Source organism: Klebsiella sp. C283 (genome assembly GCF_048822555.1).
Taxonomy (GTDB): domain Bacteria; phylum Pseudomonadota; class Gammaproteobacteria; order Enterobacterales; family Enterobacteriaceae; genus Klebsiella; species Klebsiella quasipneumoniae.
The window spans coordinates 222,071-335,736 of sequence record NZ_JBMEZS010000005.1; the positions used below are offsets into that span (position 1 = coordinate 222,071).

General features: G+C 60.0%; 107 protein-coding genes, 3 tRNA genes, 1 pseudogene and 1 riboswitch (2 of these 112 running past the window's edge). Of the genes and pseudogenes, 51 read left to right on the forward strand and 60 right to left on the reverse strand.

Annotated features, from left to right (window positions below):
* On the forward strand, positions 1–2,133 hold the 3' portion of the coding sequence (gene barA, locus ACOI7Z_RS11725; RefSeq protein WP_087849629.1) for a two-component sensor histidine kinase BarA. It extends 618 nt beyond the left edge of the window; the window shows 2,133 of its 2,751 coding nt (coding positions 619–2,751); its start codon lies beyond the left edge, outside the window; the stop codon is at positions 2,131–2,133.
* Between the two features lie 330 nt (positions 2,134–2,463).
* Here the strand turns inward: barA and ACOI7Z_RS11730 are convergent, their stop codons facing one another.
* The 8 genes from ACOI7Z_RS11730 to syd all read right to left on the reverse strand — a co-directional run bounded on the left by ACOI7Z_RS11730 (position 2,464) and on the right by syd (position 10,950).
* Positions 2,464–3,603 (reverse strand): glycerate kinase, encoded by a 1,140-nt coding sequence (locus ACOI7Z_RS11730; RefSeq protein WP_065882019.1) that lies wholly within the window; start codon positions 3,601–3,603, stop codon positions 2,464–2,466.
* Positions 3,604–3,675: 72 nt separating this feature from the next.
* Positions 3,676–5,016, reverse strand: coding sequence for a glucarate dehydratase (gene gudD, locus ACOI7Z_RS11735; RefSeq protein ID WP_004205567.1), 1,341 nt, complete (start codon positions 5,014–5,016; stop codon positions 3,676–3,678).
* An 18-nt stretch (positions 5,017–5,034) separates the two neighbouring features.
* Positions 5,035–6,375, reverse strand: coding sequence for an enolase C-terminal domain-like protein (locus ACOI7Z_RS11740; protein WP_049014191.1), 1,341 nt, complete (start codon positions 6,373–6,375; stop codon positions 5,035–5,037).
* 2 nt (positions 6,376–6,377) lie between these two features.
* Positions 6,378–7,730, reverse strand: a complete 1,353-nt coding sequence (locus ACOI7Z_RS11745; protein ID WP_044524535.1) for an MFS transporter — start codon at positions 7,728–7,730, stop codon at positions 6,378–6,380.
* Positions 7,731–8,200: 470 nt separating this feature from the next.
* Positions 8,201–8,644 carry a flavodoxin gene (locus ACOI7Z_RS11750; RefSeq protein ID WP_004205560.1) on the reverse strand — a complete coding sequence of 148 codons (444 nt, stop codon included), beginning with the start codon at positions 8,642–8,644 and terminating at the stop codon, positions 8,201–8,203.
* Between the two features lie 4 nt (positions 8,645–8,648).
* Positions 8,649–9,443, reverse strand: a complete 795-nt coding sequence (gene truC / locus ACOI7Z_RS11755) for a tRNA pseudouridine(65) synthase TruC (RefSeq protein ID WP_087849630.1) — start codon at positions 9,441–9,443, stop codon at positions 8,649–8,651.
* A complete protein-coding gene (locus ACOI7Z_RS11760) occupies positions 9,443–9,772 on the reverse strand; it encodes a YqcC family protein (RefSeq protein WP_044524539.1) in 330 nt (109 codons plus the stop codon). The genes truC and ACOI7Z_RS11760 overlap by 1 nt, the downstream gene beginning before the upstream one ends.
* A 632-nt stretch (positions 9,773–10,404) precedes the next feature.
* Positions 10,405–10,950 (reverse strand): SecY-interacting protein, encoded by a 546-nt coding sequence (gene syd, locus ACOI7Z_RS11765; RefSeq protein WP_023290838.1) that lies wholly within the window; start codon positions 10,948–10,950, stop codon positions 10,405–10,407.
* A gap of 68 nt (positions 10,951–11,018) precedes the next feature.
* On the opposite strand from syd, the gene queF reads away from it, so the two are divergent.
* The 5 genes from queF to xni all read left to right on the forward strand — a co-directional run bounded on the left by queF (position 11,019) and on the right by xni (position 17,472).
* Positions 11,019–11,864 (forward strand): NADPH-dependent 7-cyano-7-deazaguanine reductase QueF, encoded by an 846-nt coding sequence (gene queF / locus ACOI7Z_RS11770; protein WP_023290839.1) that lies wholly within the window; start codon positions 11,019–11,021, stop codon positions 11,862–11,864.
* Between the two features lie 111 nt (positions 11,865–11,975).
* Positions 11,976–13,343, forward strand: coding sequence for a nucleotide 5'-monophosphate nucleosidase PpnN (ppnN, locus tag ACOI7Z_RS11775; protein WP_087849631.1), 1,368 nt, complete (start codon positions 11,976–11,978; stop codon positions 13,341–13,343).
* A gap of 500 nt (positions 13,344–13,843) precedes the next feature.
* Entirely contained in the window at positions 13,844–15,133 is a 1,290-nt protein-coding gene (locus ACOI7Z_RS11780; RefSeq protein ID WP_023290841.1) for an HAAAP family serine/threonine permease, read from the forward strand.
* Positions 15,134–15,198: 65 nt separating this feature from the next.
* Positions 15,199–16,566 (forward strand): L-serine ammonia-lyase, encoded by a 1,368-nt coding sequence (locus tag ACOI7Z_RS11785; protein ID WP_023290842.1) that lies wholly within the window; start codon positions 15,199–15,201, stop codon positions 16,564–16,566.
* 150 nt (positions 16,567–16,716) lie between these two features.
* Positions 16,717–17,472: a flap endonuclease Xni gene (gene xni / locus ACOI7Z_RS11790; protein ID WP_023290853.1), complete on the forward strand. Its 756-nt coding sequence runs from the start codon at positions 16,717–16,719 to the stop codon at positions 17,470–17,472.
* A gap of 47 nt (positions 17,473–17,519) precedes the next feature.
* On the opposite strand, the gene fucO is transcribed toward xni, so the two are convergent.
* Positions 17,520–18,668, reverse strand: a complete 1,149-nt coding sequence (gene fucO / locus ACOI7Z_RS11795) for a lactaldehyde reductase (RefSeq protein WP_087849632.1) — start codon at positions 18,666–18,668, stop codon at positions 17,520–17,522.
* 27 nt (positions 18,669–18,695) lie between these two features.
* Complete coding sequence (fucA, locus tag ACOI7Z_RS11800) at positions 18,696–19,343, reverse strand: L-fuculose-phosphate aldolase (RefSeq protein WP_002915470.1); 648 nt, start codon at positions 19,341–19,343, stop codon at positions 18,696–18,698.
* Between the two features lie 566 nt (positions 19,344–19,909).
* Between fucA and fucP the strand changes: the two genes are divergently transcribed.
* From fucP to fucR, 5 genes are all read left to right on the forward strand, one after another.
* Positions 19,910–21,220 (forward strand): L-fucose:H+ symporter permease, encoded by a 1,311-nt coding sequence (gene fucP, locus ACOI7Z_RS11805; protein ID WP_086075078.1) that lies wholly within the window; start codon positions 19,910–19,912, stop codon positions 21,218–21,220.
* Between the two features lie 32 nt (positions 21,221–21,252).
* On the forward strand, positions 21,253–23,028 hold the full coding sequence (gene fucI / locus ACOI7Z_RS11810) for an L-fucose isomerase (protein WP_023290857.1): 1,776 nt from the start codon (positions 21,253–21,255) through the stop codon (positions 23,026–23,028).
* Between the two features lie 107 nt (positions 23,029–23,135).
* Positions 23,136–24,554: an L-fuculokinase gene (gene fucK, locus ACOI7Z_RS11815; RefSeq protein ID WP_087849633.1), complete on the forward strand. Its 1,419-nt coding sequence runs from the start codon at positions 23,136–23,138 to the stop codon at positions 24,552–24,554.
* 1 nt (position 24,555) lies between these two features.
* A complete protein-coding gene (fucU, locus tag ACOI7Z_RS11820) occupies positions 24,556–24,978 on the forward strand; it encodes an L-fucose mutarotase (RefSeq protein ID WP_023290859.1) in 423 nt (140 codons plus the stop codon).
* A gap of 58 nt (positions 24,979–25,036) precedes the next feature.
* Positions 25,037–25,747 (forward strand): L-fucose operon activator, encoded by a 711-nt coding sequence (gene fucR / locus ACOI7Z_RS11825; RefSeq protein WP_023290860.1) that lies wholly within the window; start codon positions 25,037–25,039, stop codon positions 25,745–25,747.
* Positions 25,748–25,801: 54 nt separating this feature from the next.
* Here fucR and rlmM read toward each other — a convergent pair whose 3' ends face one another.
* From rlmM to ACOI7Z_RS11845, 4 genes are all read right to left on the reverse strand, one after another.
* Positions 25,802–26,902, reverse strand: coding sequence for a 23S rRNA (cytidine(2498)-2'-O)-methyltransferase RlmM (gene rlmM, locus ACOI7Z_RS11830; protein ID WP_023290861.1), 1,101 nt, complete (start codon positions 26,900–26,902; stop codon positions 25,802–25,804).
* Complete coding sequence (locus ACOI7Z_RS11835) at positions 26,895–27,290, reverse strand: DUF423 domain-containing protein (protein ID WP_002915543.1); 396 nt, start codon at positions 27,288–27,290, stop codon at positions 26,895–26,897. Before ACOI7Z_RS11835 ends, rlmM begins: the two co-directional genes overlap by 8 nt.
* A gap of 19 nt (positions 27,291–27,309) precedes the next feature.
* Positions 27,310–28,227 carry a glycine cleavage system transcriptional regulator GcvA gene (gene gcvA, locus ACOI7Z_RS11840; protein ID WP_002915545.1) on the reverse strand — a complete coding sequence of 306 codons (918 nt, stop codon included), beginning with the start codon at positions 28,225–28,227 and terminating at the stop codon, positions 27,310–27,312.
* A 351-nt stretch (positions 28,228–28,578) separates the two neighbouring features.
* Positions 28,579–28,803, reverse strand: coding sequence for a YgdI/YgdR family lipoprotein (locus ACOI7Z_RS11845; RefSeq protein ID WP_002915549.1), 225 nt, complete (start codon positions 28,801–28,803; stop codon positions 28,579–28,581).
* A gap of 197 nt (positions 28,804–29,000) precedes the next feature.
* Here ACOI7Z_RS11845 and csdA point away from each other — a divergent pair, with 197 nt between their 5' ends.
* On the forward strand, positions 29,001–30,206 hold the full coding sequence (gene csdA, locus ACOI7Z_RS11850) for a cysteine desulfurase CsdA (RefSeq protein ID WP_065882029.1): 1,206 nt from the start codon (positions 29,001–29,003) through the stop codon (positions 30,204–30,206).
* A complete protein-coding gene (csdE, locus tag ACOI7Z_RS11855; RefSeq protein WP_023290863.1) occupies positions 30,206–30,643 on the forward strand; it encodes a cysteine desulfurase sulfur acceptor subunit CsdE in 438 nt (145 codons plus the stop codon). The genes csdA and csdE overlap by 1 nt, the downstream gene beginning before the upstream one ends.
* A gap of 131 nt (positions 30,644–30,774) precedes the next feature.
* On the opposite strand, the gene tcdA is transcribed toward csdE, so the two are convergent.
* Both tcdA and mltA read right to left on the reverse strand, forming a co-directional pair.
* Positions 30,775–31,584, reverse strand: a complete 810-nt coding sequence (tcdA, locus tag ACOI7Z_RS11860; RefSeq protein ID WP_049013567.1) for a tRNA cyclic N6-threonylcarbamoyladenosine(37) synthase TcdA — start codon at positions 31,582–31,584, stop codon at positions 30,775–30,777.
* A 105-nt stretch (positions 31,585–31,689) separates the two neighbouring features.
* The gene (gene mltA, locus ACOI7Z_RS11865) at positions 31,690–32,787 is read right to left on the reverse strand and encodes a murein transglycosylase A (protein ID WP_008806279.1); all 1,098 of its coding nucleotides are present in this window, start codon (positions 32,785–32,787) and stop codon (positions 31,690–31,692) included.
* A gap of 210 nt (positions 32,788–32,997) precedes the next feature.
* Between mltA and ACOI7Z_RS11870 the strand changes: the two genes are divergently transcribed.
* The 3 genes from ACOI7Z_RS11870 to ACOI7Z_RS11880 all read left to right on the forward strand — a co-directional run bounded on the left by ACOI7Z_RS11870 (position 32,998) and on the right by ACOI7Z_RS11880 (position 33,293).
* Positions 32,998–33,074, forward strand: a tRNA-Met gene (locus tag ACOI7Z_RS11870).
* A 33-nt stretch (positions 33,075–33,107) separates the two neighbouring features.
* Positions 33,108–33,184 (forward strand) — tRNA-Met (locus tag ACOI7Z_RS11875).
* Between the two features lie 32 nt (positions 33,185–33,216).
* Positions 33,217–33,293, forward strand: a tRNA-Met gene (locus ACOI7Z_RS11880).
* Between the two features lie 96 nt (positions 33,294–33,389).
* Here ACOI7Z_RS11880 and cobT read toward each other — a convergent pair.
* From cobT to pduF, 21 genes are all read right to left on the reverse strand, one after another.
* Positions 33,390–34,445 carry a nicotinate-nucleotide--dimethylbenzimidazole phosphoribosyltransferase gene (gene cobT, locus ACOI7Z_RS11885; RefSeq protein WP_087849634.1) on the reverse strand — a complete coding sequence of 352 codons (1,056 nt, stop codon included), beginning with the start codon at positions 34,443–34,445 and terminating at the stop codon, positions 33,390–33,392.
* A gap of 74 nt (positions 34,446–34,519) precedes the next feature.
* The gene (gene cobU, locus ACOI7Z_RS11890; protein WP_087849635.1) at positions 34,520–35,065 is read right to left on the reverse strand and encodes a bifunctional adenosylcobinamide kinase/adenosylcobinamide-phosphate guanylyltransferase; all 546 of its coding nucleotides are present in this window, start codon (positions 35,063–35,065) and stop codon (positions 34,520–34,522) included.
* Positions 35,059–36,582 (reverse strand): cobyric acid synthase, encoded by a 1,524-nt coding sequence (locus ACOI7Z_RS11895; protein WP_087849636.1) that lies wholly within the window; start codon positions 36,580–36,582, stop codon positions 35,059–35,061. The genes cobU and ACOI7Z_RS11895 overlap by 7 nt, the downstream gene beginning before the upstream one ends.
* Complete coding sequence (locus tag ACOI7Z_RS11900) at positions 36,579–37,394, reverse strand: energy-coupling factor ABC transporter ATP-binding protein (RefSeq protein ID WP_087849637.1); 816 nt, start codon at positions 37,392–37,394, stop codon at positions 36,579–36,581. Before ACOI7Z_RS11900 ends, ACOI7Z_RS11895 begins: the two co-directional genes overlap by 4 nt.
* Before the next feature lie 8 nt (positions 37,395–37,402).
* Complete coding sequence (locus tag ACOI7Z_RS11905; RefSeq protein ID WP_053064394.1) at positions 37,403–38,080, reverse strand: energy-coupling factor ABC transporter transmembrane protein; 678 nt, start codon at positions 38,078–38,080, stop codon at positions 37,403–37,405.
* The gene (locus ACOI7Z_RS11910) at positions 38,067–38,348 is read right to left on the reverse strand and encodes an energy-coupling factor ABC transporter substrate-binding protein (RefSeq protein ID WP_004105092.1); all 282 of its coding nucleotides are present in this window, start codon (positions 38,346–38,348) and stop codon (positions 38,067–38,069) included. The genes ACOI7Z_RS11905 and ACOI7Z_RS11910 overlap by 14 nt, the downstream gene beginning before the upstream one ends.
* Before the next feature lies 1 nt (position 38,349).
* On the reverse strand, positions 38,350–39,087 hold the full coding sequence (cbiM, locus tag ACOI7Z_RS11915) for a cobalt ECF transporter S component CbiM (RefSeq protein WP_004105094.1): 738 nt from the start codon (positions 39,085–39,087) through the stop codon (positions 38,350–38,352).
* Positions 39,084–39,797: a cobalt-factor II C(20)-methyltransferase gene (locus ACOI7Z_RS11920; protein WP_004105097.1), complete on the reverse strand. Its 714-nt coding sequence runs from the start codon at positions 39,795–39,797 to the stop codon at positions 39,084–39,086. Before ACOI7Z_RS11920 ends, cbiM begins: the two co-directional genes overlap by 4 nt.
* Positions 39,794–40,588: a sirohydrochlorin cobaltochelatase gene (gene cbiK, locus ACOI7Z_RS11925; RefSeq protein WP_014226628.1), complete on the reverse strand. Its 795-nt coding sequence runs from the start codon at positions 40,586–40,588 to the stop codon at positions 39,794–39,796. The genes ACOI7Z_RS11920 and cbiK overlap by 4 nt, the downstream gene beginning before the upstream one ends.
* A 10-nt stretch (positions 40,589–40,598) precedes the next feature.
* Complete coding sequence (locus ACOI7Z_RS11930; protein WP_087849638.1) at positions 40,599–41,384, reverse strand: cobalt-precorrin-6A reductase; 786 nt, start codon at positions 41,382–41,384, stop codon at positions 40,599–40,601.
* A complete protein-coding gene (locus tag ACOI7Z_RS11935) occupies positions 41,381–42,106 on the reverse strand; it encodes a precorrin-3B C(17)-methyltransferase (protein ID WP_004105101.1) in 726 nt (241 codons plus the stop codon). The genes ACOI7Z_RS11930 and ACOI7Z_RS11935 overlap by 4 nt, the downstream gene beginning before the upstream one ends.
* Positions 42,106–43,161: a cobalt-precorrin 5A hydrolase gene (gene cbiG / locus ACOI7Z_RS11940; RefSeq protein ID WP_137916155.1), complete on the reverse strand. Its 1,056-nt coding sequence runs from the start codon at positions 43,159–43,161 to the stop codon at positions 42,106–42,108. The genes ACOI7Z_RS11935 and cbiG overlap by 1 nt, the downstream gene beginning before the upstream one ends.
* Positions 43,142–43,915, reverse strand: a complete 774-nt coding sequence (locus ACOI7Z_RS11945; protein ID WP_087849640.1) for a cobalt-precorrin-4 methyltransferase — start codon at positions 43,913–43,915, stop codon at positions 43,142–43,144. Before ACOI7Z_RS11945 ends, cbiG begins: the two co-directional genes overlap by 20 nt.
* A complete protein-coding gene (locus tag ACOI7Z_RS11950) occupies positions 43,908–44,477 on the reverse strand; it encodes a decarboxylating cobalt-precorrin-6B (C(15))-methyltransferase (protein WP_087849641.1) in 570 nt (189 codons plus the stop codon). Before ACOI7Z_RS11950 ends, ACOI7Z_RS11945 begins: the two co-directional genes overlap by 8 nt.
* Entirely contained in the window at positions 44,467–45,072 is a 606-nt protein-coding gene (locus ACOI7Z_RS11955) for a cobalt-precorrin-7 (C(5))-methyltransferase (RefSeq protein WP_004114996.1), read from the reverse strand. The genes ACOI7Z_RS11950 and ACOI7Z_RS11955 overlap by 11 nt, the downstream gene beginning before the upstream one ends.
* Positions 45,066–46,205: a cobalt-precorrin-5B (C(1))-methyltransferase CbiD gene (cbiD, locus tag ACOI7Z_RS11960; protein WP_087849642.1), complete on the reverse strand. Its 1,140-nt coding sequence runs from the start codon at positions 46,203–46,205 to the stop codon at positions 45,066–45,068. Before cbiD ends, ACOI7Z_RS11955 begins: the two co-directional genes overlap by 7 nt.
* Positions 46,202–46,834, reverse strand: coding sequence for a cobalt-precorrin-8 methylmutase (locus ACOI7Z_RS11965; RefSeq protein ID WP_004133657.1), 633 nt, complete (start codon positions 46,832–46,834; stop codon positions 46,202–46,204). Before ACOI7Z_RS11965 ends, cbiD begins: the two co-directional genes overlap by 4 nt.
* A 10-nt stretch (positions 46,835–46,844) precedes the next feature.
* Complete coding sequence (gene cbiB, locus ACOI7Z_RS11970; protein WP_087775357.1) at positions 46,845–47,804, reverse strand: adenosylcobinamide-phosphate synthase CbiB; 960 nt, start codon at positions 47,802–47,804, stop codon at positions 46,845–46,847.
* The gene (locus ACOI7Z_RS11975) at positions 47,801–49,180 is read right to left on the reverse strand and encodes a cobyrinate a,c-diamide synthase (protein ID WP_087849643.1); all 1,380 of its coding nucleotides are present in this window, start codon (positions 49,178–49,180) and stop codon (positions 47,801–47,803) included. The genes cbiB and ACOI7Z_RS11975 overlap by 4 nt, the downstream gene beginning before the upstream one ends.
* An 87-nt stretch (positions 49,181–49,267) precedes the next feature.
* Positions 49,268–49,559, reverse strand: a riboswitch (cobalamin riboswitch).
* 290 nt (positions 49,560–49,849) lie between these two features.
* Positions 49,850–50,761, reverse strand: a complete 912-nt coding sequence (pocR, locus tag ACOI7Z_RS11980) for a transcriptional regulator PocR (RefSeq protein WP_065882061.1) — start codon at positions 50,759–50,761, stop codon at positions 49,850–49,852.
* Positions 50,762–50,949: 188 nt separating this feature from the next.
* On the reverse strand, positions 50,950–51,750 hold the full coding sequence (gene pduF, locus ACOI7Z_RS11985) for a propanediol diffusion facilitator PduF (RefSeq protein ID WP_004105118.1): 801 nt from the start codon (positions 51,748–51,750) through the stop codon (positions 50,950–50,952).
* A gap of 524 nt (positions 51,751–52,274) precedes the next feature.
* Here pduF and pduA point away from each other — a divergent pair.
* From pduA to ACOI7Z_RS12090, 21 genes are all read left to right on the forward strand, one after another.
* Positions 52,275–52,559 (forward strand): propanediol utilization microcompartment protein PduA, encoded by a 285-nt coding sequence (pduA, locus tag ACOI7Z_RS11990; RefSeq protein WP_001183618.1) that lies wholly within the window; start codon positions 52,275–52,277, stop codon positions 52,557–52,559.
* Positions 52,556–53,368 carry a propanediol utilization microcompartment protein PduB gene (pduB, locus tag ACOI7Z_RS11995; RefSeq protein WP_004105122.1) on the forward strand — a complete coding sequence of 271 codons (813 nt, stop codon included), beginning with the start codon at positions 52,556–52,558 and terminating at the stop codon, positions 53,366–53,368. Before pduA ends, pduB begins: the two co-directional genes overlap by 4 nt.
* An 18-nt stretch (positions 53,369–53,386) precedes the next feature.
* Positions 53,387–55,051, forward strand: a complete 1,665-nt coding sequence (gene pduC, locus ACOI7Z_RS12000) for a propanediol dehydratase large subunit PduC (RefSeq protein WP_004105132.1) — start codon at positions 53,387–53,389, stop codon at positions 55,049–55,051.
* 10 nt (positions 55,052–55,061) lie between these two features.
* Positions 55,062–55,736, forward strand: coding sequence for a propanediol dehydratase medium subunit PduD (gene pduD, locus ACOI7Z_RS12005; RefSeq protein WP_087849644.1), 675 nt, complete (start codon positions 55,062–55,064; stop codon positions 55,734–55,736).
* Between the two features lie 14 nt (positions 55,737–55,750).
* Complete coding sequence (pduE, locus tag ACOI7Z_RS12010; RefSeq protein ID WP_004105138.1) at positions 55,751–56,272, forward strand: propanediol dehydratase small subunit PduE; 522 nt, start codon at positions 55,751–55,753, stop codon at positions 56,270–56,272.
* Between the two features lie 15 nt (positions 56,273–56,287).
* On the forward strand, positions 56,288–58,120 hold the full coding sequence (gene pduG / locus ACOI7Z_RS12015; protein WP_072420542.1) for a propanediol dehydratase reactivase alpha subunit PduG: 1,833 nt from the start codon (positions 56,288–56,290) through the stop codon (positions 58,118–58,120).
* Positions 58,110–58,460 carry a propanediol dehydratase reactivase beta subunit PduH gene (gene pduH / locus ACOI7Z_RS12020; protein WP_064372410.1) on the forward strand — a complete coding sequence of 117 codons (351 nt, stop codon included), beginning with the start codon at positions 58,110–58,112 and terminating at the stop codon, positions 58,458–58,460. The genes pduG and pduH overlap by 11 nt, the downstream gene beginning before the upstream one ends.
* Before the next feature lie 19 nt (positions 58,461–58,479).
* Positions 58,480–58,755, forward strand: coding sequence for a propanediol utilization microcompartment protein PduJ (gene pduJ / locus ACOI7Z_RS12025; protein ID WP_001057755.1), 276 nt, complete (start codon positions 58,480–58,482; stop codon positions 58,753–58,755).
* A 3-nt stretch (positions 58,756–58,758) separates the two neighbouring features.
* Positions 58,759–59,241: a BMC domain-containing protein gene (locus tag ACOI7Z_RS12030; RefSeq protein ID WP_087849666.1), complete on the forward strand. Its 483-nt coding sequence runs from the start codon at positions 58,759–58,761 to the stop codon at positions 59,239–59,241.
* Positions 59,241–59,873, forward strand: a complete 633-nt coding sequence (locus tag ACOI7Z_RS12035; protein ID WP_087849645.1) for a phosphate propanoyltransferase — start codon at positions 59,241–59,243, stop codon at positions 59,871–59,873. Before ACOI7Z_RS12030 ends, ACOI7Z_RS12035 begins: the two co-directional genes overlap by 1 nt.
* Complete coding sequence (gene pduM / locus ACOI7Z_RS12040; RefSeq protein ID WP_087849646.1) at positions 59,870–60,361, forward strand: microcompartment protein PduM; 492 nt, start codon at positions 59,870–59,872, stop codon at positions 60,359–60,361. Before ACOI7Z_RS12035 ends, pduM begins: the two co-directional genes overlap by 4 nt.
* A 3-nt stretch (positions 60,362–60,364) precedes the next feature.
* On the forward strand, positions 60,365–60,640 hold the full coding sequence (pduN, locus tag ACOI7Z_RS12045) for a propanediol utilization microcompartment protein PduN (RefSeq protein ID WP_000549823.1): 276 nt from the start codon (positions 60,365–60,367) through the stop codon (positions 60,638–60,640).
* A gap of 9 nt (positions 60,641–60,649) precedes the next feature.
* The gene (gene pduO, locus ACOI7Z_RS12050; RefSeq protein ID WP_004105187.1) at positions 60,650–61,660 is read left to right on the forward strand and encodes a two-domain cob(I)yrinic acid a,c-diamide adenosyltransferase PduO; all 1,011 of its coding nucleotides are present in this window, start codon (positions 60,650–60,652) and stop codon (positions 61,658–61,660) included.
* Positions 61,657–63,048, forward strand: coding sequence for a CoA-acylating propionaldehyde dehydrogenase PduP (gene pduP / locus ACOI7Z_RS12055; RefSeq protein ID WP_087849647.1), 1,392 nt, complete (start codon positions 61,657–61,659; stop codon positions 63,046–63,048). Before pduO ends, pduP begins: the two co-directional genes overlap by 4 nt.
* An 11-nt stretch (positions 63,049–63,059) precedes the next feature.
* Positions 63,060–64,172, forward strand: coding sequence for a 1-propanol dehydrogenase PduQ (gene pduQ / locus ACOI7Z_RS12060; RefSeq protein WP_004105190.1), 1,113 nt, complete (start codon positions 63,060–63,062; stop codon positions 64,170–64,172).
* Positions 64,169–65,524, forward strand: coding sequence for a cobalamin reductase PduS (gene pduS, locus ACOI7Z_RS12065; protein WP_087849648.1), 1,356 nt, complete (start codon positions 64,169–64,171; stop codon positions 65,522–65,524). Before pduQ ends, pduS begins: the two co-directional genes overlap by 4 nt.
* 2 nt (positions 65,525–65,526) lie before the next feature.
* Positions 65,527–66,081 carry a propanediol utilization microcompartment protein PduT gene (gene pduT / locus ACOI7Z_RS12070; protein ID WP_072413523.1) on the forward strand — a complete coding sequence of 185 codons (555 nt, stop codon included), beginning with the start codon at positions 65,527–65,529 and terminating at the stop codon, positions 66,079–66,081.
* Positions 66,081–66,431: a propanediol utilization microcompartment protein PduU gene (gene pduU / locus ACOI7Z_RS12075; RefSeq protein ID WP_000441103.1), complete on the forward strand. Its 351-nt coding sequence runs from the start codon at positions 66,081–66,083 to the stop codon at positions 66,429–66,431. The genes pduT and pduU overlap by 1 nt, the downstream gene beginning before the upstream one ends.
* Positions 66,432–66,435: 4 nt before the next feature.
* A complete protein-coding gene (gene pduV, locus ACOI7Z_RS12080; RefSeq protein ID WP_087849649.1) occupies positions 66,436–66,888 on the forward strand; it encodes a propanediol utilization protein PduV in 453 nt (150 codons plus the stop codon).
* Entirely contained in the window at positions 66,873–68,087 is a 1,215-nt protein-coding gene (locus ACOI7Z_RS12085) for an acetate/propionate family kinase (RefSeq protein WP_087849650.1), read from the forward strand. The genes pduV and ACOI7Z_RS12085 overlap by 16 nt, the downstream gene beginning before the upstream one ends.
* Before the next feature lie 91 nt (positions 68,088–68,178).
* On the forward strand, positions 68,179–69,045 hold the full coding sequence (locus tag ACOI7Z_RS12090) for an L-threonine kinase (protein WP_032429207.1): 867 nt from the start codon (positions 68,179–68,181) through the stop codon (positions 69,043–69,045).
* Between the two features lie 3 nt (positions 69,046–69,048).
* Here ACOI7Z_RS12090 and cobD read toward each other — a convergent pair whose 3' ends face one another.
* Both cobD and amiC read right to left on the reverse strand, forming a co-directional pair.
* Positions 69,049–70,125: a threonine-phosphate decarboxylase CobD gene (cobD, locus tag ACOI7Z_RS12095; RefSeq protein WP_023290889.1), complete on the reverse strand. Its 1,077-nt coding sequence runs from the start codon at positions 70,123–70,125 to the stop codon at positions 69,049–69,051.
* 17 nt (positions 70,126–70,142) lie between these two features.
* Entirely contained in the window at positions 70,143–71,396 is a 1,254-nt protein-coding gene (gene amiC, locus ACOI7Z_RS12100; protein WP_023290890.1) for an N-acetylmuramoyl-L-alanine amidase AmiC, read from the reverse strand.
* A gap of 226 nt (positions 71,397–71,622) precedes the next feature.
* On the opposite strand from amiC, the gene argA reads away from it, so the two are divergent.
* Positions 71,623–72,954 carry an amino-acid N-acetyltransferase gene (gene argA / locus ACOI7Z_RS12105; RefSeq protein ID WP_004149616.1) on the forward strand — a complete coding sequence of 444 codons (1,332 nt, stop codon included), beginning with the start codon at positions 71,623–71,625 and terminating at the stop codon, positions 72,952–72,954.
* Between the two features lie 208 nt (positions 72,955–73,162).
* On the opposite strand, the gene recD is transcribed toward argA, so the two are convergent.
* From recD to rppH, 12 genes are all read right to left on the reverse strand, one after another.
* Positions 73,163–75,007, reverse strand: coding sequence for an exodeoxyribonuclease V subunit alpha (gene recD / locus ACOI7Z_RS12110; RefSeq protein WP_087849651.1), 1,845 nt, complete (start codon positions 75,005–75,007; stop codon positions 73,163–73,165).
* On the reverse strand, positions 75,004–78,540 hold the full coding sequence (gene recB, locus ACOI7Z_RS12115) for an exodeoxyribonuclease V subunit beta (protein WP_087849652.1): 3,537 nt from the start codon (positions 78,538–78,540) through the stop codon (positions 75,004–75,006). Before recB ends, recD begins: the two co-directional genes overlap by 4 nt.
* Positions 78,537–81,422 (reverse strand): pitrilysin, encoded by a 2,886-nt coding sequence (ptrA, locus tag ACOI7Z_RS12120; protein ID WP_087849653.1) that lies wholly within the window; start codon positions 81,420–81,422, stop codon positions 78,537–78,539. The genes recB and ptrA overlap by 4 nt, the downstream gene beginning before the upstream one ends.
* 120 nt (positions 81,423–81,542) lie before the next feature.
* Positions 81,543–84,920: an exodeoxyribonuclease V subunit gamma gene (gene recC, locus ACOI7Z_RS12125; RefSeq protein WP_087849654.1), complete on the reverse strand. Its 3,378-nt coding sequence runs from the start codon at positions 84,918–84,920 to the stop codon at positions 81,543–81,545.
* A gap of 12 nt (positions 84,921–84,932) precedes the next feature.
* Positions 84,933–85,256, reverse strand: coding sequence for a prepilin-type N-terminal cleavage/methylation domain-containing protein (locus ACOI7Z_RS12130; RefSeq protein WP_023290895.1), 324 nt, complete (start codon positions 85,254–85,256; stop codon positions 84,933–84,935).
* On the reverse strand, positions 85,241–85,648 hold the full coding sequence (locus ACOI7Z_RS12135) for a DUF2509 family protein (protein WP_087849655.1): 408 nt from the start codon (positions 85,646–85,648) through the stop codon (positions 85,241–85,243). The genes ACOI7Z_RS12130 and ACOI7Z_RS12135 overlap by 16 nt, the downstream gene beginning before the upstream one ends.
* Positions 85,645–86,202, reverse strand: a complete 558-nt coding sequence (locus tag ACOI7Z_RS12140; protein WP_032453975.1) for a prepilin peptidase-dependent protein — start codon at positions 86,200–86,202, stop codon at positions 85,645–85,647. Before ACOI7Z_RS12140 ends, ACOI7Z_RS12135 begins: the two co-directional genes overlap by 4 nt.
* Positions 86,199–86,750: a prepilin peptidase-dependent protein gene (locus ACOI7Z_RS12145; protein WP_032453981.1), complete on the reverse strand. Its 552-nt coding sequence runs from the start codon at positions 86,748–86,750 to the stop codon at positions 86,199–86,201. Before ACOI7Z_RS12145 ends, ACOI7Z_RS12140 begins: the two co-directional genes overlap by 4 nt.
* Positions 86,751–86,938: 188 nt before the next feature.
* Positions 86,939–87,733, reverse strand: a complete 795-nt coding sequence (gene thyA, locus ACOI7Z_RS12150) for a thymidylate synthase (RefSeq protein WP_087849656.1) — start codon at positions 87,731–87,733, stop codon at positions 86,939–86,941.
* 6 nt (positions 87,734–87,739) lie between these two features.
* Positions 87,740–88,615, reverse strand: a complete 876-nt coding sequence (lgt, locus tag ACOI7Z_RS12155) for a prolipoprotein diacylglyceryl transferase (RefSeq protein WP_004205445.1) — start codon at positions 88,613–88,615, stop codon at positions 87,740–87,742.
* A 244-nt stretch (positions 88,616–88,859) separates the two neighbouring features.
* Entirely contained in the window at positions 88,860–91,106 is a 2,247-nt protein-coding gene (gene ptsP, locus ACOI7Z_RS12160; RefSeq protein ID WP_023290901.1) for a phosphoenolpyruvate--protein phosphotransferase, read from the reverse strand.
* 12 nt (positions 91,107–91,118) lie between these two features.
* Positions 91,119–91,649: an RNA pyrophosphohydrolase gene (rppH, locus tag ACOI7Z_RS12165; protein WP_004205443.1), complete on the reverse strand. Its 531-nt coding sequence runs from the start codon at positions 91,647–91,649 to the stop codon at positions 91,119–91,121.
* Between the two features lie 453 nt (positions 91,650–92,102).
* Here rppH and ACOI7Z_RS12170 point away from each other — a divergent pair.
* The 5 genes and pseudogenes from ACOI7Z_RS12170 to ACOI7Z_RS12190 all read left to right on the forward strand — a co-directional run.
* Positions 92,103–92,243: pseudogene (locus ACOI7Z_RS12170) on the forward strand (hypothetical protein); the annotation flags it as partial.
* A gap of 88 nt (positions 92,244–92,331) precedes the next feature.
* On the forward strand, positions 92,332–93,027 hold the full coding sequence (gene mutH / locus ACOI7Z_RS12175) for a DNA mismatch repair endonuclease MutH (RefSeq protein ID WP_048298206.1): 696 nt from the start codon (positions 92,332–92,334) through the stop codon (positions 93,025–93,027).
* 63 nt (positions 93,028–93,090) lie between these two features.
* The gene (locus ACOI7Z_RS12180) at positions 93,091–93,804 is read left to right on the forward strand and encodes a TerC family protein (protein WP_023290903.1); all 714 of its coding nucleotides are present in this window, start codon (positions 93,091–93,093) and stop codon (positions 93,802–93,804) included.
* 123 nt (positions 93,805–93,927) lie between these two features.
* Positions 93,928–94,146, forward strand: coding sequence for a YgdI/YgdR family lipoprotein (locus tag ACOI7Z_RS12185; protein WP_002915974.1), 219 nt, complete (start codon positions 93,928–93,930; stop codon positions 94,144–94,146).
* Positions 94,147–94,367: 221 nt separating this feature from the next.
* Entirely contained in the window at positions 94,368–95,408 is a 1,041-nt protein-coding gene (locus ACOI7Z_RS12190; protein WP_086075047.1) for an NADP(H)-dependent aldo-keto reductase, read from the forward strand.
* Between the two features lie 198 nt (positions 95,409–95,606).
* Here the strand turns inward: ACOI7Z_RS12190 and lplT are convergent, their stop codons facing one another.
* A complete protein-coding gene (gene lplT / locus ACOI7Z_RS12195) occupies positions 95,607–96,800 on the reverse strand; it encodes a lysophospholipid transporter LplT (protein WP_087849658.1) in 1,194 nt (397 codons plus the stop codon).
* Entirely contained in the window at positions 96,793–98,952 is a 2,160-nt protein-coding gene (aas, locus tag ACOI7Z_RS12200; RefSeq protein WP_087849659.1) for a bifunctional acyl-ACP--phospholipid O-acyltransferase/long-chain-fatty-acid--ACP ligase, read from the reverse strand. The genes lplT and aas overlap by 8 nt, the downstream gene beginning before the upstream one ends.
* A 620-nt stretch (positions 98,953–99,572) precedes the next feature.
* On the opposite strand from aas, the gene galR reads away from it, so the two are divergent.
* Positions 99,573–100,589 (forward strand): HTH-type transcriptional regulator GalR, encoded by a 1,017-nt coding sequence (gene galR / locus ACOI7Z_RS12205; protein ID WP_002915981.1) that lies wholly within the window; start codon positions 99,573–99,575, stop codon positions 100,587–100,589.
* Here galR and ACOI7Z_RS12210 read toward each other — a convergent pair.
* The 4 genes from ACOI7Z_RS12210 to ACOI7Z_RS12225 all read right to left on the reverse strand — a co-directional run bounded on the left by ACOI7Z_RS12210 (position 100,550) and on the right by ACOI7Z_RS12225 (position 104,639).
* Complete coding sequence (locus ACOI7Z_RS12210) at positions 100,550–101,029, reverse strand: GNAT family N-acetyltransferase (protein ID WP_023290906.1); 480 nt, start codon at positions 101,027–101,029, stop codon at positions 100,550–100,552. The two genes, galR and ACOI7Z_RS12210, sit on opposite strands and share 40 nt — an antisense overlap.
* Positions 101,026–101,799 (reverse strand): GntR family transcriptional regulator, encoded by a 774-nt coding sequence (locus tag ACOI7Z_RS12215; RefSeq protein ID WP_004205433.1) that lies wholly within the window; start codon positions 101,797–101,799, stop codon positions 101,026–101,028. Before ACOI7Z_RS12215 ends, ACOI7Z_RS12210 begins: the two co-directional genes overlap by 4 nt.
* 67 nt (positions 101,800–101,866) lie before the next feature.
* Positions 101,867–103,294, reverse strand: a complete 1,428-nt coding sequence (locus tag ACOI7Z_RS12220; protein WP_023290907.1) for a glycoside hydrolase family 1 protein — start codon at positions 103,292–103,294, stop codon at positions 101,867–101,869.
* 7 nt (positions 103,295–103,301) lie between these two features.
* Positions 103,302–104,639 (reverse strand): PTS sugar transporter subunit IIC, encoded by a 1,338-nt coding sequence (locus ACOI7Z_RS12225; RefSeq protein WP_023290908.1) that lies wholly within the window; start codon positions 104,637–104,639, stop codon positions 103,302–103,304.
* 299 nt (positions 104,640–104,938) lie between these two features.
* Between ACOI7Z_RS12225 and ACOI7Z_RS12230 the strand changes: the two genes are divergently transcribed.
* Positions 104,939–105,940: a LacI family DNA-binding transcriptional regulator gene (locus ACOI7Z_RS12230; protein ID WP_004229436.1), complete on the forward strand. Its 1,002-nt coding sequence runs from the start codon at positions 104,939–104,941 to the stop codon at positions 105,938–105,940.
* On the opposite strand, the gene lysA is transcribed toward ACOI7Z_RS12230, so the two are convergent.
* On the reverse strand, positions 105,933–107,195 hold the full coding sequence (gene lysA, locus ACOI7Z_RS12235; RefSeq protein ID WP_087849660.1) for a diaminopimelate decarboxylase: 1,263 nt from the start codon (positions 107,193–107,195) through the stop codon (positions 105,933–105,935). The genes ACOI7Z_RS12230 and lysA overlap by 8 nt on opposite strands.
* 136 nt (positions 107,196–107,331) lie before the next feature.
* Between lysA and ACOI7Z_RS12240 the strand changes: the two genes are divergently transcribed.
* Positions 107,332–108,258 (forward strand): LysR family transcriptional regulator, encoded by a 927-nt coding sequence (locus ACOI7Z_RS12240; RefSeq protein ID WP_023319085.1) that lies wholly within the window; start codon positions 107,332–107,334, stop codon positions 108,256–108,258.
* Here ACOI7Z_RS12240 and ACOI7Z_RS12245 read toward each other — a convergent pair.
* Positions 108,224–108,937 carry an aspartate/glutamate racemase gene (locus tag ACOI7Z_RS12245; protein ID WP_087849661.1) on the reverse strand — a complete coding sequence of 238 codons (714 nt, stop codon included), beginning with the start codon at positions 108,935–108,937 and terminating at the stop codon, positions 108,224–108,226. The genes ACOI7Z_RS12240 and ACOI7Z_RS12245 overlap by 35 nt on opposite strands.
* Before the next feature lie 139 nt (positions 108,938–109,076).
* Here ACOI7Z_RS12245 and ACOI7Z_RS12250 point away from each other — a divergent pair, with 139 nt between their 5' ends.
* The gene (locus tag ACOI7Z_RS12250) at positions 109,077–109,403 is read left to right on the forward strand and encodes a cupin domain-containing protein (protein ID WP_023290912.1); all 327 of its coding nucleotides are present in this window, start codon (positions 109,077–109,079) and stop codon (positions 109,401–109,403) included.
* Here ACOI7Z_RS12250 and ACOI7Z_RS12255 read toward each other — a convergent pair.
* Positions 109,400–109,597, reverse strand: coding sequence for a hypothetical protein (locus ACOI7Z_RS12255; RefSeq protein WP_048335229.1), 198 nt, complete (start codon positions 109,595–109,597; stop codon positions 109,400–109,402). The two genes, ACOI7Z_RS12250 and ACOI7Z_RS12255, sit on opposite strands and share 4 nt — an antisense overlap.
* Positions 109,598–109,857: 260 nt before the next feature.
* Here ACOI7Z_RS12255 and ACOI7Z_RS12260 point away from each other — a divergent pair, with 260 nt between their 5' ends.
* The 4 genes in view from ACOI7Z_RS12260 to ACOI7Z_RS12275 are tightly spaced (at most 16 nt apart) and all read left to right on the forward strand, a layout consistent with a single transcriptional unit that may run on beyond the window.
* Positions 109,858–110,748, forward strand: coding sequence for a carbohydrate ABC transporter permease (locus ACOI7Z_RS12260; RefSeq protein WP_002915995.1), 891 nt, complete (start codon positions 109,858–109,860; stop codon positions 110,746–110,748).
* Positions 110,741–111,643, forward strand: coding sequence for a carbohydrate ABC transporter permease (locus tag ACOI7Z_RS12265; protein ID WP_023290913.1), 903 nt, complete (start codon positions 110,741–110,743; stop codon positions 111,641–111,643). Before ACOI7Z_RS12260 ends, ACOI7Z_RS12265 begins: the two co-directional genes overlap by 8 nt.
* A gap of 12 nt (positions 111,644–111,655) precedes the next feature.
* Positions 111,656–112,783 carry an ABC transporter ATP-binding protein gene (locus ACOI7Z_RS12270; protein WP_017899248.1) on the forward strand — a complete coding sequence of 376 codons (1,128 nt, stop codon included), beginning with the start codon at positions 111,656–111,658 and terminating at the stop codon, positions 112,781–112,783.
* A gap of 16 nt (positions 112,784–112,799) precedes the next feature.
* Positions 112,800–113,666, forward strand: partial view of an ABC transporter substrate-binding protein gene (locus tag ACOI7Z_RS12275; protein ID WP_087849662.1) — the 5' portion only. The gene runs 420 nt beyond the window's last position; only the first 867 of its 1,287 coding nucleotides appear in the window; it begins with the start codon at positions 112,800–112,802; the stop codon falls past the right edge of the window.

Genomic DNA, 113,666 nt, shown 5'->3' on the forward strand with positions numbered 1-113,666 from the left:
CGCAATATGGTCAACACCGTCGACCGCATCCGCCGCGGACAGCTGGACAGCCGCGTCGAGGGCTTTATGCTCGGCGAACTGGATATGCTGAAAAACGGCATCAACTCGATGGCCATGTCGCTGGCGGCGTACCATGAGGAGATGCAGCACAACGTCGACCAGGCGACCTCGGATCTGCGGGAAACCCTTGAGCAGATGGAGATTCAGAACGTCGAACTGGACCTGGCGAAAAAGCGCGCCCAGGAGGCGGCGCGTATTAAGTCTGAATTCCTGGCCAATATGTCCCACGAACTGCGCACCCCGCTCAATGGGGTGATCGGCTTTACCCGTTTGACGTTGAAAACCGATCTCAACGCCACGCAGCGCGACCACCTGACCACCATCGAACGCTCGGCCAATAATCTGTTGGCGATCATCAACGACGTACTCGACTTTTCCAAGCTGGAAGCCGGGAAGCTGATCCTGGAGAGCATTCCGTTCCTGCTGCGCACCTCGCTTGATGAGGTGGTCACCCTGCTGGCGCATTCCGCGCACGATAAAGGGCTGGAGCTGACGCTGAACATTAAGAACAACGTGCCGGATAACGTCATCGGCGACCCGCTGCGTCTGCAGCAGATTGTGACCAACCTCGTAGGCAACGCCATCAAATTTACCGAGCACGGTAATATCGATGTGCTGGTGGAGCAGCGGGCCATCAGTAATTCGCGGGTGCAGATCGAAATTCAGATCCACGATACCGGCATCGGCATCCCCGAGCGCGACCAGTCCCGGCTGTTCCAGGCCTTCCGTCAGGCCGATGCCAGTATTTCACGCCGCCACGGCGGCACCGGGCTCGGGCTGGTGATCACCCAGCGTCTGGTTAAGGAGATGGGCGGCGATATCTCGTTCCACAGTCAGCCAAACCGCGGCTCCACCTTCTGGTTCCATATCAGCCTCGATCTCAACCCGAACGCCATTCCGGATACGCTGAATACCGACGGGCTGGCGGGCAAGCGTCTGGCCTATGTGGAAGCCAACGCGACGGCGGCGCAGTGCACGCTGGAGATGCTGGCCGCCACGCCGCTGGAGGTGATTTACAGCCCCACCTTCTCTTCGCTGGCGGAAGCCCAGTACGACATTCTGCTGGTCGGTATTCCGGTCTCAATGCGCGATTTGTCGCCGCACCGGGAAAAATTAGCCAAAGCCTGCGCGATGTCAGATAACGTACTGCTGGCTCTGCCATGTCATGCCCAGGTCAGCGCCGAAGCCCTGAAGCGCGATGGCATCGCCGCCTGCCTGTTGAAACCGCTCACCACCACCCGTCTGCTGCCGGCGCTGGTGGCCACCCATCATGCGACGGCCTCCGCGCCGTTGACCCAGGCCGACAGCCATAAGCTGCCGATGACCGTGATGGCCGTCGACGACAACCCGGCAAATCTGAAGCTCATTGGCGCCCTGCTGGATGACCTTGTGCAGCAGGTGATCCTCTGCGACAGCGGCCAGCAGGCGGTGGACAAGGCCAAGCAACTGCAGATGGATCTGATCCTGATGGATATTCAGATGCCGGATATGGACGGCATCCGCGCCTGTGAGCTTATCCATCATTTGCCGCATCACCAGCAAACGCCGGTTATCGCCGTCACCGCGCACGCCCTGGAGGGCCAGCGCGAGAAGCTACTGAGCGCCGGCATGAACGACTATCTGGCGAAGCCGATCGAAGAAGAGAAACTGCACGCCCTGCTGCTGCGCTATCAGCCTGGCGTACACAGCATCGCCCCGGCGGCGATACCGCCCGCAGAGCCGGTCATCGACCATAACCAGACGCTCGACTGGCAGCTGGCGCTGCGTCAGGCGGCGATGAAGCCAGATCTGGCGAGGGAGATGCTGCAGATGCTGATCGCTTTTATGCCGGAGGTGCGTAACAAAGTGGAAGAGCAACTGGTCGGCGAGCAGCCGGAAGGGCTGGTGGATCTGATCCACAAACTGCACGGCAGCTGCAGCTACAGCGGCGTGCCGCGGCTGAAAAAGCTCTGCCACACTCTGGAGAGCCAGCTGCGCGCAGGCACCGCCGCCGAGGATCTGGAGCCGGAGCTGCTTGAGCTGTTGGATGAGATGGATAACGTGGCGCGCGAAGCCTGCCGGATGGGGGGCTAAAACCACAGGGCTTCCCGGCCTGCACCCGGCTCGCCAGGCATCGCGCCGCCGGGCAAGGAGAGCGGGCACGGAGCCGCTTTTGTGCCGGGCGGCGGCGACGCCTTGCCCGGCCTACGGTTCCTTCACCCGGCTCGCCAGGCATCGCGCCGCCGGGTAAGGAGAGCGGGCACGGAGCCGCTTTTATGCCGGGCGGCGGCGACGCCTTGCCCGGCCTACGGTCCGTGCAGCCTGCCGTTAATTTACCCGCTTGCGCTGCGGAAACTGCCGGTGCTGGCGACTTCAACATCGCTTAGACATTCCCGGGAGGCCGCGCCAGCCGGGATACCTCCATTACAGCTTACCGCCCATCTGCAAAACCGCGGCGACGTTTCGCGCCGTCATCCGCAGGTTGGCGGCGGCATTGGCCAGCGCTTCATCCAGCGTGCAGATGGTGTACAACACGCTGAATACCGCATCCAGCCCGTGCTGATGCACGACGCCGACATCGGCGGTAAGGCTGCCGGCAATCCCGATCACCGGTATGTTAAATCGCTTCGCCACCCGGGCCACTCCCACCGGCACCTTGCCGTGGATAGTCTGACTGTCGATACGTCCTTCGCCGGTGATCACTAAATCAGCATCCGCCACCCGCTCCGCCAGCTGCAGCGCATCGGTGACAATCTCAATGCCCGGGCGCAGTTGAGCGCCACAAAACGCATACAGCGCCGCGCCCATCCCGCCCGCCGCGCCGCCGCCTTCCAGGCTCAGCACGTCGCAATCTAAATCACGGGCGATGATCCGGGCATAGTGCCGCAGGCCGCTGTCAAGCCGGTCGATCATCTGCGCCGTCGCCCCTTTTTGTGGGCCGAATACCGCGCTGGCGCCCTGCGGGCCGGTCAACGGGTTGGTGACATCGCAGGCCACGTCAATCCTACAATCTGCCAGCCGTGGATCAAGCTCGCTAAGATCGATGCGCACCAGCGTCTCCAGCGCACCGCCACCTGGCGCGATTTGCTGACCGTCGACGGTCAGCAATTTCGCCCCCAGCGCCTGCGCCATGCCGGCGCCGCCGTCATTGGTCGCGCTGCCGCCAATGCCAATAATGATCTGCCGCACGCCAGCGTCCAGCGCATGGCGAATCAGCTCCCCGGTGCCCCAGGAGGTGGTCAGCAGCGGGTTACGCTGCGCCGGGGGAACGCTTTCCAGCCCGCTGGCCGCCGCCATTTCGATAAAGGCGCACTGGCGATCGCCGGACAGCCCATAAAATGCCTCTACCGGCTCCCCCAGCGGCCCGGTCACCGTCAGCGGCACCTGATGCCCGCCGGTCGCCGCCACCATGGCTTCCACCGTCCCTTCCCCACCGTCGGCAACCGGCAGCCTGACATATTCCGCGTCAGGATAAATCTCGCGAAAGCCTTGCTCTATCGCACTGGCTACTTCCAGCGCGGTCAGGCTCTCCTTCCAGGAATCCGGTGCGATCACTATTTTCATCTGCAGTCCTTACTTTGAGCTAACCCCTGTCGCTATCGCGCAATGCCGGCCCCCGCAGAGGCCGGCGGCCTTTTAGCGCACCATGCATGGACGCTTGTTATCAAAGGTCCAGCCCGGGATCAGGTACTGCATCGCCATCGCATCGTCGCGGGCGCCAAGGCCATGTTTCTTATATAGCTCATTTGCCTGCATGACGCGGTCCATATCCAGCTCAACCCCCAGACCCGGCGTGCTCGGCACCTGCACCATTCCGCCTTTAATTTCAAACGGTTGTTTGGTCAGACGCTGGTTGCCCTCCTGCCAGATCCAGTGGGTATCGATAGCGGTGATCTTGCCCGGCGCCGCAGCCGCGACGTGAGTGAACATCGCCAGCGACACGTCGAAGTGGTTATTGGAGTGGGAACCCCAGGTCAGGCCGAACTCATGACACATCTGCGCCACGCGAACCGACCCCTGCATGGTCCAGAAGTGCGGGTCCGCCAGTGGGATATCCACCGACTGCAGGGAGAGCGTATGGCCCATCTGCCGCCAGTCGGTGGCGATCATATTGGTGGCGGTCGGCAGGCCCGTCGCGCGACGGAACTCCGCCATCACTTCGCGGCCGGAGAAGCCCTGCTCAGCGCCGCACGGATCCTCAGCATAGGCCAGCACTCCCTTCAGCTGCTTGCCAATCTGAATGGCTTCTTCAAGCAGCCAGGCTCCGTTTGGATCGAGGGTCACGCGGGCATTCGGGAAGCGCTTCGCCAGGGCGCTGATCGCTTCAGCTTCTTCAAAACCGGCCAGTACGCCGCCCTTCAGCTTAAAGTCATTGAAACCATATTTTTCATAGGCCGCTTCCGCAAGGCGGACCACCGCATCTGGCGTCATTGCCTCTTCATGGCGCAGGCGATACCACTCGCACTGTTCATCCGGCTGGCTCTGATAGGCCAGCGGCGTGGCGTGGCGGTTACCGATAAAGAACAGGTAGCCCAGCATTTCAACTTCGCTGCGCTGTTGCCCATCGCCGAGCAGCGAGGCGACGTTGACCCCAAGGTGCTGGCCCAGCAGGTCCAGCAGCGCCGCTTCGATCCCGGTCACCACGTGGATGGTGGTGCGCAGGTCAAAGGTCTGCAGGCCGCGGCCGCCGGCGTCACGGTCGGCGAACTGATTGCGCACCGCGCCGAGCACGTTTTTATACTCGCCCAGCGTTTTGCCCACCACCAGCGGAATGGCATCCTCCAGAGTCTGGCGAATTTTTTCGCCCCCCGGAATTTCACCGACGCCGGTATGGCCGGCGTTATCTTTAATAATCACGATATTGCGGGTGAAGTACGGGGCGTGGGCCCCGCTCAGATTCATCAGCATACTGTCATGGCCGGCAACCGGGATCACCTGCATGGTGGTGACAACGGGCGTGGAAGAGAAAGTCGTCATAGCATCATCCTTTTGTAATTAGTGGCGGCCGAAAACAGGACGTTTGCGGTCGAATGTCCAGCCGGGGATCAGGTACTGCATCGGGCCCGCGTCGTTGCGCGCGCCGCCCGGCAGCGCTTTATAAGCCTCATGGGCTCTGCGCACCTGCTCCCAGTCAAGTTCCACGCCGAGTCCCGGCGCGTCTGGCACGGCAATCTTGCCGTTAATAATCTGCAGCGGATTTTTGGTCAGGCGCGCGTCGCCTTCCTGCCAGATCCAGTGGGTGTCGATGGCGGTGGGATGACCCGGCGCGGCGGCGCCGACGTGGGTAAACATCGCCAGGGAAATATCAAAATGGTTGTTGGAATGGCAGCCCCAGGTAAGCCCCCAGTCGTCGCACAGCTGCGCCACTCGTACCGCGCCGGAGAGCGTCCAGAAGTGCGGGTCCGCCAGCGGAATATCGACGGCGTTGAGCATCACCGCATGACCCATCTCGCGCCAGTTGGTGGCGATCATATTGGTGGCGACCGGCAGCCCGGTGGCGCGGCGGAACTCGGCCATCACCTCCCGGCCGGAGAAGCCCTGCTCGGCGCCGCACGGATCTTCGGCGTAGGTCAGAACATCCTGCAGCCCTTTGCACAGGGCGATCGCCTCATCCAGCAGCCAGGCGCCGTTAGGATCGACGGTGATGCGCGCGTCCGGAAAGCGCTTTTTCAGCGCCCGGGCGGTGTCAATTTCCTGCTCGCCGGGCAGCACGCCGCCCTTCAGCTTAAAGTCTTTGAAACCGTAGCGATCCTGAGCGGCTTCCGCCAGGCGCACCACCGCTTCGCTGTTCAGCGCCTGCTGGTGGCGCAGGCGATACCATTCGTGATCGCCCGGCGTATGGTCCAGATAACCCAGGTCGGTTTTCTGCCGATCGCCGATATAGAACAGGTAGCCCAGCACGGTGACGGCATCACGCTGCTTACCCGGGCCCAGCAGCTCGCAGACCGGCACATTGAGCACCTTGCCGAGCAGGTCGAGCAGCGCGGCCTCCAGCGCCGCTACCGCGTTGACTTTCAGTTCGAAGGTCCACGCCCCTTTGCCAAAGGTGTCGAAATCCGCCGCCTGATTGCCTTTATGCACCTGCTGCACCACGCGATTCAGTCTGGCGACCTCCTGACCTACCACCTGCGGGATCGCCGCCAGCAGCGTCTGGTAGATGACCTCTCCGCCAGGGGCTTCTCCCACGCCGGTGTTGCCGGCGTTATCGGTCAATACCACGATATTGCGGGTAAACCAGGCGTTATGCGCCCCACCGATGTTCAGCAGCATGCTGTCGTGTCCGGCCACCGGAATGACCTTCATCTCTGTAATAATCGGGCTGGATTGAGTAGTCATGATTAACGCCCCACCACAGGTTTCAGTTCGATGCGTTTGATGTCGCCCACCAGCACCAGGTAGCTCAGCACCGCCACCAGGGCATGGATACCTACGTAAACCAGCGCCCCGTTGAACGAGCCGGTGGTGCCGACGATATAGCCGATAGCGATCGGGGTGACGATACCGGAGATATTGCCAAACATGTTGAACAGGCCGCCTGAAAGACCGCTAATCTCTTTTGGCGCGGTATCCGCCATCACCGCCCAGCCAAGCGCGCCGATCCCTTTGCCGAAGAAGGCCATCGCCATAAAGCCAATCACCATCCACTCCACGTTGACATAGTTACACATCAGCATGGTCATGGAGAGCAGCATCCCCAGCACAATCGGCGTTTTGCGGGCAATGTTCAGCGAGCCGGTGCGACGCATTAACCAGTCAGAGATCACCCCGCCCAGCACCCCGCCGACGAAGCCGCACACCGCCGGAATGGAGGCGACAAACCCTGCTTTAAGGATCGACATGCCGCGCGCCTGCACCAGGTAAACCGGGAACCAGGTGATAAAGAAGTAGGTCAGGGCGTTAATGCAGTACTGACCGATATAGATGCCGATCATCATCCGCGATCCGATCAGCTGCTTGATCTGCCCCATTTTGACGCTGAACGGCACCTTCTGCGCGCTGCTCTTTTGATCCATGTTGATCAGGGCGCCGCCTTCGGCGATATATTCCAGTTCCTTCTTGTTTACCCCCGGATGGTTGTTCGGATCGTGGATCACTTTCAGCCAGACAAAGCTAATCACAATCCCCAGGCCGCCCATAAAGAAGAAGACGTGCGACCAGCCCACCTCATGCGTCAGCCAGCCCATGATCGGCGCGAAGATAACGGTGGCAAAGTACTGGGCGGAGTTAAAGATCGCCACCGCCGTGCCGCGCTCCTGCGCCGGGAACCAGGCGGCCACGATACGGCTGTTACCCGGGAATGACGGCGATTCGGCCAGGCCAACGAGGAAGCGCAGGGTAAACAGCGCGACGATAATGCCAAAGCCGCTGAAGATGTCGACGAAGCCCTGCAGCAGGGTAAACATCGACCAGATGAAAATCGACCAGAAATAGACGCGCTTCGAACCGAAGCGGTCGAGCAGCCAGCCGCCCGGGATCTGGCCGATGACATAAGCCCATGAGAACGCGGAGAAGACATACCCCATTCCCACCGGATCAAGGCCGATATCTTTGGCCATTTCCGAACCGGCGATCGACAGCGTCGCCCGGTCGCCATAGTTAAAAGAGGTGACGATAAACAGCATCACCACTATCCAGTAGCGGGCGTTGGTGCGCTTTTCAGCCGCCGTCGCCGCCTGACTTAATGAACTCATTGTTGTACTCCTGAATCATAGCGTTTAGCTACGTTCATTCTGAACAGCACAACCTGTAGGGTAATCAGAATGACGTGGTCGTGTTTTGATAGTTGTCGTTATATCTGGCACTGCATTTATCACTGGCTGGAGCAGTATATGAAGAGGCACACCGCGGCTCACCGTGCATCTACACAGCTTTTACGCCGCTATTGCAGGTGGTTTATGGCGTATGCCTGAAAGAATGGGGGGAAGTTCACGGAAATGAAAAACCAGCGCCGCGGGTGGTCAAAAGCACAGCAATAAGAGCCGGAGTGTGAAATACCTCTCTTGACCCGGTGAAACCGGCTGGCTTAACCCATGATATTGCTAAGGATATTGTGCATTTGCCTGAAGGCGTGCCGCCCGGAAAGGGATACACTTTTGCTGTCCGCGTATCTGGCCGCGACATCTTGAAAGGGCGCCCTCTGCGTAGGGAGAGGGCAGCGCTTTTATTCCAGCAGGGTAGCCCACTGCTCAACCCATGGATTAGAGACGCTCTCCGGCTCCGGATCTTCGCTGGCGTCAATCTTCAGCATCTCGCCGATGCGCTTCGCGCCCTGCTCCTGCAGCAGTTGATCGAACTTCAGGCCTCCGCCGCAAAAGTTGGCGTAGGTGCTGTCGCCCAGCGCGATAATGCCGTAGCGCAGGTGAGGCTGATACATATCTTTAATGCCCTCATACAGCGGGACGATGCTGTCCGGCAGATCGCCCTGCCCGGTGGTGGAGGTGACCACCAGCACATACTTACCCGTGTAGGATTCCCAGTCGTTGACCTGCGGATCCTCATACACGGTAGCCTTGTGTCCCAGTCCGCTGAGGATCGCTTCCGCTTCTTCCGCGACCAGCAGCGAGTTGCCGTACATGGTGCCGACAAAAATTCCGACTTCCGCCATGCTATTATCTCCCTGGATTGACCTTATTCTCTTCATCCTGACCGCAGTCGTCGGCAAACTCAACCCTTTCATTTAGCGGGAGAAGCCCGCGCCAGCCAAACTGCGACAGCGCACGCATCCAGACGTCGTCAAAACCGGCGCGCAGGGTCAGCGGCTCACCGGTAAAGGGATGGATTAACGACAGTTCGCTGGCGTGCAACATCAGGCGGTGACAGCCGAAATGCTCCGCGGCGCTGCGGTTTTGCCGCAGATCGCCGTGCTTGCTGTCGCCGAGGATCGGATGACGCAGGTGGGCCAGATGGCGGCGCAGCTGGTGCTTGCGGCCGGTTTTCGGCTCCAGTTCCACCAGCCCGTAGCGGGTGGAGGGATAACGCCCGGTCGCCACCGGCATCTCCACCGTCGCCAGACCACGGTAATGGGTCACCGCTGGCTGCGGCCCTTTGTCTTCGCGGGCGAACTTATCGGCGATTTTATCCAGCTCTTCCACCAGCGGATAATCGAGCAGCGCCTCTTCCATCAGCCAGCCGCGGACGATCGCATGGTAGCGCTTCTGGATCTGATGCTGCTCGAACTGCTGCGCCAGCAGGCGACCCGCCTCGCTTGACAGCCCCATGAGCAGGATGCCGGAGGTGGGTCGGTCGAGGCGATGGGCGGTAAAAACGTGCTGGCCGATCTGGTCGCGCACGGTCTGCATCACCACCACTTTCTCATCGCGATCGAGCCAGCTGCGATGCACCAGCCAGCCCGACGGTTTGTTGACCGCCACCAGCCAGTCGTCCTGGTAGATTATCTCCAGCATCAGGCCTGCTCACCGGCAAACAGCGCGTCCAGCAGCAGCAGCTCCGCCAGCATGGATTCGCGAACCGGGTGGGCTTGATCCAGCGCCATTTCGTAATACGGCGCAACGGCGAAATTTTGCGGCAGCGGCTGGCCGCTCTCCAGCAGTTGATGCATACGCGGGATCAGGACCCACTGCAGCCACTCCAGCGGCTCCAGGGTATCCAGGCAAAACGGCTTATCGCTGGCGAAGGCGCTGCTGTCCGGCGCCGTCTCCTGCCAGTGCTCTGTTTCGCGCAGCAGGGCTTCAATGGCGCGCAGGCGATCGCGCACGCTATCGTCAAGAGTCATGGGGGAAACCTCGATGAGTTAAAAACCGGGCGCAGGATAGCAAATCCGCAGGAGAAATAAAAAAAGGGAGCACTGTATAAACAGTGCTCCCGGTTCGTTTTGCAGCATTCCCGCTACATTGGTGCTCCCTGCTCGTCCTTGAAAACTTTTCCTGAGGTCTCCTGACCATGTTCATCCATAAACTCGTGCATCCTGCTTTCACACCACCCCGATGCGAAATGACTTATCCTTAAGTTTGTCCCGATCTTCCAGATCCACCGTTCATCCTGAGCGGCTCTCATTCTCCATCCTGGAGGTGTCCATTACGCGATCCTGCGTTATCCTTGCTTCATCCTGAAGCCTGTCCTTGCAACGCCATCCTGGCGGGTCCTGCAGAAGCGCCATCATCCTGATGTTCGCTTCATTTCGCGACTTCCTGTCGACAGACATAGGATCACTGATTCTGCCTCTTCTTACAACCCTTCTTGAGACAATCTCTTAAGATTAGTCCCCACTCAAAAGGACGAAAAAATAAAAATCCAATTTAATACCAATAAGTTAACAAAAAAAGATTGGATTAAATTTGCCTTAAATGATGATGATCTCTTACAGGTTTTGTAAGAGATCTCTCACAAATGACCAGGCAGACTGGATTACAGAACCGGCTCAAGCTGGTTGAGGAAACCCGCAAGCGAGGGGGAAAGGGTGATGCGTTTGGCGGTGCCGAGGGTCTCTTTGACGACTTCACCGCTGAGATTACAGACGGAAATGACATCCAGTTCACTCTCGAGGGTGGCGATAAACAGCGTCGGCGCCAGCTTCAGCCGCTTCTGCACCACCAGATGCCCGATGAGGTTTTCCTGCACCCGCTGGAAATCCTCTTCACTCCAGGTCTGCAGCAGCGTTAGCGTTTCGCCGGCAAACCGGCCGGTCATATCGCCGGCAAACTGAGTGGTATAATAAGAATGAAGCGGCTGTTGTACCACAATATCCAGGGCGCGTTCAACCGCGCTGATATTTTGCGCCAGCGAAAACGGCTGCGGCTGCCAGAACACGGCCTCACCCTGGGTGTCGACGACGCAAGGCGACGGGACGCCATAAAGCTCTTCACTGCGCGGCAGGCTGTGGCGCTGCTGCTGCCAGGCGGCGCAATAACGTTGGGTAAAAGCATGCAGCGCTTCTGCGGTCTGATGGTCCACCGGTTTCTCTCTTCACGTTAGACAGGATACACTGGGGTCATAGTGTACCCGCTTTACTATGGTGAAACATGTCTTCTTACGATAATCATCAGGCGCTGGCCGGCCTGACGCTCGGTAAATCAACCGATTACCGCGATACTTATGACGCCTCGCTGCTGCAGGGCGTTCCGCGCAGCCTTAACCGCGACCCGCTTGGCCTGCATGCCGACAACCTGCCGTTTCACGGCGCCGATATCTGGACGCTTTACGAACTCTCCTGGCTGAACGGCAAAGGCCTGCCGCAGGTGGCCGTCGGCCACGTCGAACTGCCCGACACCAGCGTCAATCTGGTGGAGTCAAAAAGCTTTAAGCTTTATCTCAACAGCTTTAACCAGACGCGTTTCGCCAGCTGGCAGGAGGTTGAAGAGACGCTGACCCGCGATCTGAGCGCCTGCGCCCAGGGCGAGGTCAAGGTCTCGCTGTATCGGCTGGATGAACTGGAAGGCCAGCCGATTGCTCACCTCCACGGCGCCTGCATCGACGATCAGGATATCGAGATCGATAACTATCAGTTCAGCGCCGACTACCTGCAGGGCGCCGCCAGCGGCAAAATCGTGGAAGAGACGCTGGTCAGCCATCTGCTGAAGTCCAACTGCCTGATCACCCACCAGCCGGACTGGGGCTCGGTGCAGATCCAGTATCGTGGGGCGAAAATCGACCGCGAGCAGCTCCTGCGCTATCTGGTCTCGTTCCGCCACCATAACGAATTCCATGAGCAGTGCGTCGAGCGCATCTTTAACGATATTCTCCGTTTCTGCCAGCCGGAATCGCTTTCCGTTTACGCCCGCTATACGCGACGCGGCGGTCTGGATATCAACCCCTGGCGCAGCAACGGCGACTTTTCCCCTGCCACCGGCCGCCTCGCCCGACAATAATAAACATTTTCACAATTTGCGTGCGTTTAGACGCGCGCAAGGTTGTGGAAACGCCGCTCGCAGGGCTATTGTAATCACAGGAAGACCATAAGCGTCCTGTAAGGAGTTCACTTGATTACACATGTTAGCCCGCTTGGTTCAATGGATATGCTGTCGCAGCTGGAAGTGGATATGCTTAAACGCACCGCCAGCAGTGACCTGTATCAACTCTTTCGCAACTGCTCGCTTGCTGTGCTCAACTCGGGGAGCCTGACCGATAACAGCAAGGAGCTCCTGTCTCGTTTTGAAAACTTCGATATTAACGTGCTACGTCGCGAACGCGGCGTGAAGCTGGAACTGATCAACCCGCCGGAAGAGGCCTTCGTTGACGGGCGCATTATTCGTTCCCTGCAGGCCAACCTGTTTGCCGTGCTGCGCGATATCCTGTTCGTGTACGGCCAGATCCACAATACCGTTCGCTTCCCGAACCTCGATCTCGAAAGTTCGGTCCATATCACCAACCTGGTGTTCTCGATCCTGCGCAACGCCCGCGCGCTACATGTCGGCGAAGCGCCGAACATGATCGTCTGCTGGGGCGGCCACTCGATCAACGAAAACGAATATCTCTACGCCCGCCGCGTCGGTACGCAGCTGGGACTGCGGGAACTGAATATCTGCACCGGCTGCGGGCCTGGCGCGATGGAAGCGCCGATGAAAGGCGCCGCCGTCGGCCACGCGCAGCAGCGCTACAAAGACAGCCGCTTTATCGGCATGACCGAACCGTCCATTATCGCCGCAGAACCGCCAAACCCGCTGGTCAATGAACTGATCATCATGCCGGACATCGAAAAGCGTCTGGAGGCCTTCGTGCGCATCGCCCACGGGATCATCATCTTCCCGGGCGGCGTCGGCACCGCCGAAGAACTGCTCTACCTGCTGGGTATTCTGATGCATCCGGATAACAAAGCGCAGGTGCTGCCGCTGATCCTCACCGGACCGAAAGAGAGCGCTGACTACTTCCGCGTGCTGGATGAATTTATCACCCATACTCTGGGCGAATCCGCCCGTCGCCACTACCGGATCATCATCGACGACCCGGCGGAAGTGGCGCGGCAGATGAAAAAAGCGATGCCGCTGGTGAAAGAGAGCCGTCGCGAGACCGACGACGCCTACAGCTTCAACTGGTCGATTCGTATCTCGCCGGACCTGCAGATGCCGTTTGATCCGACCCATGAAAACATGGCCAACCTCAAACTCTCCCCGGACCAGCCGGTGGAAGAGCTGGCCGCCGACCTGCGCCGCGCCTTCTCCGGCATTGTCGCAGGTAACGTCAAAGAGGTGGGCATCCAGGCCATCGAGCAGTACGGTCCTTATAAGCTGCACGGCGACCCGGAGATGATGCGCCGCATGGACGATCTGCTGCAGGGCTTCGTCGCCCAGCACCGCATGAAGCTCCCGGGCGGTACCGCCTATATTCCCTGCTACGAAATCATCGCCTGATTTCCGTCCCGCCGGGGCAGCGCCTGTTGCCCCGGCGGGCACGCTTTCTCTGACTTCCAAAACGCGCTAAAAAACTTTCTGTTACTCATCAAACAGCTAAATTATTTTTACATAGCCAATCGTTTGCGTTGGTAAAAACTGCGATAATTATCACTGCAAAAAATGGTTTTAAGCGCAAAAACGTCGACCACTTCTCTTTTTTACAGTAAATCCCTCGTTATTACGCCGCCCAGCTTTTATCTCATATGCTGCAAATGGTAGCCTGCGCGCCACAAATCGCTGGCTGATCACCAGAAACAGGCTGTTGGACTAAAAATACGCACATTGAAAGTGGATTATTGCATTTGAGATCGCGATCACTGATGCATAAACCATATAAATGTATCTTTCCGGCCCAATTATTACGGAGAAAATTTCTAAAAAAACCGTAATTAAACGAATTTCGTGTTACGCAATTGTATTTGTTCATTAGATTTTGTTGATTCCTCCAGGAGATACAGATGGAAACCACTCAAACCAGCACCATCGTTTCGGGCGAAACCCGCAGCGGATGGCGTAAAACCGACACCATGTGGATGCTGGGCCTGTACGGTACAGCGATCGGCGCGGGCGTCTTGTTCCTGCCGATCAACGCCGGCGTCGGCGGCATGATCCCCCTGATTATCATGGCGATTCTGGCCTTCCCTATGACCTTCTTCGCCCACCGCGGTATGACCCGCTTCGTGCTCTCCGGCAAAAACCCGGGCGAAGACATCACTGAAGTGGTTGAAGAACACTTCGGCGTAGGCGCAGGTAAGCTGATTACCCTGCTCTACTTCTTCGCTATCTACCCAATCCTGTTGGTCTACAGCGTGGCGATCACCAATACCGTCGAAAGCTTCATGGCGCACCAGCTGCACATGACGCCGCCGCCGCGCGCGATTCTGTCGCTGATCCTGATCGTCGGCATGATGACCATCGTGCGTTTCGGCGAGCAGATGATCGTGAAAGCGATGAGCATTCTGGTGTTTCCGTTCGTTATCGCCCTGATGATTCTGGCGCTGTACCTGATCCCGCAGTGGAACGGCGCGGCGCTGGAGACCCTCTCCCTGAGCGGCGCCTCCGTCACCGGCAACGGCCTGCTGATGACCCTGTGGCTGGCGATCCCGGTCATGGTCTTCTCTTTCAACCACTCGCCGATCATCTCCTCCTTCGCGGTTGCCAAGCGTGAAGAGTACGGCGAAGGCGCCGAGAAAAAATGCTCCAGCATCCTGGCTCGCGCCCATATCATGATGGTGCTGACCGTGATGTTCTTCGTCTTCAGCTGCGTCCTGAGCCTCTCTCCGGCAGACCTGGCGGCGGCGAAAGAGCAGAACATCTCGATTCTGTCTTACCTGGCGAACCACTTTAACGCGCCAATCATTGCCTGGATGGCGCCGATCATCGCGATGATCGCCATCACCAAATCCTTCCTCGGCCACTACCTGGGCGCCCGCGAAGGCTTTAACGGCATGGTGATTAAGTCCCTGCGCGGTAAAGGCAAATCTATCGAAATCAACAAACTGAACAAGCTGACCGCGCTGTTCATGCTGGTGACCACCTGGATTGTAGCGACGCTGAACCCGAGCATCCTCGGCATGATCGAGACCCTGGGCGGCCCGATTATCGCGATGATCCTGTTCCTGATGCCGATGTACGCGATTCAGAAAGTGCCGGCGATGCGTAAATACAGCGGCCACGTCAGCAACGTCTTCGTGGTGATTATGGGTCTGATTGCCATCTCCGCGATCTTCTACTCGCTGTTCAGCTAATTCAGTCAACACCTCCCCCCGCGCCGCTGAACGGCGGCGCGCTTTCCGACAGCACGGGAATACATATGATCAGCGTATTCGATATCTTTAAAATCGGCATTGGCCCTTCCAGCTCCCATACCGTTGGACCGATGAAAGCGGGCAAACAATTCACTGACGACCTGATCGCGCGCGGCCTGCTGGCCGAGGTGAGCAAAGTGGTCGTCGACGTCTACGGCTCCCTCTCCCTGACCGGTAAAGGCCACCATACCGATATCGCGATTATCATGGGGCTTGCCGGCAACCTGCCGGACACCGTCGACATCGACGCTATCCCTGGCTTTATTCAGGACGTTAACACCCATGGTCGCCTGATGCTGGCCAACGGCCAGCACGAAGTGGACTTCCCGGTCGATCAGTGCATGAATTTCCATGCCGACAACCTGTCGCTGCATGAGAACGGCATGCGCATCACCGCCCTGGCCGGCGACCAGGCGCTCTACAGCCAGACGTACTACTCCATCGGCGGCGGCTTTATCGTCGATGAAGCGCACTTCGGCCAGACTACCGACGCGCCGGTGGCCGTCCCTTATCCTTATAAAAACGCCGCCGACCTGCAGCGTCACTGCCGCGAAACCGGGCTGTCGCTCTCCGGCCTGATGATGCAGAACGAACTGGCGCTGCACAGTAAAGAGGCGCTGGAGCAACACTTCGCCGCGGTGTGGGAAGTGATGAGCGCCGGTATTGAGCGCGGCATCACCACCGAAGGCGTCCTGCCGGGCAAACTGCGCGTTCCGCGCCGGGCTGCCGCGCTGCGCCGCATGCTGGTGAGCCAGGACACCACCAACAGCGACCCGATGGCGGTGGTCGACTGGATCAATATGTTCGCCCTCGCGGTGAACGAAGAGAACGCCGCCGGCGGCCGGGTGGTGACGGCGCCGACCAACGGCGCCTGCGGTATCGTGCCGGCAGTGCTGGCCTATTACGACAAGTTTATCCGCAAGGTGAACAGCAACTCCCTGGCGCGCTATATGCTGGTGGCCAGCGCGATTGGTTCGCTCTATAAGATGAACGCCTCGATCTCCGGCGCCGAAGTGGGCTGCCAGGGTGAAGTGGGCGTCGCCTGCTCGATGGCGGCGGCCGGTCTGGCTGAACTGCTGGGCGGCAGCCCGGGCCAGGTGTGCATCGCGGCAGAGATCGCCATGGAGCATAACCTCGGTCTGACCTGCGACCCTGTCGCCGGCCAGGTGCAGGTGCCGTGCATCGAACGCAACGCTATCGCCGCCGTGAAAGCGGTCAACGCCGCGCGAATGGCGCTGCGCCGGACCAGCGAGCCGCGCGTCTGCCTCGATAAAGTCATTGAGACCATGTACGAAACCGGCAAAGACATGAACGCCAAGTACCGGGAAACCTCTCGCGGGGGGCTGGCGATGAAGATTGTCGCCTGCGATTAACCTGCTGGCCCGCCGCGCGTCGCCGCGGCGGGCCAGCTTTTGACCGGAATCCTGCCTGATTTGCGAGTGTGATTCCCGATCCTCGCTCTACCAATGGCCTCGAATCACCACCGATGTTACCCTAAAGGCGCTGAGAATAAGGGGGTATCTGTGGCTGTTCATCTGTTAATCGTCGACGCGTTAAATCTGATCCGCCGCATCCACGCGGTACAGGGCTCGCCCTGCGTCGATACCTGCCTGCATGCGCTGGAGCAGCTGATCGTCCATAGTCAGCCCACCCACGCGGTGGCGGTGTTTGATGATGAGGATCGCGCCCACGGCTGGCGCCACCAGCGCCTGCCGGAGTACAAAGCCGGCCGCGCGCCGATGCCGGAGACCCTGGTCGCCGAGATGCCGGCGCTGCGGGCCGCCTTCGAGCAGCGGGGGATCCGCTGCTGGGCCTCGCCGGGCAGCGAAGCGGATGACCTCGCCGCCACCCTGGCGGTGAAGGTGGCCCAGGCGGGCCATCAGGCCACCATTGTCTCCACCGACAAAGGCTACTGCCAGCTGCTGTCGCCCACCATCCGCATCCGCGACTACTTTCAGAAGCGCTGGCTGGACGCCCCCTTCATCGCCAGCGAGTTCGGCGTCACCCCGGAGCAGCTGGCGGATTACTGGGGGCTGGCGGGGATCAGCAGCTCGAAGGTGCCGGGCGTAGCGGGTATTGGCCCCAAAAGCGCCGCCCAGCTGCTAAACGAGTTCCAGGACCTGGAGGGGCTGTATGCCCGCCTGGCTGAGGTCCCGGAAAAGTGGCGCAAAAAGCTGGCAACGCATCAGGAAATGGCCTTCACCTGCCGGGAAGTCGCCCGCCTGCAGACCGACCTGCAGCTGGACGGCAATCTGCAGCAGCTGCGGCTGACGCGCTGACCCTACCCGAGCGCGGCGGCACTGCCTGCTTCGGCCGGGCCGGCCCCTCACCAGGCCGCCTGATATAACCCGACGATATCGGCCAGGCTCGCCTCGCGCGGGTTGCCGCCGGTACACACATCCGCCAGCGCCGCCTGGGCCAGCGCCGGAATATCCTCTTTCCTGACGCCCACCTCGCGCAGATGGCCGGGAATACCGACATCGCGGTTGAGCTGGCAGACCGCCTCCACCGCCGCCAGGCGCGCGGCGGTCAGGCTTAACGCTTCCACTTTGACGCCCATCGCCCTGGCGATATCGCGATATTTGTCCCCGGTCGCCTCAGCATTAAAGCGCATCACGTGCGGCAGCAGGATGGCATTCGCCACACCGTGCGGCGTGTTGTAAAAAGCGCCGAGCGGATGCGCCATGCCGTGCACCAGGCCAAGCCCGACGTTGGAAAATCCCATCCCCGCCACATACTGGCCGAGCGCCATGGCTTCCCCCGCTCCGGCGTCTCCGGCAACCGAGCCGCGCAGCGCGCCGGCGATGATCTCGATGGCTTTGAGGTGCAGCGCATCGGTCAAAGCCCAGGCGCCGCGGGTGAGGAACCCTTCGATAGCGTGCGTCAGGGCGTCGACGCCGGTCGCCGCCTTCAGCGCCGGCGGCATGGCGTCCATCATATCGGCATCGATAAAGGCCACCTGCGGAATATCGTGCGGGTCGACGCAGACAAACTTACGCCGCTGTTCTTCATCGGTGATGACATAGTTAATCGTCACCTCCGCCGCGGTACCCGCGGTGGTCGGCACCGCGAAGATCGGCACGCTGGGCTGACGGGTGGGCGACAGCCCCTCCAGGCTGCGGACATCGGCGAACGCCGGGTTACGCTGAATAATACCGATCGCCTTACAGGTATCCTGCGGCGAACCGCCGCCGATGGCGATCAGGTAATCCGCCCCGCTGCGCTGAAAGGCCTGCAGCCCCTGCTGGACCACGGCGATGGTGGGATTGGGGATCACGTCGCTGAACATGTCCCATGCCAGCCCGGCGGCGTCCAGTTTGTCAGTGACTTTTGCCGCCACGCCGCACTGCGCGAGGGTGCTGTCGGTCACGATCAATGCCTTGCGATAACCGCGCCGCAGCACTTCATCGGTTAATGCGTTTATCGCCCCCCGGCCAAACCACGCCGTTTCGTTGAGGATCATTCGGTTTGCCATCGCGTCTCTCCTGTTAGCGTTGCGGCATCACTCTTCAATGCGTAATCCGTAGGTTTTGAACTTCTCCAGCACGATGGCGATCGCCTCGTCATCCAGCACCGGTACCGGGTCGGTAATCGCCAGCGTGCTGAGATAGAGCTGGGCCAGGACTTCCACTTCATGCGCCAGCCAGAGCGCTTTCTCCAGGCTGGCCTCGCAGGCGATCAGGCCATGATGTTGCAGCAGCGTGGCTTTGCGGTGCTTCAGCGCCACCGCGACATGCTCAGACAGTTCGCGGGTGCCGAAGGTGGCATAGGGCGCGCAGGGGATCGAATTCCCGCCCGCCGCGGCGATCATATAGTGGATGGCCGGAATGGGCCGGTTGAGGATCGACACCGCCGTACAATGCACAGCGTGATTGTGGACCACCGCCTGGGCATCGGGCCGCGTCTGGTAGGCCGCCTGATGGAAACGCCATTCGCTGGAGGGCAGTTTTCCCTGCTCATGCTGGCCGTCGGCATCAATAAAGACGATCTTGTCTTCCGTCAGTTTTTCATACGGGATGCCGGTGGGCGTGATCAGCATCCCCCCCTGATAGCGCACGCTGACATTGCCGGCGGTCCCCTGATTTAACCCCAGGCGGGTCATTTCCAGGCAGGTATCGATAATCTGCCGGGCCAGTCTGTTTCTTTCCATTGCTTTCCTCTTTTGGCGACTCATCATCCGTCAACGGCAGGGCAACGCAATTATTGTCGGCTACCGTGGGATAGGTTGAATAATGATCTCCATCTTCAGCCTGAATAATCACAGGGGAATTTTCATCGCCATATTTTGTGAACCACGTCAATTATTTCGCCCTAAAAAAAGGGATCAGCCTGGTTAATCGACCATTTAAAATGCCCGTTCTTAAAAATATTCCATCAAGCGGGCATTTTATTTTCCTGTAACATTTGCCCGTTTTCCACGATATATATTCAATCGGTCATTGGCGTTGTGGTTTTGTGAATTTATTTTCTCAAACGGTCAGCGATTTTGAAAAATTAAAGTGACAATTATCACATAAAATGGTCCGCAGAGCGTTAAGTGTGACCCTCATCATATTAACAGGCGGTTTTTATTTGAAAATGAAGCCATGAGTTCCGCCGTGACTTTCATTTCACTCACCGGCGCGTCACCTGAGCTCACTTAATTTTGCGGTCTGCTGCAGCACCAGACTGCGCCCTGAATGCTGTTGTAACTGCTTCTGAACTGATGAGGACGCTATGGGAAACACAACGATACCAACGCAAAGTTACCGCGCCATGGAGAGCGGGCAGAGTAAGAGCTATATTATTCCTTTTGCTCTGCTGTGCTCCCTCTTTTTTCTGTGGGCCGTGGCCAATAATCTTAATGATATTTTATTACCGCAATTTCAACAGGCCTTTACGCTGACTAACTTTCAGGCCGGATTAATCCAGTCAGCTTTTTATTTTGGCTATTTTGTTATTCCCATCCCCGCCGGGATGCTGATGAAAAAATTCAGCTATAAAGCAGGCATTCTTACTGGCCTGTTTTTATATGCCTGCGGCGCCGCGCTGTTCTGGCCTGCCGCCGAAGTGATGAATTACACCCTATTTCTGATTGGATTATTTATTATCGCCGCCGGGCTTGGCTGTCTGGAAACCGCGGCCAACCCGTTTGTCACCGTTCTCGGTCCGGAAAGCGGCGGTCACTTCCGTCTTAATCTGGCCCAAACCTTTAACTCATTTGGCGCCATTATCGCCGTGGTATTTGGCCAGAGCCTTATTTTGTCCAACGTCCCGCATCAGCCGCAGGAGGTGCTGGATAGCATGACGCCAGAACAGCTCGGCGCCTGGAAGCACAGCCTGGTCCTGTCGGTACAAACCCCCTATATGATTATCGTGGCCATCGTGCTGCTGGTCGCCCTGCTGATCGTCTGCACCCGCTTCCCGTCGCTGCAAAGCGATGACCACAGCGACAGCGCGCAGAGCACTTTTCTCGCCTCGCTGTCGCGCCTGATGCGCATCCGCCACTGGCGCTGGGCGGTTCTGGCCCAGTTCTGCTATGTCGGCGCGCAGACCGCCTGCTGGAGCTACCTGATTCGCTACGCTATCGAAGAGATCCCGGGCATGACGGCCGGTTTCGCCGCCAACTACCTCACCGGCACCATGGTCTGTTTCTTCATTGGCCGTTTCACCGGCACCTGGCTTATCCGCCGCTTCGCGCCGCATAGCGTGCTGGCTGTCTATGCGCTTATCGCCATGCTGCTCTGTTTGCTTTCCGCCTTCAGCGGCGGCCACGTCGGCCTGCTGGCCCTGACCCTGTGCAGCGCCTTTATGTCCATTCAGTACCCGACCATCTTCTCGTTGGGGATTAAGCAGCTGGGCCAGGACACCAAATATGGCTCGTCCTTTATCGTCATGACCATCATCGGCGGCGGGATCGTCACCCCGGTGATGGGCTTTGTCAGCGATGCCGCCGGCAATATTCCGACCGCTGAGCTGGTCCCGGCGCTGTGCTTCGCCATCATCTTTATTTTTGCCCGTTTCCGCTCGCAAGCGGCGACGAACTAAACCTGTTATCCGCATAACCTGAGGGATCTGTAATGAAAAAAATCAGCTTACCGAAGATCGGTATCCGCCCGGTAATCGATGGTCGTCGCATGGGGGTCCGCGAATCGCTGGAAGCGCAAACCATGAACATGGCGAAAGCCACCGCCGCGCTTATCAGCGAGAAGCTGCGCCATGCCTGCGGCGCCCGGGTGGAGTGCGTGATCGCCGATACCTGCATCGCCGGCATGGCCGAGTCGGCCGCCTGTGAAGAGAAATTCAGCAGCCAGAACGTTGGCGTCACCATCACCGTCACCCCCTGCTGGTGCTACGGCAGTGAAACCATCGACATGGATCCGCTGCGCCCGAAGGCCATCTGGGGCTTTAACGGCACCGAACGTCCGGGGGCGGTCTATCTGGCCGCCGCGCTGGCGGCCCACAGCCAGAAAGGGATCCCGGCGTTCTCCATCTACGGGCATGACGTGCAGGATGCCGATGACACCTCCATCCCGGCGGACGTCGAAGAAAAACTGTTGCGCTTCGCTCGCGCCGGCCTGGCCGTCGCCAGTATGAAAGGGAAAAGCTATCTGTCGCTGGGCGGCGTCTCAATGGGCATCGCCGGCTCCATCGTCGACCACAACTTCTTTGAATCCTGGCTCGGGATGAAGGTTCAGGCAGTCGACATGACGGAGCTGCGCCGGCGAATCGATCAGAAAATCTATGATGAAACCGAGCTGGAGATGGCGCTGGCGTGGGCGGATAAACATTTCCGCTACGGCGAAGATCAGAACGCCGAGCAGTATAAGCGCAATGAAACGCAGAGCCGCGCGGTGCTGAAAGAGAGCCTGCTGATGGCGATGTGCATCCGCGATATGATGCAGGGCAACGCGAAGCTCGCGGAAAAAGGGCTGGTGGAGGAGTCGCTGGGCTACAACGCCATCGCCGCCGGTTTCCAGGGCCAGCGCCACTGGACCGATCAATACCCCAATGGCGATACCGCCGAAGCGCTGCTCAACAGCTCTTTTGACTGGAACGGCGTGCGCGAGCCGTTCGTCGTCGCCACCGAAAACGACAGCCTCAACGGCGTGGCCATGCTGATGGGCCACCAGCTCACCGGCACCGCCCAGGTGTTTGCCGACGTGCGCACCTACTGGTCGCCGGACGCCGTTGAGCGCGTCACCGGGCAGCCGCTCACCGGCCGGGCGGAGCACGGCATTATTCACCTGATTAACTCCGGCTCCGCGGCGCTGGACGGCTCCTGCCAGCAGCGCGACGCGCAGGGCAACCCGACGATGAAACCTCACTGGGAGATTGAACAGAACGAGGCGGATGCCTGCCTCGCGGCCACCGAATGGTGCCCGGCTATCCATGAATACTTCCGCGGCGGCGGCTTCTCTTCCCGCTTCCTGACCGAAGGCGGCGTGCCGTTCACCATGACCCGGGTGAACATCATCAAAGGTCTGGGACCGGTGCTGCAAATTGCCGAAGGCTGGAGCGTGGCGCTGCCCAAAGCGATGCACGACCAGCTCGACGCCCGCACCAACTCCACCTGGCCCACCACCTGGTTTGCCCCGCGTCTGACCGGCAAGGGCCCGTTCAGCGATGTGTACTCGGTCATGGCCAACTGGGGCGCCAACCACGGCGTGCTGACCATCGGCCATGTCGGCGCGGATTTCATTACCCTCGCCGCCATGCTGCGCATTCCGGTCTGCATGCACAACGTGGAAGCGGCGAAAATCTACCGCCCCTCCGCCTGGGCCGCGCACGGCATGGACATCGAAGGCCAGGACTATCGCGCCTGCCAGAACTACGGGCCGCTGTATAAGCGTTAACAGGTGGGTTTAGCCCGGTGGCGCAGGCTTACCGGGCCTACAGACGCGCGCTGTTTGTAGGCCGGATAAGCGCCGCGCCATTCGGCAATGTTGTTTCGGGAGTCACTATGAAGCAAGACGTTATCCTGGTCCTCGACTGCGGCGCCACGAACGTGCGGGCGATGGCCGTTGACCGACAGGGGAACATTGTCGCCCGCGCCGCCACGGCAAACGCCAGCGACATCGCCGCCGAGCGCAGCGACTGGCACCAGTGGTCGCTGGAGGCCATTATGCAGCGCTTTGCCGATTGCTGTCGGCAGATCCACGACCCGCTGGCCTCCTGCACGGTACGCGGCATCGCCGTCACGACCTTTGGCGTCGATGGCGCGCTGGTGGATGAGCAGGGTGCGCTGCTGTATCCGATCATCAGCTGGAAATGCCCGCGCACCGCGGCGGTGATGGACACCATCAGCCGGTATATGCCCGCGCGCCAGCTGCAGCAAATCGCCGGCGTCGGCGCCTTTGCGTTCAATACCCTGTATAAGCTGATCTGGCTGAAAGAGAACCACCCGCAGCTGCTGGCGCAGGCCCATGCCTGGCTGTTCATTTCGTCGCTGATCAACCATCGGCTGACCGGGGAGTTCACCACCGACCTCACCATGGCGGGCACCAGCCAGATGCTCGATCTCCGGCAGCGCGATTTCAGCGCGCCGATCCTGCAGGCGACCGGCCTGCCGCGCCGCCTGTTCCCACGGCTGGTTGAAGCGGGCCAGCCGATCGGCGCCCTGCTGCCGGAGGCCGCTGCGCTGTTGAGCCTTCCCGTCGGGATCCCGGTTATCTCGGCCGGGCACGACACCCAGTTCGCCCTGTTTGGTGCCGGCGCTGGGCAGGATGAGCCGGTGCTCTCCTCCGGGACCTGGGAGATCCTGATGGTGCGCAGCGCGCAGGTCGACACCTCGCTGCTCGGCGACTACAGCGGCTCCACCTGCGAACTGGACAGCCAGCCGGGACGCTATAACCCGGGGATGCAGTGGCTGGCCTCCGGCGTGCTCGAATGGGTGCGTAAGCTGCTGTGGAGCGCCGACACGCCGTGGCAAACTCTGATTGACGAAGCCCAGGCGATCCCGCCCGGCGCTCAGGGCGTCAGGATGCAGTGCGACCTGCTCGCCAGCCAGCACGCCGGCTGGCAGGGCGTCACGCTCAACACCACCCGCGGCCATTTTTACCGTGCCGCGCTGGAGGGGTTAAGCGACCAGTTAGCGCAGCATCTGCAAACCCTGGAAAACATCGGCCGCTTCCGGGCGAAAGAGCTGCTGCTGGTCGGCGGCGGCAGCCGCAACGCGCTGTGGAACCAGATCAAGGCCGACCGGCTGGGAATACCGATCAAAGTGCTCGACGATGCCGAAACCACGGTGGCCGGCGCGGCGATGTTTGGCTGGTATGGCGTGGGCGAGTTCTCTTCGCCGGAGCAGGCCAGAGCGCAGGTCGCGTACCGCTACCGCTATTTTTGGCCGCAAACTGAACCTGAATTCACAGAGGAAGCCTGAGATGCTCAAAACCATTTCCCCGCTGATATCGCCGGAACTGCTGAAAGTGCTGGCCGAAATGGGCCATGGGGATGAAATTATTTTTTCCGATGCCCACTTCCCGGCGCACAGCATGGGTCCGCAAGTGATCCGCGCCGACGGCCTGCGGGTCAGCGACCTGCTGCAGGCGATTATCCCGCTGTTCGAGTTAGACAGCTACGCGCCGCCGCTGGTGATGATGGCCGCCGTCGAAGGCGATGCCCTCGACCCGACGGTGGAACAGCGCTATCGGCAGGCGCTCTCGGCGCAGGCTCCCTGCCCGGACATCGTGCGGATTGACCGCTTCGCCTTCTACGAGCGGGCGCAAAAAGCCTTTGCGATCGTTATCACAGGAGAGTGCGCTAAGTACGGAAATATCCTTTTAAAAAAAGGAGTCACGCCGTAATCTCATGCCGGAGCGTCTGCCTGATGCAGACGCTCAATCAATGATGGGGTGAGAATAAATGAAAGCGGCCCGCCAGCAGGCGATCGTCGATCTCCTGATCAACCACAGCAGCCTGACCACCGAAACGTTGTCAAAACAGCTCAACGTCAGCAGGGAAACCATTCGCCGCGATCTCAGCGAGCTGCAGGCGCAGGGCAAAGTGCTGCGCAACCACGGCCGGGCCAAAGTGATCCACCAGCGCAGCCAGGACAGCGGCGACCCTTTCCACATGCGCCTGAAAAGCCATTACGCGCATAAAGCCGACATCGCCCGCGAAGCGCTGGCCTGGATTGACGAAGGCATGGTCATCGCCCTCGATGCCAGCTCCACCTGCTGGTACCTCGCCCGCCAGCTGCCGGACCGCCCGCTGCACGTTTTTACCAACAGCCAGCCCATCTGCCAGGAGCTGGCCAAACGCGACCAGATCGCCCTCACCTGCTCCGGCGGCACCCTGCAGCGGAAATATGGCTGCTACGTTAACCCGGCGCTGATTTCCCAGCTGAAATCGCTGGAGATCGATCTGTTTATTTTTTCCTGCGAAGGCATCGACCCGCAGGGCGCGCTGTGGGACTCCAATGCGTTCAATGCCGACTTCAAATCGATCCTGCTTAAGCGGGCCGCGCAGTCGCTGCTACTGATCGATAAAAGTAAGTTCAACCGTTCCGGCGAGGCGAGAATTGGTCATCTGGATGACGTGACGCATATTGTGTCGGATGCGCCGCAGCCTTAAGCATGCGGCGAAGGCCGGAGGACAAGCACGCCTCTCCGGCCTGAGGGTGAGAGATTAACGCTCGTCGCGACGTCCGCCGACGGCGGCCCACAGGCGACGCACGTGAACGGTCACCTCTTCACGATCGTGATACAGCTGACGCGCCTGGATCTGGGCGTTAATGCCGTGCTCGTCCAGTTGGGCCTGAATATAGGCCAGGTTCTGCGACACCTCTTCGTAGCGCTTTTTCATCGGCAGCTTGAGGTTGAAGATGGTCTCCCGGCACCAGCCGTTGACCAGCCACTGCGCCATCAGCGCCGCCACTTTCGCCGGCTTCTCCACCATATCGCAGACCATCCACGAGATGTTGTTGCGGTTCGGACGATAGCGGAAACCGTCTTCGCGCAGCCAGGTCACCTGGCCGGTATCCATCAGGCTCTGGGCCATCGGACCGTTATCGACCGAAGAGACCCACATGTTGCGCTTCACCAGCTGATAGGTCCAGCCGCCCGGGCAGGCGCCAAGGTCGACGGCATACATGCCGTTCGCCAGGCGCTCGTCCCACTCGTCTGCCGGAATAAAGACGTGGAACGCCTCTTCCAGCTTGAGGGTGGAGCGGCTCGGGGCGTCGGACGGAAACTTCAGCCGCGGAATGCCCATATAGAACGGCGAGTTGTTGTTGCTGTACGAGTAGCCGGTATAGCAGCAGCCCGGGGCGATAAAGAACACATGCACCACCGGACGCTTCGGCGTTTCATAGCGGGTCAGGACGCCCGCTTCGCGCAGCGCCGCGCGCAGCGGCACGGTAAACTTGCGGCAGAACTTCATCAGCTCTTTGCTTTCGTTAGTGTCCGCCACCTCGACGCGCAGATCGCCGCCCTTCTCCACCACGCCCTGCAGCATGCCGACGATCGGCGTGATGCGATCCTCCGGCGGCAGGTCGCGCAGCAGTTCGCCGACCACAAACATCTGACGGGCGAAGATCAGCGAGCTGAACGGCAGATCGCGCACCAGCTTCTCGCCATCATCCTGCTGATAGCCTTCAAAAATCACATAGCCAGAGTCTTCTTTGACCCGGGCAAAACCAAACACCTCAAGGCGGGCGGCCTTATCGGTAATTTCTGCTGCGCACTCTTTCTCAAACCCAGGGCGACAATAGAGGACAACCTTATTCATGAACAACGCCCTTACGTTTCAGACGAATTGCACCAATTAACATTAAAACCCAGCCGGCGAGGAAGCTCACGCCGCCCACCGGGGTCACGAACGCCCACAGGCGTAAATGAGAGAGCGCCAGGCAGTAGAGGCTGCCGCTGAACAGCACGGTCCCTAACGCCAGAAACACGCTGCTCCAGTAGAACCAGATACTGATCCGACGCTGCATCGCCACCGCCAGACCAAAAATCGCCAGGGTATGGAAGGCCTGATACTCCAGGCCGGTATGGATCCAGGCCATCTCCGCCGCGCCGAGCGATTGACTTAAGACATGCGCGCCGAAGGCACCCAGAGCCACAAAGATAAAGCCGCTAATCGCGGCGAATATCAGCATAAAACGGCTGGTCATGTTGTTACCCTACAAGTAATTATTGTTCATAACGAAAGCGGAATTTTTCTTGTTCACTTGCCGCTTTCGCCAGAATCCACTGCCGGAAAGCGGCTATTTTACCCAGTTCTGCCTGACTGTCATGGCAAACAAGGTAAAACGCATTCTTACTGACCAGAACATCATTAAACGGACACACCAGGCGACCGGCCTCAATTTCGGACTGCGCCATGACGTTATTGGCCAGCGCCACGCCCTGCCCATGAATGGCCGCCTGCAGCACCATCGCGCTGTGGCTGAAAATCGGCCCCTGCTGCACATTAATATGGCTTAGACCCAGCTGGCGGGTATAAGTTTGCCAGTCGCGGCGGGACGCATCGTGAAGCAGCGTATGTTGCGCCAGATCGGCAGGCGTTTTCAATGCCTTGTCGCCGGTGAGCAGCAGCGGGGAACAGACCGGCAGCAGATACTCGGCGTACAGTTTTTCCACACGCAGGCCCGGCCAGTTGCCGCGACCGTAAAAAATTGCCACGTCGACATCGTCCGCCAGCTTATCCTCCTGACGGTCCACCGCCTGGATCCTGACGTCGATTCCCGGATAAGCTGAGTTAAAGCTTGTGAGTCTCGGCACCAGCCACTGGATGGCGAAACTTGGCAATAAACTGACCGTTAAGGCCCCTTTGGCGCTGCGCGCCTGCAGTTTACGCGTCGCTTCCGTCAGTTGCGAAAAAATCTCTTTAATATCCTGAAAATAGCTTTGCCCTTCTTCCGTTAACAGCAGCGAACGATTGCGCCGACGGAACAGCTTAAGGCCCAGAAAATCCTCGAGAGACTTGATTTGGTGGCTGACTGCGGCCTGCGTCACAAAAAGCTCATCGGCTGCCCGAGTGAAGCTGAGATGGCGTGCGGCTGCATCAAAAACACGTAATGCATTCAGAGGAGGTAATCGCTTCGACATGGTTATTCTGGCTTAGATGTTAACTCAATTTAACAAATAGGAAACAATGGTTAACCTATTAGTTTTTTTTATCTGAGCCATTATAAATTGTCCGTTGAGGTTCTACCAGCAAATACCTATAGTGGCGGCACTTCCTGAGCCGGAACGAGAAGCTTTTTTTGGAATGCGTGTTCCATCAAGCTTTTGGCTTACGGTTGTGATGTTGTGTTGTTGTGTTTGCAATTGGTCTGTCTTTGCAGACCCTGGTAGCAAGGCTACCCCTTTTCACTTCCTGTACATTTACCCTGTCTGTCCATAGTGATTTAATGTAGCACCGCAACGCGCGGTGCTTTTTTTTGCCTTTTTACTGCCTTACTCGTCCAGCTCACCCAGCTGTTTCACGTCAGAGCGATTGATCTGCTGTTTGTTGCCCCACGCATCCTTATACGAGATCATGCCAGTATCATTATCGGTTTGCGGTTTCCCGTCGGTGACGATGGTCCGCCCATCATTGGTATGCATCACATAGTTAGAGGAACAGGCGCTCAGGCCCAGTGTCAGCATACAGGCAGAGATAATCGCAGCGGCCTTAGTCATTTTCATTTTTCTCTCCTTACGGCTATTTATACTATTCGTGACTCGTTAAGTAATAGGTTAAAACACAAACCCAACACTTTTCAGCATAACCCTCTTTGCCCCATGTGGAGTCACATTCGGACAATTCCACAGGACGCAGAGGCCTTGTCACGCCCGGCAAATTGCGCGACGATCGCGGCATTGATACGAGGAATTCCATGAACGCATTCAACCCTGCGCACTTTCGCGCGCAGTTTCCGGCTCTGGCCGACGCCGGCGTCTATCTCGACAGCGCGGCGACGGCGCTCAAACCGCTGGCGGTGATCGACGCCAGCGACCAGTTTTATCGCCTGAGCGCCGGCAACGTCCACCGCAGTCAATTCGCCGCCGCCCAGCGGCTGACCGAGCGCTATGAGGCGGCCCGCGAGCATGTGGCGGCGTGGCTGAACGCCCCCTCCGGCAAGGATATCGTCTGGACTCGGGGGACCACGGAGGCCATCAATATGGTGGCGCAGAGCTACGTCCGGCCGCGCCTGCAGCCTGGCGATGAAATTATCGTCAGCGAAGCCGAGCATCATGCCAACCTCGTGCCCTGGCTGATGGTGGCCGGGCAGACCGGCGCCAGAGTGGTCAAGCTGCCGCTTGGCGCCGACCGGCTGCCGGATATCGCCAGCCTCAGCACGCTCATCACCCCGCGCAGCCGGGTGCTGGCCATCGGGCAGATGTCCAACGTCACCGGCGGCTGCCCGGACCTGGCGCAGGCCATCCGCCTTGCTCACGCCGCCGGAATGGTGGTGATGGTCGATGGCGCACAGGGGGCGGTGCATTTCCCCGCGGACGTGCAGGCGCTGGATATCGATTTTTACGCCTTTTCCGGTCATAAGCTGTATGGCCCGACCGGGATCGGCGCCCTGTACGGTAAAAGCGAACTGCTGGCGGCGATGTCGCCCTGGCTCGGCGGCGGGAAGATGATCGCCGAGGTCAGCTTTGACGGCTTTACGCCGCAGCCGGCGCCCTATGGCCTTGAGGCCGGTACGCCCAATGTCGCCGGGGTGATTGGCCTGAGCGCCGCGCTGGAGTGGCTGGCGCAGAGCGATATCGGCCAGGCGGAAAACTGGAGCCGCAGTCTGGCGAGCCTGGCGGAAGAGGCGCTGGCGAAACGGCCGGGCTTCCGCTCTTTCCGCTGCCAGCAATCAAGCCTGCTCGCCTTTGAGTTCGACGGTATTCATCACAGCGATCTGGTGACGCTGCTGGCGGAGTCCGGCATTGCCCTGCGCGCCGGGCAACACTGCGCCCAGCCGCTGCTGGCGGCCTTAGGGGTCAGCGGCACGCTGCGGGCCTCTTTCGCCCCCTATAATACCCAAGACGATGTTGCGGCGCTGGTCCACGCGGTGGATCGCGCTCTGGAAATTCTGGTGGATTAATGACAACTCTGCATCCCTTCGGCACGACCATTACCGACGCCACGCTGCGCCAGACCTTTGCCCCGCTGAACCAGTGGGAGGATAAATATCGGCAGCTGATTTTATTGGGCAAAAAGCTGCCGACGCTGACCGATGAGCGCAAAGCGCAGGCCCGGGAGATTGCCGGGTGTGAAAACCGCGTCTGGCTGGGCTATGAGGAGGATGCCGAAGGCAGGCTGCACTTCTTTGGCGACAGCGAAGGACGGATTGTGCGCGGTCTTTTGGCCGTACTCTTAACCGCCGTGGAAGGAAAAACCCGCGCCGGGATCCTGGCCGAGGATCCGCTGGCGCTGTTCGACGAGCTGGGGCTGCGCGGCCAGCTGAGCGCCTCGCGCAGCCAGGGGCTCAGCGCCCTGAGCGAAGCGGTGCTCGCCGCCGCCCGCGAGGTTGAGGTTTAAGCTCATCCCGGGGGCGGCGCTTGACGCGCCTTGCCCGGGCTACGGGTTCGTGCGGTTTTGTCGCCCGGACAGGTGCCTCCGGGGAATTGTCTTGTAGCCCGGGTAAGGCGCCTGCGCCGCGACCCGGGAATTTACGCCGTCTGCCGCTCCGCCTTCGCCAGCATTTTCTTCAGCGCATGGGATACCGCGACAAAGCCAAAGGTCGCGGTCACCATCGTCGCCGCGCCAAACCCGGATGCGCAGTCCATCCGCTTCGGCCCTTCCGCCGTGCTCTTCATCGCGCAGACGCTGCCGTCCGCCTGCGGGTAGACCAGCGCTTCGGTAGAGAAGACACAGTCCACGCCGAGCTTGCCTTTGCTGTTTTTCACCACCCCAAACTGGCTTTTCAGCCGCTCGCGCAGTTTGGCCGCCAGCGGATCCTGAATGGTTTTCGCCAGATCGGCGACCTGGATTTGCGTCGGATCGATTTGTCCGCCCGCGCCGCCGGTGGTGACCAGCGGCACCTTATGGCGACGACAGTAAGCGATTAACGCCGCTTTCGGCCGGACGCTGTCGATGGCGTCGATGACGTAGCTGAAGCCGGCGCCCAGGTATTCCGCCACGTTTTCCGGGGTCACGAAATCATCCACTACCGTCACCCGACACTCCGGGTTGATCAGGCGAATACGCTCCGCCATCACTTCGGCTTTCGCCAGCCCGACATTGCCGCTGAGGGCGTGGATCTGGCGGTTGGTATTGGTGACGCAGACATCGTCCATATCGATAAGGGTGATCGCCCCGATGCCGGTTCGCGCCAGCGCTTCCGCCGCCCACGAGCCGACCCCGCCGATCCCGACCACGCAGACGTGGGCGTCGGCAAAACATTGCAGCGCTTTTTCACCATATAAACGTGCCGTACCGCCAAAACGCTGGCGCCAGGCATCGCTGATTACAACAGACATATAACCTCAGAATTAGTGGACATTCCCGGGTCGCGGCGCAAGCGCCTTACCCGGGCTACCGTAGCCCCGGTAAGCGCAGCGCGACCGGGGAAAAGAACGTGAGTACTAGCCGCTAAAGACGTTGCCCGCGCCCGGGGCGTTTTTCAGCACCCATACGCGGCCGTAGTGGTTATACCAGCCGGCACGATGCCCGGCATCCGGGCCAATGCCCTGGTAAATATCGAAATGCTGGCCTTTGATGGCCCCGCCGACATCGAGGGCGACCATCAGTCGCAGTTCGTATTGGCCGTTAAACTTGCCGTTATTATCCAGCAGAGGCACCTCGGCCAGCAAGGTGGTTCCCGGCGGAATAATCGACCGGTCGGAGGCCACCGAGGCGCGGCCAATCAGCGGCACGGCGCTGGCCCCTTTCACCGGAGCGAAAGACTGCGGTTTAAAGAACACGAACGACGGGTTCTGCTCCAGCAGCTCACGCACTTCCGCTTCGCTGTGCTTTTCACCCCACTCGCGGATCGCCTGCATCGACATATCTTCTTTCTTCACTTCCCCGCGGTCGATCAGCACTTTGCCGATGCTGCGATAGGGCCAGCCGTTTTTCCCGGCATAGCTAAAGAAGTTGAGCGGCGAACCATCGCCAAAGTCGATATAACCGCTGCCCTGCACGTCCATGATGAAGTTATCCATCAGCGAGTTGCTGTACGCCAGCACATAGTTATCGCTCAGCGCGCCGGCATAAATGCTGGCGCGGGACGGCAGCTTGCCGCGCTTCGGCGGCATCCGGTAAATGGGGTACTGGAATTCGCCCTGGCGGGTGTGGCGCGCCTGCACCACCGGCGTGTAGTAGCCGGTAAACTGGACGTTGCCATAGTTGTCGGTGCCCTGCATCTGCCAGGCGTCGATGCCAAACTGGCGCAGCGTACGGGTGTCGCCGCCGGCACGCAGCCACTCCTGCAGCGCGTTATAGACGTTGCTTTGGCTGTTATAGAGGCGCGGCGAAGCGTTACGAATTTGATTAACCTGCTCGGAGAAGTCGCCGGCATTGATCGGCGCCCCGACGGCATCCGGCTGGTTTACCAGTGAAAACGGCTGGGTGAACTTGCCATCGCTATATTGCTGACCGCGGTCGGTCGGTTTTGAGGAACAGGCGGCGAGCATGGCCAGCATTGCCCCCGTCGCTACATATTTTGCCCAACGTCCTTTCATGGTGTCTCATCTTTTGCTGCGAAGCCTTAGTGCGTGTTGAAGATAACAAAGCGCCGGGGCTATTGAAATGCGCGATCTCATCGATGGCACAGATTTGTGTAAAAAAACACCACAACATGGCGTTTTATAAGCCAATTCTTACAAAAATGTCGATTTGGTCGAAAAAAGGTTGCATCATCTCGCTAGCGGAGTATAGTGCGCTTCCACGGACGCGGGGTGGAGCAGCCTGGTAGCTCGTCGGGCTCATAACCCGAAGGTCGTCAGTTCAAATCTGGCCCCCGCAACCAATTAAAATTTGATGAAGTAAAGCAGTACGGTGACGCGGGGTGGAGCAGCCTGGTAGCTCGTCGGGCTCATAACCCGAAGGTCGTCGGTTCAAATCCGGCCCCCGCAACCAATCAAATTTGACAATGTGAAGCAGTACGGTGACGCGGGGTGGAGCAGCCTGGTAGCTCGTCGGGCTCATAACCCGAAGGTCGTCGGTTCAAATCCGGCCCCCGCAACCAACATTACAAACACCCTCCAGGGTGTTTTTTTGTTTCTGCGCTCCGCGAATCTGCTACAGAATTCCGGGAACGGCGCAGCGCCGCTCCCCCACCTTCTCAGCCCTTCGGCAACACAATATTGCTCGCCGCCAGCATCCCCATTTCGTGATACATCGCGCAGGCCGCTTCCACGATCGGCATCGCCAGCGCCGCGCCGCTGCCTTCGCCCAGGCGCATCCCCATGTTGAGATACGGTTCCAGCTCCAGGTGCGCCAGCGCGATACGCGCCCCCTTCTCCGCCGAATAGTGCGACGGGATAAGATAGGGTTTCACCTGCGGCGCCATTCGGCACGCCGCCAGCGCCGCGGCGTAGGAGAGGAAGCCATCGAGCACCACCGGCAGGCCGCAGGAGGCCGCGCCCAGCATCACCCCCGTCATCCCCAATAAATCAAAACCGCCCACTTTCGCCAGCACGTCCAGACCATCATGCGGATCGGGGCGGTTAACGGCGATGGCCCGGCGTACCACCTCAACTTTATTGCCGACCTTCGCCAACGGCAGATTAGCGCCAATGCCCACCACCTCCTGGGCATCGCTGCCGGTCAGGACGCTGACAATCGCCGCCGCCGGGGTGGTATTGGCCATTCCCAGCTCCCCGACGCCAAACAGCGTGACGCCATCCTCCGCCAGCCCCCGGGTATAGCGCATCACCTCCAGCAGCAGCTCTTCCGCCTGGCTGCGGCGCATTGCCGGACCAACGGCGATATTGCCGCAGCCGCGCGCCACGCGCATGTTGATGACGCCCGGTATCAGCTCGGCATCGATCCCGACATCAATCACGTGCATCTTCGCGCCCGCCTGCGCCGCCAGTACGCAAACGCCGGTTTTGCCCAGCGTCATATTCGCCGCCTGAATCGCGGTCACCGCTTTTGGCGAAATGGCGACCCCTTCGTCCCACACGCCGTGGTCGGCGCACATCACCAGCAGCGCCTTGTTTTTCACCTGCGGCACACCTTCAAGACCGGGCATGCCCGCCAGCTGCACGGCAAGATCTTCAAGGCGTCCAAGGCTGCCGGGCGGTTTCAGCAGACCATCAATATGAAGCCGGGCGCGCGCCATCGCGTTTTCATCAGGCGCCGGGATCGCGCCCAGTAGAGAGGTTAAGCTTTGCATAGAAGTTCTCGTCTTGTTGGCTGGCTCATGGCAGAGCCAGCAGGAAGAATAACGCCCGTTACGGCGCGCCTGGCCTATTTGATTTTTACGCCAATGCCCGACACCACCAGCCACACCTCGTCTGCCGCCGCCGCAAGGCGCTGGTTGACGCGTCCGGCGATATCGCGGAAATGGCGGGCAAGACGGTTTTCCGGCACAATCCCCATCCCTACCTCGTTGGTCACCAGCACCACGCGGGCCGGGCAGCGCTGGCAGGCGGCAATCAGTACCGCGATTTCGGCGTCGATCGCCCGCTCCATCGCCGCATAATCCCAGCCGTCCGGCGAGCTGTCGCCCCCCAGCGCAAACAGCAGGTTGGTCACCAGGGTGGTGATGCATTCCAGCAAAATCGCCTCCTCCGGGGCGATATCCGGGGTGATCAGTTCATCAAGCTGCTGCCAGCGCTCGGCGGTGCGCCAGTGCGCGGGCCTGCCGTCGCGGTGGTGCTGGATCCTCGCCGCCATCTCGTCATCAAAGATCTGCGAGGTGGCGATATAGAGTACCTGCGGCGCATGGGCGATCAGCGCTTCAGCATGACGGCTTTTACCGCTGCGCGCCCCGCCGGTCACTAAAGTCAGCATACGGGCTCCTGATGTTGGCGCATGATGGCGTAGATTTTTTCGATATCAATATGCTGACGCATCGCGTCCGCCAGCAGATCGAACTGGCGCGATTTATACTGTGCATACTCGAAATCGCTATCCAGCGCCGCCAGCCCTTTACGCTGGCGCAGGCCGTTAACCAGCGCGCGGGTAAAGGCATCGCTATCGAACAGGCCGTGCAGATAGGTGCCAAACGCCAGGCCGTCATCGCTGACCGCGCCGTCCGCCACGCTCAGGCCGCCTTTATGTAATTGCATCAGCGAACGGCAGCCGTCGCGCAGCTCGGTTTCGCCCATATGAATTTCGTAGCCGCTTACCGCCAGACCCGCCGTTGCCACCAGCCACGCCGGCAGCGCCGGAGCCAGAGTCGCCGTGACCTGGGTCGTCGTCTTGCTGTGCGCAAAGTGGGTGACGGTATTAAGCAACCCCAGCCCCGGCTGGGTGCCAAGCCCCGACTCCACCTCATCGATAATGGTTTCGCCGAGCATCTGATAGCCGCCGCAGATCCCCAGCACCGGTACGCCCCGATGCCGGGCCTGCAGTACCACATGCGCCATGCCGCTCTCGCGCAGCCAGCCCAGGTCGCCGAGCGTATTTTTACTGCCCGGCAGGATCACCATATCCACGCCCGCCAGCTCCTGCGGCTGGCGAACATAGCGGACGCGGACGTCCGGCTGCGCCGCCAGCGCGTTGAAATCGGTAAAATTGGAGATGTGCGGCACCTGAATCACGGCAATCTCAATATCGCGCCTGTCGGTGTGCAGATATTTCCCTTTTTGCAGCGCGACGCCGTCCTCATCTTCAAGATCGACGTCCAGCCACGGCATGACGCCGAGCACCGGGACGCCGGTGAGCGCTTCTATCTGCTCGATCCCGGAATACAGCAGCGCCACGTCGCCGCGAAATTTATTGATAATCACGCCCTTGACCCGCGCGCGCTCGCGATCGTGCAGTAGCGCGAGCGTGCCGTAGATGGAGGCGAATACGCCGCCGCGATCGATATCCGCCACGAGGATCACCGGGCACTGGGCCATCTCGGCCATGCCCATATTGACGATATCGCGATCGCGCAGGTTGATCTCCGCCGGACTGCCCGCCCCTTCCAGCACCAGCACATCATGTTCGGCGGCAAGGCTGTTATAAACCGCGAGGATCTGTTCCCGCAGGCGCGGTTTATATTCGTGATAGCTCACCGCGTCCATATCGGTCGCCACCTTGCCCATCAGCACCACCTGCGCTTTGCGGTCGCTGGTTGGCTTAAGCAGCACCGGGTTCATGCGCACATCCGGGATAATACCCGCCGCTTCGGCCTGGAAAATCTGCGCGCGGCCCATCTCTTTGCCATCCGGCGTGATACCGGAATTGAGCGCCATATTCTGCGATTTAAACGGCGCGGTGCGCTGCCCGTCCTGATAAAAGATCCGGCACAGCCCCGCGACCAGCACGCTTTTGCCGACGTCAGAAGCGGTGCCCTGTAACATAATTGCCAGCGTCATGACGCCTCCTTCATCGCGTTGCTTCGCATCCGCGTAAAAAATTCTTCTTCGGTTTTACACAGCGGCAGCCCGAGCTGCGCGTGCAGTTTCACCAGCCACGGCTGGGTGAGCCCGGCCTGGGCCATCAGTTCGCTGCGGGCAAATACCTCCCCGGGTTCGCCGTGCGCCAGCACTTCGCCGCGGCGTAACACGTAAACCGCATCGCTGATTTCATAGATCAGATCGATATCGTGGCTGGAGATCGCCACGTGGTTGCCCCGATCGGCAATACGCTTAATGATGTCGATCATCTGCGCGCGTCCCGAAGGATCGAGACCCGCCGTCGGCTCGTCGAGCAGTAAATAGCGCGCCTGCAGCACCAGCGCGCCGGCTATCGCCACGCGCTTTTTCTGCCCGTGGCTCAGGCACTGAATCGGCTGGTGACGAAACCCCTGGGCATCGACGAGAGTCAGGGCATCGTCCACCCGGCGGGCAATTTCCTCTTCCGCAACCCCCAGGTTCCGCAGGCTAAAGGCGATATCGCTGTCGATATCGGTATAGAAAATCTGCTGGTCCGGGTCCTGGAAAACGGTCGCTACCTGCTGACGCAGCGCCAGCAGGCCGCGCTTGCTGTAGTCCAGCGGTTTTCCTTGCCATAGCACCGCCCCGCTCTGCGGGCGCAGCAGACCGCTCAGGTTCATAAACAGCGTGGATTTTCCGCAGCCGTTCGCCCCTACCAGTCCGGTCACGGCGTGATGGGAAAAATCCAGCGTCAGCTCCTTCAGCACCGGCTCGTCCTGATAGCGAAACCAGAGATCGGTCGTGGCAAGCATACTTATCCTTAAAGGTGAAAATCACCCTGATACAGTTTGATATCCAGCGTGGTGCTCATCTGCTGGTAGCGAATCATCACCCGGGTAAACAGCAGTCCTACCAGCATCGCCAGCGAACGATAGCCCTTCGGCACGCTACGGTAGCCAAAACGTAATGTTTGCGCACGGTGAATCGCCAGCGCTTCGTCTAAAAGAATAAAAATAAAACGCCAGGTCAGCAGGATTTGCTCGGTCAGCAGCCGCGGTACCCGTCCGCGCTTGAGCAGCAAAATAAGCTGCGGGAACGGCAGATTCAGCACCAGCCAGAAGGTGGACGCCAGCGCCGCCAGGCTGCGCCAGAAGGTCTGATTGGCGGTCGTCAACCCCTCCGACGTCATGCCCAGCCAGACGCTGCCCAGCGGTAGGCTCACCAGCAGATCCTGCGGATTGCGGCTAACGCTGAACAGAATGGTCAGCACACCGATCAGCAGGAAGCCAAACGGCAGCGCCATCCAACGGCACCAGCGCCACGGCGAGACCCGCAGCAGCCAGCAGGTTAAGGCGGCAATCAGCACCATTTCGATACCCTGCCCCAACGGAGGCAGGGTAAAAGCCAGCACCATCAGCAGCAGCCAGAACAGGAACTTGCGCTCCGGTGCGACGTGAAACCAGCGGCTCTGATAGCTGAGTCGGTCAAACCCGGTCATCACGGCGCTGTCTGCCTTTGCTGTAGCCCAGAATATAGAAAATGACCGCCGCGCCGAGAGAGCCCTGGAGCGTAAACAGCAGGCTCTCAATTTCTCCGCTAGCCGGTTCGTACAGCGGCTGGAACCACGGCTCATAATGCGGCGCGACCACCTGAATCTGGCTCTCCGCCTCGCCGTCTGAACCGCCGAATTCGCCGCCGTGATCGACAAAGAACGGCAGGATCACCAGCGCCACCACCATGGCGAACAATATCAGCGTCTTTTTCATGTTAATGCCCCTGTGCGGTAATCAGCTGACGTTTGGTCAACTGGTCGTAGATCATGACGGTTAACAGTCCTTCAGCAATGGCGATCGGGATCTGCGTCAGGCAGAAGATCCCCATAAACTTGACGATCGATCCGGTCGCGCCGGCGGCGGGATCCGGAAAGGCCACGCCGAGCTGTACGGAGGTGACAAAGTAGGTCACCAGATCCGCCAGCATCGCGCAGAGAAACACCCCGACGTCGCGGCGAATGCCCGCGCGGCAGGCCATTTTCCACACCATATAGCCGACCACCGGCCCGATGACCGCCATCGACATCCCGTTCGCGCCGAGCGTCGTCAGCCCGCCGTGCGCCAGCAGCAGCGCCTGGAACAGCAGTACGATGGCGCCAAGGATCGCCACCACGCCAGGCCCGAAGAGAATCACCGCCAGGCCGACGCCGGTCGGGTGGGAACAGCTGCCGGTTACGGAAGGAATTTTCAGCGCCGAGAGGACAAAAATAAACGCCCCGCACAGCGCCAGCAGCACCTTCTGATTGTTATCTTCCTGCACAATGCGGCGCAGGCGCACCAGCCCGTACCACAGGCAGGGTAAAAACAGCAGCCACCATGCCAGGGCCCACATCGGCGGTAAAAAACCCTCCATGATGTGCATCGCGAAAGCCTTTTCGGGAACCACTATCAGCAATAGCGCCGCAGCTAACCCGCTGAAAGACAGCTGTTTTAGCTGTTGTTCAAGTTTCATTCTGCATACTCCCACTGTTTATTGACCAGAATGGTCGAGAAATAGGGCAGCGGCTGGTCGTCGCTGACGTCATTGAGATGGCGCCAGCACTGCTCGCCCGGCAGCGTGGCTTCAGACATCATCAGCGCGGCATCCAGCAGACCGTTTTTCGCCAGCAGCGCTTTGATGCGGGGAAACCGCCCGTACACTTTCATCAGCACCAGGCTTTCATGCTGGCGCAGCGCCTGCTCGATTTCCGTTTCCGGCGCGGTGCAGGAGATCACCGCCAGCGATTGCTGCTCCATGGCCAGCGGCGTTTTTGAACGCGCGGCAATGGCGGCAAAAGAGGTGACGCCGGGAACAATCTCCAGCCACTCCGGGCAGCCGATACGCTGGAGTAAGAACACCCAGGTGCTGAACAGCATGGCGTCGCCGAGGGTAATAAAGCCGACCTGCTTGCCCGCTTCCACTTCCTGAACCAGCGCCGCGGCAACCTCATCCCACACCGCCTCTTTTTCCGCGCTGTCGGCGCTCATCGGGAAATGGCAGCAGCGTACTTCGGTCCGTTCGCCGATATACTCGCGCACGATGGAGAGCGCGAGGCTGTCGCCGCCTTTACGTCCGGCGGGCGCGTAGAGAATGTCCAGCGTGCCCAGCACCCGCGCCGCGCGCACGGTGATCAGGTCGGCGGCGCCAGGGCCGGTACTTAAGGCATACAGTTTGCCGCTCATGCCGCCTCCTCCATCGCCAGGCTCAGCGCCTGCTGCAGGTGAGCGACGAACATTGCGCGCACCGCCGGATTCTCTCCCAGTCCGTTCAGCCAGGGCGTCGCCGTAATGCCGGCGGCGTTGAACAGCGTTTTCCAGGAGTCCTCTTCGTCCGAGGCCATATCGTTAATGGCGTGATCGCCGGCCACCAGCATCAGCGGCATCAGGTGCACGCCCTTCACCCCCTGCCGACGCAGGCTGTCGATAAGAATATCGACTTCCGGATAGCTCTCGACCGCGCCGACCCGCGCCGGAAATCCCTTCGCCGTCATCATATGATCCAGACAGGCGTAGGCGGCGAAAGCGTGATGGCTGGCGCCGTGGCCCATAAAGACCACCGTTTCATCGGCGGCAAGCGGCGGCATCTGCTGGCGCAGCGCCTGCATCAGCTGGACATAATCGTGATGGCTGCTCAGCAGCGGCGCCCCCAGCGTCAGGCGGAGGAACAGCGGGCGCAGGCTTTGCACTTCGCGGACGATCTTTTCATACTCATCGCCGTTGATAATGTGCAGCGATTGAATCGCCACATCCTGGTAGCCCTGCTCGGCCAGCTTCTGCAATGCCTGCAGCGGCGTATCAATCTCGATACCGTCGCGCTGTTTGAGCTTGCGGATAATCATCCCGGAGGTGAAGGCGCGAAACGTGTCGCGGTCCGGACAGCTGGCCGCCAGCTCGCGCTCGCAGGCGACGATGTTCTTTTCACAGGTGTCGGGATAGCTGGTGCCAAAACTGACCACCAGAAGCGCTTTTTTCATTTCTGACTCCTTAAGCAGCGGCCAGCCAGCGCGCTAAGCGCCGGGCAAAGGCAGCCTGACTTTCCAGTAACTCTTCACCCGTCACCAGCGGCGCCGGGCGCGTAATCACGATGCAGGGGATACCGGCATCCAGACAGGGTTGTACTTTTTCCTGATAGCCGCCTTCGGCGCCGGAGGCTTTGGTGATCACCACGTCGGCCCGGCACTGGCGGTAAAAAGCAGCGTTGAACGCGGCGCTGAACGGCCCGCACAGGGCGAAAATCTCGCCAACGCCAAACCCCAGCGCGGCGCATTGCGCGATGACATCGGCGACCGGCAACACCCGGGCCAGCAGCGTTTTGTCACCTAATCCCGCCCGCCAGCGCGCCAGATCTTTACTTCCCGTGGTGAGCAGCACGCGCTGGCCGAAACGCCGCGCCACCTCGCAGGCTTGTTCAATGCTCTCCACGGTATAGAGCAGCGGATGCGTCAGGCCGCTCAGCTGCTCCGGGCGCTGATAGCGGCTCAGCAGCACGCCGGCGGTTTCACAGGCCCGGACGATATTGCGGCTTACCGCTTCGGCGTAGGGGTGCGAAGCATCGATCACCCAGCGGGTCCTGTTAGCCTTCAGCCAGGCGATCATCTCCTCCAGCTCGAGGCGCCCGCAGCGCACCTGGCCGCGAATATCCCCCGCCAGCTGCTGGCCGGTGGGCGTCGCCACCGACAGGGTGTAGGGGACCTGCGCCGCGTCAAGCTGCTGACACAGCGCCCTCGCGTCGCTGGTTCCGCCCATCACCAGCACCTCGCCGTGGCTCACAGCACGTAGCCTCGCGGGGTGATCATCAGGCCATCCTGGATATACGTCGCTTTGTTGCCGACGATCACCAGGCTGGTCATATCGACCGGTGCAAAATCCATCTCCCCCAGGGTGGTCAGCCATTTCTCCTGTTTTTTACGTCCGGCGGATTTCACGACCCCCACCGGGGTCTGCGCGCTTTTACTGGCCGACAGCAGCTCAAAGGCGCGCGCCAGATGGCCCTCACGGCCGCGGCTGCGCGGGTTGTAAAAACAGATCACGAAGTCGGCTTCCCCGGCGGCGACAATGCGCTTTTCAATCACCGGCCACGGGGTCAGCAGGTCGCTGAGGCTGATATGGCAGAAGTCGTGCATCAGCGGCGCGCCCAGCAGCGAGGCGGCGGCAATGCTGGCGGTCATCCCCGGGATCAGGCGGACTTCCACATCCAGCTTCTGCTTGCTGACCAGTTCGAGCACCAGGCCGGCCATGCCGTAAATACCGGCATCGCCGCTGCTGATCAGCGCCACGTTATGCCCGGCCTGCGCCAGCTCAATCGCCGCCTGGCAGCGCTCAATCTCTTTGCACATTCCGGTTTTGATCACCTGCTTATCGCCGGTAAAGGCTTTCACCAGGTGCGTGTAGGTCTTATAGCCAACGACGATTTCCGCCGCCTGCAGCGCTTCAATGGCCTCCATGGTCATCATGGACTGCGAGCCAGGGCCGATTCCGATTACGCTTAACATCAGTGTGAAACTCCCAAAGTAATAGTGACGCCCTGTTCGCGCAGGGTTTCGCCTAACAGTTGCCCATGGCTCAGCAGCCAGGCCGCCGGACCGGATACGCTCCCCACGCCGACGGTTTTTCTGACGAACGATGAAGCGGGAAAGTGATGCTCATGCTCGCGCAGGGCATCAGCGGGAAAGGTTTCGAACGGTACGCGACAGCAGGAAGCCAGCTGAATCAGCCCCTGCTCGTGCTTCTTCAGCGTGACGCTGCCGATAGCTTTCAGCGCCAGCGGATCCAGGCGCAGCGCCTCAAGCTGGCGCGCCAGCAGCGCCGCTAATAGCGGGAATGGCGTATCGCGGCGGCAGCCAATTCCGGCGACCACCCGCTGCGGCACCAGCTTCCAGTGCGGGACGGCGATCGGCGGCAGTTCGTTGCGCAGCGTGACGCAGACCAGCGCATCCAGCTCGGGAAGCTGGTGCAGATCGGCCACGGTGATAAACCCCCGCCGGTCGCAGTGGCGGACGTCTTCATCCAGCTCGTCGTCCCACCACAGACCGACGCGCTGATGGCTGACCAGCATCTGGTTGACGGTTTTCACCGCCGCGCGGAAGTCGCTCATCCGGGCATTAAGCTGGAATGCCAGCGTATCCAGGGCCGCCAACTCGTTGACGTCGGTGGCGGTGGTGATCACCGGGTCGGCGCCGAGCATCCCGGCCAGATAGCGGCTGAGGGCATTCGCGCCCCCCGCATGGCCGGAAAGCAGGCTAATGACGTGCTGGCCACGTTCGTCGATCACCACCACCGCCGGATCGCTGAACTTATCATTGACCAGCGGGGCCAGCACGCGTACCGCGATCCCGGTGGCGCCGATGAAAATCAGCGCCGAATAGCTGCTGAAGGCCTCGCGCGCGGCGCTGGCAAAACCGTTTTCAAAGGGGAGAAAACCCTCTTCCAGTAGCTTCTCGCTGGTAAAGCAGGTTAACGGCAGCATCGCCGCCAGCCGTTTCGCCAGCCGAACGCCCCCTGGCGTCAGGCAGAAAAGTGCGATTGATTCAGGCTTTACGGTATTCATGGCTAAAGTCCGCCGCGTAGAGTTTTGAGTAGTGATACTCAGCGCCCAGGAAATTCCCGACCAGAATGAGCGCCGTTTTGCGGATCCCCGCCTCGCGTACCTTGTCGCCGATATCCGCCAGCGTACCGCGTACGGTCTGGCTTTCCGGCCAGGTCGCTTTATAGATCACCGCCACCGGCGTGGTTGCTGGATAGCCGCCTTCAATCAGGCGCTCCGCTACCCGGTGAATGCGCTGCACGGAAAGGTAAATCGCCATTGAAGTCTGGTGGCTGGCAAATGATTCAAGCTGCTCGCGCGCCGGCACCGGCGTGCGCCCTTCAAGGCGGGTGATGATCAGGCTCTGGGAGACTTCCGGCACGGTGTACTCGACGCCCAGCTCCGCCGCCGCGCCCAGAAACGCGCTGACGCCCGGCACCACCTGCCAGTCGATACCGCGTTTGGTCAGCTCTTCACCCTGCTCGCGGACCGAGCCATACAGCGACACGTCCCCGGTCTGTAAACGCACTACCGTTTTCCCGGCTTTAACGCCGGCTTCCATCAGGTCGAGAATTTGCTCCAGATGCAGTTCGGCGCTGTCGTGACACTCGGCGCCGGGCGGACAATACTCCAGCAGCTCGGTGTTTATCAGCGACCCGGCGTAGATCACCACCTGGGCCTGCTGCAGCAAGCGGTAGCCCTTGAGGGTAATTAGCTCACGGTCGCCCGGCCCTGCGCCAACGAACCACACACTACGGGGGTCAAATGTCTCAGCCATGGTTTTCTTCCTTCTGACAGGCGATAACAAAAACGGGATTATTCGGTTTGAAATAGTGGCCGCTGCCCAGCGCGGTCAGCGATGAGACGTTCAGCTGCAGGCAATCAATCTGTGTAATCCCCCGCTGCTGCAGATAGTCGAGAGCCGCGTTCAGGTTCTCCTGCAGGATAAAAGTCATCACCAGACGGCCGCCGGGATAGAGCTGCTGCCACGACCAGTCAATCAGTTCGTCGAGACGGCCGCCGCTGCCGCCCATAAAAATGGCGTCGGCCCGCTCGGTCATCACCATCGGCGCTTCGCCGGGCAGGATCTCAATGTTGCCGCAGGTGAAATGCTGGCGGTTTTCGTCCAGCAGCTGCAGGGCTGCGGGATTGCGTTCGATGGCGGTTACCTGCAAAGAGGGATACTGCAGCGCCGCCTCAATCGACACGCTGCCGGTACCGGCGCCGATATCAATCAGGTGGCTTGCCCGGTGCAGTTCAAGTTTGGCCAGCGCCAGTGCGCGAACCGCCTCTTTGGTCATCGGCACCTTCTCGCCGCGCAGAAAAAGCTCATCTTTCATCGAGGATCACCACCGCGTTCATCTCATATTCGGCATCGACCTCACTGACCGGTAGCCAGTGGATCCGCTCGTTATCCATCGCCAGATTTTCGCCAATCACCATCCAGCGATACCCTTTACCCCGCGCCGCCAGCTGGGCGGCGATTTCCCGCGGCCCGCAGCGCCCGTCGGTCACCATCGCCACCTTGCGCTGACGCGCCAGCTCATCAAAACAGACGTCTCGCCCGTGGCTGCTGGTCAGCCAGATATCGTTCATATCGATACCGGCCTTCGCGCAGAGATACTGCACCGCGCTGATGCCGGGAATAATGCGCACGCGATCGATGCCAAAGTGGGCTATCAGCCGCGTGCCGATCCCGTAAAAGAGCGGGTCGCCTGAGGCCAGCACCACCACCTTCTGCGCTGCGCGTTCGCCGAGCCAGACCAGCAGTTCGGCAATATTGGCGCCCAGCGCAAACCGTTCGCCGCGAAATCCGGGGAACTGCTGCAAATGCCGCTTACCGCCTACCAGCGCATCCGCACTGGCGACCGCATCTTGCGCCGCCGGCGTCATCAAATGCAGGCCTGACGGCCCCATGCCAACCACCGTTAACATGACATCTCCCGCGCAATCTCGGCCACCGGGCGATTGCTGCCGAGGACCTTGTTATCAAAGGAGAACATGATGGCGTCGCAGACGGGCGGCGTTTTGGTAAAACGCAGCATCTGCATCACCCGCAGGCAGATGCGTTCAGCAAGATGGTTATAGATAGTCTGAAAACCGTACGCGTCAATGTGCTCCATCGCCGCTTCGGTGGTATCGCATTCGCTCACCAGTTGCAGCAGCGCCAGCGGCGCCCCCAACAGCGCCAGATGTGCGACCAGCGTTTCCATGCGCGCATCGGCGATATGGCTGTGGGTATGGAAGATCCCGGCGGCGACTTTAATCAGCTTGCCGGGATGGCCAATCAGCACAATCTGACGGAACCCGAGGCGGACGGCCTCTTCAATCATGTAGCCGACGAAGTTGCTCATTGTGACCACCACCTGCGAGTCGATGCCCATCTGCTCGCGGACGAAGCGTTCACCGTGGTTGCCCGGCACCAGCACCACCCGCTCCAGCCCCGCCGCGCGCTTAATTTCCAGCTCCAGCGACAGCGAACGCTTCCAGCTCTCTTCCGACATCGGCGTCACGATACCGGTGGTGCCGATAATCGAGATACCGCCCAGGATCCCCAGCCGCGAGTTATAGGTTTTCTGCGCCCGCGCCTCGCCCTCCGGGGCGAAAATCTCTACCGTCGCCCCGCGCGACGGGCCAATCGCTTCGCGCACCGCCGACTCAATGGTGTGGCGCGGGGTGCGGTTAATCGCCGGGCTGCCGATGGGCAGGCCGATCCCTTTGCGGGTGACTGTGCCGATACCTTCGCCGCCGCGCAGGGTTATCTCGCCGGAGTCGTCGAGCGTCACGCGGGCGAAAATCAGCATCCCGTGGGTGGCGTCAACGTCATCGCCGCCGTCTTTACGAATCGCGGCGATCGCCTGCTGCCCTTCGACGTGCGGTGATTCGACGTTAAGACACAGGGTGACGCCGGAAGGAGTCACAATGGAGACCTGATGAATGAGGTGCTGGCGCATCACCATCAGCGCCGCGACCTTTGCCGCCGCCGTCGCGCAGGATCCGGTGGTATAGCCTTTACGCAGCGCCTTGCCGTTGTGCCACACCGGCGCGTCGAAGGATTGCTCGCTCATCTCGCCCCCTGTAAGTGGTACAAAATGGCGTTGACGATAGCGGCGGCGACGTTGCTGCCGCCTTTACGACCCAGCGCGGCAATGCCCGGCAGGCCGCTCTGCGTCAGGGCCTCTTTCGACTCCGCCGCGCCGACGAAGCCGACCGGCACGCCAATCACGCCGTTGACCGCGACATCATGCTCCAGCAGACGAAACAGCGCGGTGGGCGCATTGCCGAAAACAAACACCTTCTCGCCCTCTTCGGCAACCGCGATATCGACCGCCGCCATCGAGCGGGTCATCCCCTGCGCTTTGGCCTCCGCTACCACCCGCGGATCGCTGATATAGCAGCGGCACTCGCCGCCGAATTTCGCCAGCAGAGTTTTATTGATCCCGGAAAGGGCCATGGTGGTATCGGTATAAAGCGTGCAGGGCTGGCTCAGGGCGGCGCTTAAGCGAGGAAGCACGTCGGGAGAAAACCACAGGATATCCAGCCAGTCAAAATCGGCGGTGGTGTGGATCACCCGCTTGATAATGGCTTCGTGTAGCGGGCTGGCAAAGCGGTAGTCCGGGCGGGTCTGCGCAATAATGTCGCCAATAATGTCGAAGCTTTTCGCCTCAATCGCCTGCGGTTGCTGGATATAGTGCATTCATTTGTCCTCAGGCTGCGCCGACCAGCCAGAACCGGATCGCCATAAACAGCGCCAGCGCCAGGGTCGAAGACACCCACATCAGTCGAATCGTTCGGGAAATATCGTCTACGGAAACGTCGCGCGTCGCCTCGCCAATCCACGGCTTCTCCACGCGCTGACCAAAGTAATCGTTAGGGCCGCCAAGCCGGATGCCGAGCGCCCCGGCGACGGCGGCCTCCGACCATCCGCAGTTTGGGCTGCTGTGGTTGTAGCGATCGCGCCAGCCGATGCGCAACGCGCGGCCACTCGCTTCACCACAGAGGAGAGCGGCGAGGCTGATAAGCAGCCAGCTCAGGCGAGCGGGGATAAAGTTGGCGACATCATCAAGGCGGGCGCTAACCATGCCGATGGCGCGGTATTTTTCGTGCTTATAGCCGACCATCGAATCCAGGGTGTTGACCGCTTTATAGGCCATCGCCAGCGGCGCGCCGCCGAGCAGCAGGAAGAAGAGCGGCGCGATAATCCCGTCAACGGTGTTTTCCGCCACCGTCTCAACAACCGCGCGATTAATCTGCTGCGGCGCAAGCTGCGTCGTGTCGCGGCCGACAATCCATGAGAGTTTGACGCGGCTTTCCGCCAGATCCCCCGCGCGCAGCGGTCGCTCGACGTCCCGCGCCGACTGCGCCAGGCAGCGTCCGGCCAGCACGGTGAAAATCATCCAGACCTCAACCAGCCAGCCAAGCCACGGATGAATCCTCTGCGCCAGCGTCAGCACGCCCCAGCAGACGCTCCACGTTAGTCCGACCACAACTATCCACATCACCCCGCCGCCGACGCGCAGGGCGACATCGCTACGGCAATAGCGGCGCACGCCGCGCTGAACGGCGGCGATCAGGCTGCCAATCCAGCGCACCGGATGCGGCCAGCTCTGCGGATCGCCGATGATAAAATCGAGGAGCCAGGCAACGCCCCATGCCAGCAGCGTCATAGCGAGCTCCTTGCCGCAGCCAGCCAGTGGTTGAGCATGGTGGGGCGCTGCGCAAAGTGCAGGTGCAGATAGCTGGCGAACGTGTTGCCCACCTGCCAGCCGCCGGACCACTGCTGAAGGGTCATACCGTCGCGGACCTTGCGGCAGGCCAGAACCGCCGGGGACTCGGGAGTAAAATCCGAGTAGTGAAATTCATGCCCGCGCAGGGTTTCGCCGGGCGCCGCCAGCAGCGTTTGCCGCATCGCCCGCGCCTCGCAGTAGCCAAAGCGGGTCAGCCGTTTGCCCATTTTGCTGTGGCCGGGAATAAGGTTGGCCATCGGATAGATGTCGCCGCTGGCGTCTTCGAGGGAGCTGCCGAGATACATCAGACCGCCGCATTCGGCGTAAATCGCCACCCCGCGCCGGTGCGCCTCCCGCAGCTGCGCCAGCATCGGCGTATTGGCCGCCAGCGCGGCGGCATGAATTTCCGGATAGCCGCCGCCGAGCCAAATCATCTGGCACGGTGGCAGCTCGCTATCGCGCAGCGGGCTGAAGCGCACGATATTCACTCCGCAGCGTTCAAGCAGCGAGAGGTTATCCGGGTAGTAAAAGTTGAAGGCCTCGTCGTCGGCCAGCGCCAGCGTCAGGCCCGCGCCAGCATCAGGGGACGGCAGCGTCGGCCACTCCCCGGCGGGTAGGATGGAGAGCTGGCTGAGGGTAAGAAGCTGTTCAATATCCAGCGTTTGCGCCAGCGTGTGGGCAAAATCGCGCCACGGCTGCTGGTTAACCAGCGACTCGCGGGCGGTAACCAGTCCCAGATGGCGTTCGGGTAACGCCACCCCTTCCACTCGCGGTACGTAGCCGAGCACCGGCAGCTCGCAGTAGCGTTCAATGGCGCCTTTGAGAAGCTGATAATGGCTTTCGCTGTTGACGCGATTGACGATAACGCCGGCAATGTTAAGACTGGGGTCGAAGTGTTGAAATCCCATCACCGTGGCGGCGATGGAGGTGGAAACCGCTTTGCCATCTACCAGCAAAATGACCGGACAGCCGAGCTGTTTAGCCATCGCGGCGGTGCTGCAGTAGCCCGGGTCGGTACCGAAGCCGTCATATAGCCCCATCACGCCCTCAATGACCGCGATATCCGCCCGCTGCATCTGTTCGCAAAATAGCGCGTTAAGCACCGACTCCGGGAGCATAAAGCTGTCGAGGTTGCGGGAAGCGACGCCGCTGACGGCGGTGTGCCAGCCGGTGTCGAGGTAGTCCGGGCCGACTTTGCAGGGCTGAACCCGCATGCCGCGCTGCTTCAACAGGCTGAGCAGGCCAAGCGTGACCGTAGTTTTACCACAACCGCTGCCGGTTCCTGCGAGAATAAATGCGTGCTGCCTGGCTGCCATACCCCGATCCTGTGCCGGGTGGTAGGGCTGCGTGCATTCCCAGTCTTTCGACTGTACGCATCTGAGCAACCCACTTCCCACCGAAGTTGTTGATTATTACCGACAGGCAGGTCTTCTGGCTTAGCGTCGTCCTCTCCCATCCTTCCCAATCCGCTAAGCAGATCAGTGGTCATACCCGTCATACTTCACGTTGTATGTGCGTTGGCTTTACTTGTTCACCCCAGTCACTTACCTGTGTAAGCTCCTGGGGATTCACTCGCTTGCCGCCTTCCTACAACGCGAATTATTTAGCGTATATATGGGTTCGTCAGCATCACAGCAGCGGGGGCTGCGGGGGATTCACACCCCCTTCCCTGGCGCCTGTCGGTTTTATCGAGTGGGATGAAACCCACTCGAATGATTCCCGGAACATCTTACGGAAGCAGGATGGCTTCCGTCGTGCTTAATTTTTAAATACCAAAGCTATTTCATTACGCCGATGGCGCGCTGAAAGCCATTTCGGATATCACTCTATCCCATCAAATAAATAAAAACTGGTGCAGTTTATCGTTCTCTCATTATTATTTTGTTGCGCTATGACAATTTATTGCTGTGAATGAGATATTTTCATTTTAGAATGAGCAGGATACGCGGGTATAACAAAAACTGGCGATAACAAATTATTGTCATTTAAACTGACTCAGTTTGTGATCTGGCGTTAATTTGCTGGCGATAGGCCTGCGGAGTCACCTGATAGGCCTGGCGAAAAACTTTGCAAAAATAACTGGTTTGCGAAAATCCTAAATTCCGCGCAATGCTGGCGATGCTCCAGTCGCTGTGGCAAAGCAGCTCTTTGGCGCTCACCATCCGCTGATGGTTCACCCAGGCATTAAAGCCAATACCCTGATATTTTTTGAACAGCTTACTGAAGTAATAGGGGCTGAGATAAACGTGAGCGGCGACGTCTTCCAGGCGAAGCTCGTCGGATAAATGGGCGTCAATGTAGCGCAGCGCCTTCTTCATTTTGCTGTCATGAGGGCTGGCGACCCGGCTGGCGCGCGCAGGTTCCGACTGCTGGGGATTATCTTTAATCACCACAAAGTTGAGCTGTTTTTTCAGGCAGTTTTCGACGATAAGCTTCAGTAAATCAGCAGAAGCAATCACTCTGGCGTAGTCCATTTCCGGCACGTCGCGAAACGCTTTAAGCAGCTCAGGGTCGGCCTGCCAGCGGTCATCCACGTTGAGGATATCGACCAGTTCAACATCGTTGCTTAAGCGCACCTGGCCGCAAAGCACAAAGCCCACAAGGTGCCCGGCGATAACCAGAGGAATGGAAAAATCGGTTAACCCGGCGTGGCAGCGGTAGATACAGAGCTGATCGGTTTTAGACGCCTCAAGCCCGCCGCAGCGGTCGCTCATTCGACAGCGGGTGCTGTGCTGGGGATGCTGGCGCATCAGCTGGCAAAAAGGGGTGAAGTTAAACAGTTCAGATATTTCATCACCATGAATATTGACGACCACCACCGCCAGACTGGTGGCCTGCGCAAAATCCTGTGCGATTTTATTAATGAGTTCTGAGTTCAGTGTGCTCGCAGAAATCATGATAAAACCTCTCAGTTAATTTTTTGTTATAAATAAAACATTTCTTTAATATTTACTTCCTTTCATCATCCATTGCCGCCAACGATAAAAGAATAATACGATAGCAAAAGTCTCCCATCCGTGGGAGACGTTTTTGGCGAGTTCGTGATACCGGTTCATGAAAATTTTTGGCTATTTCAGCCGTGACCTTAATCCTCTAATTTACAGGTATTACACGGTAGATTATTACCAATCAGATAACGATAGATGGCCGCGCCGAGACAGGCGCCGATCAGTGGCGCAATAATCGGCACAATAAAGTACGGAATATCCCTTCCGCCGGTCATCGCGATATCGCCCCAACCCGCCATCCACGTAAACAGCTTCGGCCCAAAATCACGCGCCGGATTCATCGCAAAGCCGGTCAGCGGCCCGGTTGAAGCGCCAATGACCGCCACCAGCAGGCCGATCAGCAGCGGGGCCAGCGGCCCTTTCGGTACGCCGTTGCCGTCGTCGGTCAGCGCCATAATCATCCCCATCAGCATGGAGGTGATCACCACTTCAACCAGCGCCGCATGCCAGATGCTCAGCGATGCCGCCGGGTAGGTGCTGAAAATACTCGCCAGCTGCAGGCTCTCTACGCTGCCGCGAGCGATATGGTGGGCGGATTCAAACTCGGTGAACATCGTGCTGTACAGCACATAGGCCAGCACCGCGCCGCCAAAGGCGCCGGCAACCTGTGAAACGATATAGGGGAAAACTTTTCGGCCGGGAAAGCAGGCAAACAGCCATAACGCGACGGTCACCGCCGGGTTGAGATGCCCGCCGGATATTCCCGACGTCAGATAGACGGCAAGCGAGATCCCCAGCCCCCAGATAATGCATATCTCCCACAGTCCGAGGCTGGCGCCCGCCACCTTTAACGCGCTCAGGCAGCCGATGCCGAAAAACAAAAACAGCCCGGTGCCCAGAAACTCGGCGGTACATTGCGCTTTTAACGAATCATTCATGGTGACACCTTCTTAGCAGAGTTCGTGTCCTGACCAGCCAACATCCTGCTGGCAGTAGAGTACAACGCGCACCACTATATGAACTCCCGTCCGCAAATTGTTGGCAACCTGCTGACGGCAGCCTCCGGAAAATTCGGGTATCAATAACAAATTATTGTCATTAAATAACGCAGAATGGCATTGCTCACGCGCGGCTTTCGCCATTATGCCCCCGCCATAGCATGCAAAAATATTGCTAAAACCAACTCATCGTTTTCCAACAAACATCACAAATCAGTTTCTCGCGCATAGCAGATAAAATTAAAATCGTCATGAACAAATTTGTAAATATGGAATATACAAAACAAGATAATCACATCAGCGAAAATAAAAAAACAAACAACATCAAACACTTAAATAAATAAACGAAAATTTTATCTTATCCAATACCCACTATTTTTTCACCATCACATTGAAGTCAGCCATTCTTTTTCCTCGCATCTTCTTATAGTCCCCACTATCGGAACACTCCATGCGAGGTCTTTATGCAACAAGAAGCACTAGGAATGGTAGAAACCAAAGGCTTAACCGCAGCCATAGAGGCCGCTGATGCAATGGTTAAGTCAGCCAATGTGATGTTAGTGGGCTATGAAAAGATTGGCTCCGGGCTGGTAACCGTCATCGTGCGCGGCGATGTTGGCGCGGTAAAAGCGGCCACCGATGCGGGTGCCGCCGCCGCACGTAACGTGGGTGAAGTGAAAGCCGTACACGTCATCCCACGCCCTCACACCGATGTAGAAAAAATCTTACCGAAGGGAATTAGCCAATGAGCAGCAATGAGCTGGTTGAACAGATCATGGCTCAGGTGATTGCCCGCGTGGCGACGCCGGAACAGCAGGCCATCCCTACTGAAAACCATCCAATACGAGAGACGGCTATGGCAGAAAAAAGCTGCAGTTTAACGGAATTTGTCGGGACCGCCATTGGCGACACCCTGGGCCTGGTTATCGCCAACGTCGATACCGCCCTGCTGGACGCGATGAAGCTTGAAAAGCGCTATCGCTCCATCGGCATTCTCGGCGCCCGTACCGGCGCAGGCCCGCACATTATGGCGGCGGACGAAGCGGTGAAAGCCACCAACACCGAAGTGGTCAGCATTGAGCTTCCGCGCGATACCAAAGGCGGTGCAGGCCACGGTTCGCTGATTATTTTAGGCGGCAACGACGTTTCCGACGTTAAGCGCGGGATTGAAGTGGCGCTGAAAGAGCTCGACCGCACCTTCGGCGATGTTTACGGCAATGAAGCCGGACATATCGAGCTGCAGTACACCGCCCGCGCCAGCTACGCCCTGGAAAAAGCCTTCGGCGCGCCGATTGGCCGCGCCTGCGGCATTATCGTCGGCGCACCGGCCTCCGTTGGCGTGCTGATGGCCGATACCGCCCTGAAGTCAGCCAACGTAGAAGTCGTGGCGTATAGCTCTCCGGCGCACGGCACCAGCTTCAGTAACGAAGCCATCCTGGTGATTTCCGGCGACTCCGGCGCGGTCCGCCAGGCAGTCACCTCCGCGCGCGAAATCGGTAAAACCGTCCTTGCGACCCTCGGTTCTGAACCGAAAAACGATCGCCCGTCCTACATCTGATACCCACGAGGCTGATTCATGAGATCGAAAAGATTTGAAGCACTGGCGAAACGCCCTGTGAATCAGGACGGCTTCGTTAAGGAGTGGATCGAAGAAGGCTTTATCGCGATGGAAAGCCCGAACGATCCGAAACCGTCGATAAAAATCGTTAACGGCGCGGTGACCGAGCTGGACGGGAAACCGGTGAGCGATTTTGACCTGATCGACCACTTTATCGCCCGCTACGGCATTAACCTGAATCGCGCCGAAGAAGTGATGGCGATGGATTCGGTTAAGCTGGCCAACATGCTGTGCGATCCGAACGTTAAACGCAGCGAAATCGTCCCGCTGACCACCGCGATGACGCCGGCAAAAATTGTCGAAGTGGTTTCGCATATGAACGTCGTTGAGATGATGATGGCGATGCAGAAAATGCGCGCCCGCCGCACCCCATCCCAGCAGGCGCACGTCACCAACGTCAAAGATAACCCGGTACAGATTGCCGCCGACGCCGCCGAAGGCGCATGGCGCGGATTTGACGAACAGGAAACCACCGTTGCGGTAGCGCGCTACGCGCCGTTCAACGCCATCGCGCTGCTGGTCGGCTCGCAGGTAGGCCGTCCGGGCGTACTGACTCAGTGCTCGCTGGAAGAAGCCACCGAGCTGAAGCTCGGCATGCTGGGCCACACCTGCTACGCCGAAACCATCTCCGTCTACGGTACCGAACCGGTCTTTACCGACGGCGACGACACGCCGTGGTCGAAGGGTTTCTTAGCCTCCTCCTACGCCTCTCGCGGTCTGAAAATGCGCTTCACCTCCGGCTCCGGCTCCGAAGTGCAGATGGGCTACGCCGAAGGCAAATCCATGCTTTACCTGGAAGCGCGCTGCATCTACATCACCAAAGCCGCGGGCGTACAGGGCCTGCAAAACGGTTCCGTTAGCTGCATCGGCGTGCCGTCTGCGGTGCCTTCCGGCATTCGCGCGGTGCTGGCGGAAAACCTGATCTGTTCGTCGCTGGATTTGGAGTGCGCCTCCAGTAACGACCAGACCTTCACTCACTCCGATATGCGTCGTACCGCGCGCCTGCTGATGCAGTTTCTGCCGGGGACCGACTTTATCTCTTCCGGTTATTCCGCGGTGCCGAACTACGACAACATGTTCGCCGGCTCCAACGAAGATGCCGAAGACTTTGACGACTACAACGTCATCCAGCGCGACCTGAAGGTGGACGGCGGTCTGCGTCCGGTTCGCGAAGAAGATGTTATCGCCATCCGTAATAAGGCTGCCCGCGCGCTGCAGGCCGTTTTTGCCGGAATGGGGCTGCCGCCGATTACCGATGAAGAAGTGGAAGCCGCGACCTACGCCCACGGTTCGAAAGATATGCCGGAGCGCAACATCGTCGAAGACATCAAGTTCGCCCAGGAAATCATCAATAAAAACCGCAACGGCCTGGAAGTAGTGAAAGCGCTGGCGCAGGGCGGGTTCACCGACGTGGCCCAGGACATGCTCAACATCCAGAAAGCCAAGCTGACCGGAGACTATCTGCATACCTCCGCAATTATCGTCGGCGATGGGCAGGTGCTGTCAGCCGTCAACGATGTTAACGACTATGCCGGTCCGGCAACGGGCTATCGCCTGCAGGGCGAACGCTGGGAAGAGATTAAAAACATCCCTGGCGCTCTTGATCCCAACGAGATTGATTAAGGGGTGAGAAATGGAAATTAATGAAAAATTGCTGCGCCAGATAATTGAAGACGTGCTCAGCGAGATGAAGGGCAGCGATAAACCCGTCTCGTTTACTGCGCCAGCGGCCTCCGCGGCACCCCGGGCCACGCCGCCCGCCGGCGACGGCTTCCTGACGGAAGTGGGCGAAGCGCGTCAGGGAACCCAGCAGGACGAAGTGATTATCGCCGTCGGCCCGGCTTTCGGCCTGGCGCAGACCGTCAATATCGTCGGCATACCGCATAAGAACATTTTGCGCGAAGTCATTGCCGGTATTGAAGAAGAAGGCATTAAGGCGCGCGTGATTCGCTGCTTTAAATCCTCCGACGTGGCCTTCGTCGCCGTTGAAGGCAATCGCCTGAGCGGTTCCGGCATCTCTATCGGCATCCAGTCAAAAGGCACCACGGTGATTCACCAGCAGGGGCTGCCGCCGCTCTCTAACCTGGAGCTGTTCCCCCAGGCGCCGCTGCTGACCCTGGAAACCTATCGCCAGATTGGTAAAAACGCCGCCCGCTATGCGAAACGCGAATCGCCGCAGCCGGTCCCGACGCTGAACGACCAGATGGCGCGGCCAAAATACCAGGCGAAATCGGCCATTTTGCACATTAAAGAGACCAAGTACGTGGTGACGGGCAAAAACCCGCAGGAACTGCGCGTGGCGCTTTGATAAAGGATAACTCCATGAATACCGACGCAATTGAATCGATGGTGCGCGACGTATTAAGCCGCATGAACAGCCTGCAGGGCGAGGCGCCGACGGCGGCTCCGGCGGCAGACGGCGCGTCCCGTAGCGCAAAGGTCAGCGACTACCCGCTGGCGAACAAACACCCGGAATGGGTGAAAACCGCCACCAATAAAACGCTGGACGACTTTACGCTGGAAAACGTGCTGAGCAACAAAGTTACCGCCCAGGATATGCGTATTACCCCGGAAACGCTGCGCTTACAGGCTTCTATCGCCAGGGACGCGGGCCGCGACCGGCTGGCGATGAACTTCGAACGCGCCGCCGAACTGACCGCGGTACCGGACGATCGCATTCTTGAAATCTACAACGCCCTCCGCCCCTATCGCTCGACGAAAGAGGAGCTGCTGGCGATCGCCGACGATCTCGAAAGCCGCTATCAGGCGAAGATTTGCGCCGCTTTCGTTCGCGAAGCGGCAGCGCTGTACGTCGAGCGTAAAAAACTCAAAGGCGACGATTAATTACAGGGGTATGTGATGCGATATATAGCTGGCATTGATATCGGCAACTCATCGACGGAAGTCGCCCTGGCGACTCTGAATGAGGCTGGCACGCTGACAATCACCCACAGCGCGCTGGCGGAAACCACCGGGATCAAAGGCACGTTGCGTAACGTGTTCGGTATTCAGGAGGCGCTCGCCCTCGTCGCCAGAGGCGCCGGGATCGCTGTCAGCGATATTTCGCTCATCCGCATTAATGAAGCTACGCCGGTGATTGGCGATGTGGCGATGGAAACCATTACCGAGACCATCATCACCGAATCGACCATGATCGGCCATAACCCGAAAACGCCCGGCGGCGCGGGGCTTGGCGTGGGCATCACCATTACGCCGCAGGAGCTGTTAACCCGCCCGGCGGACGCGCCCTATATCCTGGTGGTGTCGTCGGCGTTCGATTTTGCCGATATCGCCAGCGTGATTAACGCTTCCCTGCGCGCCGGATATCAGATTACCGGCGTCATTTTGCAACGTGACGATGGCGTACTGGTCAGCAACCGGCTGGAAAAACCGCTGCCGATTGTTGACGAAGTGCTGTACATCGACCGCATTCCGCTGGGAATGCTGGCGGCAATTGAGGTCGCCGTCCCGGGGAAGGTCATCGAAACGCTCTCTAACCCCTACGGCATCGCCACCGTATTCCACCTCAACGCCGAGGAGACGAAAAACATCGTCCCGATGGCTCGCGCGCTGATTGGCAACCGTTCCGCCGTGGTGGTCAAAACGCCATCCGGTGACGTCAAAGCGCGCGCGATACCCGCCGGTAACCTTGAGCTGCTGGCCCAGGGCCGGAGCGTACGCGTAGACGTTGCCGCTGGCGCCGAAGCCATCATGAAAGCGGTCGACGGCTGCGGCAAGCTCGATAACGTCACCGGCGAGTCGGGGACCAATATCGGCGGCATGCTGGAACACGTGCGCCAGACCATGGCCGAGCTGACCAACAAGCCCAGCAGCGAAATATTCATTCAGGACCTGCTGGCCGTTGATACCTCGGTGCCGGTGAGCGTCACCGGCGGTCTTGCCGGGGAGTTCTCGCTGGAGCAGGCCGTGGGCATCGCCTCAATGGTGAAATCGGATCGTTTGCAGATGGCGATGATTGCCCGCGAAATCGAGCAGAAGCTCAATATCGACGTGCAGATCGGCGGCGCCGAGGCCGAAGCCGCCATTCTGGGCGCGCTGACCACGCCGGGTACCACCCGACCGCTGGCGATCCTCGACCTCGGCGCAGGCTCCACCGATGCCTCCATCATCAACCCCAAAGGCGAAATCATCGCCACTCACCTCGCCGGAGCTGGCGATATGGTGACGATGATTATTGCCCGCGAGCTGGGGCTGGAAGACCGCTATCTGGCGGAAGAGATCAAGAAGTATCCGCTGGCCAAGGTGGAAAGTCTGTTCCATTTACGCCACGAGGACGGCAGCGTGCAGTTCTTCTCCACGCCGCTGCCCCCCGCCGTATTCGCCCGCGTCTGCGTGGTGAAACCGGACGAACTGGTGCCACTACCCGGCGACTTAGCGCTGGAAAAAGTACGCGCCATTCGCCGCAGCGCCAAAGAGCGGGTCTTTGTCACCAACGCCCTGCGCGCACTGCGTCAGGTCAGCCCCACCGGCAACATTCGCGATATTCCGTTCGTGGTGTTGGTCGGCGGTTCGTCGCTGGATTTCGAGGTCCCGCAGCTGGTCACCGATGCGCTGGCGCACTACCGCCTGGTTGCCGGGCGGGGAAATATTCGCGGCAGCGAGGGTCCCAGAAACGCGGTGGCCACCGGCCTGATTCTCTCCTGGCATAAGGAGTTCGCGCATGGACAGTAATCACAGCGCTCCGGCTATTGTGATCGCCGCCATCGACGGCTGCGACGACCTGTGGCGCGAAGTGCTGCTGGGTATCGAAGAGGAAGGCATTCCTTTCCTGCTCCAGCATCACCCGGCCGGGGATGTCGTGGACAGCGCCTGGCAGGCGGCGCGCAGCTCGCCGCTACTGGTGGGCATCGCCTGCGACCGCCATACGCTGGTCGTGCACTACAAGAATTTACCCGCATCGGCGCCGCTTTTTACGCTGATGCATCATCAGGACAGTCAGGCCCAACGTAACACCGGTAATAACGCGGCACGGCTGGTCAAAGGGATCCCGTTCCGGGATCTGAATAGCTAAGCAACAGGAGAACAGCAGTATGAATAACGCACTGGGACTGGTTGAAACAAAAGGGTTAGTAGGCGCCATTGAGGCCGCCGATGCGATGGTGAAATCGGCCAACGTGCAGCTGGTCGGCTACGAAAAAATTGGCTCGGGTCTGGTGACCGTCATGGTTCGCGGCGACGTCGGCGCAGTCAAAGCGGCGGTGGATGCGGGCAGCGCGGCGGCAAGCGTCGTAGGCGAAGTGAAATCCTGCCACGTGATCCCGCGTCCGCACAGCGACGTTGAGGCCATTTTACCGAAATCAGCCTGATTGATGGCGAATAAGGAGCACCGCGTGAAGCAATCACTGGGATTACTGGAAGTTTGTGGTCTGGCACTGGCTATTAGCTGCGCCGATATCATGGCGAAATCCGCTTCTATCACGCTGGTCGCCCTCGAAAAGACCAATGGTTCAGGCTGGACGGTCATTAAAATTACCGGTGATGTGGCCTCCGTGCAGGCGGCCATCACCACCGGTGCACTGTTTGCCGAACAGCGAAACGGTCTGGTGGCTCATAAAGTCATCGCCAGACCCGGAGAAGGGATCCTGCCCGTAGAGGCTGCCCCACCCTCCGTCATGGAACCTGAGCCTGAAGAGTCAGAGACGGCTAATGTCGTTTCTGAAGCGCCAGCAGAAGAGCCCCTCCAGCAACAAGGCGTGGTCAGCTGCAACCTGTGCCTGGATCCAAAATGTCCGCGCCAGAAGGGCGAGCCGCGCACCCTTTGCATTCATCCCGGCAAGCGAGGTGAAGCGTAATGGATAAACAGCTTCTCGCATCAACGGTCAGTAAAGTCCTCGACGAGATGCGTCTGCGGCCCATTCCGCTGGGGGTTTCAAATCGTCATATCCACCTGTCGGCGTCGGATTATGAACGCCTGTTTCCTGGCCATCCCATCAGCGAGAAAAAAGCGCTGCTGCAGCCGGGACAGTACGCTGCGGAGCAAACCGTCACCCTGGTAGGGCCGAAGGGGCAGCTTAAAAATGTGCGCCTGCTCGGCCCACTGCGTTCGGTAAGCCAGGTGGAAATATCGCGTACCGATGCCCGAACCCTGGGGGTTGCGGTGCCGCTAAGAATGTCCGGCGATCTGAAAGGGACGCCAGGCATCCGTCTGGTCAGCCCCTATGGCGAACTGACGCTGTCGTCAGGAGTTATCGTCGCGCAGCGGCATATTCATATGTCGCCGCTCGATGCGCTGATCCTGCGGGTTTCCCACGGCGATAGGGTCTCCGTGGTCATTGAAGGCGACGCGCGCGGGCTGGTTTTCAACAACGTGGCGATTCGCGTTTCACCGGATATGCGTCTCGAAATGCACATTGATACCGATGAAGCCAACGCCGCCGGTGCCGATAATCCGCAGGCCTTTGCCCGGCTGGTAGGCCCGCGATGAACGGCGAAGTTCTGCAGCGCATCGTGGAGGAAATCGTCTCCAGGCTGCAGCGTCGCGCCCATAGCACGGCGACGCTGAGCGTGGCGCAGCTGCGCGATGCCGACTGCCCCGTGCTGTTCAGCCAGCACGCCTCGCTGCGCATCCTGCTTGTCGACCTGCCGCTGCTGGGCCAGCTGACGGAGGCGGAAACCGACGATCCTGCGGCCCGGAAAATTCACGACGCGCTGGCTTTCGGCATCCGCGTGCAGCTCACCCTGCACAGCCAGCTGCTGCCGGTTATCCCGGTCAAAAAACTGGCGCGCCTGCCGGCGATCTTCACCGACGAGCGCGGGCTGCCGCTGATCCTGCACGCAGGATCGGTGCTGAGCTATCGCGACGTCGCGCAGCTGGGTCAGGGTCGCCTGGTTATCCACCGCAAATGCATCGTGACCGCGCTGGCGCGCGAAGCGGCACAGGCGCGGCATGTTCAATTAATTAAGCAGGAGTAAATCATGCATCTGGCACGAGTCACGGGCGCGGTTGTCTCCACGCAAAAATCGCCTTCCCTGATCGGCAAAAAGCTGCTGCTGGTGCGGCGGGTCAGCGCCGATGGCGAGCTTCCCGCCTCGCCGACCTCCGGTGATGAAGTCGCCGTGGATTCCGTCGGCGCGGGGATCGGCGAGCTGGTTCTGCTCAGCGGCGGCTCCAGCGCCAGGCACGTTTTTTCCGGGCCAAACGAGGCCATCGACCTCGCCGTTGTCGGCATTGTCGATACGCTTTCACGTTAAGGAGCGAATATGGCGATTTATACCCGAACGGGCGACGCTGGCACCACCTCACTCTTTACCGGCCAGCGGGTGAGTAAAACCCACCCGCGGGTTGAAGCCTACGGCACGCTGGATGAGCTGAACGCCGCGCTGAGCCTGTGCGCCTGCGCCGCCGCGGATGAAAATCACCGCGCCTTACTTGAGGCCATCCAGCAGCAGCTTTTTTGGTTTAGCGCAGAACTGGCCAGCGACAGCGAACGGCCATCACCGAAACAGCGCTACATCAGCAGCGAAGAGATTTCCGCTCTGGAAGCCGCCATCGATCGGGCCATGGCCCGCGTCGAACCGCTGCACAGTTTTATTTTACCCGGCCGCTGCGAAGCCGCGAGCCGCCTGCATTTTGCCCGCACGCTGGCCCGCCGGGCCGAACGGCGACTGGTTGAGCTGGCGGCGGAAGTCAACGTGCGCCAGGTGCTGATGCGCTACATCAATCGCTTGTCAGACTGCCTGTACGCCCTGGCGCGCGCGGAAGATAGCGATGCGCACCAGAACAACATCATTCGTGAAGTGAGCCGGCGCTATCTGGCCGTCACTCAGCCGAGCCGCAGCAAGGAGACGACGCCCCTGGACCTTTCATTCCACGATCTGCACCAGCTCACCCGCGCCGCCGTTGAGCGCGCGCAGCAGCTTCAGGTGCCGGTGGTGATCAGTATCGTTGACGCACACGGCACCGAAACCGTGACCTGGCGGATGCCGGACGCCCTGTTGGTCAGCAGCGAACTGGCGCCGAAAAAAGCCTGGACCGCGGTGGCGATGAAAACGGCGACCCATGAGCTGAGCGAGGCCGTTCAGCCGGGCGCCGCGCTTTATGGCCTCGAAACGCATTTGCAGGGAAAAGTGGTTACCTTTGGCGGCGGTTACGCCCTGTGGCGCGACGGCTCATTAATTGGGGGTCTTGGCATCAGCGGCGGCAGCGTTGAACAGGACATGGATATAGCACAGACCGCCATCGCGGCCATTAACGTGGGAACTCATCAATGAATACTTCTGAACTCGAAACGCTTATTCGCACCATTCTTAGCGAACAGTTAACCCCAGCCCAAACGCCAAACCCGGCGCAGGGTAAAGGGATTTTTCAGTCCGTGAGCGAGGCCATTGATGCCGCGCATCAGGCGTTCTTACGTTATCAGCAGTGCCCGCTAAAAACCCGCAGCGCCATCATTAGCGCAATGCGTCAGGAGCTGACGCCGCATCTGGCCGCCCTGGCGGAAGAGAGCGCCAATGAAACGGGGATGGGCAACAAAGAAGATAAATTTTTGAAAAACAAAGCTGCGCTGGACAACACGCCGGGCGTGGAAGATCTCACCACCACGGCACTAACCGGCGACGGCGGCATGGTGCTGTTTGAGTATTCGCCATTTGGCGTTATCGGGTCGGTCGCACCGAGCACCAACCCGACGGAAACCATCATTAATAACAGCATCAGCATGCTGGCGGCGGGCAATAGCGTCTACTTCAGCCCGCATCCGGGAGCAAAAAAGGTCTCACTGAAGCTGATTAGCATGATTGAAGAGATTGTTTTCCGCTGCTGCGGCATCCGCAATCTGGTGGTTACCGTAGCAGAACCCACTTTCGAAGCCACCCAGCAGATGATGGCCCATCCGCGCATTGCGGTTCTGGCCATTACCGGCGGCCCGGGTATTGTGGCGATGGGCATGAAGAGCGGTAAGAAAGTCATTGGCGCTGGCGCGGGTAACCCGCCCTGCATCGTTGATGAAACGGCGGATCTGGTTAAAGCGGCGGAAGATATCATCAACGGCGCCTCGTTCGATTACAACCTGCCCTGCATTGCCGAGAAGAGCCTGATTGTGGTGGAGAGCGTCGCCGAACGTCTGGTGCAGCAAATGCAAACCTTCGGCGCGCTGCTGCTGAGCCCTGCCGACACTGACAAACTCCGGGCCGCCTGCCTGCCTGAAGGCCAGGCGAATAAAAAACTGGTCGGCAAAAGCCCATCAGCCATGCTCGAAGCGGCCGGGATCGCCGTTCCGTCGAAAGCGCCGCGTCTACTGATAGCGCTGGTTAACGCCGACGATCCGTGGGTTACCAGCGAGCAACTGATGCCGATGCTGCCGGTGGTGAAAGTCAGCGATTTCGATAGCGCGCTGGCCCTGGCGCTGAAGGTTGAAGAGGGACTGCATCATACCGCCATTATGCACTCGCAGAACGTGTCGCGCCTGAACCTCGCGGCCCGCACCCTGCAAACCTCGATATTCGTCAAGAACGGCCCCTCTTATGCCGGGATCGGCGTCGGCGGCGAAGGCTTTACCACCTTTACTATCGCCACGCCGACCGGTGAAGGGACAACCTCGGCGCGCACGTTTGCCCGCTCCCGTCGCTGCGTGCTGACCAACGGCTTTTCCATTCGCTAACCGAGGTCGCGATGAAAACTTTCTCACTACAAACGCGGTTGTACAGCGGTCAGGGTAGCCTGGCGGTGCTCAAACGCTTTACCAACAAGCACATCTGGATTATCTGCGATGGCTTTCTTGCGCGCTCGCCGCTGCTGGAAACCCTGCGTCAGGCGTTGCCCGCAGATAACCGCATTAGCGTCTTTAGCGAGATAACCCCGGACCCCACTATCCACACCGTGGTACAGGGCATTGCGCAAATGCAGGCCCTGCAGCCGCAGGTGGTCATCGGCTTCGGCGGCGGATCGGCAATGGATGCGGCGAAAGCTATCGTCTGGTTCAGTCAGCAGAGCGGCATCAGCATCGAAACCTGCGTGGCTATACCGACCACCAGCGGTACCGGTTCAGAAGTAACCAGCGCCTGCGTAATTAGCGATCCGGATAAAGGCATCAAGTACCCGCTGTTCAACAATGCGCTCTATCCCGATATGGCGATCCTTGACCCGGAGCTGGTGGTCAGCGTGCCGCCGCAGATTACGGCCAACACCGGCATGGACGTGCTGACCCACGCGCTGGAGGCGTGGGTCTCTCCGCACGCCAGCGACTTTACCGACGCGCTGGCGGAAAAAGCCGCCAAACTGGTGTTCCAGTATCTGCCCACGGCGGTGGAAAAAGGCGACTGCGTGGCGACGCGCGGGAAAATGCACAATGCCTCAACGCTTGCCGGGATGGCGTTCAGCCAGGCGGGGCTGGGGCTTAACCACGCTATCGCCCACCAGCTTGGCGGGCAGTTTCATCTCCCGCACGGACTGGCCAACGCGCTGCTGTTAACCGCGGTTATCCGCTTTAACGCCGGTCATCCGCGCGCCGGAAAACGCTACGCGCGGCTGGCCAAAGCCTGCGGCTTTTGTCCGGCAGACGCCAGCGATAGTACGGCGATCAATGCGCTGATCCAGCAAATCGAACGGCTCAAGCAGCGCTGTGCGCTGCCGTCACTGGCGGTCGCGCTGAAAGAGGGACGTGCCGAGTACTCAGCGCGCATTCCGGCCATGGTGCAGGCCGCACTGGCTGACGTGACCTTGCGCACGAATCCTCGCCCGGCCAGCGCCGGGGAAATTCAGGAACTGCTGGAGGAACTGCTATGAGTACCGCCGTCAACGCTGTTGAAATGGTCAGAAGCGCCGAGGAGATCCGCGAGCGCGTGCGCGCTGCGGGCGTAGTCGGCGCGGGTGGAGCGGGTTTTCCCGCCCACGTGAAGCTGCAGGCGCAGGTGGAGATCTTTCTGGTTAACGCCGCCGAGTGCGAACCGATGCTCAAGGTCGACCAGCAGCTAATGTGGCAGCAGGCTGCACGTCTGGTCCGCGGCGTGCAGTACGCAATGACGGCAACCGGCGCGCGCGAAGGGGTGATTGCCCTGAAAGAGAAGTACCGCCGGGCTATCGACGCCCTCACCCCGCTGCTGCCTGCCGGTATTCGCCTGCATATTCTGCCGGATGTCTATCCCGCAGGCGATGAGGTGCTGACTATCTGGTTGGCGACTGGTCGCCGGGCCGCGCCCGCCGCGCTGCCAGCCAGCGTTGGAGTCGTGGTGAATAACGTACAAACGGTGCTCAACATGGCCCGTGCGGTTGAGCAGCAGTTTCCGGTGACCCGCCGCACGCTAACCGTTAACGGCGCGGTCGCCCGACCGCTGACCGTCACCGTCCCCATCGGCATGTCGCTGCGCGAAGTGCTGGCGCTGGCGGGCGGCGCGACGGTCGACGACCCCGGTTTTATTAACGGTGGCCCGATGATGGGCGGCCTGATGACTGCTCTCGATAGCCCGGTAACCAAAACTACCGGCGGCCTGCTGGTGCTGCCCAAAAGCCATCCGCTTATCCAGCGGCGGATGCAGGACGAGCGCACGGTGCTTTCCGTGGCCCGTACCGTCTGCGAACAGTGTCGCCTGTGTACCGATCTCTGCCCACGGCATCTGATCGGCCACGAACTCTCCCCGCACCTGCTGGTGCGGGCGGTGAACTTTCATCAGGCCGCCACGCCCCAGCTGCTGCTGAGCGCCCTCACCTGTTCGGAATGCAACGTCTGCGAAAGCGTGGCCTGCCCGGTAGGGATCTCGCCGATGCGCATCAACCGCATGCTGAAACGCGAGCTGCGCGCGCAAAACCAGCGCTATGAAGGGCCGCTCTATCCGGCCGACGAAATGGCGAAATATCGCCTCGTGCCGGTGAAGCGACTGATCGCCAAACTGGGGCTGAGCCCCTGGTATCAGGAGGCGCCGCTGGTGGAAGACGAACCAGCAGTAGAAACCGTGACGTTGCAGTTGCGCCAGCATATCGGCGCCAGCGCGGTAGCGAACGTTGCAGTGGGAGAACGCGTTACCCGGGGGCAATGCGTTGCCGATATCCCGGCAGGCACATTAGGCGCGCCGGTTCACGCCAGCATCGACGGCGTGGTTGCGGCCATCAGCGAACAGGCCATCACGGTGGTAAGAGGTTAACCATGTCTCAGGCTATAGGAATTTTAGAACTCACCAGCATTGCCAAAGGAATGGAACTCGGCGATGCGATGCTGAAAAGCGCCAACGTCAATCTGCTGGTCAGCAAAACTATCTGCCCGGGTAAGTTTTTACTGATGCTCGGTGGGGATATCGGCGCCATCCAGCAGGCCATTGAAACCGGCACTTCGCAGGCCGGCGAAATGCTCGTCGACAGCCTGGTGCTGGCGAATATCCATCCCAGCGTACTCCCGGCCATCAGCGGCCTGAACAGCGTAGACCAACGCCAGGCGGTCGGCATCGTTGAAACCTGGAGCGTTGCGGCCTGCATCAGCGCCGCGGACCGGGCGGTGAAAGGCTCCAACGTCACCCTGGTACGGGTGCATATGGCCTTCGGCATCGGCGGTAAATGCTACATGGTGGTGGCGGGCGACGTTTCCGACGTCAACAACGCGGTTACGGTAGCCAGCGAAAGCGCGGGTGAAAAAGGGCTGCTGGTTTATCGTTCGGTGATCCCGCGACCGCATGAAGCCATGTGGCGACAGATGGTGGAGGGATAATGGAAAGACAGCCAACAACGGATCGCATGATTCAGGAATACGTTCCCGGGAAACAGGTAACCCTCGCGCACCTGATTGCCAATCCCGGGAAAGATCTCTTTAAGAAACTCGGCCTGCAGGATGCGGTGTCCGCCATCGGCATCCTCACCATTACGCCCAGCGAAGCGTCGATTATCGCCTGCGATATCGCCACCAAATCCGGCGCGGTGGAGATCGGTTTTCTTGACCGCTTTACCGGCGCCGTGGTGCTGACCGGCGACGTTTCCGCCGTCGAGTACGCCCTCAAGCAGGTGACGCGCACCCTGGGCGAGATGATGCAGTTTACTACCTGCTCAATAACCCGGACGTAGCGCGATGAAACGTCTGATGTTGATCGGCCCCAGCCAGTGCGGCAAAACCTCGCTGACCCAGGGCCTGCGCGGCGAAGCGCTCCATTATAAGAAAACCCAGTCGATTGAATGGTCGCCGATGGCCATCGACACGCCGGGCGAATATCTGGAGAACCGCTGCCTTTATAGCGCTCTGTTGACCAGCGCCTGCGAGGCCGACGTTATCGCTCTGGTGCTGAACGCCGACGCCCAGTGGTCGCCGTTTTCTCCGGGTTTTACCGCGCCGATGAACCGCCCGACGATTGGTCTGGTCACGAAAGCCGACCTTGCCGATGCGCAGCGGATATCGCTAATCGGCGAGTGGCTCAGGCAGGCTGGCGCCCAGCAGATTTTTATCACCAGCGCGCTGAATAATCTGGGTCTTGATACCGTGCTGGATTTTCTGAATTCGAAGGAACCTTTATGTCTTACAAAATAATGGCCATTAATGCCGGCAGTTCATCGTTAAAATTCCAGCTGCTGGAGATGCCTCAGGGCGATATGCTCTGCCAGGGATTGATCGAGCGTATCGGCATGGCAAACGCCCTGGTGACCCTTAAAACGCCGGCGCAAAAATGGCAGGAAACGGCGCCCGTAGCCGATCACCGTGAAGCCGTCACCCTGCTGCTGGAAAAGCTCCTCGACCATCGGATTATCCAGAGTTTGCAGGATATCGATGGCGTCGGCCACCGCGTGGCGCACGGCGGGGAGCGCTTTAAAGATTCGACGCCGGTGACCGATGAGACCTTAGCGGAAATCGAGCGCCTGGCGGAACTGGCCCCGCTGCATAATCCGGTCAACGCGCTGGGCATTAACGTTTTCCGCCAGTTGCTGCCCGACGCGCCGTCGGTGGCGGTGTTTGATACCGCTTTTCACCAGACGCTGGACGAGCGCGCGTTTATCTATCCGCTGCCCTGGCGCTACTACAGCGAGTTGGGCATTCGCCGTTACGGCTTCCACGGCACCAGCCACAAGTACGTTAGCGCGACGCTGGCGGAAAAGCTGGGCGTACCGTTGAGCGCTCTGCGCGTAGTGAGCTGCCATCTCGGCAACGGCAGCAGCGTTTGCGCAATCAAAGGCGGGCGCTCGGTTAACACGTCAATGGGCTTTACGCCGCAGTCCGGCGTGATGATGGGCACCCGCAGCGGCGATATCGATCCGTCGATTCTACCGTGGCTGGCGCTGCATGAGGGAAAAACGCCGGAGCAGCTTAATCAGCTGCTGAATAACGAGTCCGGCCTGCTGGGGGTTTCCGGCATATCGCACGATTATCGCGATGTCGAGCAGGCGGCGGACGGCGGTAATCGTCAGGCAGCCCTGGCGCTCTCGCTGTTTGCCGAGCGCATTCGCGCCACCATCGGCAGTTATATTATGCAGATGGGCGGCCTGGACGCGCTGATCTTTACCGGCGGCATCGGCGAAAACTCCGCCCGCGCCAGGAGCGCCATCTGCCATAACCTGAATTTCCTCGGGCTCTCGGTCGATGAAGAGAAAAACCAGCACAACGCTACCTTTATTCAGGCCGAAAATGCGATGGTCAAAGTGGCGGTCATCAATACCAATGAAGAGCTGATGATTGCCCGCGATGTGATGCGCCTGGCGCTGCCGCAGGCGCGCGAGCTGGCGGTGTCGGTATAAACGGCGCCTCTCCCCTTGCGGAGAATCATGGTAACCGGCGAATCGCCGTGCCACTATGCGCCCTGGCGAAGGTAAGCGGAAAGGTGAAAACGTGGCCGTTGCACAATGTCCCGCCTCGTGCGGAGAACTTATCCAGGGCTGGATCCTCGGCAGCGAGAAGCTGGTCTCCTGCCCGGTGGACTGGTACAGCACCGTCGAGGTCGAGACCGGCACGCCGCGAAACGATGAGCGGCCACTGTCGCGGGCGATGGTCGACCAGCTGCTGGCCCACTGGGGCTACCCGGCGGCGCTGAGTCAGCAGATCCGCATCACCCTGCACTCGACGATCCCGGTCGCCAAAGGGATGGCCAGCAGCACCGCCGATATCGCCGCCACCGCGGCGGCTACCGCCCATCATCTGGGCCACGCGCTGGATGAGCCGACGCTGGCGCGCCTGTGCGTCGCGCTGGAGCCCACCGACAGCACCCTGTTCCGCCAGCTGACGTTGTTCGACCATAATACCGCCGCCACGCAAATCGCCTGCCCTGCGCCGCCGGCGCTCGACCTGTTAGTGCTGGAGAGCCCGCTGACGCTGCGCACCACTGACTACCACCAGCTGCCGCGCGAGCCGGGTCTGCTGGCTAACGCCTCCCGGCTGCAGCTGGCGTGGGAGAAAGTGCAGCAGGCCTGCCAGCGCGGTAGCCCGCAGCTGCTGGGCGAAGCGGCGACCATCAGCGCCATCGCCAGCCAGCGGCTGTTGCCCAAGCCGGGGTTTGACGCGCTGCTGGACCTGGTGGAAAGCGCAGGGCTCTATGGCCTTAACGTGGCGCACAGCGGCAGCGTCGTCGGCCTGCTGCTGGACCGCCGTCGTCATGACGTCGACTTTATAAAATGGCGGCTGGCAGACAGCGACATCGCCGCCCACTGGCCGCTGCAGCACTTGCTGGCGATGGTCCCGGGGGGCGTCACCCTGCAATAGGGCTCAGGCCAGCGCCCGGCGCAGCGCCGCCAGCAGCTGGTCGTTTTCGCCGGCGCTGCGGATCGCCACCCGGAAATAGCGGCTATCAAGCCCCGGGTAATTCGCGCAGCTGCGGATCAGCACATGCTGGCGCAACAGGGCATATTGCAGGTCAAGCTCTGGTCTGTCGCAGCGCAAGAACAGGTAGTTGGCGCGCCCGGGCCACACGGTCAGCCCGGCTATCTCCTGCAGCTGCGCGTAGAAACGCGCCCCCTCCTCCTGCAGCCACTGCCAGGTGGCCCGCTGATACGCCCGGTCCTGGAGGATGATCTCGCCGGCCAGCGCGGCATACGCATTAATGGACCACGGCATTTGTCGCTCGCGCAGCCGGGCTACCGCCTGCGCGTCAGCATTGAGCAGGTAGCCAAGACGCAGTCCCGGAATGGCATAAAACTTAGTGAGCGAGCGCAAAACCCAGACGTGCGGATACTGCGCCAGCAGGGGAATAAACCCCGGCTGGTCGGGGATAAAGTCAAGGAAGGCCTCATCGAGGATCAGGCTGATGTTCAGCGCCTGGCAACGCCGGGCAATGGCTTCCAGCAGGCCCCGCTCTGGCAGCAGGCCGGTGGGGTTGTTCGGCGTGCAGAGAAACAGGCAGTCCAGCGCCGGGGTGAGGGCATCGAGGATCGCGTCGGTCAGCTGCCAGCCATCGCACTCCCGAAGGGCATACTCCACGACCGCGCAATCCACGGTTTGCAGCGCCCGCCGGTACTCCGCGAAGCCAGGAATGACGATCATTGCCCGCCTCGGCTTAAGGCCGTGGGCGAGGGTGAAGATCGATTCGGTTTCGCCATTGCCGGCGAGGATATGCCCCGCCGGCAGCTGATGGTGGGCCGCCAGCGCCTGGTGCAGCTGTTGATATTCGACGTCAGGATAGCGCTCGGCGCAGCCGAGGTTATCGACGATCGCCTGCCTGAGCGAGGCAGGCATTCCCAGCGGATTGATGTTGGCGCTAAAATCCAGCAGCTCGTTGGGGGCAATGCCCAGCAGGGCGGCGGCCTCGCGGATATTGCCGCCATGGGCGCTTTTCAGTAAGGCCATATCCTTTTCCTGTGTGGTTATCCACGCCGGGCCAGCGTCGCGCCGTCGGCGAAGTACGCTTTAATCCCGGCAAGGATCGACTCGGCCACCTCCTGCTGGAATTTGGCCGTTTTCAGCTTCCGCTCCTCTTCCACGTTACTGATAAACGCCGTCTCCACCAGAATGGAGGGGATATCGGGCGCCTTGAGCACCGCAAAGCCCGCCTGCTCTACCCGATTTTTGTGCAGATTATTGATGTTACCCATTTTCTCCAGCACCGCCTTACCAAATTTGAGGCTGTCGGCGATGGTGAGGGACTGCACCATATCGAACATGGTGTGGTCGACATAGCGATCGCCGCTCTTGCTGACCCCACCGATCAGATCCGAGGCGTTCTGCGTCTGGGCGAGATATTTTGCCGCGGTACTGGTGGCTCCCTTGGTGGAGAGCGCAAACACCGAGGAGCCGCTGGGCTGGCGGCTGGTAAAGGCGTCGGCGTGAATCGATACGAACAGGTCGGCGCGCTGCTTCTGCGCCTTGGCGACACGCACCTTCAACGGGATAAACACGTCTTCGTTGCGGGTCATATAGGCCTTCATATTGCCTTCTTTGTCGATCAGCGCCCGCAGGCGACGGGCAATCTGCAGCACCACGTCTTTCTCGCGGGTGCGATACTTGCCCACAGCGCCCGAATCTTCGCCGCCGTGGCCGGGATCGAGCATAATGACAATCGGCCGATCGCGCCCGGCTTTGCCCGGCTGCGGCCCGCTTTGCGCCGGCGGTACCTGACGCTGCAGATCGCCTTTGTTGTAATCCTCAAGCAGCGCCAGCAGCGGATCCTGCACATCGGTGGCGTTGGCGGGGTAAAGATCCATCACCAGACGCTCTTTAAAGCCGGCCACCGGCGCGAGGGCAAACAGCTGCGGCTTAACGTTCTGCTTGAGCTCGAAGACCATGCGCACGGTTTGCGGATCAAACTGGCCCACGCGGGCGGACTTAATAAAGGGATCGTCATCGCGGATCTGCCCTCCCATGCCTTTCAGCACCGAGTTCAGATTAACCCCTTCCAGATCCACCACCACCCGTTCCGGATTACTGAGGGCAAACTGCCGGTATTTCAGCACATGATTCGATTCCACCGTGACGCGCGTGTAGGTCGATGCTGGCCAGACGCGAACGGCAACCACCCGCGCGGCGGCGGCCAGCCCAACGGGGCTCACGCTCATTAACCACATGGCGCCCGCGCCCTGCAGCAGACGGCGACGGCTTAATCCAGAGTTGTTTCCCGACATGCCACTCCCAAGCAATAAAACGCATTTATACCCAAAACAAACAGATTGACCAGAAACTTTAACGAAAGGCATATAACCTGTCATCTATAAAAGGGTAAACATTCATTGACACCCTGCGCCGGGTCACATGTTTTTCAGGGCTTAGCCTCAAATTGGGGCTTGCGTTTAACGGCAAAACAGAATAAAAATACAATAATTACGAATAATCATGCATTGAGGGTTTGTCATGGTGAAGGAACGTCGCACTGAACTGGTAGAAGGATTCCGCCATTCTGTTCCCTATATTAATGCCCATCGGGGAAAAACGTTTGTCATCATGCTGGGCGGCGAAGCCATTGAGCATGAAAATTTCTCAAATATTGTCAATGACATAGGGTTATTGCATAGCCTGGGCATTCGCCTGGTGGTGGTCTATGGCGCCCGCCCGCAGATTGACGCTAACCTCGCCGAGCACCATCACGAGCCGGTCTATCACAAGCAGACGCGAGTGACTGACGCCAAAACGCTGGAGCTGGTTAAGCAGGCGGCGGGGATGCTGCAGCTGGAGATCACCGCCCGCCTGTCGATGAGCCTCAACAACACCCCGCTGCAGGGAGCCCATATCAACGTCGTCAGCGGCAACTTTATCATTGCCCAGCCGCTGGGCGTTGATGACGGCGTTGATTATTGCCACAGCGGCCGCATTCGCCGCATTGACGAAGAGGCGATTCATCGCCAGCTCGACAGCGGCGCCATTGTGCTGATGGGGCCGGTCGCGGTGTCGGTCACCGGCGAAAGCTTTAACCTGACTTCGGAAGAGATCGCCACCCAGTTGGCCATCAAGCTGAAAGCAGAGAAAATGATCGGCTTCTGTTCTTCGCAAGGGGTTTACAACCAGGCCGGGGAAATTGTCTCCGAACTGTTCCCCAATGAAGCGCAGGCCCGCGTCGAAGAGCTGGAAGCGGACGAAGATTATAACTCCGGTACCGTGCGCTTCCTGCGCGGGGCCGTGAAGGCCTGCCGCAGCGGCGTGCGGCGCTGCCACCTGATCAGCTATCAGGAAAATGGCGCGCTGCTGCAGGAGCTATTCTCACGCGACGGCATCGGCACCCAGATCGTCATGGAGAGCGCAGAGCAAATCCGTCGGGCGACCATCAACGATATCGGCGGAATTCTCGAGCTGATAAGCCCGCTGGAACAGCAGGGCATCCTGGTGCGCCGCTCCCGCGAGCAGCTGGAGATGGAGATCGACAAATTCACTATTATTCAGCGCGATAACACCACTATCGCCTGCGCCGCCCTCTATCCTTTCCCGGAAGAGAAGATCGGCGAAATGGCCTGCGTGGCGGTGCATCCGGATTACCGGAGCTCGTCGCGGGGAGAGGTGCTGCTGGAGCGTATTGCCGCCCAGGCCAGACAGATGGGGCTGAGCAAGCTGTTTGTGTTAACCACCCGCAGCATCCACTGGTTCCAGGAGCGCGGCTTCACGCCGGTGGATATCGATCTGCTGCCGGAGAGTAAAAAGCAGATGTATAACTATCAGCGCCGGTCGAAGGTGCTGATGGCCGACCTCGCTTAAGCCCTTCTTCGCTGTTGCTAACGGCCCGGGATAAAAAGGCGTTTATCGCTCCCCGGGCCTGTCCCCTGCTACGCCTGGCCGGCACGCTGTCTGCGGCTCGCGGGTAGAATTCTGCTTTTCGCGTAGACCCTTTACCTCGCTGGCTCACCGATATGCGCCCAGCTGTCGAGGTGCGTCGTCACGCTACCCGTCGCCCAAACGCGGCATCTCAGGGGGCTTCGCGCCCGGCGAAGATCTCCGTCAGGCCGCTTCGCCGCTCGGTTCGCGTCACAATGGCCTGGGAGAGCACCTGCTCGTCGGCATAGAGCGACAACCGCTGTTTCGCGCGGGTGATCGCGGTGTAGACCAGTTCGCGCGTCACCAGCGGGACGCTGCGCGCCGGCAGGATCAACGCCGCATGGTCGAACTCCGATCCCTGCGATTTATGCACGGTCATTGCCCAGGCGGTATCATGCTCCGGCAGGCGGCTCGGCTGCACCGACTTGATGGCGCCGTCGGGCATCAGGAACCACACCCTAAGATCGCCGTTGCGCTCCAGCGCTATCCCGATATCGCCGTTAAACAGTCCCAGCGCGCTGTCGTTGCGCGATATCATAATCGGCCGGCCGTCATACCAGCGGGAGTGGCGCGGCAGGGCGATCGCCCGCTGACGGTTGAGCCGCTGCTCCAGCCGCTCATTGATGCCGCTCACGCCGTACGGCCCTTCACGCAGCGCGCACAGCAGCTGAAATTCGCTGAAGGCGGCCAGCATCGCCTGCGGTTCCGCCCGCTCGTGGCGCAGCTGCAGGTAGCGCTCATAGCCCTGCTGTGCCGCGCCGAGCATGGCGTCGTACTCTTCGGTCGTGCTGAGGGGATGAAGCGCGATATCGTCAAACGGCTGGCGCAGCGTGGCCTTCACCTCCGCGCGCGCGCCAGCGTTCACCGCCCGCGCCAGGCTCCCAATGCCGGAGTGACTGCCGAAGCGATAGCTCTTTTGCAGCAGGCACAAGCTATCTCTCAGCGCGCCAGCGATAGCCCCCTCGCCCGCTGGTACCGGTGAACCGGTCAGCCGGGTCAGCTCCTGCGCCCGCGCGGCGGTATAGCCCGAGCTCGCCCAGGCGCAGATATCCCCCAGCACCGCCCCCGCTTCCACGGAGGCCAGCTGGTCGCGATCGCCGAGAAAAATCACCCGCCCGTGAGCCGGCAGCGCGTCGATGAGCCGCGACATCATCGGCAGGTCGATCATCGAGGCTTCATCCACCACCAGCACGTCCAGATGCAGTGGGTTGCCGGCGTGATAGCGCATGCGCTGGCTGCCGGGCTGGGCGCCCAGCAGACGATGCAGCGTGCTGGCCTCGGTGGGAATCAACGCTTTCTGCGCGTCGGTCAGCGGCAGTTTTCTCAACGCCGCGCCCAGCGATTCGGTCAGGCGCGCCGCCGCTTTCCCCGTCGGCGCCGCCAGGCGAATACGACAGCGCGGACTGTCTTCAATCTGGATTAGCGCCGCCAGAAGTTTGGCCACGGTGGTGGTCTTCCCGGTCCCGGGACCGCCGGAGATCACCGAGATGCGGCGGGTCAGCGCCACCGCCGCGGCCACTTTTTGCCAGTCGGTTTCGCCGGTGGCAGGGAACAGAGCGTTCAGGGTTGACGCCAGCCGGGCCTCATCCATCTCCAGCACCCGGTTGGCTTCGTTGAAGAAGCGGGCGACGGTCAGCTCGTTGCGCCACATCCGGTTCAGATAGAGCCGGTCGCCGCATAAGATCATCGGCGCCGGGGCATCGCCGCAGCTCACCGCCGACGAAGCGAGCAGTAGCCCGGGCCAGTCTTCCGGCGCGCCGGCTTCGTCCAGCAGTCGATCGCGGATCTCCCCCGCTTTCCCGCCGAGCGCCTCGTCGCCGCTCAGCCGCGAGAGCGGCAGGCATACGTGCCCCTCGCCGGCGTCCCGGCTCAGCAAGGCCGCCGCCAGCTTGACCGCCGGCGGGTCGTTTTGCGCCACCATCAGAGCAAACTGGACGTCCAGCGGCCGCAGCAGACGCTGCTCCACCGCCGCCAGCAGTAGTTGTTCGAAAGTCATGAGGCCTCCTCCTGAGTTTCTCCGGCAAAAAGCTGATCCAGACCGTCAATCAGCGGTCGCACCGGCCGGGTGGTGAAGATCCCTTGCCCCCCCTCCTGCCCGTCCATGCCGCGCAGGAAGAGATAAATCACGCCGCCGAAGTGGCGGTCATAGTCGTAATCGGCCAGCCGGTGGCGCAGATAGCGGTGGAGCGCCAGGCTGTACAGCTGATACTGCAGATCGTAGCGGTGAGCCCGCATCGCCTGCTCCATCGCGGGCCGGGTATAGGCCTCGCGATCTTCCCCCAGCCAGTTCGATTTGTAATCCAGCAGGTAATAGCGGCCTTCGTGGCGGAAGACCAGATCGATAAAGCCTTTCAGCATGCCGCGCACCTGGCGGAAATCCAGCGGCGGCGTGTCGGCGGAAAGGGGATCGTACTGGCGGATAAGCGCGTCAAGGCGCTCCGCCGTCAGCAGCTGGGCGATGGGCAGGTAAAATGCCATCTCCACCTGTTTATCCCGCGCCGCAAGCCGATTGAGCGCGATATCCGGCCCCGGCAAACGGGTCTGCAGCACGCCCCCCAGCCAGTCGGTCAGCACCGGCGCCCACTGCGCGTCAAACCCGCTCAGCTGTAGTTTCTCCGCCATCCACCCGTCCGGTACCGGCTGGGTAAAGTCCAGCTCCTCAAACAGACTGTGCAGGAAGGTTCCCGGCGCGGCGCCGCGCGGAAACTGGTGGGGGGTCAGCTGCGGATCTTCCACGACTTCGCCGACGCCGGCGGCATCGACATCCAGACGCGGCAGCAGATCCTGTCCGCCGCTGAAACCATGCTGCTGCAGCCCGGAATAGCTGGTCACCCGCCAGTCGTCGGCGATGCGGCGCTGCAGCTCGCGCGCCGACAACGGAGGAATGCTCGCCGCCGGCGCCTGCCACGGGGTCAGATCCAGCTCGCCAGGTCTCTGTAATGCAATATCGCCATGGCAGAAGTCCGCTAAGCGCGCGGCCAGCCCGGCGGCATCCATGGCTTCGCCCGCCTGCAGCAGCCGCCCGAGGGCGCTCAGATGAAAATCGCTGTTGCCGGACTTTCGACTGCTGAGGGGCGCCACGCCAAGGCTGCAGTGCCAGACCGCGCGGGTCAGGGCGACGTACAGCAGGCGCAGATCTTCCGCCAGCCGTTCCGCCTCCGCCAGCTCGAGGCTGGCCTCATCCTGGCCCAGATCCAGCACCGCCGCGAACGTCTCGCGATCGTGATAGAACGCCTGGTCCTGTTTGCGAAACCGGGCGATAAACGGCAGCCAGACCAGGGGATATTCCAGTCCTTTTGACTTGTGAATAGTGACGATTTGCACGAGGTGCTTATCGCTTTCGAGACGCATCTGCTGGCTGGCGGCGTTGCTGTCCGGCTCGGCGATATGCTGCGTCAGCCAGCGCACCAGGGCATGCTCGCTTTCCAGCTGGCTGGCCGCCTCCTGCAGCAATTCGCTGATGTGCAGTATGTCGGTTAAGCGCCGCTCGCCGCCCCGGGTCGCCAGCAGGTTCTCGGCGATGTGCCGGGCCGTCATCAGCGCCCGCAGCATCGGCATCACCCCGCGCTGACGCCAGATCTGGCGGTATTCGCTGAACTCCTCCACCAGCGCGTCCCACGCCTGCTCATCCTGGTTGAGGTTTTCAATATCCAGCGCGGTCAGGCCAAACATTGAGGTCGCCAACGCGCTGCGCAGGGTATTTTCCCGCTCCGGGGACAACACCGCCTGCAACAGCCAGAGCAGCTCCTGGGCCTCCAGCGTCTCAAAAACGCTGTCGCGGTTGGAGAGGTAGACCGAGGGGATGCCCAGCGTCTGGAGCGCTTCACGCACCTGCGCCGCCTCCAGCCGGTTGCGCACCAGCACGGTAATATCCGAAGCCTGCACCGGGCGCGAAGTTTCCCCACGCCACAGCCGTGCGCGCCCCTGCTGACCGGCGCTCAGCCAGTCGCGGATCTGCGTGGCGCAGAGCTGGGCCATAAACGTCTGATAATCGCCGGCGCCAACGGTGTCGCCGGGCATCAGCCAGACGTTCATCGCCGGGACATCCGCCGCGTCAACGGTAAAGCGCAGCCCCTGGTTCTTCGCCGCCGACTTCACCGGCAGGAACGGTATCTCGCGAAACATGAAGGGGTTATCGCTGAGGCTGAACAGCCGGTTGACGCTGCCCACCATGCCAGGGGAGGAGCGCCAGTTGGTGTCAAGCGTGTAGTGCGCGGCAACGTCGCCGCGCGCTTTCATATAGGTAAAGATATCGGCGCCGCGAAAGGCGTAGATGGCCTGCTTCGGATCGCCGATCAGCAGCAGCGCCGTCTCCGGACGCTGGCGCCAGATACGGCGGAAAATCCGGTACTGCTGGGGGTCGGTATCCTGAAACTCATCGATCATCGCCACCGGAAAACGCTGGCGAATGGCGCTGGCCAGCGCCTCGCCGCTGTCGCCGCGCAGCGCCTCATCAAGCCGGCTGAGCATGTCGTCAAACCCCAGCTCGCCGCGGCGGCGCTTTTCGCGCGCGACCGCATCACGGATCTCGACCATCGCTCTCGCCAGCACCAGATCGGTGAGCGTCAGCGACGAGGCCAGCAGCGATTCGACGGCGCTAAACAGAGGATGCACGGGCGGTTCGCCACCGGCTTTGGTACGCTCAAGCAGAAACGACTGGGCAAATTTCTCCAGCGCGTCGGGCAACTGATAGCTCAGCGTCTCTTCCTGCGCCCAGGCGGTCACTTTCTCAAGCCATTTGCCCTGGTTGCCGCGATTGAACTTCCGCCGGTCAAGGCCGGAATCTTCAAGCACGCCTTCGATCTCCCCCACCTGCTCGCGCCACTGCTGCTTGAGCGAGTCAATGCGGCCGATGATTTGCTGATGGCGCTCGGCCAGCGTCTCGTCAGCGGCTGGCGGCGACTTGAGCTGCGGCGCTTCGCCCTGCAGCCAGCGGTCAAGGGACTTCAGCAGGTCGCGCGGCCCTTTCCAGACGTCATGGATCACCGCCGCGATATCGCGTGTCAGTGGATAACAGTGACGGCGCCAGAAGTCGGCGCAGGCCTGATAGCGCAGGCGGGATTCATCCTCGATCAGCTGCTGCTCGAACAGCATGCCCGACTCGAAGGCGTTAAGGCTCAGCATCCGCTGGCAAAAACCGTGGATGGTGAACACCGCCGCCTCGTCCATCTGCCGTTCGGCCAACAGCAGGGTCTTCGCGGCATCGTCTTTATCGGCGATCTCCGCCAGCAGCGCGCTGTAGAGCGGGTTGTCGGATTCACCGCGCATACAGGCGATGCGCAGTTCATGGATGTTGCTGCGGATACGTCCGCGCAGCTCTTCGGTCGCCGCCTCGGTAAAGGTCACCACCAGCAGCTCTTCAACGCTGATGGCGCGGGGATAGGCGGCCTCGCCGCCCAGCCCCAGCAGCAGCCGCAGATACAGCGCGGCGATGGTAAAGGTTTTTCCGGTGCCCGCAGAGGCTTCTATCAGACGCTCGCCCCTCAAGGGCAAGCGCAGGGGATCCAAAGACTCAGCGGTGTCGGTCATTCATTCTCTCGCATCAGGGGTAAGGATTGCTGCAATGCGCTGACGTTTTCCCACACTTTGCCGCCTGCCGGCTGGGCGTAGTCCGCTTTGCCATTCTGGCTACCGGAAATCTGGGACAGTATCGTCATGCCCTGCGGATCCACCACCGTCTGATGGAAGAAATCGGCAAGTTTTTGCGGCGTCAGCAGTTTAATCTGAGCCACTACTTTATCACGTGAATCAAAACGCATATTACCGCGATCGAAATCTTTGCTCAGTTTCGATGCCTCTTCGCCCAGCGTCTGCGGCGCCTGCAACATCTGGCTTATCACCGCCTGCTGGAGCTGGGCAAACTCTTCCGGCTTCATCGCCCGCAGCTTCGCCTCCGCGGTGGGGAAGAAGGCCTGGAACCGCTGCCAGAGGAAAGCCGGCTGCTTATCGCTACTCTGCAGCAGGAAGCCCATACCCCACTGGCGCCCCACGTTCATCGGGAAGGCAAAGACCGCGTAGCCGAGCTGCTCTTCGGTGCGCAGCTGGTTGTAGAACCACGGCTGAATAATCTGTCCCAGCAGGGTGCTGGCGGCGGTGCTGCTGAACTCATCCACGTTGGGCGGCGCAAACACCGCGGCCAGCGCGGAGTCGGTGCTGTTGCCCGCTTTGTTGAAGATCGCCAGCTGCTGCCGGTTCACCACCACGTCTTTATTGCGGCACCATTCGTTGCCGTCAGCGCCCAGCTGCTGCTGGATCTGGCGAGCCAGCGTCGTGGCGGCATCGGCGGACATATTGCCGATCACCATCAGTTCAGGGCGCCCCTTGGTTTTCAGGTTGGCGCGGTAGTCGAGCACTTCCTGCAAGGTGATGGAAGGCAACAGCGCCCGGCGTACTTCGCGCTGGAAATACGGTACCTGGGAGACCATCTGGATCGGCATTATCGCCTGATCGTAGGCTTTGCCCTTCTCAGCGGAGTCCATCATTTGCGCATACCATGATTTGGCCTGCTCCAGCTGCTCCTCGGTCGGCGTATAGCTGAAGTATCCCTGCAGCAGGTCGCTGAACAGCGCCGGCAGGTGCTGGGTGTAGCCGTTGGCATTGACCATTAACCCGTTATTGGCGCCGGTGGAGAACGAAATGCCGCCGACCGCCGCCTGGTTACTGAGCTGATCGAGGGCGATGCCGGCGAGATAATCGTTGAGGGCAAACATCACCTGCCGGCGAGCGCTGTCCATCGCCTGGGGATTACGCAGCACAAGAGAGATATCCGCCTTCGGCTCGCTGGCGAAATACTGGCTCGGGGCATAAACCACCCGCAGGGTCGGCTCATCGAGGATCAGCTGAGGGTGCGGCCAGGCTTTATCGCTTTTGATGAGGGTGAAATCATCCGGAATATAGGGGTTGAGCGCCGGCAGCTGCAGCTTGATCGCCTGCGCTTTTTGCTGCCAGTCAGCGAACGTCTGCTCGCCGATCTTATCCACCTGATACGGCGCATCGACAAAATAAGCGGTCTTGTTATGCGGTTCCTGCGGGCTGATATACCAGATGCGCGCGTTCTGCGGAGTCATCATCGCCAGCCGGTCTTTGATCGCCTGCGGGTCGTAGCGATCGGCAATGTTGACCACGTCCAGCGCATGCTCGACCGGCACCCGGATCATGGTATCCGCCAGCCATTCCACGTAATCCATGTCGCGGTTGATCGACGGATAGCGGAAATCCAGCGCCAACACATGCGCCAACTCGTCAAAGTAACGTTTGTCGACGCCCTGGGTACGCAGGAGGTTGAGGTAGCTGAATATGGCCGCCGTCACTTCGCCGCGGTGCGCCAGGCCTTTATCGGTGAGGGTGGCAGAGATCGCCAGCACGCCGCTGTTGCCGTTCACCGCCGGGTCAGAATCCGCGCGGATACCTTCCGCCAGTCCCTGCTTTTGCAGCCAGTCGGAGAGCGTCCCCGGGCTGCGGTTGCCGATCAGGTAAGTGACCAGTTCATCCGTTTTGCTGCGGAAACGATCGCTGTTGTTGTCGATGCGAAACTCGACGCGCAGCACTTTACGCGGCATCGCCGGCACATAGTGAATAATAATGCCTTTTTGCGCATCGGTTACCACCGGGACGCTTATTTCCGGGCTGCTGATGTGACGATTCGGCACGCGGCCAAAGGTGTCAGCGGCCATGCGCGCCAGCTCCGGCAACGGCTTGTTGCTGTAGATCACCGCTTTCATCAGGTTGGCGGAGTACCAGCTATCGCGGAAGGTGTGCAGCGCATCAAGAACCGGGTTGCCGGGCTTATCGCTGAGCGTCTCGAGGTTGCCGCCAGAGAAGTGGGCCGCCGGGTGAGCCGGGTTAATGGTTTCTGCGCTGACCTGGGCCATGCGCATCCCGTCTCGCGTCCGGGCCATCGTCAGCTCGGCGTTGACCGCGTTACGTTCGCGGTCGGCATATTTTTTATCCAGCAGCGGCGCGGCGATGGCGTCGGCCAGCCGGTCTACGGCCCCGTCCAGCGCATCATTCTCCACTTCGAGATAGAACGCGGTGCGGTAGGGCGCGGTGCTGGCGTTATGGCTGCCGCCGTGCAGCTTAAGAAACTCTGCAAGGCTGTCAGGCTGGGGATATTTTTGCGACCCCATCAGCGTCATATGTTCCAGAAAATGCGCCAGCCCCTGATGATCGGCCGGATCCTGCAGGGATCCCACCGGCACCACCAGCGCCGACAGCGATTTCACCGCCTGCGGATCGGAAACCAGCAGCACGACCATGTCGTTATCAAGACGGATCGCCTGATACTGACGCGTATCTTTTTCGCTTTTGCGGATCGTCTCCTGAACAGGCTGCCATCCGTTGTCGGCTTGACTCAACGGCGCCCAGAGGGCGGCCAGCACTACAAAAACCTTGAACCATAAACTGCGGGGCATTCACGAACCTCATCATTAACAAACTTGCGCTGCACGGCGTGCAGCCTTTTATGTCCATCAGTCCGTGATACGTTGCGCATAATAAATGAACCGCCATTCACTGCGCAATTTTTATACTATTTAAATTTGTGTGGACTGATGGTAACGATATAGCGGTAACAGATAACGCTGCGTCTGGGCAATGATTTCTTCGTAATGCGCCGGCTCCAGCGAACGCCACAGGCGTTGATACCAGATATCGGCGCCTTCCCCGCTGACCACCATGTTACCTTCGTAGGTCTGCAGGAATTTGCTCCGCGCTTTCTGCTGCGTCTCTTCGTCCATTACGATGACATCCTTTTCGGCGTCATAACAGGCTTTCAGCCAGGCGCCACCGCTTTCCGGCAGCAGCAGCAGCGGCTGCGACATCCCCAGCAAATAGCCATCCACCAGCTCATTAAGGTACGCCTGCGCCTCGGCGGGCGCCAGCGGCGGAAAACGCCACTCTCCCTCTTTACGCACAAACAGCCGGCTCTCGCCGGCGCCGCCGCTGGCACAGTAGACAAGGTGTTCCAGCCAAAGTTGCATCCCCTGGGAGACGCTCAGCAGCGAAGGCCGCCAGCGCAGCAGCCCGTCCGGCTGCACCTGCTGCAGCCAGCCGGTCAGATTTACGCCGCCGCACTGGAGATCGATCTCCATGCTTTGCGCCTGCTGGCGCTCGGCTTTCACCCGCTCGGCCAGAGCCTGCATTTCCAGACGCTGCGTCTCCCACACCAGCTCGCCAAAGGCGCCATACGGCAGCTCGCCGGCGGCGCGGAAGCGGCGGAACATGGCCGAGGCGTCCTGTTCCTCGATAAGGGTATTGAGCAGTTGCTGGTTCAGTTGATAACGGCTCAGCCCTTCCAGGGTGAAGGGCTCGTCATCGGGAATATCATCCTCTTCCGCACGGAAATTGACCCGCAGACGCTGCTGAAAGAACGCGCGAACCGGGTGCTGCCAGAAGCGCAGGAGCTGCTCGAACGGCAGGCTGTCTATCGGCGGCGGGGTAAGCGGTTGAATGAAGTCGCTATGCGCCTCACCCTGCTGGCCGGCGGCAGCCAGCCATTCCCGGGCGTAGCTCTTGTTCTCGTCCTCCTGGAAATTGGCGATGTCGAACGGCATGCGGGTATGCAGGTGAGTGATGTGGGCTTTAACCCGCGCCTCGCTGGTGTCGCAATCAAGCTCCTCGTCGCCGGCGAGACAGTGGCTCTGGCCGATGTAATCCACCAGCTCCTGCACCAGCACCGAGGGAAAGCGCTCGCTGTTGTCCTGGATAGAACGGCCGATGTAGCTGATATACAGCGTCTGTTCGGCGGACATCAGCGCCTCAAGGAACAGGTAGCGGTCATCGTCGCGCCGGCTGCGGTCGCCGCGCTGCGGCTTCTGGCTCATTAAATCAAAGCCCAGCGGCGGCAGCGTTCGCGGATAAACCCCATCGTTCATCCCCAGCAGGCAAACCACTTTGAAAGGAATAGAGCGCATCGGCATCAGGGTGCAGATGTTGACCGGGCCGGCGAGAAAGCGCTGGCTGATCCGTTGTTGATCGAGGCGCTGGGCCAGCTCATCGCGCAACAGCGTCAACGGCACCTGGTCGCCATACTGCGCCTCCAGACCGCTATCAATCACCGCCAGCCACTGCTGCTCAATCAGCGCCAACGCCGCTTCGGTCTCGCTGTCCGGCAGGAAAAAGTCATTCAGCAGATCACGACAGACCGGCAGCCACTCCGCCAGCGGCCGCTGCTGGGCGAGACCGCGTCGCCACAGGTTAAGCTGCATCAGCAGCGATGCGAGGTTACCCACCAGTTCGGCGATCAAACCACTGGATTCGTCATAGGGCAGCACCGACTGCCATTCGCCCTCCCGGCTGTCCATCGCGTAGCCCAGCAGCATGCGGGTAAGGCCGAACCGCCAGGTGTGCTGGCCGGTCGCCGGCAGGTCAAGCTCACGGACGTTGTCGTCATCCATTCCCCAGCGGACCCCGGACTCGTTGACCCACTGGCGCAGGTAGCGCAGCCCCTCTTCGTTGATGTTAAAGCGCGCCGCCAGCACCGGCACGTCCAGCAGCGCCAGCACATCTTCGCTGGCGAAGCGGCTGTCGGGCAGCGAGAGCAGCGTGATAAACGCCTGCAGCACAGGGTGCGACTCCCGGGCGCGGCGGTCGGAGATCGCCCACGGCAGCCAGCGGTCGCCGCTGGCGGCGCCAAACACCGCCTGTATATAGGGGCTGTAGCTATCGATATCCGCCACCATGACGATGATATCCCGCGGCGTGAGCGTCGGATCCGCCTCCAGCATCGCCAGCAGCCGATCGTGCAGAACCTCCACCTCACGCTGCGGACTGTGGCAGACGTGAATGCTCAGGCTGCGGTCATCCTGCGCCAGCGGACGTTTGTCGCGACTGTGAGCGAACGCCTCTGCGCTCTGCCCGGCCACCGCCGCGTTGCGCAGTTCGAGGATATCCGACTGCAGGTTATGCAACAGGTTATCAGGAACGATATCGACAAAGGCGTCCAGCTCCTCATAGCGCTCCAGCCCCGCCAGCAGGTAGATATAGTCGCGTCCCAGCTTGCCCCAGGAGGCGAGCAGCGGGTTGCCGACATCCTGCTCCCCGGCGTCATTAAACAGCCCTGGCGCCTGCCCGGCGTCGCGGAACAGGGGCAGCGCGCGCGCCTCGCGGTGATGGCGTCGCTGACGCGACAGTAGCTTCGCCAGAAACGCCGGATCTTTAATATCTCCCCAGTAGTAGCGGCAGGGGTTGGTGAACAGCACATAGACATCGACATGCTTACCCAGCGCCTGCAGCGCCTGCAGGTAGACCGGCGGCAGCGCGGAAATTCCACAAATAAAGACGCGCGACGGCAGCCCGGCGGGCGGTTCATCCGCCTTTTCCAGGGCGCTGATAAAGCGCTGATAGAGATTGGCGCGGTGCCACTGCGGCTGACCGAGCTCGGCGGTATAGCGCACCAGCGCTTTCCACAGCGGCGCCTGCCACTGCTGGGCGTCGCCGAGGCCGTCAACCCGCTGGTCGGCCTCCCAGCGCATCAGCCATTCCGGGCGATAGACCAGATACTGGTCATAGAGGTCCGCTACCCGGGCGGCCAGCTGAAACAGCTTGCGTTTGTCGCCGTCATCGCTCAGATACTGGCGCAGCAGGATAAAATCGTCTTCTTCCAGGTGCTGCGGCAGGAGAGTCATCAGCTTCCAGCTCATGCTCTGCTTGCTGAAGGCGCTTTCGCCAGGGATATCTTTCAGGACGCGCACGAACATATCCCAGATAAAGCTCGCCGGCAGCGGAAACTCGATGTTGGCGGCAATTCCGAAGCGCGAGGCCAGGGTCATCTGCAGCCACTGCGCCATACCGGTACTCTGCACCAGCACCATTTCAGCCTGAAAAGGGTCATCCAGCCGCTGGCGCTCGACGATAAACTCCATCAACGCCTCGAGAACATCCAGCCGGTTTGAGTGGTATACCCTTAACATAATTGCTCCTGACTACTGGCTGACCGGGCAATGCAGCCGGGTCATCTGCGCCCGCTTTGCAACGGGCATACTGATCGTTACCGTGATGCTGACACATCTTTGCGTCGATGTCTGCATACGGCTTACCTGCTCGCCTGCCGGCGGAGGCGGCGCGGAGAGCTGGCTATAGCGCCAGGCGTCGCGCCATAGCTGACGCGTCTGGTTCAGCTGGTGGACCCCTTGCGCCATTCCGCGCTGATAGCCGCCCAGCGCGGCGACCGTCAGCACCATCAGCGCCATCGCCAGCACGGTCTCCGGCAGGCTAAAACCCCGCTGGCGCTTCATGGCATTTGACATAAGCTCACCTCCCTGAGCGGGCAAAAATCGCTCCAGCCATGGGCGGAGAAACGCACCTGCCCGCCGCGCACCTCGCCGGACTGCCAGACCTGCACCTCGCCGCTGGCGCTGCTGAGCAGCAGCGAACCGTCGTCGAAGATGCGCAGACAGGCGCGCCAGCCCTGCTGCGCCAGCTCGCGGCAGGCCAGCGGCGCCTGTGCCGACCAGGCCTGCTGTTTTCCCCACTGTAGCGCCGAATGGGCCACAGCCGTATCGCGGATCGCCTGCGTTTCGCTGGCGGTTTGCGCCAGCAGCGCCCGCTGCTGCAGGTTAAGCCCCTCAAGCAGCAGGCTACCGAGAGTCAGCAACAGGAGCACCATCAGCAGCGACGACATTCCACGCTGGCGGATCACAGGTTATACCCCGTCACCCGCTGCTCCACCTCGGCCGCCAGACCCGCCTGCCGGGCAGAGCGCGCCGCCAGCGTCACGATCAGCTCCGGCGCGAAGCCCTCGGTCAGCAGACGCTGCGCCGCAAAGCGCGTCACCACGATAGCGGCCGGATTGGTGATTTTCTCCCATCCGCTGCCGCGGCAGTCGCTGGCTCCGCGCAAAGTCTCCAGCGCGCCGTCGCGCAGGCGAAAGCCGGTGCTCTCCGCCGCTGCCGCAGGGGAGGTTTCCCATGTCCCATTGCTGTTCGCGTCCCAGCGCACAATCAGGCACTCGCCGTCGGCGGCAAGCTCCAGTCCGGCTCCGCCGCACGCTCCCCGGCAGTATCCGGCGCGCTGCAGATGTTTACCCACGGCATGCACCCGCTGCCACAGTTCGTTCTCCAGGGCCAGCTGTTCGCCCTGGCGCAGAATATGGCGCTGCAGGGCGGGTAGAAAGCGGCAGGCGCCAATCAGCAGCAGCGAGCCTATCGCCATGGCGATAAGCGCCTCCGCAAGGGAAAACCCGCGGCGGCTCACTGGCACCCTCCCGCGCTGTCGCTGCGGCATAAACGAATCCGCCCCCAGTGTGAAATCACAATGCTCCAGCTGCCGGCCTCGCTCTGCAGCCGCAGATTCCCCGCCCAGGCGGTGCTGCGCAGGCCGTAGAATCCCAGGCCAGGCGTGACGCCTGCCAGCGAGATCCCCGGCCAGCGCGGGCGCAGCGTTAAGGTCGACGCGGAGGCGCACGCCGGCGCCTCCCCCTGCGCACTCAGGCACCAGCCCTCTTCATCCTGGCCGACGCGAAGCACGCGGTCCCGGTTGTAGGCGTTGGCGTCATCGCGCAGGAAGACCAGGAAATCCCGCACCTGGACGGCGGTTTGCCACAGTCGTTGCTGCTGCTGCCAGCGCTGCCAGCCGTACAGGCCGCCGACGCTGAGGATCATCATTAACGTCAGCGTCACCAGGGTTTCCATCAGGGTATAGCCATGTTCTCTGTTCATGGCGCAGAGTATGCCGCGGCGGTTAGCCCTGGCGCGACGACGGAAAATAGCTTTCCCGGCCAGACACGCAAAAAAGGTTTGTATGATCAACAGCAGAACATTTTTTTGCGAGCCTCTTTCCAACATTCCCGCCCACAACCGCCTGTGGCCAGGGGGCGGGGTGAAGCGTTCCTATCCTAATGGCGACGAGGGCTGCCACTCATTCAGGTGGTGAAAACGGCATAAAAAAACCGGCGTCATCGGACGCCGGTTGGTCATATCTGCAGAGGGGGTTAAATCGCCACTGGCGCTTTGATTCCCGGGTGCGGATCGTAACCTTCAATCTCGAAGTCTTCAAAGCGGTAGTCGAAGATCGACGCGGGCTTGCGTTTGATGACCAGCTTCGGCAGCGGACGCGGTTTGCGGCTCAGCTGCAGATGAGTCTGCTCGAGATGGTTGCTGTACAGATGGGTATCGCCACCGGTCCAGACGAAATCGCCGACCTGCAGATCGCACTGCTGCGCCACCATATGCACCAGTAGCGCGTAGCTGGCGATGTTGAACGGCAGGCCGAGGAAGACGTCGCAGGAGCGCTGATACAGCTGGCAGGAGAGCTTGCCGTCGGCGACATAGAACTGGAAGAAGGCGTGGCACGGCGCCAGGGCCATCTTATCCAGCTCGCCGACGTTCCACGCCGAAACGATGATCCGGCGGGAGTCCGGGTCGTTTTTCAGCTGGTCCATCACCGTGCTGATCTGGTCGATATGACGACCGTCCGGCGCAGGCCAGGAGCGCCACTGTTTGCCGTAAACCGGCCCCAGGTCGCCATTTTCATCTGCCCACTCGTCCCAGATGGTGACGTTGTTGTCGTGCAGATAGGCGATGTTGGTGTCACCCTGCAGGAACCACAGCAGTTCATGGATGATGGAGCGTAAATGACAGCGCTTGGTGGTCACCAGCGGGAAGCCTTCCTGCAGGTTAAAACGCATCTGATGGCCGAAAATAGAGATCGTGCCAGTGCCGGTGCGGTCATTTTTTGGCGTGCCCTCGGCGAGCACTTTCTGCATCAAATCAAGATACTGTTTCATGGTTCCTCAAGAATTCAGTTGCTGCGGACGGTGGCGGTAAGCCCAAACCATCATGATGATACCCGCAAGCACCATCGGGATCGAAAGAATCTGCCCCATGCTGATGTACTGCACCCAGCCGCCGGTGAACTGGGCGTCGGGCTGGCGGAAGAATTCCACGATAATGCGGAACAGGCCGTAGCCAATCAGGAACAGGCCGGAAACGGAACCGGTCGGGCGCGGTTTACGGATAAACAGGTTCAGGATCAGGAACAGCACCACGCCTTCCAGCGCCAGCTCGTACAGCTGCGACGCGTGGCGCGGCAGCGCGCCATAGGTATCAAACAGCGATTGCCATTCCGGGTGGGTCGGCAGCAGCGCCAGGTCTTCAGCACGGGAGCCCGGGAAAATCATCGTGTAGTGGAAGCTCGGGTCCACGCGGCCCCACAGCTCGCCGTTGATAAAGTTGCCCAGACGCCCGGCGCCAAGGCCAAACGGGATCAGCGGCGCGATAAAATCGGAGACCTGGAAGAAGGTCCGTTTGGTGCGTCTGGCGAAGATAATCATCACCAGGATCACGCCGATCAGGCCGCCGTGGAACGACATGCCGCCGTCCCAGACGCGGAACAGATACAACGGATCGGCAAGAAAGACCGGCAGGTTGTAGAACAGCACGTAGCCGATACGGCCGCCCAGGAAGACGCCGAGGAATCCCGCGTAAAGCAGGTTTTCCACTTCATTTTTCGTCCAGCCGCTGCCCGGACGATTCGCCCGACGGGTGGCCAGCCACATCGCAAAGACAAAGCCCACCAGGTACATTAAACCGTACCAGTGGAGGGAGACCGGGCCTAGAGAAAAAATGACCGGATCGAACTCCGGAAAATGCAGGTAGCCACTATTCATCTGTCACCATAAAGACTTGTTATTCCGCCGGAAGTGGACAGCGGTGATGATCCATGCCCGATTAAAACGGGCACGCCGAAGGAGGCGAATCATAGCATAAGCCAGGTGTGCGATCCGCGCCGGCGTGTAAAAGATATGTATACGGATGCTAACAGAATGCCGTTTTCCCGGTGGTATCCTATTTTGCCGGAGGGTGCGAACAGAGGATTCCCGGGTTACGGCTTACGCCTCACCCGGGCTACCGCTACCGCCCGCCGCGGATCAGGCCGCCGAGACCGCGCCGCTCCATAAAGGCCGCCACCTGATGGCGCACCTCGGCGGTCATCTGGGCTTCGAGGCTGCGACGCGACAGCTCCTGCGCCTCTTCGATATCGATGCGGCGCAGCAGATATTTCACCCTCGCCACCGAGCGGCCGTTCATCGACAGATGGCGATAACCGAGACCGATGAGGATCGTCACGCACATCGGGTCGCCTGCCATCTCGCCGCACAGTCGCAGATCGATGCCAAAGCGCTCCGCGTCATGGGCGATCATCGCCAGCGCCCGCAATACCGCAGGATGCAGGCTGTCATACATGCTGGCGACCCGGGTATTGTTACGGTCAACGGCCAGCAGGTACTGGGTCAGGTCGTTCGTGCCTACCGAGATAAAATCGATCCGGCTGGCCAGCTGCGGCAGCATAAAGACCATCGACGGCACCTCCAGCATCACCCCCAGACGCGGACGCGGGATGGCGTAGCCGATCATCTCTTCCACTTCCCGACTGGCGCGGTCGATCAGCCGACGGGCCTCATCGACCTCTTCCAGACTGGTCACCATCGGCAGCAAAATGCTGAGGTTGCCGGTGGCGGCGTTGGCGCGCAGCATCGCTCGCACCTGGATCAAAAAGATCTCCGGCTGATCGAGGGTAATGCGGATCCCGCGCCAGCCAAGGCACGGGTTCTCTTCACTGATCGGCATGTACGGCAGCTGTTTATCCGCGCCGATGTCCAGAGTACGCAGGGTCACCGGTTTGCTGTTAAACATCTGCAGCATGCCCTGATACTGGGCGACCTGCTCCTCTTCTGAGGGGAAGCCGCTCTGCAGCATAAAAGGAATTTCGGTACGGTACAGACCAATACCGTCAACAAAGCTGCCGAGCTTCTCTTCGTGCTCCGGGCTTAAGCCGGCGTTGAGCATGACTTTCACCCGTTCGCCGCTTTTCAGCTCCGATGCGCGCTGGAGATCGTCCTCCGCCAGGCGGCTGAGCTCGTTCTCTTCGCTGATAAGCCGCTGATATTCCTGCAACAGAACAGGTTCAGGATCCACCAGCAGCTCGCCGCGATAGCCATCGACAATCAGCGTATGGCCATGCAGCAGCGAGGGCTGAATATCGGCGCCCATCACCGTTGGGATGCCAAGGGCCCGCACCATAATGGCGGCATGGGAGTTGGCAGCGCCATCGCGCACCACCACGCCGGCCAGACGATCCTGCGGCACCTCGGCGAGGGTGGTGGCCGACAGCTCGTCCGCCACGAGGATAATGCGCGCCGGCCAGGTGTTAGGTCCCTGAATACTGTCGTCGAGATGGAACAGCAGACGCTGACCCAGCGTGCGCAGGTCGCCGGCCCGCTCTTTCAGATAGCCGTCGCTCAGCGCGGCAAACTGTTCGGCGAACTTCTCGATGATCTTTTTGACCGCCCACTCGGCGACGGCGCCTTTGTCGACTTCGGCAAAGAGCTCGCGACGCAGGCGGGCGTCGGAGAGCAGGTGCGAGTAGAGATCGAAGATCGCCGCCGTCTCTTTTTGCGCGCCGGCGGCGTAGCGTTTGCTGTAGCGACGAAACTCGTTGGCCGCTTCTTCCAGCGCGCCGGTCAGGCGTTCACGTTCCGAGGCAGTGTCCAGCGTCGAGGCTTCATACACCTGCTCCATCAGCGGCAGGCTGACGTCCATCCAGCCCTCGGCGATCGCCACCCCGGAAGAGGCCGGCAGAGCGCGAATGCGCGTCTGACGATACTGACCGAACAGGGCGTTCAGTTGGGACTGGGAGAGGATCGCCGCCATCTGGGTGGCGAGAGTGACGAGGAAAGACTCTTCGCTTTCATCAAACTGGCGCAGCTCACGCTGCTGGACCACCAGCACGCCCAACAGCTGGCGGCGCTGGATGATCGGCACGCCAAGGAAGGCGCGGAAGCGGTCCTCTTTGACGGCGGGAATATACTTGAAGCTGGGGTGTTTTTGCGCATCGGCGAGGTTGATGGGCTCCGCCAGGCGGCCAACCAGCCCCACCAGGCCTTCATCGAACGCCAGCGCAACGGTGCGCCCGCGAGGTTTTTTTAACCCGCGGGTAGCCATCAGGTAATAGCAGCGTCGATCATTGTCAGCCAGGTAAACCGAGCAGACTTCCGTCTCCATCGCCTGGCAGACATCCGTCACCAGAATATCCAGCGCCTCGTTTAAACGCGGCGCACTCGCGACCTTCTCGACTATTTCTCGCAACCGAGTGAGCATAATGTGCGTGGCTTAACCTCTTTTACGTCGATAAGCAGGCGCGCTTTGCGGCTTAGGTGCGCTCTCCGCCAGCGACATAGTGACGCTGGCGAACTCTTTCATCACCCGGCGGTAGACGTCGCGTTTGAACGACACCACCTGACGCACCGGGTACCAGTAACTCACCCAGCGCCAGCCATCAAATTCAGGTGTGCTGCTGGTTTGCATATTGATGTCCGCGTCGTTACCGATCAACTGCAAAAGAAACCACTTTTGTTTCTGGCCGATACAAACCGGCTTTGTGTCCCAACGCACCAAACGTTTAGGCAACTTGTAACGCAGCCAGTTACGGGTTGAGGCAAGGATCCGCACATCTTTACGGCTTAACCCGACCTCTTCAAACAATTCCCGATACATCGCCTGCTCTGCGGATTCTCCTGGATTTATGCCCCCTTGCGGGAACTGCCACGAGTGCTGACCATAGCGTCGGGCCCACATGACCTGGCCCTGACGATTACAGATTACAATACCGACATTTGGGCGGTAGCCATCGTCATCAATCACCGGACTACCTCAAGATAAGCTTCAATGTGAATGATTGTTTCACACTCGTCGGAAACGGTAAACCACTCTGTTCGCACACTGAGAACGGATAACATTTGAATAACTCACAGTAATTGCCAGAGTTATAAACAGCGAAAGCGCCCGACGTCCGATTTTATTCACTTTTTCTGTGGATAGAGTTGTGAAGAAGTACGGAATTAACCCGGGAAAACCCGGAGTAATCTGAACGTCGCACTGCTAGCACCTTATAATAATGATAGCATATTCATTAAGTTAGAATATATTCCTTTCACTTATTACAGCATAACGTGACGATCATCACACATGCGATCCGCCGACTGATGAAAGATCGAGCAATGTCGATTTTATCCACAGATTACGCGCAGGTCGCGGGCATATTTTCTCTAAAAATTCGATTTTCGTCGCACGTCAAGGCTGTAAATCGAACCAGTAGTGGGGCTTTTCCCCAGTTATCCCACTTTTCTGTGGATAACATGGTGTAAGATCCTGTTTATTGTCAGTGACCAGTTCTGGAAAACCTGTTTTCATGGTTTTCACCTGCCATGTAATGCCCTTAAAAAATCATATAAATCATGGGATTGGTATAGTTACTCAGAAAACGATAAACTCTATCCACAACGCGCAAAATTAGCGCTCATTTTTTAACCAAAGGTATCACCCTATGCCCGCTATCGCTCCGCTCTCCTCTCCGCCGCAAAGTCAGGAACAGCTGTTGGCCCAGGCCCGCCAGCTGGCCGGCTATACGCTGGGTGAGCTGGCGGCGCTGGCCGGGATCCCCATCCCCCGCGATCTGAAACGTGATAAAGGCTGGACGGGCATCCTGCTGGAGCTGTGGCTGGGGGCCAGCGCGGGCAGTAAACCCGAGCAGGATTTCGCCGCGCTGGGGGTGGAGCTCAAAACGATCCCTATCGACAGCCGGGGCCGTCCGCTGGAGACGACTTTTGTCTGCGTCGCCCCGTTAACTGGCAATAGCGGCGTCACCTGGGAGAGCAGCCATGTGCGGCATAAGCTGCAGCGAGTCCTGTGGATCCCTGTGGAGGGAGAGCGCGCCATTCCTCTGGCGGCGCGGCGCGTCGGCGCACCGCTGCTGTGGAGTCCGGACGAAGAAGAGGAGCGCCAGCTGCGCATGGACTGGGAAGAGCTGATGGATCTTATTGTCCTCGGTGAGGTGGAGCGCATTACCGCCCGCCACGGCGAGGTGCTGCAGCTAAGACCGAAAGCGGCCAACAGCAAGGCGTTGACCGAAGCCATCGGCGCCCGCGGGGAGACGATTCTCACGCTGCCGCGCGGCTTCTACCTGAAAAAGAATTTTACCGCCGCCCTGCTCGCCCGCCATTTCTTGTTACAACACGATTAATTTTTTGTTCTGCGTTGGGGCTTGCATATAATTGCTGCTTTCTATTTTGCAGGACTTTGAACAATGTTATTTGCATGGATAACCGATCCTAACGCCTGGCTGGCGCTGGGCACCTTGACGCTGCTGGAGATCGTGCTCGGGATCGATAATATTATTTTTCTCTCTCTGGTTGTGGCCAAGCTCCCCACCGCCCAGCGCGCCCACGCGCGACGGATCGGTTTAATGGGGGCGATGGTCATGCGCCTGGCGCTGCTGGCCTCTATCGCCTGGGTCGTTAAGCTGACCAACCCGCTCTTTACCGTCCTCGGTCAGGAGATTTCGTTTCGCGATCTGATCTTGCTGTTTGGCGGACTGTTTCTTATCTGGAAAGCCAGTAAAGAGATCCATGAATCTATCGAAGGCGAAGAGGAGGGGCTGAAAACTAACGTTCACTCCTTCCTCGGCGCCATCGTGCAGATCATGCTGCTGGACATCATCTTTAGCCTCGACTCGGTGATCACCGCCGTCGGCCTGTCGGATCATCTGTTTATTATGATGGCGGCGGTTGTGATTGCGGTGGGGGTCATGATGTTCGCCGCGCGACCTATCGGCGATTTTGTTGACCGTCATCCGTCGGTAAAAATGCTGGCGCTGTCGTTTCTGATCCTCGTCGGCTTTACCCTGATGCTGGAAAGTTTCGACGTCCATGTGCCGAAGGGATACATCTACTTCGCGATGTTCTTCTCTATTGCGGTGGAGAGCCTTAACCTGCTGCGCAATAAGAAAAACCCGCTGTAAACCACAAAATTGCAGCCTGGTCACAGGCTGCAACCCTTTTTCAGACTTTACTGCTTTTTATGTTTCACAAATCAGGCTATTAATAGACAGGTATGGGGTGCAGCTACTCAAGAGGTGATGACGATGAAAAAATGGGCAGTATTGATTTCCGCCGTAGGACTGGCGTTCTCGGTTTCCGGTTGCAGCAGCGATTACGTCATGGCGACCAAAGACGGGCGAATGATCCTGACCGACGGTAAACCCACCGTGGATGACGATACCGGTCTTATCAGCTACGAAGATCAGCAGGGTAATAAAATGCAGATCAATCGTGACGACGTTTCACAAATCATTAAGCGTTAATTTTTCCCCGTCGGCCCCAGCCTCTGTTGACGCTGCGCTTACCGACAACCAGTCTTCTGAGAAGAGTCGGGACACACCAGGACACCGCGGGTTTCACCCACCGCTCCTCCTCGTCACCCGGCTTTTTTGATTTTTTTACTTCCTCTTTTTCTCACCCTCTGCCATGTTGATACTCCTTTGTCGGGGAATGCCTGACCTTATAAATAAAAAGGAAGCTGGCTATGCAGTATCACCGTATCCCACACAGTTCACTTGAAATCAGCACCCTCGGGCTGGGAACCATGACCTTTGGCGAGCAGAACAGCGAGGCCGATGCCCATCAGCAGCTCGACTATGCGGTCGCCAACGGCATCAATCTGATCGATGTCGCTGAAATGTACCCTGTCCCGCCGCGCCCGGAAACTCAGGGGCTGACCGAAACCTACGTCGGCAACTGGCTGGCGAAACGCGGCAATCGTGAAAAGCTGGTGCTCGCCTCGAAGGTCAGCGGGCCCGCGCGTAATAACGACAGCAGTATTCGACCAAACCACGTCCTGGACCGGAAAAATATCCGCGAGGCATTGCACGCCAGTCTGAAGCGTCTGCAGACTGATTATCTCGACCTGTACCAGGTACACTGGCCGCAGCGCCCCACCAACTGCTTTGGCAAGCTGGGCTACACCTGGGCCGACGCCGCCCCCGCGGTGACCCTGCTGGATACCCTCGAGGCGCTGACCGAGTTCCAGCGCGCCGGCAAGATCCGCTACATTGGCGTGTCGAACGAAACCGCCTTCGGCGTGATGCGTTATCTGCACCTGGCGGATAAGCACGACCTGCCGCGGATCGTGACCATTCAGAACCCCTACAGCCTGCTGAACCGCAGTTTTGAAGTCGGCCTGGCGGAAGTGAGTCAGTTCGAAGGCGTGGAGCTGCTGGCCTACTCCTGCCTGGCTTTCGGCACCCTGACCGGGAAGTACCTCAACGGCGCGAAGCCGGCGGGGGCGCGCAATACGCTGTTCAGCCGCTTTACGCGCTACAGCAGCGAGCAGGCGCAGAAAGCGGTGGCGGCGTACGTGGATATCGCCAAACGCCACGGCCTCGATCCGGCGCAAATGGCGCTGGCCTTTGTGCGTCGGCAGCCGTTTGTCGCCAGCACCCTGCTGGGGGCGACGACCATGGCGCAGCTGCAGGCCAACGTGGAAAGTTTACAGCTTGAGCTGAGCGAAGAGGTATTAGCGGAGATTGAAGCGGTGCATCAGGTTTATACCTACCCGGCACCGTAGCACGACCTGTCGACGCCGGCTTCTGGCGTCGCGTTGTTGCCCGGTGGCGGCTACGCCTTACCGGGCCTACGCTACCCCGGTCGGGTAGCCACCTCAGCAGCCGCGGTAGCCCGGGTCAGGCGCAAGCCGCAACCCGGGATTTCCCTCTGCCCGCGCGCCTGGCAGGGGTTACGATTTCGAGTCAACCGCGACGAGAAGTTATTTACGCCGCCCCCAGACCCACAGCGCGGCGATGGCCACGGCAAACACCGCGCCAAAACCTATCCCCACGGCGACCGGCGGAACGCCCACGCTCACCGCCAGGGAATAGAGCCCCAGCATCAGCAGCATCGCCACGTTTTCGCCCAGGTTCTGTACCGCAATCGCGTTACCCGCCCCGACCGAGTGTTTCCCGCGCTCCTGCAGCAGCGCATTCAGCGGCACGATAAAGAAGCCGCCGAACACCCCGAGCAGCAGTAGCAGTCCGAACGCCGGCAGCAGCGACTGCTGCACCGCAAACGCCATTACCGCAACACCGATCAATATCCCGGCCGGCATACAGCGCGACACCGTCTCCAGAGTCACCAGCTTCGCCGCCACCCCGGCCCCCAGCACAATCCCCACCGCCACCATCGCATTAAGATAGGTGGGCATGGCGTTGCTGGTAATGCCCAGCGCTACCGGCACCCAGATCACCAGCAGGAAGCGCAGGGTCACGCCAGCGCCCCAGAACAGGCTGGTGCCCATCAGCGAAAAGCGGGTTTCGCCGTTGCGCCACAGCGTGCGGCAGGCGCTGAAGAAGCTGTGCGTCATCGGCTTAAAACGCCATGACTGCCCCGGACGCGCCGCCGGCAGCCTGGGTATCCACAGGTTAGCCACCACCGCCCCGCCGTAGACCAGCGCGCAGACGATCAGCGCCGCCAGCACGTGCCAGTCGGCGAGGATCCCGCCGGCCATGGAGCCCAGCAGGATCGCCGCGATGGTCGAGGACTCCATCAGTCCGTTAGCCTTCACTAACTTATCGCCGGTGGTCAGTTCGCCGAGAATGCCATACTTGGCCGGCGAATAGGCGGCGGCGCCAATCCCCACCAGCGTATAGCCGATAAATGGATTGACACCGAAGCAGATGCAGCCGGCGCCGAGCAGCTTCAGGCCGTTGGCCACCATCATCACCCGGCCTTTGGCAAAGCTGTCGGCGAACTGGCCGACAAAGGGGGCAAACAGGATGTAAGCGCCCACAAACAACATCTGCAGGACCGGCTGGCTCCACTCCGGATAATAAAGCTGCTTCATCAGCGCCAGGGTGGCGAAGAGAAGCGCATTGTCGCCGAAGGCCGACAGGAACTGGGCGCAGATCACCGCCATCATCCCTTTCGAATACAGCGAAGGGTTAGTATGCACTGACTCACTCATGGGTTGTCTCCGCCTCGTCGACCATGTTTTTCAGGGTGACATAGTCTGGCTTGCCGCTGCCGAGCACCGGCAGCTGTTTCAGCCAGCGTATATCGCGCGGCACCGCCAGCTCCGGTACGCCGTGCTGACGAGCGTAGCGCAGCAGGGCTTCGCGAGTCAGTTCATTATCGGTGGTAAACAGCACCAGCGCCTCGCCTTTGCTGGCGTCCTGTTTAATCGCCGTGGCGTGCATTTTGTCCGGCGATGCGCCGAGGGCCACCTGCTCCACCATCTCAAGAGAGATCATTTCGCCAGCGATTTTGGCGAAGCGCTTCGCGCGGCCCTGGATGCGGACATAGCCCTGCTCGTCGAAGGTGACGATATCGCCGGTGTCATACCAACCCGCTTCCTTTTCGCCGTGCTGATTTTCCGCCGTCGGCGCTTCCAGCACCCCGGGATTTTCCACCCGCAGGTAGCCTTTCATAATGTTCGGCCCTTTCAGCTGCAGCCGCCCCCCTTGCTCAATGCCAGGCATCGCCAGCAGGCGGGCGTCCATCCCCGGCAGAATACGCCCCACGGTGCCGACCTTCGCCGCCATGGGCACGTTGATCGAGACCACCGGGGCGCACTCGGTCACGCCATAGCCTTCGAGAATGCGCAGGCCGAATTTATCCTGCCACAGCTGTTTGGTGCTCTCCTGCAGCTTCTCCGCCCCGGCGACCACATAGCGCAGACGATAGAAATCATAGGGGTTAGCGAAGCGGGCATAGTTGGCGAGGAAGGTCGAGGTGCCGAACAGCACTGTGCAGTTGCGATCGTAGACCAGCTCCGGCACCACGCGATAGTGCAGCGGGCTGGGATAGAGAAACACCTCCGCGCCGGTAAGCAGCGGCGTCAGCAGACCGACGGTGAGGCCAAAGGAGTGGAACAGCGGCAGCGCCGACATAAAGCGGTCATTAGCGGTAAAGTCGGCAATGGTTTTGATCTGCTCGACGTTGGCCAGCAGACTTTTATGGCTGTGCACCACCCCTTTCGGATTGCCCTCCGAGCCGGAGGTGAAGAGGATCATCGCCGCGTCTTCCGGCTGCTGCTTAACCTGCGCCAGACGCGGCGCCAGCAGATGGCCGAAAATCCACAGTTTGTCCGCAGGGGTGATATCGCCTTTGAGATCTTCCAGGAACACCCAGCGCACCTGAGTCAGTTGCTCCGGCAGGTGCCAGAGCTTGCCTTTATCGAGAAAGGTGCGCGAGGTAAAAATGGTGTTGAGTTCCGCGGCGGCGATGGCGCTGCTGAGCCCTTTCACCCCGGCGGTATAGTTCATCATCGCCGGAATGCGCCCGCGGGCGATCGCGCCGAAAATCACCGCCGCGCTGATGCCGGCGTTGGGCAGCATCAGACCGATCTTCTCGCCCCGCTGGCTGTATTTTTCCAGAATGCGGGCGACAAACAGGGTTTTGGTCAGCAGCTTGCGATAGGTATCCGGCTGGAAGTTGATATCCTCCACGCAGGGTTTGCGCGCGCCGAAGCGGTCCTGCGCCGCCAGCAGCGACTCATACAGGGTTTCCCGCGGACGCACCGCCATCCGGGCTTCCATCATGATCTGATGCAGCATTTCTCCGGCGATTTTGCGCCGGTCGCGGGCGCGCGGCGCCTCAGGCATCGGCAGATGGGTGGGCGGCAGCAGATGCAGCTGAATACGCGGGAACAGGCGACGTTTCACCAGCCCCTTCAGCCGGCTGAAGGGCGTCAATTCAGCGCCTTCAATGCGCAGCGGCACGATGGTCGCCTGCGATTTGGCGGCGACAAAGGCGGCGCCGTCATAAATTTTCATCAGCGAGCCGCTGACCGAAATTCGCCCTTCCGGGAAGATGACCACCGGCCGCCCCTGTTCAATCAGGCGCACCAGATGTTTGATCGACATCGGTTTGGTCGGGTCCAGCGGCACAAAATTGATAATCGGCGTCAGCGCGCGCATAAACCAGCGCTGGCTGATTGAGGTATAGACGGCAAAAACCGGTCGGACCGGCAAAAATAGCGCCAGCAGAATGCCGTCGAGGAACGAGACGTGGTTCGGGGTAATTAAGACTTTTTGCTGGTGCAAAGCCTGCGTGTCGCCGGTCAGGCTGACCCGGTATAACCCCTTGAACAGCAGTCTGAAAAATCCCAAAAGCATAACAACTCCATGTGACCGGTGATGAGTCAAAGCAGGTTACACGAGAAGGCGTGGGAAAGCAGTGCAGCGGGGGGATTTTCAGAATAAAAAAAACCTGCGCATCCGCGCAGGCTGGTGTAAAACGTCCAGTACGAAGAGCGTACCTGAGAAACTCACCTATCAATACCTCTGGGATCTCGATTGTCGCGTTTTTCGCCCGCTTCGGGCCAGCGGGAAAACGCAAGGGAGTGAGCCTAAGTGCAACCAGTTATTACGATTTTCGCTATCTGTAACAACGTCGGCGACGGGCAAAAAAAAACCTGCGCATCTGCGCAGGCTGGTGTAAGTAAAGTGGTCAACATGACGTTGACTCCACCTATCAATACCTCTGGGATAGCCAGAATATCAACCTGCTCGGCGGACAAACCAGCGAACATTCGCAACAGCGCATCGCAAAGTGTAAGCAAAGGTTTGTATTTCCCCGAGCCGGTTTCAATTACTGATAGCGTCAATGTAAACAGGTCACCGATAAGCCCGCTCTGAATCACATTTGCGCCATTCCTTCGCCGCCGCGCCTTGAATCTGCCGCTCTTTCCCGTAACATAGCAGTATGTAAACGCTTACCCTATAAAAGGCATGGTATGGCGACAATTAAGGATGTAGCCCGACTCGCAGGAGTCTCCGTCGCTACCGTCTCCCGCGTCATCAACAACTCTCCCAAAGCCAGCGAAGCCTCGCGTCAGTCCGTGGGTGCGGCGATGGAAACCCTCAACTATCATCCCAATGCGAACGCCCGGGCGCTGGCCCAGCAGTCCACGGAAACCGTCGGCCTGGTGGTGGGCGATGTCTCCGACCCCTTCTTCGGCGCGATGGTCAAAGCCGTCGAACAGGTGGCCTATCGCACCGGCAACTTTTTGCTGATTGGCAATGGCTACCACAACGTGCAGAAGGAGCGCCAGGCGATAGAGCAGCTGATCCGTCACCGCTGCGCGGCGCTGGTGGTGCATGCCAAAATGATCCCCGATGAGGAACTCGCCGGGCTGATGAAGCAGATCCCCGGCATGGTGCTGATCAACCGCATCCTGCCCGGATATGAAACGCGCTGCGTGGCGCTGGACGATCGCTACGGCGCCTGGCTGGCGACCCGCCATCTGATCCAGCAGGGGCACACGCGTATCGGCTACCTGTGCTCAAACCACGATATCTCTGATGCGGAAGATCGCCTGCAGGGGTACTACGCGGCGCTGGAGGAGAGCGGCCTGCCGTGCAACGACCGGCTGGTCACGTTCGCCGAGCCGGATGAAAGCGGCGGCGAACAGGCGATGACCGAACTGCTTGGCCGCGGCCGCCACTTTAGCGCCGTCGCCTGCTATAACGACTCGATGGCCGCCGGCGCGATGGGGGTGCTGAACGACAACGGCATCGACGTCCCGCGGGAAATTTCGTTGATCGGCTTCGACGATGTCCTGATTTCGCGCTATGTTCGCCCGCGGCTGACCACCGTCCGCTACCCGATCGTCACGATGGCGACCCAGGCGGCCGAGCTGGCCTTAGCCCTGGCGGAGCAGCGCCCGGCGCCGGAGATCACCCACCTGTTCAGCCCGACGCTGGTACGCCGTCATTCGGTGGTGGCCCCGCAGGAAGGCGATAAGTCGTAGCGATAGAGATGCACGGCGGTGGCCGGGTAATCCAGCCCCTCGCCGATGTAGCGCCAGCCGAAGCGTTCATAAAAATCGCGGCAGGCGGAGTAGAGATAAAGCTCCCGATAGCCCGCGCGGCGGGCATAATCGATCACATGCCGCTGCAGCTGTCCGGCCAGCCCCTGACCGCGAGCGGCGGGCGCGACGTACAGCGCCGCCAGCCAGGGAAACAGATCCTGGCGGCTGATCAAATCGCAGCGCCAGAGGCCAATCGTTCCCAGCAATTGCTCCCCTTCCACGGCAATAAAGGTCAGCGGCAGCGCCTCCGCCGTCTGGCTATGCTGCACAATGCTGGCGAAAAACTCCCGCGGCAGCGCCTCGCCGCCAAAGGCCTGCCACAGCCAGTCGGTCACCTCCCGGGCGAACTGCGGAGCGGCATATAGCGGCAGGATCGTCATACCAGCTTCCCCTGAAAAATCGGCACCGAGTCGAACAGATAGCCGTCAAAGTCCGGGGCGTCTTCATCGGACAGCTCCAGCAGACTGTTTTTAACGTTTTCCAGATGCTGCCACATCGCCTGCCAGGCGCCCATCACATCGCGACGGCGCAGCGCGGCAAGCAGGGTCTGCCGGTCGCCGAGCCACTTCAGCCGCCAGGCGCGGCTGGCAATATGCACATTGAACTGCTGCCACAGCGGGCTGCTGTCCATCTGCAGCCAGATCCGCTCCACCGTCGCTAACAGCATCTGGTTCTGCGTCGCCCCGGCCAGTACCAGATGGAACAGACGAGCGTTATCCTGGGCGGTGTCGTTGAGGGCGATTGCCCGCTGCTCTTGCTCGATAATCCGCTTCAGATTATCGATATCGGCGCGGGTGGCCATTTTCGCGGCAAAGGCGGCGATATTGCTCTCCAGCAGCTGGCGCGCCTGGAGAATTTCAAACGGACCAACGTCGCTGCTGAGCAGCTGCTCTTCTTCGCTGTCGTTTTCGTGCGGGATACGCATGACGTACACCCCGGATCCCTGACGGATATCCACCGTCCCCTGCAGCTCCAGCATCAGCAGCGCTTCGCGCACGATGGTCCGGCTGACGCCATAGGTTTCGGCAATATGGCGTTCCGGCGGCAAGCGCGACCCGACCGGGTAGCGCCCCTGCGCGATCTGGGCGCGCAGGTCATCACCAATCTCCTGATAGGGCTTCTTTTCCGGCGGAATTATCGCTTTTTCCACAAAATCACCTGTGCGTTACATGCCTGCGAGTCAAACACGGCGCTATCTTAGCAAATATTGCCCCCGGCTAGCGGTATTCATCATCGATATCCAGCACCAGTTCACGCCGTTCGCCGAGCTGACGAAACCAGTGCGCCGAGGCTTTGGGTCGCCGGGCGCGATGGTTTTGCAGGTCGATTTCGATAAGCCCGTAGCGGTTTTTAAAGGCGTTCATCGGCGACACGTTGTCGGTAAACGCCCACAGCATATAGCCCTGGCAGTTGGCCCCTGCCTCGCGGGCGCGCAGGGTGTGCCACAGATGTTCGCTGATAAAACGAATGCGATAGCTGTCGTCAATGGCGCCTTCGCGGTTACGGAACTGGCCTTCGTTTTCCACCCCCATCCCGCTCTCCGCCACGAACCAGGGAATGTTGCGATAGTCATTTTTTATCCGCATCGCCATATCAAAGATGATTTGCGGGTAGATTTCCCAGCCGCGGGAGGCGTTCATCCGCCGACCGGGCAGCTCAAACGGCTCATAATACCAGGCCGGATGGAACGGGGTATGCGGATGCCAGGCCCGCGACGGGGCTTTGACCCGGTGCGGATAGTAAAGGTTAATCCCCAGCTCATCGACGGTGTGCTCGCGGATAATCGCCAGATCCTCCGCGCTGGCCTCCCACGTCACCTGATGCTGCTCAAGCAGCGCGAGAAGCGCCGGCGGCCAGACCCCGTGCACCAGCGGGTCGAGAAACATACGGTTATAGAACAGATCGTAGATCTCCGCCGCGCGCAGGTCATGCGGGGCGCGGGAGCGCGGGTAGGTCACCTCCGGATTGAGGATGCAGCCGACGGTCCCGGGATAGCCTAGCTCGCGAAATCGCTTCACGACGCAAGCGGTCGCCAGCACCTTATGGTAGTTCCACTGCATCCAGGTGCTGGTGTTCTGCTCATAGGGCCAGCGCAGGGCATCAAGATAGACCCGGGTCTGCACCACGATCGGCTCATTAAAGGTAAACCAGCGGGTCACCTTCGGGTGGTAGCGGGCAAAAACCTGCTCCGCGTAGCGCACAAACAGCTCGACCACCGTTTTCGACCCCCAGCCGCCATACTTTTCCAGCAGATAGCCCGGTAATTCGTAATGCTCAAGGCAGATCATCGGCGTGATGCCGTTGGCCAGCAGCGCATCGAACAGCTGGTCGTAATAGGCCGCATACTCCTCATCCACCGTGACGTTTTCATAGTCGGTCAGAAAGCGCGACCAGTTGATCGAAGTGCGGTAGTGGGTCAGCCCGGCCAGCTTCATCAGCTGCACATCTTCCTGAAAGCGGTTGATAAAATCGGTAGCCACCGCCGGGCCATAGCCGTTATGCCAGACGTGACGGTCGTTTTTGTACCAGAGATCGGGCCAGGAGTCCTGCCCCGGTTTTTTCCCGCTCCAGCCCTCGGTCTGCCAGGCGGAAGCCGCCGCGCCAAGGATAAAATCATCGGGAATAGTCATCCGTACGGTAGTCATAGGCTCCTCAGACAGGGTTGGCGGTCTGTTGATTGTCTGCCTGACGCTGCGCGGCATCGGCACGGCGGGAGGCGATTTTGACGAAAGGCAGATAGATAAGCACCGCGGCCACGATGCAGATCAGCTGGGTGACCACCGCCCCCATCGAGCCGGCGGTGGAGAGCCAGGCGTTGATCAGCGGCGGCGTGGTCCAGGGCACCATCACCACCGCCTTGCCGGCGAAGCCGGTCAGGGTGGCGAAATAGCCGATGCTGCCGGTCACCAGCGGGGTGATGATAAACGGGATGGCGAGGATCGGGTTGAGCATGATCGGCATCCCGAAGATCACCGGCTCGTTAATATTGAACAGCCCCGGGCCTATCGACAGCTTGGCGATCTCTTTCATCTCTTTGCGCCTGGTGGCGATCATCACCGCAATCAGCAGGCCGATGGTCAGCCCCGAGCCGCCGATGCTCATGTAAACATCCCAGAAGGGCATGGTGATGATGTTCGGTACCTCTTTCCCCTGCTCAAAGGCGCTCATATTGACGGTGATCGCCCCCAGCAGCAGCGGCTCGCGGATCGGCTTGATCATCTGGTTGCCGTGAATACCGATCACCCAGAACAGCTGGGCGACGAACATCAGCAGCAGGATCCCCGGCAGGCTCTGCACCACCCGCTCCAGCGGCTGCTGCACCACCTGGTAGACCGCATCGTAGAGATACATTCCCGTCAGCTGGTGGAAGAGAAAACCAAAGGTGGCGATCGCGGTGGTGGTGATGATCGCCGGGATCAGCGCCGAAAAAGAGGCAGAGACGTTCGGCGGCACGGTATCCGGCATCTTGATCTTCAGTCCCTTGCGCCCCTCCAGCCAGCAGTAAATCTCGACCGACAGAATGGCGATGAACATCCCGAGGAACAGGCTGCGGGTGTCGGAGAACTGACGCAGCAGGACATCTTTCACCACGTGCATCTGGCCATCGACCATCATCTCTACCGTGGTCGGCGTGACGCAGATAAAGCAGATCACCGCCAGCAGGCCGGGAAACAGGCTTTTGATGCCGTTGATCCGCCCCAGCTCAATGCCGATCAGAAACACGGCGCCGATATTGAGGAAGTTGAGCGTGGCGTAGTTCAGCGCGCTGGTGATCGGCTTCAGCGCAGCGAGAAAGGAGAGCGAGGAAAAGCTGGCGAGCCCATTCTTTGGATCCAGCACCATATTGGAGATCAGTACCGAAAAGGCCCCGACGATGATCACCGGCATCAGGGTAATAAACGCCGATTTGATCGCCATAATGTAGCGATAGCTGTTGAATGTCGTCGCGAAACGCCCCAGCGCGTCGATCAGTTTGTCCTGTAATGCCATAAAAGAGTACCTCAGAGTAAAGGGCTTATTGCGGCCAGGTGGACAGCCAGAGACTTTTGGCATACCAAAACATAGTTTCCAGGCAAAAATTGTTCTGTGACAGCGCTCGCAACCCGCTGTGTGGTATCCCAAATATCGATAACAAAAGCTATTGGCATACCAGATAGCGCCGGTTGGTCAGTTCCTGCTAAAAGCGTGATCGCGATGGTTTTTCCGCCCCGCCCCGTCGATATGTCCCTTTTCGGTCTGTGATAAACTGCGCCTTACCACGTGAAATCAGGAATCGATGAATGGCTACAATGCTGGATGTCTCAATTCGCGCAGGCGTCTCGAAAGCGACGGTTTCCCGCGTGTTGAACGGCACAGGTCAGGTGAAAGAGAGCACCCGCCAACAGGTCTTTAAAGCGATGGAAGAGCTGGGCTATCGGCCGAATTTCCTTGCCCGCTCGCTGGCCAATCAGACCAGCAACAGTATCGGGCTGGTCGTCTCCACCTTTGACGGCTTCTACTTTGGCCGTCTGCTGCAGCAGGCGTCACGCCAGACCGAAGCCTGGGGAAAACAGCTTATCGTCACCGACGGCCATGATACGCCGGAGCGCGAAGAGGAAGCGGTGCAGATGCTCGCCGACCGGCAGTGCGATGCGATCATCCTCTATACCCGGCATATGAGCGAGAAGGCGATCATGTCGCTGATTAACTCGATCGCCATGCCGCTGGTGGTGATTAACCGTGATGTGGCGCAGGCCCGCGAACGCTGCGTGTTCTTCGAACAGCAGGAAGCCGCCTTCCAGGCCGTGGAGTATCTGATTACCCAGGGCCACCGCGATATTGCCTGCATCACCGTCCCGATGCACACCCCCACCGGCCAGGCGCGCCTGCAGGGCTATCGCAACGCGCTGATAAAACATGGTATTGAGTGGGATCCGAGCCGGGTGAAATACGGGGACTCGACGATGACCCGCGGCTACGAGCTGTGCCGGGAACTGCTGGACGAGAAAGCCCGCTTCAGCGCGCTGTTTTCCTGTAACGATGATATGGCGCTGGGGGCGTCTAAGGCGCTGCATCAGGCGGGGCTGCGTATTCCGCAGGATGTGTCGCTGTTTGGCTTCGACGATGCGCCAAGCGCGAAATGGCTGGAGCCGGGGCTGTCGACGGTCTATCTGCCGATCGACAACATGATCACCACGGCTATCGATCAGGCGATCAAGCTTGCTAACCAGCAGCCGATCGAAACGATCCCGCCGTTCACCGGCACGCTGGTGTTGCGTGAGTCGGTGACGACGGGACCTTTTTTTAAATAAGCTCTAAGGCCAGCAGCTCCTGGATGGTCTGGCGACGGCGGATCAGCCGCGCCTTGCCGCCATCAAACAGCACCTCCGGCAGCAGCGGACGGCTGTTATAGTTGGATGACATCGAAGCCCCGTAGGCGCCAGTGTCATGGAGCACCAGATAATCCCCTGGGGCCACCGCCGGCAGCAGACGGGTCTCGACTTTCCCCCCTTCCTGCTGGGTAAAGACGTCCCCGGACTCGCACAGCGGCCCGGCCACCACGGTCTCAACCTGCGGCGCGGCGCTGAGATCGCGGCCATCCGCCGCCAGAGCGGTGATATGATGATAGCTGCCGTACATTGCCGGGCGCATCAGGTCGTTAAAGCCAGCGTCAATCAGCACGAAGTGGCGGCTGCCCATCTCTTTCACGCTGCGCACCTGCGACACCAGCACGCCGGACTCGGCCACCAGGAAGCGTCCGGGTTCAATCTCCAGTTTCACCGGGTGACCCAGATGGGTGGCGATCTGCTCCCGGGCGCGGTTCCACAGACCATAATAGTGAGCGGTGTCGATGGCCTCTTCGCTCTCGCGGTAAGGAATAGACAGGCCGCCGCCGGCGGAGATGGCCTGCAGATCCTGACCAAAGTCGACAACCTGGCGCACCATCGCGCCGCACACCTGCTCCAGGTGACCATAGTCGACGCCAGAGCCGATATGCATATGGATCCCCACCAGCTGCAGCTGATAGCGACGCATCACTTCCAGCGCCGCCGGCAGGTGGCTGTACCAGATGCCATGCTTGCTGTTCTCACCGCCGGTATTGGTTTTCTGGCTGTGGCCGTGGCCAAAGCCCGGGTTGACGCGCAGCCAGACGCGATGGCCCGGCGACACTTCACCCAGCTGGCTCAGCATGTCGATCGAGCCGGCGTTCACCGGGATCTGTAACGCCTTGACGCGATCGAGGGTGGCCTCGTCGATCAGATCGGCGGTGAAGACAATATCCTCTGGATTCTGCTGCGGATCGTAGCCCGCCGCCAGCGCACGCTCGATCTCCCCCAGCGACACCGAGTCCACCTTCACCCCCTGCTCGCGCATCAGACGCAGAATATGGATGTTAGAGCAGGCTTTTTGCGCAAAACGCACCACGTCAAACTGGCTGAGCTGGGCAATCTGGCGGCGAATAATCTGCGCATCATAGACCCAGACCGGGCAGCCAAATTCCGCCGGCAGGCGCAGCAGGTTGTCCGCGGTCAGATCGGTATCGGTGGCGTAAAGCGAGTGTGGCATAAGAACTCCGGTGTAGTGCGTGTGTTGGTCGCTGTTTTTTCTGATTACGCCACAGCGCCGGACGAATAAAAAATATCGTTTTATCGCGACTCTATGCAAAAATGATATAGTTCCAGCCGAGCCTCAGGGAGACCGCATGCCAGCCGTCAATTTGCGTCATATCGAAATCTTTCATGCGGTGATGACCACCGGCAACCTGACCGAAGCCGCGCGGATGCTGCATACCTCCCAGCCCACCGTCAGCCGCGAGCTGGCGCGCTTTGAGAAGGTGCTCGGCCTGCGGCTGTTTGAACGGACCCGCGGTCGCCTGCAGCCAACCGTGCAGGGCCTGCGCCTGTTTGAGGAGGTTCAGCGTTCCTGGTACGGCCTGGACCGCATCGTCAGCGCCGCCGAGAGCCTGCGCGAGTTCCGCCAGGGCGAGCTGTCGATAGCCTGTCTGCCGGTCTTTTCCCAGTCCTTTCTGCCGCTGCTGTTGCCGCCGTTCCTCGCCCGCTACCCGGAGGTCAGCCTGCAGATCGTCCCCCAGGAGTCGCCGCTGCTGGAGGAATGGCTCTCCGCCCAGCGCCATGACCTTGGCCTGACGGAGACCCTGCATACCCCCGCGGGCACTGAACGCACCCCGCTGCTGACGTTGAATGAAGTCTGCGTGCTGCCCGCCGGCCATCCGCTGGCGGCGCAGACGACGCTGACCCCCGCCGATTTTCAGGGCGAGAACTACATCAGCCTGTCGCGCACCGACAGCTATCGCCAGCTGCTCGACGCCCTGTTCCTTGAGCATCAGGTCAAGCGGCGGATGGTGGTCGAAACCCACAGCGCGGCCTCGATCTGCGCCATGGTGCGCGCCGGCGCCGGGATCTCGGTGGTTAACCCGCTGACCGCCCTGGACTATGCCGATAGCGGCGTGGTGGTGCGCCGCTTCAGCGTCGAAGTGCCGTTTACCGTCAGCCTGATCCGCCCGCTCCATCGCCCGCGATCGGCGCTGGTCGACGCCTTCGTGACGCACCTGCAGCAGAGTCTGCCGCAGATCCTCACGCCGCTGGCGTCGGTTCTGCAGAGAGCATAAAGTTGACCGCGTCCTCAGCGTGGATCGCCGCGGTGTCAAAGACCGGCAGCGGGCTGAGCTCGGCAGGCACCAGCAGGCCAATTTCCGTGCAGCCGAAAATAACCCCTTCCGCCCCCTGCTCCGCCAGGGCGGCAATCACCTGCAGATAATAATCCCGCGACGCCTCGCTGAAGGTGCCGAGACAGAGTTCGTCGAAAATGATCTGATTGATCCGCGCCCGATCGTCGGCCTCGGGGATCAGCGTCTCGATGGCAAACTGCGCCTGCAGACGACCCCGGTAAAAGGTCTGCTCCATGGTATAGCGGGTGCCCAGCAGCGCGACCCGCCGCTGGCCCTTGGCGGCAATCGCCCTTCCGGTGGCGTCGGCGATATGCAGAAAGGGAACCTGGCAGCGGGCGGCGATGGCATCCGCCACCTTGTGCATGGTGTTAGTGCACAGGACAATGCCCTCGGCGCCCGCCTGCTGCAGCCCAACCGCGGCGTCGGCAAGGATCGCGCCGGCGCGATCCCAGTCGCCGGTGGACTGACAGGCTTCAATCTCGTGAAAATCGACGCTATGCAACACCAGTCTGGCGGAGTGCAGCCCGCCCAGTCGCACCTTCACGCCTTCATTAATCAGGCGATAGTAAGGGATCGTTGACTCCCAGCTCATGCCGCCTAACAGGCCAATGGTTTTCATCTTTTGCTCCTTATGTTGTTTCTGCCAGTGAAACAAACTTGTGATCAACTTTCCACTTCTCTGGCCGCGTATTTCTTTTTCATGAAGAGTGAGATAACTTAAGTGAAACAATGTTTCATTTTAACAACAGGATCGGCAGATGTTTATTTTCCATAAAGACACCACCCTTGAAGACCTTGGCAATGGCGTAACCCGCCGCATTCTGGCCCATGACGGCAAAATGATGGCCGTGGAGGTAAATTTTGCCGCCGGCGCCGTCGGCCCAATGCATAACCACCCTCACGAACAGCTCACCTACGTGCTCTCCGGCGAGTTCGAATTCACCATCGGCGAGGAGACGCGCGTCGTCAGCGCTGGCGATACGCTGTACAAGCAGCCGGGGATCATGCACGGCTGCGTCTGTCTGCAGCCCGGCACGCTGCTCGATACCTTTACCCCCATCCGCGAAGATTTCCTCCAGGGTTAATCCATGTCGGGGGGCGCTTGCCGCCCCCGGTTATCTACCTGTACCTTCGAATAAAATATACCGGCAAAATCATTATCCTGATAATAATATTCTCCGCCTCGCTTACGCTGATATTTCATACTTTTCAGCCCCTCACAAACGCCTAAAATGCTTACCACCTCACCTTTTTGAAACATCGTTTCGACTTTGATCACATTTCCATCCAGATCTGCATGACGCGGAAATAAATCGCAATAAAATGAAATTAAAACGGTGTTTTATAAAAAACAGATCGGCATAAAAAAAAGAGCCTGACGGCCCCTCCACGCTGGGCCACTTAAAACCTAACCCATTCATTAACAAGGATATGTTAACCAGAGGAAGCGTTCAGACTTTTTTGCGTGGTTCGCGGCCAAAGGCCGACAGCGCCGCGTCACCGGATCCGTATTACAACTCGTAAGCCAGGTAGGTATGTATGAATGAAAACAAGCTGCTGGGATTGGCATGGATATCGCCCTATATCATCGGGCTGATTGTCTTTACCGCTTTTCCTTTTGTTTCATCTTTCTTTCTCAGTTTTACTGAGTACGACTTGATGAGTCCGCCGGTATTTAACGGCATTGAAAACTATCGCTATATGTTGACCGAGGATAGCCTGTTCTGGAAATCAATGGGGGTGACCTTTGCCTACGTCTTTTTAACCATCCCCTTAAAACTGGCTTTCGCCCTCGGCATTGCCTTTGTGCTCAATTTCAAACTGCGCGGTATCGGCTTTTTCCGCACCGCCTACTATATCCCGTCGATCCTCGGCAGCTCGGTAGCGATTGCCGTGCTGTGGCGCGCCCTGTTCGCCATTGACGGCCTGCTGAACAGTTTTCTCGCCGTCTTTGGCATCGATGCCATCAACTGGCTGGGGGAACCCTCGCTGGCGCTGATGTCAGTCACCCTGCTGCGCGTCTGGCAGTTTGGTTCCGCGATGGTCATCTTCCTCGCCGCGCTGCAGAACGTCCCGCAGTCGCAGTATGAGGCGGCGATGATCGACGGCGCCTCGAAGTGGCAGATGTTTATGAAGGTCACCGTGCCGCTGATCACCCCGGTGATTTTCTTCAACTTTATTATGCAGACCACCCAGGCGTTCCAGGAGTTTACCGGCCCGTACGTGATAACCGGCGGCGGCCCGACCTATTACACCTACCTGTTCTCGCTCTACATCTACGATACCGCCTTTAAGTACTTCGACATGGGCTATGGCGCCGCGCTGGCGTGGGTGCTGTTCCTCGTCGTGGCGGTCTTTGCGTCGATAGCCTTTAAGTCATCGAAATACTGGGTCTTCTATTCCGCCGATAAGGGAGGCAAAAATGGCTGATATTCAACAGATGGCGCCGGTGATAAGCGACGCCGATCGTGAGGTCGCCCGTACGCTGCGCCGGGAAAAGGTGAGCCGGGTGGTGCGCTACGTCGTGCTGGTGTTCGTCGGCCTGCTGATGCTCTACCCGCTGGCGTGGATGTTCTCCGCTTCCTTCAAGCCGAACCATGAGATCTTCACCACCCTCGGGCTATGGCCGACTCACGCCACCTGGGACGGGTTCATCAACGGCTGGAAGACCGGCACCGAATACCATTTCGGCCACTATATGCTGAACACCTTTAAGTATGTGATCCCGAAGGTCGTGTTAACGATCATCTCCTCCACCATTGTGGCGTACGGCTTCGCACGCTTTGAGATCCCGTGGAAGAAGTTCTGGTTCGCGACGCTCATCACCACCATGCTGCTGCCGAGCACCGTCCTGCTGATCCCGCAGTACCTGATGTTCCGGGAAATGGGGATGCTGAACAGCTATCTGCCGCTGTATCTGCCGCTGGCCTTCGCCACCCAGGGATTCTTTGTCTTCATGCTGATCCAGTTTCTGCGCGGCGTCCCGCGCGATATGGAAGAGGCGGCGCAGATCGACGGCTGCAACTCCATCCAGGTGCTGTGGTATGTGGTAGTGCCGATCCTCAAGCCGGCCATTATCTCGGTGGCGCTGTTCCAGTTCATGTGGTCGATGAACGACTTTATCGGTCCGCTGATCTACGTCTACAGCGTCGATAAGTATCCCATCGCGCTGGCGCTAAAAATGTCTATCGACGTCACGGAAGGCGCGCCGTGGAACGAAATTCTGGCAATGGCGAGCATCTCCATTCTGCCGTCCATCATCGTCTTCTTCCTGGCTCAACGCTACTTCGTGCAGGGCGTGACCAGCAGCGGAATCAAAGGTTAAGAGGGAAATATCATGGCTGAAGTGATTTTCAACAAACTGGAAAAAGTTTACTCAAACGGGTTTAAAGCGGTGCATGGTATCGATCTGAAGATTGCCGATGGCGAATTTATGGTGATCGTCGGCCCTTCCGGCTGCGCCAAATCGACCACCCTGCGCATGCTGGCGGGTCTGGAGACCATCAGCGGCGGCGAGGTGCGGATCGGCGATAAGATCGTCAACAACCTGGCGCCTAAATCCCGTGGTATCGCGATGGTGTTCCAGAACTACGCCCTCTATCCGCATATGACGGTAAGGGAAAACCTCGCCTTCGGCCTGAAGCTGAGCAAGCTGCCCAAGGCGCAGATTGATCGGCAGGTGGAGGAAGCGGCGAAAATTCTTGAACTGGAGGAGCTGCTGGAACGTCTGCCGCGCCAGCTCTCCGGCGGCCAGGCGCAGCGCGTGGCGGTGGGCCGGGCGATCGTCAAAAAACCGGACGTCTTCCTGTTCGACGAACCGCTCTCCAACCTTGACGCCAAGCTGCGCGCCTCGATGCGCATCCGCATTTCCGATCTGCATAAGCAGTTGAAAAAATCCGGTAAACCGGCGACCACCGTCTACGTTACCCACGATCAGACGGAAGCGATGACCATGGGCGACCGCATCTGCGTGATGAAGCTCGGCCACATTATGCAGGTCGATACCCCTGACAACCTCTACCACCAGCCGAAAAATATGTTTGTCGCCGGCTTCATCGGCGCGCCGGAGATGAATATTCGCCCCAGCCAGCTGGTTGAGCACGACGGCCGCCTGTGCCTGACCCTGGGCGACCAGCGCCTGCCGTTGAACGACCGTCTGGCGGAGAAAGTCGGCGCGTATCAGCATCAGGAGGTGTTCTACGGGGTCCGCCCGGAATTCGTGTCGCTCTCCGACGCGCCGTTCGCCGAAGGCGGCTGCATGGGCGAGATGGTGCGGGTGGAAAACATGGGCCATGAGTTCTTTGTCTATCTGCAGGTCGCGGGCTACGAGCTGACCGCTCGCGTGCCGTCGGACGATGCGAAGCCGATGATAGCTAAGGGACTGAATCGAAAAGTCTATTTCACCTTTGATCTTAACAAGTGTCACATCTTTGACGCCAAAACCGAACAGAACCTCTCTCTGTGAACCCTGGAGCATAACAATGAAAAACGTGCTGATAAGCGCCACCCTCTCCGCCACCCTGGGCCTTAGCGCCTTCTCCTCGCTGGCGCAGGATGTCGACCTGCGTATGTCCTGGTGGGGGGGCAATGGCCGCCATCAGGTGACTCTCAAGGCGCTGGAGGCTTTTCACCAGCAATATCCCGATATCAATGTCAAAGCGGAATATACCGGCTGGGACGGCCATCTTTCGCGCCTGACCACCCAGATAGCCGGCGGCACCGAGCCTGACGTGATGCAGACCAACTGGAACTGGCTGCCGATTTTTTCGAAAACTGGCGAGGGTTTTTACGATCTCAACACTCTGAAAGACGAGATCGATCTCAGCCAGTTCGACGCCAAAGAGCTGCAGTCCACCACGGTCAATGGCAAGCTCAACGGCATCCCGGTGTCGGTCACCGCCCGGGTCTTCTACTTTAACGACGAAGCGTGGAAAAAGGCGGGCATCCCCTTCCCGAAAACCTGGGATGAACTGCTGGCGGCGGGGAAAACTTTCGAAAGCAAACTCGGGAAACAGTACTACCCGGTGGTGCTTGAGCACCAGGACGTGCTGGCCCTGCTCAACTCTTACATGGTGCAAAAATACAACCAGCCGGCCATCGATGAGAAAGGACGCAAATTCTCCTACAGCAAAGCGCAGTGGGCGGACTTCTTCGGCATGTATAAGAAGCTTATCGACAGCCATGTCATGCCGGACACCCGCTACTATGCCTCCTTCGGCAAGAGCAACATGTACGAGATGAAGCCGTGGATCCAGGGTGAATGGGGCGGGACCTACATGTGGAACTCCACCATCAACAAATACTCCGACAACCTGAAGCCGCCGGCGAAGCTGGTGCTGGGGGAATAC

Excerpts from the sequence above, each read along its gene's own strand:
- ACOI7Z_RS11730 (WP_065882019.1), bottom strand. The coding sequence starts at position 3,603 with ATGAAAATAGTGATCGCACCGGATTCCTGGAAGGAGAGCCTGACCGCG.
- gudD (WP_004205567.1), bottom strand. The coding sequence starts at position 5,016 with ATGACGACTTTCTCTTCCACGCCCGTTGTCACCACCATGCAGGTGATC.
- ACOI7Z_RS11740 (WP_049014191.1), bottom strand. The coding sequence starts at position 6,375 with ATGACTACTCAATCCAGCCCGATTATTACAGAGATGAAGGTCATTCCG.
- ACOI7Z_RS11745 (WP_044524535.1), bottom strand. The coding sequence starts at position 7,730 with ATGAGTTCATTAAGTCAGGCGGCGACGGCGGCTGAAAAGCGCACCAAC.
- ACOI7Z_RS11750 (WP_004205560.1), bottom strand. The coding sequence starts at position 8,644 with ATGGCGGAAGTCGGAATTTTTGTCGGCACCATGTACGGCAACTCGCTG.
- truC (WP_087849630.1), bottom strand. The coding sequence starts at position 9,443 with ATGCTGGAGATAATCTACCAGGACGACTGGCTGGTGGCGGTCAACAAA.
- ACOI7Z_RS11760 (WP_044524539.1), bottom strand. The coding sequence starts at position 9,772 with ATGACTCTTGACGATAGCGTGCGCGATCGCCTGCGCGCCATTGAAGCC.
- queF (WP_023290839.1), top strand. The coding sequence starts at position 11,019 with ATGTCTTCTTACGATAATCATCAGGCGCTGGCCGGCCTGACGCTCGGT.
- ACOI7Z_RS11780 (WP_023290841.1), top strand. The coding sequence starts at position 13,844 with ATGGAAACCACTCAAACCAGCACCATCGTTTCGGGCGAAACCCGCAGC.
- ACOI7Z_RS11785 (WP_023290842.1), top strand. The coding sequence starts at position 15,199 with ATGATCAGCGTATTCGATATCTTTAAAATCGGCATTGGCCCTTCCAGC.
- fucO (WP_087849632.1), bottom strand. The coding sequence starts at position 18,668 with ATGGCAAACCGAATGATCCTCAACGAAACGGCGTGGTTTGGCCGGGGG.
- fucA (WP_002915470.1), bottom strand. The coding sequence starts at position 19,343 with ATGGAAAGAAACAGACTGGCCCGGCAGATTATCGATACCTGCCTGGAA.
- fucP (WP_086075078.1), top strand. The coding sequence starts at position 19,910 with ATGGGAAACACAACGATACCAACGCAAAGTTACCGCGCCATGGAGAGC.
- fucI (WP_023290857.1), top strand. The coding sequence starts at position 21,253 with ATGAAAAAAATCAGCTTACCGAAGATCGGTATCCGCCCGGTAATCGAT.
- fucK (WP_087849633.1), top strand. The coding sequence starts at position 23,136 with ATGAAGCAAGACGTTATCCTGGTCCTCGACTGCGGCGCCACGAACGTG.
- fucU (WP_023290859.1), top strand. The coding sequence starts at position 24,556 with ATGCTCAAAACCATTTCCCCGCTGATATCGCCGGAACTGCTGAAAGTG.
- fucR (WP_023290860.1), top strand. The coding sequence starts at position 25,037 with ATGAAAGCGGCCCGCCAGCAGGCGATCGTCGATCTCCTGATCAACCAC.
- rlmM (WP_023290861.1), bottom strand. The coding sequence starts at position 26,902 with ATGAATAAGGTTGTCCTCTATTGTCGCCCTGGGTTTGAGAAAGAGTGC.
- ACOI7Z_RS11835 (WP_002915543.1), bottom strand. The coding sequence starts at position 27,290 with ATGACCAGCCGTTTTATGCTGATATTCGCCGCGATTAGCGGCTTTATC.
- gcvA (WP_002915545.1), bottom strand. The coding sequence starts at position 28,227 with ATGTCGAAGCGATTACCTCCTCTGAATGCATTACGTGTTTTTGATGCA.
- ACOI7Z_RS11845 (WP_002915549.1), bottom strand. The coding sequence starts at position 28,803 with ATGACTAAGGCCGCTGCGATTATCTCTGCCTGTATGCTGACACTGGGC.
- csdA (WP_065882029.1), top strand. The coding sequence starts at position 29,001 with ATGAACGCATTCAACCCTGCGCACTTTCGCGCGCAGTTTCCGGCTCTG.
- csdE (WP_023290863.1), top strand. The coding sequence starts at position 30,206 with ATGACAACTCTGCATCCCTTCGGCACGACCATTACCGACGCCACGCTG.
- tcdA (WP_049013567.1), bottom strand. The coding sequence starts at position 31,584 with ATGTCTGTTGTAATCAGCGATGCCTGGCGCCAGCGTTTTGGCGGTACG.
- mltA (WP_008806279.1), bottom strand. The coding sequence starts at position 32,787 with ATGAAAGGACGTTGGGCAAAATATGTAGCGACGGGGGCAATGCTGGCC.
- cobT (WP_087849634.1), bottom strand. The coding sequence starts at position 34,445 with ATGCAAAGCTTAACCTCTCTACTGGGCGCGATCCCGGCGCCTGATGAA.
- cobU (WP_087849635.1), bottom strand. The coding sequence starts at position 35,065 with ATGCTGACTTTAGTGACCGGCGGGGCGCGCAGCGGTAAAAGCCGTCAT.
- ACOI7Z_RS11895 (WP_087849636.1), bottom strand. The coding sequence starts at position 36,582 with ATGACGCTGGCAATTATGTTACAGGGCACCGCTTCTGACGTCGGCAAA.
- ACOI7Z_RS11900 (WP_087849637.1), bottom strand. The coding sequence starts at position 37,394 with ATGCTTGCCACGACCGATCTCTGGTTTCGCTATCAGGACGAGCCGGTG.
- ACOI7Z_RS11905 (WP_053064394.1), bottom strand. The coding sequence starts at position 38,080 with ATGACCGGGTTTGACCGACTCAGCTATCAGAGCCGCTGGTTTCACGTC.
- ACOI7Z_RS11910 (WP_004105092.1), bottom strand. The coding sequence starts at position 38,348 with ATGAAAAAGACGCTGATATTGTTCGCCATGGTGGTGGCGCTGGTGATC.
- cbiM (WP_004105094.1), bottom strand. The coding sequence starts at position 39,087 with ATGAAACTTGAACAACAGCTAAAACAGCTGTCTTTCAGCGGGTTAGCT.
- ACOI7Z_RS11920 (WP_004105097.1), bottom strand. The coding sequence starts at position 39,797 with ATGAGCGGCAAACTGTATGCCTTAAGTACCGGCCCTGGCGCCGCCGAC.
- cbiK (WP_014226628.1), bottom strand. The coding sequence starts at position 40,588 with ATGAAAAAAGCGCTTCTGGTGGTCAGTTTTGGCACCAGCTATCCCGAC.
- ACOI7Z_RS11935 (WP_004105101.1), bottom strand. The coding sequence starts at position 42,106 with ATGTTAAGCGTAATCGGAATCGGCCCTGGCTCGCAGTCCATGATGACC.
- cbiG (WP_137916155.1), bottom strand. The coding sequence starts at position 43,161 with ATGAATACCGTAAAGCCTGAATCAATCGCACTTTTCTGCCTGACGCCA.
- ACOI7Z_RS11945 (WP_087849640.1), bottom strand. The coding sequence starts at position 43,915 with ATGGCTGAGACATTTGACCCCCGTAGTGTGTGGTTCGTTGGCGCAGGG.
- ACOI7Z_RS11950 (WP_087849641.1), bottom strand. The coding sequence starts at position 44,477 with ATGAAAGATGAGCTTTTTCTGCGCGGCGAGAAGGTGCCGATGACCAAA.
- ACOI7Z_RS11955 (WP_004114996.1), bottom strand. The coding sequence starts at position 45,072 with ATGTTAACGGTGGTTGGCATGGGGCCGTCAGGCCTGCATTTGATGACG.
- cbiD (WP_087849642.1), bottom strand. The coding sequence starts at position 46,205 with ATGAGCGAGCAATCCTTCGACGCGCCGGTGTGGCACAACGGCAAGGCG.
- ACOI7Z_RS11965 (WP_004133657.1), bottom strand. The coding sequence starts at position 46,834 with ATGCACTATATCCAGCAACCGCAGGCGATTGAGGCGAAAAGCTTCGAC.
- cbiB (WP_087775357.1), bottom strand. The coding sequence starts at position 47,804 with ATGACGCTGCTGGCATGGGGCGTTGCCTGGCTCCTCGATTTTATCATC.
- ACOI7Z_RS11975 (WP_087849643.1), bottom strand. The coding sequence starts at position 49,180 with ATGGCAGCCAGGCAGCACGCATTTATTCTCGCAGGAACCGGCAGCGGT.
- pocR (WP_065882061.1), bottom strand. The coding sequence starts at position 50,761 with ATGATTTCTGCGAGCACACTGAACTCAGAACTCATTAATAAAATCGCA.
- pduF (WP_004105118.1), bottom strand. The coding sequence starts at position 51,750 with ATGAATGATTCGTTAAAAGCGCAATGTACCGCCGAGTTTCTGGGCACC.
- pduA (WP_001183618.1), top strand. The coding sequence starts at position 52,275 with ATGCAACAAGAAGCACTAGGAATGGTAGAAACCAAAGGCTTAACCGCA.
- pduB (WP_004105122.1), top strand. The coding sequence starts at position 52,556 with ATGAGCAGCAATGAGCTGGTTGAACAGATCATGGCTCAGGTGATTGCC.
- pduC (WP_004105132.1), top strand. The coding sequence starts at position 53,387 with ATGAGATCGAAAAGATTTGAAGCACTGGCGAAACGCCCTGTGAATCAG.
- pduD (WP_087849644.1), top strand. The coding sequence starts at position 55,062 with ATGGAAATTAATGAAAAATTGCTGCGCCAGATAATTGAAGACGTGCTC.
- pduE (WP_004105138.1), top strand. The coding sequence starts at position 55,751 with ATGAATACCGACGCAATTGAATCGATGGTGCGCGACGTATTAAGCCGC.
- pduG (WP_072420542.1), top strand. The coding sequence starts at position 56,288 with ATGCGATATATAGCTGGCATTGATATCGGCAACTCATCGACGGAAGTC.
- pduH (WP_064372410.1), top strand. The coding sequence starts at position 58,110 with ATGGACAGTAATCACAGCGCTCCGGCTATTGTGATCGCCGCCATCGAC.
- pduJ (WP_001057755.1), top strand. The coding sequence starts at position 58,480 with ATGAATAACGCACTGGGACTGGTTGAAACAAAAGGGTTAGTAGGCGCC.
- ACOI7Z_RS12030 (WP_087849666.1), top strand. The coding sequence starts at position 58,759 with ATGGCGAATAAGGAGCACCGCGTGAAGCAATCACTGGGATTACTGGAA.
- ACOI7Z_RS12035 (WP_087849645.1), top strand. The coding sequence starts at position 59,241 with ATGGATAAACAGCTTCTCGCATCAACGGTCAGTAAAGTCCTCGACGAG.
- pduM (WP_087849646.1), top strand. The coding sequence starts at position 59,870 with ATGAACGGCGAAGTTCTGCAGCGCATCGTGGAGGAAATCGTCTCCAGG.
- pduN (WP_000549823.1), top strand. The coding sequence starts at position 60,365 with ATGCATCTGGCACGAGTCACGGGCGCGGTTGTCTCCACGCAAAAATCG.
- pduO (WP_004105187.1), top strand. The coding sequence starts at position 60,650 with ATGGCGATTTATACCCGAACGGGCGACGCTGGCACCACCTCACTCTTT.
- pduP (WP_087849647.1), top strand. The coding sequence starts at position 61,657 with ATGAATACTTCTGAACTCGAAACGCTTATTCGCACCATTCTTAGCGAA.
- pduQ (WP_004105190.1), top strand. The coding sequence starts at position 63,060 with ATGAAAACTTTCTCACTACAAACGCGGTTGTACAGCGGTCAGGGTAGC.
- pduS (WP_087849648.1), top strand. The coding sequence starts at position 64,169 with ATGAGTACCGCCGTCAACGCTGTTGAAATGGTCAGAAGCGCCGAGGAG.
- pduT (WP_072413523.1), top strand. The coding sequence starts at position 65,527 with ATGTCTCAGGCTATAGGAATTTTAGAACTCACCAGCATTGCCAAAGGA.
- pduU (WP_000441103.1), top strand. The coding sequence starts at position 66,081 with ATGGAAAGACAGCCAACAACGGATCGCATGATTCAGGAATACGTTCCC.
- pduV (WP_087849649.1), top strand. The coding sequence starts at position 66,436 with ATGAAACGTCTGATGTTGATCGGCCCCAGCCAGTGCGGCAAAACCTCG.
- ACOI7Z_RS12085 (WP_087849650.1), top strand. The coding sequence starts at position 66,873 with ATGTCTTACAAAATAATGGCCATTAATGCCGGCAGTTCATCGTTAAAA.
- cobD (WP_023290889.1), bottom strand. The coding sequence starts at position 70,125 with ATGGCCTTACTGAAAAGCGCCCATGGCGGCAATATCCGCGAGGCCGCC.
- amiC (WP_023290890.1), bottom strand. The coding sequence starts at position 71,396 with ATGTCGGGAAACAACTCTGGATTAAGCCGTCGCCGTCTGCTGCAGGGC.
- argA (WP_004149616.1), top strand. The coding sequence starts at position 71,623 with ATGGTGAAGGAACGTCGCACTGAACTGGTAGAAGGATTCCGCCATTCT.
- recD (WP_087849651.1), bottom strand. The coding sequence starts at position 75,007 with ATGACTTTCGAACAACTACTGCTGGCGGCGGTGGAGCAGCGTCTGCTG.
- recB (WP_087849652.1), bottom strand. The coding sequence starts at position 78,540 with ATGACCGACACCGCTGAGTCTTTGGATCCCCTGCGCTTGCCCTTGAGG.
- ptrA (WP_087849653.1), bottom strand. The coding sequence starts at position 81,422 with ATGCCCCGCAGTTTATGGTTCAAGGTTTTTGTAGTGCTGGCCGCCCTC.
- recC (WP_087849654.1), bottom strand. The coding sequence starts at position 84,920 with ATGTTAAGGGTATACCACTCAAACCGGCTGGATGTTCTCGAGGCGTTG.
- ACOI7Z_RS12130 (WP_023290895.1), bottom strand. The coding sequence starts at position 85,256 with ATGTCAAATGCCATGAAGCGCCAGCGGGGTTTTAGCCTGCCGGAGACC.
- thyA (WP_087849656.1), bottom strand. The coding sequence starts at position 87,733 with ATGAAACAGTATCTTGATTTGATGCAGAAAGTGCTCGCCGAGGGCACG.
- lgt (WP_004205445.1), bottom strand. The coding sequence starts at position 88,615 with ATGAATAGTGGCTACCTGCATTTTCCGGAGTTCGATCCGGTCATTTTT.
- ptsP (WP_023290901.1), bottom strand. The coding sequence starts at position 91,106 with ATGCTCACTCGGTTGCGAGAAATAGTCGAGAAGGTCGCGAGTGCGCCG.
- mutH (WP_048298206.1), top strand. The coding sequence starts at position 92,332 with ATGCCCGCTATCGCTCCGCTCTCCTCTCCGCCGCAAAGTCAGGAACAG.
- ACOI7Z_RS12180 (WP_023290903.1), top strand. The coding sequence starts at position 93,091 with ATGTTATTTGCATGGATAACCGATCCTAACGCCTGGCTGGCGCTGGGC.
- ACOI7Z_RS12185 (WP_002915974.1), top strand. The coding sequence starts at position 93,928 with ATGAAAAAATGGGCAGTATTGATTTCCGCCGTAGGACTGGCGTTCTCG.
- ACOI7Z_RS12190 (WP_086075047.1), top strand. The coding sequence starts at position 94,368 with ATGCAGTATCACCGTATCCCACACAGTTCACTTGAAATCAGCACCCTC.
- lplT (WP_087849658.1), bottom strand. The coding sequence starts at position 96,800 with ATGAGTGAGTCAGTGCATACTAACCCTTCGCTGTATTCGAAAGGGATG.
- aas (WP_087849659.1), bottom strand. The coding sequence starts at position 98,952 with ATGCTTTTGGGATTTTTCAGACTGCTGTTCAAGGGGTTATACCGGGTC.
- galR (WP_002915981.1), top strand. The coding sequence starts at position 99,573 with ATGGCGACAATTAAGGATGTAGCCCGACTCGCAGGAGTCTCCGTCGCT.
- ACOI7Z_RS12210 (WP_023290906.1), bottom strand. The coding sequence starts at position 101,029 with ATGACGATCCTGCCGCTATATGCCGCTCCGCAGTTCGCCCGGGAGGTG.
- ACOI7Z_RS12220 (WP_023290907.1), bottom strand. The coding sequence starts at position 103,294 with ATGACTACCGTACGGATGACTATTCCCGATGATTTTATCCTTGGCGCG.
- ACOI7Z_RS12225 (WP_023290908.1), bottom strand. The coding sequence starts at position 104,639 with ATGGCATTACAGGACAAACTGATCGACGCGCTGGGGCGTTTCGCGACG.
- ACOI7Z_RS12230 (WP_004229436.1), top strand. The coding sequence starts at position 104,939 with ATGCTGGATGTCTCAATTCGCGCAGGCGTCTCGAAAGCGACGGTTTCC.
- lysA (WP_087849660.1), bottom strand. The coding sequence starts at position 107,195 with ATGCCACACTCGCTTTACGCCACCGATACCGATCTGACCGCGGACAAC.
- ACOI7Z_RS12240 (WP_023319085.1), top strand. The coding sequence starts at position 107,332 with ATGCCAGCCGTCAATTTGCGTCATATCGAAATCTTTCATGCGGTGATG.
- ACOI7Z_RS12245 (WP_087849661.1), bottom strand. The coding sequence starts at position 108,937 with ATGAAAACCATTGGCCTGTTAGGCGGCATGAGCTGGGAGTCAACGATC.
- ACOI7Z_RS12250 (WP_023290912.1), top strand. The coding sequence starts at position 109,077 with ATGTTTATTTTCCATAAAGACACCACCCTTGAAGACCTTGGCAATGGC.
- ACOI7Z_RS12260 (WP_002915995.1), top strand. The coding sequence starts at position 109,858 with ATGAATGAAAACAAGCTGCTGGGATTGGCATGGATATCGCCCTATATC.
- ACOI7Z_RS12265 (WP_023290913.1), top strand. The coding sequence starts at position 110,741 with ATGGCTGATATTCAACAGATGGCGCCGGTGATAAGCGACGCCGATCGT.
- ACOI7Z_RS12270 (WP_017899248.1), top strand. The coding sequence starts at position 111,656 with ATGGCTGAAGTGATTTTCAACAAACTGGAAAAAGTTTACTCAAACGGG.